Genomic DNA, 98874 nt, shown 5'->3' with positions numbered 1-98874 from the left:
TTGATACAACAGAAAGAATTACCTCTCTCTTTTATATAGATAAATATTACATGGGCGATGAGATTAATAAAAATATTTTATCAATAAATAATTCTTTCATTCGCGCCAATGCTGATACTATCTTTAATACTAGCATTTATTTTCCTGATTTATTAGATGCAGGTACCATTAATGCTATATCGATTACTGACTCCACAATTATTAATGATAAGAAACATATCTCAAATGATGACGAAGATATCGATCGAGACATTTTAGATACCCGCTTAGGCACTATATTGAATATTTATCCGGTTTCCGATTGGGCTGATGAGGAACAACGGGATTTAACTGTGGCGTATAATTTTAATCACAGCTTAATACGTGCGCAAGCGCTGGCTGGTATCAGTAAAGAGGGATGTTGCAGCTACAGCGAGTGGGAAGATAGAGGCAATACTCTCGCGATTAATCTGACGGACAGTCAGGGGCAGTTTAACAACTTGTTGATTAATGGCCGACAATCGATATATGACACCACATCTGTCAAAGATGCGGTTCAGGTCAATCTGGATAACTCCACAGTTTCCTCTGGCATCTACAGCGAATTCTACGGTAGCTTTCGCTTAACTAATACTGCACTGAATCTGAGTAATAATTCAGTATTTAATTATCTGGGGAATTGTACTGATTCAGATAATTGTAATAGTTTCCTTATCGACGACGGTTGTTATTCATGTGGTAGTCACCTAAATGCAACCTATGAGAACCCACATTATTATGATTCGTATATTCATGAGATCAACATCAACGGCGGTTCCAACTTTGTGTTTTCGCCGCTAGGGGAATTTAAGCTGTTATATGTTGATCGGATGACTTCCGATGGCAGTGGCATTATTACAATGAATACTGATGTATCGACACTAACGGGCGACATGTTGGACATTAAACAGGCGAGCGGGAAGTTCAACGTAATGATTCAGGACAGCGGCAGAGAACCAACCAGCAAAGAAGGCCTTTCTCTGATTTATGTGGGCAAAGGCGAGAGTGGCCAGTTCCAGTTGAACGACAATAAAGGTGTGGATATTGGTGCCTATACTTACTCTCTGGCTTCTGTCCGCAATGGCAAACGCTATACCTGGTTCCTGACGCCGTCGGATTTATCAACGCTGACAGAAGAAGAAGTTGTCGATTCCCGACTGATTCCAGATCGTCCTCAGACCAGCCCATCTACTGATGGTGTCATCAGTATGGCTTCCGCCAGTCAGTTTATTCTAAATGATGAGCTGGAAAACTTGCGTATGCGTCGTGGTGATATGACGAGAAACACCAGCGAGAATTCTAACGTTTGGGGACGGCTTTTAACCCGTACTTTACGAATTAATGGACCTGAAAATTCTGCCTATAAGCTGGAACGCAGCGGCATGGAGTTGGGTGGCGATCAAATCTTTGATATCGGCAACGATAAACTGATGGTGGGGATTAGCACATCTGTGTCAGACAATAAAGTGAAGCATAACCGTGGTGGCACCAGCAATATCGATACCTATACCAGCGGTATTTATGCAACGTATGTGGCAGAAAATAATGTCTACATTGATGCTGTAGTAAAGTATGCTCATTTTGATAATGACCTGAACGTGAGAACAACTAACGGTAGTTTGGCACAGGCTAAATATAAGCAAAATGGTATCGGTACATCCTTGGAACTGGGATATAAACACCAGTTTGAGAACAATAGTTTTGGTCTATTTGTTGAACCCTATGGACGTATGAGCTATTCAACGGTTAAGGGCAAAGATTTCCAGCTTAGTAACGGTATGCAAGCAAAAATCGACCATCAAGAATCGTTACTGGGGGAGGTCGGTTTCTCACTCGGTGCTGAGTTTATTGTGGCAGAAACAGCGATTTTGAGCCCGTATATCAAGATTGCAGCGGAACACGAGCTGATATCGGATAACCCTGTCTATATTAATGATACGACAAAGTTTACCAATGATTTTTCTGGTACTGCCGGTAAATATGGTGTTGGTCTGAATCTGTCGGTGAATAAGCATACTTCTATGTTTGCGGAAATAGACTATGTTAACGGCAGTAATATTGAAGTGCCGATTAAAGCCAATATTGGTTTCAGAATTAACTTTTAACCGTTAGCTTAATATTGTGAAAATCCGCCTTCGTCGAAAGCGGTATTAGATAGAGCGGGGCGCACTAAGTTAGAGCCTTAGGGCCCCGTTTTATACATATCAAGATGGCTGAAGTGAATTGATTTTAATAGAGATAAATAGGGCAGACTGGACACTGAAATCACGTTTAAAATCCGCGTGGTCCTATAACATATTTTGAGCATACCGGATTCAGAAGAGGCTTATTGAGTGACAGTGTCACAAGTAATCAGAAAAATCATGAAATTATTTCAGACCCCCGTTGAGGATGCAACGGGGATCTGTAGCAAGGTAATTCAATAAAATCCACCGAATATAGTGGCTACTTTTTCTTATACACATCAGCGGTAGCATGAATCTTATTATCAGTATTTGCTGATGTAACTACATAATAATCGCCACCCAATTCATCTGCTTTTTTTGACAACTCTTCTCGAGCATCCATCGGTGCCATTTCATTGGATGTAACAATATTCCCGATTTTCTCATACTGACCAGGATTTTTGTTGAGATCTTCTTTAGTCAACAGCTCAGCGGATATTACACCGGAAGAGAATGCGGCGAGAACAGCTAACATTGCCATTTTTTTCAATAAATTCATAATATTCCTCTCATAAAAATAGCTAAAAACCATATGGAACCGTATTAAGTATTGTTCCTATAGTCAATTTTATCCAGTCGGCTAAGTTACGCGCTTGCGGATGACCATCTTTGGCCGGATTGAGCTAGAGTCAGCAAGGAATTTTTATGGTTAGTCAGGTAGCAGAACTCAAATCAATCAGCATCAATGCAAAGCCCAAAACCCCAGATCCTGCCCATCTTTATATTGGTGCGTATAATGTATATTATGTTAAATATGAATCATGCATAACAAAACCATACGCGCTAAGAGTTCAAATCAATCCCGACCCTAGTTCCCTGTGATCCATATTTCAACTACAAATAGCAAAAGCTACAAATTAAAGCCCCTTCTCTCATTTTTGACCGGTGACGCTACGTAAAATCTGTAGAACTTGCTGCATGATTGCCCGTCAGATTTCACCCAACCACAGACACAAAAAAGCCCGCACTTATGCGGGCCTGTTGTTTGCGTCAATTTATGCGGATTTCTGTGAATGTCGCTCTGCGGCATTGACGACGCTCATAAACGCCTTAATGCCGGGGTCAACATCTGGTGACAACATTCTCATAATAGATTTTGAGTTGCGGCCTACGTCATCAGAAATTGCCGGATAACCACATGTGGCCTTAATCAGTGTTCTTAACATTCCCTTGGCGACTTCTATTTCACCTTCAAGAATACGTTGGCGGACTTCGGCTAAAATATCCTGACTTGCTGCCGGGTCATCATGGAGCAAGTCAGCCCACATTTTATTACTGTCAGTTGCTGGCATAATTAACCCCTTCTTTTTAAATAATCAGCGCGGTAACTTTGCGCCTTGTCTAAATCGCTGTCTTGCGTATCTTTGTATCCGGCACACAATAAAATAATTATCTCATCGCCGTCTTTCATCAAATAAACCCGCAATTCTGCGCCCCAATTAATCCACAAAACAACCTGCGCATAGGTTAAGCGGCGGGCGGTAATGGAACCAATAGCGGTGCCGTCAGCTTGTCCGGGATTGGGGTATAAGGTGCCGGAACGTAAATTTTCGGTGTAGTTGAGCAACCGAGTCCCAAAAATATTTAATAAAGGAATCCATCTTGAAGATGCGAGTTTGGTGGAGTACGATTTAAATGTAAGTATCCTGTCAAAACGAACCATTCACTTTTATATTGGTAAAGCAAAAATTAAGAGGCTGAGCTAATCATGGATGAAAAAAATAAGCCACTGAATTCAAAAAAATTAATCGTAGAATCCCTGAATTCATTGCCGTTGATTTCTATTATGGAATACAGCAATGAACCTTGGGTTGTGAGAGATTGCCAATCACGTTATGTGTACGTAAATCAAGCTGGTCTTGACTTTTTAAGTTTACCCGTTGACTTTGATATTGAGGGAAGATTAGATAACGAGTGCCCTGCGGATTGGGCAGAATTTGCTGAACAATACCAAGAGAATGACAGAAAAGCTGAAAAAAGTGGCAAACGCGTAGCCATTATTTCAACCAATTTTTATGGGCGAGACAAAATATTAGAACCCTACTACTTACCCAGGTTTCCTATTTATAATAAAATCGGTGAATGTATAGGAACATTAACCAATGCCAGTAAATTGAATTTTATTTCTCTTTCCCAATACGTAGACCGCCGTACACCTTCAGTATTAACACTGACCCCGCCAACAGATCTGTTCAACGAGAAGGAACTTGAGATAATTTTTTTCATATTACAGCCGATGACGTCTAAAATAGTTGCCAAAAGGCTTTCTTTATCACATAGGACAATCGAAAATAAATTAAGGCTGATCTATGAAAAAGCTGGGGTCAGCTCAATAAATATGTTTAGAGAATATTGTGGCAACTTAGGTTTAGATTTATATATCCCCCCTAAATTTGTAAAACCCTACGTTCAGAGTCAGAATTAATTTCATATTAAAATACAGAATATCAATAAAACCAGAAAAAGCAGAATTTACGTAGTGGCGTTGGAAAATAGCCGTTCCCTACCCCTGCGGCCTCTTCAGACATTGCCCCAACACGTTAAATATAATTATTGTTATGGCATATAAAGATATAATTTAATGGTAATGTTTCGCATACGCTACGTGAATTCTGTCTTTTTGGCAGTATCTTAGTACACCAGAATTCACGTAGAGGCATCTAAAAGTGGCGCTTTTTTCGGCAACAGAAAACGCTAAATTTGAGTGCCGCACTCCGTATTCATACCTAATATTGTTTATAGAGAAAAGGTGTTTTTTCCTGATAGAAAAACTATTCCAGTCGGGATAAAAATATGACCTGGGCAGCTATGCTGTCTACTAGCGCCCAAAATACCAGAAAATTAAAGCATAAAATGGCTCCTATCCTTGAAGGAACTGGATAAATCCGCACTGGTACTCGCGAGTTGGCGACTCTGAAATGTACAAAACCATATTAGGTATCAACATGAAAATTCCCTCTCTCCAGCCCAGCTTCAACTTTTCCGCCCAGGCAGGATACTCTGCTGCTGCTGTCCCTAATCATTCGGACAATGCCTATGCGGATTACGTGTTGGATATAGGCCAGCGAATACCACTTTCCGCCGCCGATTTAGGCAATCTATACCAAAATGTCATTCATGCCGTCCATGACAGCTGTAGCAGACTCATCGATCAGCATACAGTCGATATGATCGGTAACACTGTACTTGATGCTTTGAGCCGGTCACAGACCTTTCGTGACGCCGTAAGCTATGGCATTCATAATAAGGAAGTGCACCTTGGTTACATTAAATACAGAAACGAATACGAGATCAACGGAGAATCCCCCGTCGAAGTTGATGATATTCAATCGCTGACGTGTGCCGAATTATATGAATACGATGTCGGGCAAGAGCCAATTTTTCCCATTTGTGAGGCGGGAGAAAACGATCACGAGAAACCTTATGTCAGTTTTGGTGTGGCACCGGATGCTGACTCGTACGAGATGCCATCATGGCAGGAAGGGCTGATTCACGAGATTATTCATCATGTTACTGGAGCTAGCGATCCATCCAGAGATAGCAATATAGAGCTAGGACCGACTGAGATTCTCGCGCGTCGTGTGGCTCAAGAGCTGGGATGGCCAATTCCCGACTTCATAGGATACACAGTGCCGGACCGTGAAGCTCATCTTAGGTCACGCAACCTGAATGCCCTTCGCCAGGCGGCAACGCGGCATGAAGATCATGAGGAGGCTTTCTTCGAAAGGCTAGATATGATCAGCGATAAATATGAGACAAGTCCTGATTTCACAGAGTATCCGGTTGTGTCTGACATAATGGACGATCTGATCCAGCCACATGATTTCCCCGGGTTGGCTATCGATGGTAATTCACCGGATATAAATCAGATCCAACTGTATCATGGTGCACCTTATATCTTCACGTTCGCCGACAGACACAATCAGCGCTAACGCATCTTTTTTTATACTTAACAACTGCCGCCATGATTCAACCGGCAGTTGTTTTTATCTGGGTAGCTGCCATTAACGATAGACTCGAATACCACCATAAACACCTTTAGGGCTGAACAATACCTGCCAAAGCTGGATATTTCTGGCACGAAAAGCGCCGGCACAGGCATTAAGATAATAAGTAAACATACGATAAAAGCGCTCGTCGTAATTATCTTTAATCTGCGGCCAACTTTGCTGGAAAGCATCGAACCAGGCCATTAGTGTGCGGTCATAGTCGGAGCCAAAATTATGCCAATCTTCCAGTACAAACAGATCTTCACTGGTGGAGGCAATATGTGTCACCGACGGTAGGCAGCCATTAGGGAAAATGTATTTATTAATCCACGGGTCGACGTTAAGGTCGGTTTGATTAGAGCCAATAGTATGTAACAGGAATAAACCGTCAGGTTTAAGACTGCGGGAGACCACCTCAAAATAAGTGCGATAGTTCTTTGGGCCGACATGCTCGAACATACCAACCGAGACAATACGATCAAATCGCTCATTGAGATCACGGTAGTCTTGCAACTGAATTTGTACGTCTAAACCTTTACAGCGCTCCTGTGCCATGACTTGTTGTTCAACTGAAATCGTGACGCCCTTTACCGACACCCCATACTCTTTAGCCGCAAATGCGGATAACCCGCCCCAACCACAACCAATATCCAGCAACGTCATACCGGGTTTTAGCTGTAATTTTTCGCAGATCATCCGCAATTTGGCCTGCTGCGCCTGTTCTAATGTTTCGGCCTCTTTCCAATATGCGCAGGAATATTGCATATAAGAATCGAGCATACGGCTAAATAAGTCATTGCCTAAATCGTAGTGCTCTTTACCTACGATCCAGGCGCGTTTACGTGTTTGATAATTAAAGATACGAGCAGAGGCGATGCGGGCAACATCACTAAGACGTTTAGGAAGTTGATTATCAAGTTCAGAGGCTAAAATGCACTGGAAAAAAATATCTAGACGGTCGCACTCCCACCAACCATCCATATAACTTTCACCTAACCCCAGGGAGCCCTCTTGAAGAACGCGCTGAAAAAACTTCGGGTTCTTGACTCTAATATCCTGTGGTTTAGTTCCGTTTATTGCAATCCTAGCTTGGCCCAGCATTTCTGCTGCAATTCGATACCAATGATCTTGTTTTAATGCTGAATCAACGCAAATTGAGCTCATTGTTTATTCTCTCCTTAACTATTAATTCAATAATCCATAAGAGCATTGATAAGTACATATTTTGATGGTGAGACGCCAAAGTAAGATTTGAACGCTCTTGAAAATGAGCTTTGGCTTGGGAAACCCAACGTCATGCTAATTTCTTTTAATGTTGTATTGCTGTTTTTTAATTCTAATACTTTATTAAGTGCATGATATAGTCGCTCGCGCTTAATGTATTTTGAGACCGATATTTGGTGGTGATAATCAAACTCCCTCAGGAAATAAGATCGTGAATAACCAGAAATAGAGACGACGTCTGATGTCGCCACCCTATTCCCATTTTCTATCTTCTTTGATATCCAATCCCTTATTTCAGGAAAAGCCGATAGCACCGTTTTTTCTTTAAATTGTCTTTTCATTTTATTAACCGGATTCCAAGGCATAAGAATAATATTCAGATATATTCTGTGGTCCCAACCCTCTGCTTGTTACTTTTATAGAAGTTTTGAGTTATAACGATATTCACTTGGGGATATATTGAAGTATGTTTTAAATGTCTGACAAAATGTGCTTTGACTCGGGAATCCCATTTCTTCGCTAATCTCTCGGACTTTTAAATTAGTCCATGTTAGCTTACTTGCTGAAATTCTTAATCTTTGCTCTCGAATGTATTGAGAAAGGCTCACACCGATGGCAAGTTGAAATTCGCGTAAAAAATACGATCGCGAGTATCCAGTAATGGCGACCACATCCGTGGATTTGATTCCACGATGAATATTGTTTTCAATCCAACATAGGACATCTGGAAAGCTGTGAGTAATAAATTTATCTTTAGCCACAATATCACCTCAATAATAGCCATTAATAGTTGGATACAGAAAAATGTCATGGTTTATTTCTGTTTCAAATATCAGTGCTTCATTCGGACATGCAAATTGAAAGTGTGCATCAAGAATGTATTTATTATCACTCTCTTGTATTTTATAAGATATTTTGCAGCGATGCATTTCAGTCGTCACTTTTCTTGTTTTCTGATCTAGCTCACCCAGGAAATTAAACAGTGTTTCTTTATTAGTAAATACCTCACAAACAGAAACCGTTTGTTTCTGATGGTCAATGGTATAGCTAATATCGACGATAAGTCCTCTCTTGGCGCATTTTTCTATAACATTATTCATATTAAAGCCCTATGTTATTAGGTTCAATAAATTACGGATGTGTTAAGAAAGCAGATAAAACTATAAAAATAGTGCTATGACGAAACAACTTAGAAAAAAAACTATCGCGATTGCGGGAATCATTGAAGCCTGATTAGAATTCTCCATTATATCTTTCCTTAATGTAAATCCATTTATTTAGTCGTTTGGTGATAACTCGTTAACCGACGAGGAATTAAATAGTTATGGATAAACCTTACAGCGACATAACTAATTACTAATGTTGCAACAACCGCTTCTAATGTCGCAATCATATGTAGCTGCTGGGCATACTCAATGGCTTGCGGATATTGTCCGACAAGATTCGCCATTTTATATAGCGCGGTAGCACCTATCGCCATGGGGAAAGTAAATGCGGCGTAACCTGGGCTGAAAGGCAGTCTCATTAAGCGGAAGAAAGCACAATAAATAACGATCGTCATTAACAACGCGATACCCAGCAGCACCGCACAAATCAACAGAGAAGGCTCTTTAACTACAGTGAGATACCCGGCTAATGACAGACTGGCAGGCGCGGCCATAATGGCAATGGTCGGTTTTGCTGCATCAGGGACTTCGTTGCGAAACATGAAACGGTAAATCATCATAGGTAGCATTAGCAGGTAACTGATCATGCCTATGGCTAATAACACTAATGCCAAAGTATGAAATGCATCACTTGGACACATCACGTCGGCCACAATAATCCCCACGGGAGGGATAAACCAGCTCGGCACCATGTGATGCAAATTAGGCTCTTTTGCACGGTAATAAATAAAAAAAGCTAGGGCGGTTAAATGTACAAAGACAGCTGCTAGCCAAAGTATTTCACCCGCTGTTGGTAGGAAATTGCCGAGTGCTTTAGAGACAACCATTGCTGCCATCGCAAATGTCGGAACAATACTGCCTACAACAGGGTGCTTAATATCTTGAGTCAGAGTATCGGGATGAAGAATAAAACGGATAATCATCACACTGAGCAGAGTTGCGGCTATTAGAGCACCAATGTTCTGCCCTATTCCCTTCAGGGGTAATGCATTCTCTAAACATAAGCCTAAGCTTGCGATGCCTAAGGCCAACCCTGCAACCGGTGTTGGCAATCCCCGGACTTTATGATGTAAATATCTCAACATGCTATCACCTCGATTTTTCTTATCTCTATCTACGGCAAAAATTATAGCGATAAGGTATCATTTAAAAAATCGAGTTATTTATTACTACAGGTTTAGAAAAACTAAACGATGAACATTACCTTTAAACAGCTATCCGTTTTTGTTTCTATTGTGCGCTACGGCAGTATGACATTAGCCGCAGACTCAATATTTATGACCAAAGGTGCGGTATCTCAGACCTTAGCTGAATTGGAAAGTCAGCTTGGGGTGCGGCTGTTTGATAGGCAGCATGCTCGATTAATTATTAATCATGAAGGAAAAAAACTGTTGCCGGTGGCAGATGAACTGTTAGCGAGGATGCAAGGTGTTGAACAGTTATTTGATGAGAAGTCTCACGACACTCAACTTAATTTAGGATGCACTAAGACCATCGGTAGCTATGTACTCCCTAATATGTTGACTGCCTTTGAGAAGAGTTATGGCTGGCTACCGCGATCAATCATCGCGAATACCCAAGATATTAGCAGCATGCTGAATAGCTTCGAAATTGACGTGGCTTTATTAGAGGGGCCGACGACTGAGCCAAATTTAATCTGTGAACCTTGGATGGAAGATGAAATGGTGATTGTCGTGGGTAAGACTCACCCACTGGCGAAGAAAAAACAGGTTTCTTATGAAGCACTCAAGCAAGAAAAGTGGATTTTACGTGAACGCGGTTCCAGTAGCCGTGCCTTTTTCGACAATCAACTGGCGCTGCATCTGAATAACCCACCGGTAACGCTTTCACTCAACGCATTTGATGCAATACTCGCTTGTGTGCGGAACAATTTGGGCATTACATTTATTTCCAGCAGAATGTTTGCTCAACCCTTCTATAAAGGGCATTTTGTCCAGCTTGAAACTGAGCACCGATTTCTGCGCAAATTCACGCTCTGCTACCATAAAAGCAAGTTTATCTCCCCAACCTTACATTCTTGGAATGCATTCAGCCAATTGTGGGCCCGCCAATTAACCTCCTCAGTCTGATATTTCTCCTCTTTCCTTGGGCCGAGTGTGATTTATCGCTCATGCCCAGATAACTATCTTGTTATCCAGATGAAATCAGCCCTCATTCATCTGGAACAATGGGAAGCCGTTGTTTAGTATGTAGGTATTCTGCCTACGTCATTAGCAAATCCGATATTTATGAAAAAACTCATTAAACGGCTGGAGATCATTAAAAGTGCGATTGAGCTTGAAGATGACGAAATAATCCGCCATCAACTTCCTTACCTTAAAAGTGAATCTCAGGATGCCGTACTGACATTTATTGCCGTGGCGATTGAACAAGGGAAATTCACCGCAGCACTGGACGCTATTTCTGCATGGCTGATCAATAAACAGTCGGTAACCCAGTGGCAGGATCTTGAGTTGGCCGCCTGTAAACTTGAGTTGAAAGCGCTGGAGGAACAGTTACGCGAGCTCATCGATAAGCGGAATGAACGTATTCAGTTACTGGATGATTTCAACGATCTCTATCTGGTGCGTCTTGGCCCTTTAACCAAGCAAATACTCCATCTGCGCAAACAGTTGGCGGAAAGTACTTTGCGTAAAGCAGAAGCGGAGGCCCGCCGTCGAGAGCGCGATTATCGCAATTGTCAGCAGTATATTTCTCAAGCCATTGATGAGCTGACGTTGCTAAAACAGCGCTGGCTGGGGCTCTCTTCCCTTTCCCATGAAACCGTTGCAATACGTCAACAAATTCAGCAACAAACTGAGTTGGTCACGGCATTACTGGCGGAGATCCAAGAACTGGAAAAGGGGTTTAACACCCGTAATACCGAATCAACCCGTCAAGCCCGTGAAGAAGCCAAAGAGAAGTACGAGAGTTATCAGGAACAGCAAAATGATGCTGAACAGCGGCACGACAATGAGCGCAAGCTCTCCGCTGACCAACGGCAAGAATTAAAACGCCTATGGCGGCAAGCCAGCCGGCTGTGTCATCCCGATTTAGTCGCGGATGAATTTAAAGAAAAAGCCCATCAGCTTATGGTGCAGCTTAACCAAGCTCGCCAACGAGGTGATTTTTCTGCCATTCATACTCTGCTGGAGAGCTTAAAACAAGGGCTTGAGCCGCTAATGGCGAGTGACCTTATTGATGATCTTGAGCGATTACGTCGAAAAATTAGCGAAGTCAGACATCAAATTGATGCAATGCTGCATGAGCTAGATGCATTGGAGAAAGAAGAATCCTGGCGGCTGGCAACTTCATTGCCAGATAAAGATGGCTGGTTCAAAGAACAAGAAAACCTGTTATCTAAGACCCTCAACCTCCTCAAGCGCCAAGTCGCAGAAGCATCAAAAGTGCTGTATGAAGCATCATAATGCCAGTTTAGTGGACATCATGATGCTCCCCTAACCCGTCGAAAATTATCTTGTGGGCGGTTACTGACTCAATAACTGTTTTACGTCCAACAGAATGAATTCGTTATCATCGGCTTCATTGGGTTGGCGACTGGAGGAAAATGGGAAGTTATTATCATTGCCAACAATGATATGGCTGCCATCCACCACATCAACGTTTTCAATGGTAAAGAAGGGGAATGTCAGTACGCCATTATTGAGCGGCTTACGCGCCAGATGCTGCGGATCCTGAATGTTCATTAAATCAATGTAGGCCAGTTTATCCACCGGTTTGCCGACGTTGTCATCAGAAAACGCAATTTTGTAGACACGTTTAAACTTGGCTATCTGACTGAAGCAATTTGCTGTTGCTGCCCCCGCCGCACAGGCTTTATCCGCCGTACCCTCGCCATTATCGCGTTCGATGACTAATCCATGTGTCGCATCAATCATATTGAAATCACCAATGGCATTCTGGTTATCTTCCAGCACATATTGCCAGCTGCGCCCGGTCCACTTCTGCTGTTTGACATCAAACTCCAACACGCGCAGATAGCGATTGCCCGCCACATTCTCAAACTTTTCATCCTGCCACAGCGCCCCTTCCAGCATCGGATACAATTTGCTGCCATCCGGTGAAACCGCCATGCCTTCAAAGCCTTTAGAGCGCGCCACCTGGAAATTCTGCTTCCCGTCCGGGGCGCCTGGCAATGTCAGTGTTGGGTTGTCCGGCGATTTCACTATTTTGCCATCAACCTGAGTCTCGAACACTTCCAGCACCTTGCCATTGAGGTCGGCTTTAATCAGATAGGGGCCAAATTCTTCGCCAATCCACAGGGCATCATCAGCAAATTGGAAGCTTTCGGGATCAAAATCGCTGCCGGTTAAATAGCGTTTTTCAGTACTCTCATTGATGATATGGAAAGGCACTTTTTTATCTGGATCGTGCAAAAACACGGTTTGCAGCGGCGTCACACTGCCATTCTTGAAATCAATATTGTAGTGATTGAGATACAGCATGGCATCTGGTGAGTTGGCTTTACTGCCAAATCCATTGTCCGTCAGCACCCAATAGGTGCCATCGGGCATATGCTTTATTCCTGAATGCCCTTGCAGCGGTTGCCCTTTAATCGGCAGTCCAAGACCTGTTAGCCGGTCGGCAGATTTGCCCGCCACAGTCCCCAATGCGCTAACCCGTTGGCCACTGGTGTATTTACCACTTTCTTGTAAGTCTGCGGGGGCATCCAGTGGTGTCGCCACGGCTGATTTCACCGGTAATACGGCATGCCCGGCCAGAGTGGCGGGCACCTCAACAGCCTGCGCCCATAAAGAGGTACTGAACGCGATGCTGCTGGCTAGCAGTGCCAACCGAAATGTGGTCATCTTCATGTTAAGTTCCCTAATTATTGTTATTGCCCAAAGGTAAAAAGCAACCTAACTATAGGGAGCCTGAATGACAGAAATATTATCCCTGTTATTCTCTATGATTGGTGCATACTGATTCTGAGTATTATTAAGTTCGTCTTCATTCTCAAATAAGGTAATCCATGATGAAAGATAACGAATACCAACCACCCAAAGTCTGGACGGAAAACAGTGCCAGCGGCGGTGTGTGGTCCAAAATCAATCGCCCAACAGCGGGGGCTCGATATGAAGCTGAGCTACCTGTTGGCAAACACCCGTTGCAACTCTATTCCATGGGTACGCCGAATGGTCAGAAGGTCACTATTCTGCTGGAGGAGTTATTGGCATTGGGCGAAAAAGGGGCGGAATATGATGCCCACTTGATTCGTATCGGTGAAGGTGATCAGTTCTCAAGTGGTTTTGTTGCCGTCAATCCGAATTCAAAGATCCCTGCCCTAATGGACTATTCGACGACCCCGCCAGTCAGGGTATTTGAGTCTGGCGCCATTCTGCTGTATTTGGCGGATAAATTTGGCCACTTCTTACCTAAGTCACACGCTGGCCGAACCGAAGCACTGAATTGGCTGTTTTGGTTACAAGGAGCAGCACCTTATTTGGGCGGTGGTTTTGGCCATTTCTATCACTATGCCCCGGTGAAAATTGAGTACGCTATTGACCGTTTCACCATGGAAGCCAAGCGGCAGCTCGACTTGCTCAATACCCAGCTCAAAACGCACCCGTATATTGCCGGTGACGAGTACTCAATTGCCGATATCGCGATCTGGCCATGGTATGGCAATTTGGTGCTGGGCTTGCAATATGAAGCTGGGGAATTCCTCGATGTGAAGTCCTATCCCCATCTTATCCGCTGGACGGAGGCCATTGCGAAGCGGCCTGCGGTACAGCGTGGCCGCATAGTCAATCGTACTTGGGGCGCGCCAGAAGAACAGTTACCAGAACGCCATGATGCAGCAGATTTTGACCGTCTGTAGTGCATAAGTGAATGGTGCCTGATGTGGTTGAACAAGCTGTTTTGATCGTGATGCGTTTGGGGCAACCCAAGCGCTCTCGATGTGCCACTCGGATCGGCAAACCACGAATCTATTTACAGGCTCGCCCATTCACCCACGGAGTCAGGCTACCACTGAAGCTGATCGCTAGCTGTTAACTACTATATCTACTTTTATGCTCTTAATTAAAGCCATGGATCTTTCTAAAATCTGAGCGGCTTCCGAACCATGCAAGATGATATAACCTGAACGTCTTGAATTGCCTTCCAAGGCTGGAATTTCATCACCTTCAGAGTAATTAATTTTGGTTTCAACAACCTCATTGTACTCATCACTTTTTATTTTCTCAAATCCCTGTACCCTTTTAACTTTACCGGGAGGCAATACTAGGAATCTGACAATAGCGACACCTTGTGCAGTTTTATCGTTTAAATAGTCAGGTGTGATTTCTCTTGCAGCCCATAGTGCTGATAACTGAATCATATCAATATCGAAAACTCTTTTGATCAGTTTACCTACATTTCCGCCAGCAATACGATTATGTGACTCAATAATCCTAATCCCCTTCGAGCTTACTTTAAATTCAGTATGGGATGGTCCGTTGCTCAGCCCAATAATATTCAGAAACTGTGATGCCATCACTTGGGCCTGCTGCTCCACGTCAGGTGCCAGTCTTGCTGGTACCATGTGTCCAACTTCGACAAATTCTTCTACTGAAATTTTTTCAGTAATGGTCACCACTTTGTGCTGACCATTAAAGCTAAAGCATTCAATACTGTATTCTGGGCCATCAATAAACTCTTCAACGATATAATCGCCCCGACCTGAATCAATATTATTGACTATATCAGCCAGCATCTCATTTTGTGTAATTAACTGCACTCCCATACTACCGCTACCATCAATAGGTTTTATAATGACAGGAAGACCATTAGCACTAATAAAATTCACTAACTGCTGACCGTTAGCACAAACAGCATAATGTACCGGACTAAAATAATGCTTATTAAGCAATGCTCGCATGGCACCTTTATTCTTTAAATAATATATTGACTCTAGCGATGTACTTGGCTTTCCCCAACGAATGTTTAATTTCGCCGCAATTTCAACACCAGCCTCGGTAAGGGATAATACCGAGAAAAAATTCCAGTGCTGATGCAAACTATCAGCGAGTGGCAGAAAACTTTCCGCAAGATAATCTGTTATAACAATATCACTTGTCGCAGATAGTGCATGAATATCGAGTAACTCTTTTCTCTGCACAAATACGAATTTTAGCCCGGTATCATTGATTCGTTTTAAGGTATCCGGCGAATCCATTCCATAGCCAATTATCAGCAGCATTTTTTCAATGGAGTGATCATTTTTATTTAACATGTTGTTGGCCCCAATGCGTTTTAAGTGTGCTCTCGAGAAATTTGAAATACTCCTCACCCATTTGGGGCGAATTATGTTGGCCAAATACGATGATCAAGAAACCGTCGAAATCAGGATATGGCCGGTAATGTTTTCCAGGATGGGAAAAATCAAGAATATAGCGTGTATCTGGATGCTTGTTGACCGCATCCAATCCTTTAATAGAGAGCAGCACGCCTGAACCTCCCAGAGGCATAATCCAGCTACTAGCCGCTTTCGATAACCCGGTGGTATCAGGTGGCCAATTTTCAGGTGTCAAAGTGTTGGTCAACCAGTGAAAATAAAGGCCAATAAAGTCGATTCTATTTGATGCTTCAACGTTAAAATGAGCACAACCTGCCCCACCCAGGCGAGCGCCAATTTCCAGAATTATCGGTGTCCCTTCATGATTAAGTCGCAGCTCACAATGTCCCGGTCCATTCGTTAATCCTAATGCTTTCATACCCGCGATAGCAGTATGCTGGATGTTGGTTATCAGTGTTGGCTCAACGTCAGGGGGGCACAGATAAACTGACTCTTCGAAATAGGGACCTTGCGGTATGCCCTTATAGCCGCAATTTAACGCATGAACTTCCCCATCAACCGCGAACAATTCCACTACAAACTCAGGCCCATTAATAAACTCCTCTATCAGAACTTTGGCAAAATTGCCAGATTGATGCCAAGATAGGTGCCGATAAACATCCTGATTTAACTGCTCCACATAAGTAAATGCGTTGCACAATTGTGCAAAGTCCTGAACTAACTGAACTCCAGCACTATTAAGGCCAGAGCTTGGTTTAACTATGCAGGGAAACGTCAGTGACCGGCAGTGTTCAAGTTCATTGCTATGCTCCAGGGTGATATTACGTGGCACAGTTAACCCCGCTTCCTCAAATAATCTACGCATCATAGATTTATCGCGGGCGGCCATGGCTGCATCTGGGGATATTCCCGGTAAACCTAGTCGGTTTGCCGCGGCTGCTGTCCATACTACGGAGGGTTCTTTTACTGACATGATGCCATCAAAATTCCATTTCTTATGTAGCGCCTCGAGTGAAGTAAGCGCCTGTTCGGGTGCATCATAAATAGGTAAAAACTCACAACCAATGACAGCAGGGAAAGCTTCCGCCTCTGCGGTATCGTCAGGGGAAATGACGATCAGTTCAATGCCATTTCGGGATGCGATGTCAAAAATAAACGGTACCCCAAGAGTGGGGTGTATCAACGCTATTCTTAAGGGCATATTTAACTCCTTATTTAATTGGGCACTCTGCACGTTACGAAGGAATAAACCCTTTCTTACGCAGTTTAGCCACCGCGTTATCATTTTTTTCTAAGCTAGAGAGCTCCATTTTTTCCAATATCCCTGGCAACTTGGTAAACATAATATGTTGGTAGGAGACGATCTCAATACGATTACCCCAAGGGTCAAGGAAGGTAAATGTCGGTCCTGGCAGAAGTGAAATACCTAAATCAGTTACGCATTCACGCACCCGTTCTTTATCACTGACGACCAGACCAACATGATGGTCAACATCATTTCTTTCTTTTTTCCCACAAGTTAGAGCAATAAACTGATCGCCCATTTCTATGGAGGCAAGTTCTGAGCGAGGAATGCCAGATTGATCCTCATACACCACTTCAATGTCGAGGAAACCACCATAGAATGCCACAGCCTCAGCGATATTACCGACAACTAGCGATATATGATTAATACCAACAGGTTTAGCCAGACTCTTATTTTTCATTGTTATTTAATCCTTTAATTATTGTTTATTTAATTTTTCTCATGAAATATTTACCTGTGAAAACTTGAGTAATGCCAGTTTTCCAATCAAAATTTCGCAATGTTGCTTATTGCCTACGGTAATGCGCCACCAGTGTTTTAGTGCTGACAGTTCATAAGGTTTGCCAATTAAAATCCCTTCTGACTTCAGCAATTCAAATAGGTTATTCCCTAAAATGTCAGAGAAGTGGACAATAATAAAGTTACCAGCGGCATCTCGGCATTGAATATCTAATAGATTTAATTGATTAATTAACCAGTTTTTATTACTGCGAGTATTGTCCTGATATTCTTGTAACAAATCAGTATTACGTAAGCGCCATTGTGCTGCTTCACCCGCTAATGCACTGATTTCGTAAAGGGGTCTGACTTTATATAATTGCTGAATAAGTTCCGGCGCTGCCAATACCATGCCAACCCGCGCACCTGCCAAACCGAATGCTTTGGATAAGGTTCGTAGTAAAACCACATTATTAAATTGCTTTAGCAAACTGAGATGCTCACTCTTGTTATTCGCTACATAGAGGTAAGCCTCATCAATAACTAGCAGGATATCTCGCTTATCAAGCTCAGCGGCAAGTTCAGTGATCGACTGCAAGTCTGCCTGTGTTCCCAGGTAACCGCTCGGGGTCTCCAGAATCACCATTCGGGTATTATCACGCAACTGGGCTTTCATTAATGGCAAATCTGGTTTCCAGGCCATATTCATCGGGATTTTTTCTAATTCCGCTTCAAAAAATTGTGCATAACGTTCATACATCAAATAACAAGGGTCATGTATTAGTATGTGATCGCCTTTCGATATACAGGCGTCATAAAGGCATTTAACGGCGAGATCTGAACCATTAGTGAGGATAATCTCGTTCTCATCGACACCGACAAAGTCTGCCATTTCTTGATAAATAGCACTCAGATCTGGATAAGCAGATAGCAACTCAGGTTTTAACCCTGAAATAAAATCTTTAAAGTACTTTTCATCTAAATCTAGCAAGTTCTCATTAAGATCGAGACGAATATAATTAACCCGTTGTGCTAGCTTTTCGCGTAGCTGGCGCCGTTCAGTTTCCCATACTCCCTTTTTAACCACATTTTGAATCTTCATGACTATTCTCCTGTTACTTTTAATCATTAGACAATGTTATTGATCAGGGCAAAGACGCGGCAGGGGCTACCGGTGCCGCCAACAATAGGTAAAGGCGCAATAATCAAGTCAATGCCGATAGGAGGCAGTTGTGCCAACTTTTTGAGTTGGGTAATACCGTATTTCCCTGCGCCAAGAAAATACCAGTGAACCGGGAATGGGGGGACGAAGCTGGCAGCCTGACCTGCGTCGGTTCCCACGGTTTCAACGCCGACACCAATAATAGATGTCTCATGTGCTAGCCAGCGGGCACATTCCACGCTTATCCCTGGGGTATGGCGGTTATTGAGAAAACCCTCGATATCGCCATCTCTCTCATCCCAGCCACTGCGATACAGCAACCAACCACCCTCAGGCAGAGGACCATATTGATCTATCCATGCTTCAACATGTTGACGCTCAAGGAGAAAATTAGCTGATTCCTTGCACTTGTCGCTCATATCGATCACCACCGCGGGTACGATGAGGTGCTCAGGAGGCACAGAAGCCACATCAAGACCATCTTTGCCCGAGGGCCAGTGGATCGGCGCATCAAAATGAGTACCGGTATGCTCTGACATTGAAATGTTGTACCAAAAGGCCTCGCCATACTCATCATAGTGACTGATAGTTTCACGTTTGAATGACCAAGCCTGACCGTGAGTGGGTGGTAGTTTGATTACCGGCGTTTGTTCCGAAAGAGGTGCGGTGAGATCAATAATGCGGCGTTTTAACCATTGCGACATGCTGGCATCTCCTGATTATTTGACATAAACCGGTAGGGAATAATGATGTGTTGGTGCTGAACGCACCTCTTTCTCGTAGCTGTACTGTAGTTGGCGCGTGATGGGGCCTGCTCCGCCGCAACCAATTTTTTTACGATCGAGGGAGATGACGGGTTGGATTTCAGCCAGAGTTCCACATAGGAAAACTTCATCAGCCAGATACATTTCGGTGCGGTCAATTTCGCGTTTTTCAAAACACAACCCAAACTCGGTCTGGGCCAGGCGTTGTAGACTATCAAGCGTAATACCTTCGAGCACACCACTGGATCCCGGCGGAGTAGCCAGTGTACCTTTATGTACCATAGCAACACATGAGCCCGGTGCTTCAGCGACGGTACCGCGTTGATTGAGGAAAATAGCGGTATCAAAACCGTTTTGCTGGACTTCATGCTGTGCTAAGCGGCTATTGTGATAATTAGCACCCGTCTTGATACGGGGTGGCATACATTCATCGCTGATCCGGCGCCAAGAGGTAATAGCGGCATGTGCCCCTTGCTCATAGCGGGGTGAGCGCGGCATGGGCAATGCAGTAATATGCGTCAGTGTATCGGCGGTGTAGCCAAGAGAGTCAAAGTTATGGCCGAAACCAAAACCGGCCACAATCACAATATGAATATCTTCACGGAAATGATTGCTTTTAATTACTTGTAAACAGCCTTGGGTGATCTCTTCATCACTATAACTGACCGGCATATCAATACATTTCATTGATTCACGTAATCGTCTTAAATGATCGGTAAGACGATAAATAAACATCTGCTGATTATCTTCCTGCCAATAAACACGGATACCTTCAAATACATTAGCGCCCCAAAATGCAGTCTGACTGCGGGCATGGATCACACATTTATCCCATGGGACAACCTCGCCATTTAGCCAAGCGAATGCAGGTTTATTTAATGACATTTCATTTACTCGCTATTATTCAGGATGTTCGTTGATATAAATTATTTATATCTGAATCAGCCATTGCACATAGATGGATTAATTCGTTGATATCTTTCATTTCACTTAAATAAAACTGTGCAGCAATATGTCCATCGGGTCTGACGAGATAGCAAAGAGGCTGAGATCCCATAAATTGCTGGGCAGCCAAAATATCATCGTAATCTGCCACAGTGATCGCTGTTTCCGTCTGATATTCGAATGATGCGCGAGGAACTACGGCAACAAATTTGACTTCGAAAGGAGCACGGCATTGCTGCGATAGCTGAGTAAATGCCGCCAGCGATATCTCTTCTGCAAAGCATAAACAGGTGAAGTGTACACCGAGTAATTTCCTTAGACGGGTACGCTGGTGATATATAAAAACGCACATATCAGGTAAAAACTGCCCAACTAACGGTGTTTCTGGGTTTTTATGGATTAGTGATGAGCTTGCGTAGGTAAAAGGCTCCGCCATTTTTCCGTGGTTAATCCAGCGTCGGGCCTGTGGAAAAAAACGTGATATCAGCAAAATAAGATTGCGCTTAATGCGAATACTACGCTCACTGGGAGCAATGAAGCGCATGGTTTCTTCAGTGACACGCAAATTTTCTAGTGCAGCTGGCCGACGCTCTTGATGGTAACTATCAAGTAGAGCATCAGGAGCTAGCCCGTTGATTACCCATGCCAGTTTCCAGGCAAGATTATCAGCATCCTGGATACCACTATTCATGCCGCGTGAACCATACGGCGGCAGTGAGTGTGCCGAGTCACCGGCAAAGAACAGATTGCCATGACGAAATTGATCGATGACTTTCTGGTTAAAACGGTAGGTGCTTAACCAATTAATTTCATATGGGATATTACCAATGACTTTACGAATGCGTTGATCCAGTTTGCCATTGATTTTTTCCTTCTCGATATCATCATTTTCTTCGAGCTGCCAGTCGATGCGCCAAACGTTGTCAGGCTGCGGATGCATAACTAACTGTTTTCCTTTGTGGAAAGGAGGATCAAACCAAAAATGGCGCTCTTTAGTTAAGGCGATATTGGCCCGAATATCAGTGATTAGGAATGGCGTTCTGTGCGTATAACCGGAAAAGTTTTGCCCAGCTAAGTCACGAATTTTACTACGCACACCATCACAGGCAACAACATAACGAAAATGTTCATCACAAACCTCATCAGGGGTCTGTAAGGTTAGCGTCACTGAATCCTTATGCTGTTCCATCGCGATGACCTCATGCTGCCAATGGATTTCAGTCAGTTCGGTCGTGGCAATAAACGCCCCTAGTTCCTGCTCAATACGGTATTGAGAAATGTTAATAAACTGGCCAAAGCCCGCACGTTCAGGAAAATGTTGCGGTTCGAGTTCTAACCCTTTGATATATGTATGAGCGATACGCCAGTGTATCCCCTCTTGGGCAAGCCGCGTCGCACATCCTATCTTTTCCAGGATTTCAAGGACATCGCCCTGGATGAGACAAGCTTTAGAGCCTTTTTTCTGTAGAAATGGGGCTTTATCGAAGATTACGCTGGCGATATTAAATGTTGAGAGCCGGGCTGCAAGTGCCAGCCCTACTGGGCCTGCTCCGACAATTGCCACCGGCAGGTTATGTAAGGGCTTCATTTTATCTCCTGAATTTTATTGGCTTCGAATACCGCAATATGCCGGACTTCATTAAGATAAGGTGTTCCCTCTGTATATCCGGTTCCCGGAGATACTCCCAACATTTTGACCGCAATACCGTAGTGCGATTGACGCCATTTTTTCAGTTCAAATTCGAATGCATTCATTGCTTGCGAGAAAACGGCTAAGTCCGATGGGCTGATGCTTGCTGTTTGCCCCATGTTCAGATAAACCGAATCGATGGTCTCCGATTGCTGCAATACTCTGTTGCGTACTTCCGGCACGGAAATATAGGCGATAGAATTAATACGTTCCTTACTCGGCGTTCGACATAACGATTCAACAGTTTTATAGCTGTGGGACTGTATTGCACTGGCCCCCTCGGTATGGGTGCGAAAGTCACGAAAGGCCTCAACGCGCAAGCTAGATAGAAGAGGAAATAATAATGAAGCTTCGCAGAGTCGCTGATGACAGCGTTCGATCAAATGATGGGATTGATGAATATCGGTCGTTCCTAACCGAATGACCTGATTCAGTGAGACGGCCAGCCAACTGAATACAGTTTCAAAGGTTTGCAGTATCCGTAAAAAAAGGTATTCATCATGGACTTTATCCACTGGTAGTAAGGAATAGTTTAGTCGCAGCCTATCTGTCTCACTCATTCGGGCGTCAATTTGCGACCATAAGTTCGATATCTCGGTTATAACTCCGCTCTCCACGTTGTGTGGAGTGAGTTGCTGTCTTTCTAGGGCTGCTTGCATAGCACGCAGAAGACGCCGACCTCGCATTGAGGCGAGTTTTTCATCACTCGGTATTCGGGGAAGCCAATTTTCATTGCCACTCAGTGCGGCAAATTCAAAGCGCATAATATCAAAAGTGAGTAGTGTCAAACGCCAGTCCAGCAGCGCTTCATTGCCTGTCGCATTCTCTTCCCAGTTGAGAAGATCCAATGCAAGATAGGAGTAGTAATCATATTTACCGTCATATTTATCCAGCAACGTCGCCAACGCAGCGCCTATCCATGTATTGGCTAGCAACTGTGAAGCAGCAAGTCTCTGGCGCACCCCATCCAAACGCTGTAGCAACGCCTTATCGACAAACTGTTTGCCGTAGTCATGGAAGGCTTGCAGTATTTCCGCCATCGGCAAAGGAGCCGAAATCCTCCCGTTTAACCAGTCATCTAACTGATTAATCAGCTTCATAGTCGTATCGCGTGGCGAATCAGGGACAGCCTTGGTAGTGAGCTGCCAAGCTATTACATCGGGTGGTTCATTCATTTTTCATATCTCATCGATTAGAACGGCGGTATTGCCGCAAACGCAGGCAGACAGCATCGATATCATCTGTGCTATTGAAATAGTGAATGGATAAGCGCAATACCTTTCCGCGAGGGCTGGTAACGATGGCGTATTGTTCAAGAAACTGAGCCAACTTATGGGGGGCTGCATCATGTAATGCCAGGTGAGCGCCATGCTGGCGGGCGCAGGAATAACCGAACAATTGCTCCCCCTGCTGTTGTAGCAGGTGAGCAGCATACTCAATCAAACCCATGATATGTTGCCTGATAGCCAGTGCGTTTGTTTGCTCGAGTAGAGATAACCCAGCTTGCGCTGCAAGGATCGCAGGAACGGCTGGCGTCCCAGTTTCAAAGCGACGAGCATCAGCGGAAAAATCGAGTACATGAGGTTCGAAATCAAAAGGATCACGTCTGGCGAACCAACCCGTAAATTGGGGCTTAAGCTTGGCAATTGACAAATCCCGCACATACAAAAATGCTAACCCCGGCAATCCGAAAAGATATTTCATCATACCGCCAAACAGGTAGTCACAACGCAAGGCTTGGACGTCGATAGGGATGACGCCCAGCGCTTGATAGGCATCAACAGCGACTCTGGCAGGACTGTTTTTGTTCAAATGAATCAATTCGTCTACAGGGAGCAAATCTCCCTGTAAATATCCCACCAGTGGCGTTGAGATAAGATCCTGACTCTCGCCATTTAACCCAGCCTCGAGCAGCTTATGTTCACTACCATGACTGATCAAAGCTCCGCATGTTGCTTGGGCCTGCCACACGTTGGCAATGGACGGGAACTCTTTGTCGCAGTACCACAGACGAACAGTGGCGGATGACTTTAGCGTACTGATAATTTGGAAGGCACAGGCAGATGCATTAGGAAGTAGCGCAATTTGCTGCGGTTGTGCATTGATAAGTCTCGCGATTTTATGACGCACACTCTCAATTTCGCTCTCAAAAAAGTCCCAAGCCAAATGTGGTTTTGCCATTACGTCCAACATCACCTGCATTTTTTCTGTCAACAAAGATGACGGGGTCGAAAGACTACAACTCGCTAACCAGTGCAGGCTCTCAAGCTGAGGAAAATATTGTTGTCGAAAGTATGATGGCGTCAACATCGGTTGCATAAATATCAATACTCCTCCACCAGTTCTGAGCGTAATTGCCAGAGACGAGGGAAATATTTATGACCGATCAATTGTGCTAATTTGTCGACCGGTGTACCTTTGGTTCCAACGGTTTTGTGCCCGATCGTCCTAACAGCTACTTTATAGTGACGGGTACGCCATAATGAAACCCACTCATCCCAGCTAATAAGCGCTTCGCAAAGATTAAATATTTCGCTGTGTGTCTGTTGGGTATAAACCTTAATCAGATCGGTTTCAGTTTCGTCAAGATAGTTGTTTATTGTTTTTGCCATTTCTCGGCCAATAGTATTGACGTTTTTCCAGCCAGGGGACTCCAACCCAGAGCCGTTACCCAATATTGGACGGATCCTAAAGAAATCGTATGGCGTCATATGTGTCAGTATTTCCAACTGTTCTGTAATAGAGCGAATACATTGTGAAGCACGCTGAATGAGTGCTGTCGCGTGTGATAAACTATGTTCTTCAAGTAGTTTGATCGCTTCTTTTAACTCTTCATTACTCAGCTTCAACCACAATTCGGTAGATTGGTGAATAATCTGAAAAAGAAGCTCATCCCGATGAATCCACTCATCAGAACTTCTTTGTAAAGATAATAAAAATTCAGTATTCATGTATTTTTCATAGTCATTATCACCATGTCCAATCAATACTGATTTAAAGTAATCTTTTGTAGTATTAATATCTTTTCGTGACATAATAATACTCCTTGTTAAAGTTAAATAAAAATAAAATCAGTACGTTAACTCAGTTGTTGTTTAACCACGGGGTATTATTAAATTTTAAATCAGAACGAAACTTTAATTTTCAATTGTGCTGCTTAGCGAATTTTCTTTTCTGTGTGAGGTGAGTTTTTTTGTAATAACTCAAAATTAATAATTGCAAGGTAACAATAGCTAAAGAGCTGTAAATAGCCTTATCAAAGCCAAATTGATGTATCCATGAAATGAATAAACTGACCATGCCTATCCACAGAGAAGATAAAATAAACTTTACACCAGTCAGTGTGCCACGTATTTCAGTGGGTAGCTTTTGCTGCAAGAACGTACGCCAATAAATACCGGAAAAACTGGTAAAGTATCCCATAATGAATGAAGCGATAATAATAAGATAACTAGTTGTAATAGCGGCTGACGTTCCCAGCCATACTAAAAATATCAGCTGTACTGATGTAACATGCCAGTATCGTGTTTTAACTTGCCAATGGCTGACAAGCGCTCCACCGGTAATAGCACCAAGGGCATAGCATGCATCAATACCCGACATCCATAAGGCATTGCCACCGAAGTTCTCAGACACGATAGAAGCTAACAAGATATTGAATATTGCCAGAACAGTAAAATCAAAATCACTGATCACAAATAATAGCCCGTATCGCTTGCAAGCACTGATCAGGCTGTTGATAGTTTGTGGTAAGTGTAAACGTTTTAATTCCGTTGCTGGTCCATTATGTGTCGGTAACAATGTTGCCTGAATATAACCGATTGCTGCCATAATAAAGCAAACAGAGACAACACCGATTACTGTGGGAAAATTTAAAAAATATAACAACCCCCCAGCGCTGATTATGCCAATTAATTGCCCCAATTGTGAATTAAACATCAACTTACCATTGCCCCATTCTAATTTTTCGAAGGTTAACAACGTTGGGATGAGATTAAATACACATAGCCGACTCATTCTCCATAACGCACTCAACACAATGGAGATAAAGAGTATTAGTCCAGCAGAAAGTCCAGCATGATACCAAATTAAGAGTGTCACCAAACTAGTGAAAATATTCATGGCAGCAACGCCGCGTAAAATACCTGATACGCCGTGATTATCAACATACTTCCCTGCTAACAGCGGCATGCAGGCAGAAATAAATATCTCACTAATAAATGAAATACTGACCATCCATATCTGTCCGGTCTCATCAAACATGAATTTTGCTATGCTGAGTAGCAGCATGGCGCGAGCCATGTTAATAAAGAACTCTGCCGATGATAAAGGCTTCATTTACATTCCCTATATTTATCAGCCATATTTCATTCAAGCACTCGTTATTTTCACCCTAGAGTACATTTCATTGAGCATGTTAGTCAGTTCTTGCGTGGTTTGCCCGCGGATAATGCCTGCCAGAGGTAAACGCTTTTCATTATAAGTGACAGTTTTCAATAAATACTGTTCTAAGGGGAGCTGATTTAAATGCAACACATTTGGGTGGTCATGTAGATATTCATGTCCTGAAATTTGGTATTTATCTGCCGCAAGGTGGTGTCCGGGGAAAATAAACCATCCGTACAAATAATCCATATCCCACTTAATATTTAACTGAATGTCGTTATCTAAATGTGCTTTTATTTCTGCCACAGACGGGTGGATACCGGTCTTTAGTTCAAAGGTATCCGATATTCTAGCTCCCCCTACCCGATGAGCGATCTCCAAAAAGACGTTGCCATTGTCAGTTTCAATTGCTTCCAAATGGAACGCCCCGTTATGAATTTCGGTCGCAGCAAGAATTGTACTGACCCAGTTCTCGAATACTTTATCCGTTTCAAATTGAACTGATCCGGAAGGTGTACCATTGGCGAAATCAAGCAGAGAATTAATATATCGGCTGGCAATAATAATCAATATTTTATCGTTGCTGACAATGCCATCAATATGCAGTATTGGCCCAGAACAATATTCCTCTATCTCGAAATTATCATATTGACCGGCATCAAGCTGAGGAACTCCAGTTGTGCGTTGAGTTAAGGTATCAAATGCGCTTTCTGCTGTGGCAAAAATAGTCACGTACTTTGAGGAAGCACCATCCAGTGGTTTAATGACCACTTTGCCTGCAACAGGAAATACCGTTTGATCCTTAAACCAGTGTGTTAGATGAGCAAAGCGGGGAGTGCGAATGCCCGCATTTTGCACACACTGCTTCATAATCACTTTATTACGCACCTTTTCTGTTTGTGCATAATTAGCCCCGTTAATACCGAAACGCTCACGGAGTTTTGCCGCTGTCAGCAATTCAAACTCAGAAACTGAAATAAGCTTATCAAATTTTTGAGGGTGATCCGTTAGCCAGGACTCGACTTCTTCATACAGTGCTTTTTCGCCAGTGATACTAACTTTCTCACACCGGAGGTTGCTAGGAATATCAGCTAATTTATCAGGCAGGCCAATATACACGACATCATTGTTTTGATGGTCAATTGCTAAATGGTAAAGGATTGATTCATAGCGTACACAGTGAAGAACAAGAACTCTCACGCAACCCCCTAATAGCCTATGGCATCAATGAATTGTTTGTTGATATTTGGTTGGTTTTATATGTACTTAAAGTGTTACAGAACTTATCACAGGCTTTTTATGGTGTAAATAAATTAATATTAAAATAAGACGGCGCGTGGCGTTAATATTATATTCATCTTTATTTATCAAATAAATAATTGCCACCCAAGGTGGCGCGGTGGTATTTTTTGACTTTTATTTATATGAATAGTTAAATTATTTTAAATAGTTTATATGCTTATGGTGATAAGAATATGAGTCAACACATTAGCTTTATAAGAAACAAAAAACTAACGATTGAGAAACCACTGAAGATTTTACTCACAGGCATATCTTCAGACTCCCACACATGGAACCTGGTTTTTATCCAATTGTTGATTGAGCATTATGGCCACTCAGTAGTGAATTTAGGAGCCTGTACTCCTGATGAATTGATTATTGAGAATTGCATTTCTGAAGATATTGACATGCTGGTTATTAGCAGTGTGAATGGTCATGGACATATTGATGGTCGACGCCTGATCAAAAAAATCAGGGAACATAAACTGACTTGTCACCTTCCCTGCTTTATCGGCGGAAAACTGGGGACAGCAGGTGCGGGCAATGTGGCTTATATCAAAGAATTACTATCAGAAGGGTTTGATGCAGTTTATGACGACAGCCAGCAGGGAGATTCCTTTGATGATTTTCTGGCGCTACTGACAAGTGAATAAACAGGGAAAATACTTATCATGGATTTTAACCAAATTGTCACCCAAGCCAATCGAAACGGCATGTTAACGGTACAACCTCGTATGGGGTTTGATTGCCCAGATAAGATGCTGAATGGATTAACAGCCGTCAAAAATGCCAATGCAACGACGATGGGTACCATCACTTTAGACAGCTATACTCGGGTGGATGATATTGTAAATGCTCAAAAAAGTCTGGATGCTGGGCATATATTAAATGGTTATCCGATCATTAATCATGGTTCTAGAAAATGTATTGATTTACTTAATACCATTCAAGATGACTATTTTATGGTTCAAGTCAGGCATGGTAGTTCTCTGCCTAACCACATATTTGAATGTCTTGTGGAAAGTGGTGTTATGGCAACCGAAGGTGGCCCAATTTCGTATTGCTTGCCATATAGCCGTACTCCGTTGAAGGACGCCGTAAATTCTTGGAGACAATGTGTAAACATGGCTGCAATAGGAGGGGCGTTTGGACCTCTCCATATTGAGAGTTTTGGCGGATGTATGCTTGGGCAAATGTGTCCGCCGGGCTTGCTAGTGGCTCTTGCTATTATTGAAGGGGTTTTTTTTGAACGTTATGGGTTGACCAGTCTTTCTTTAAGCTATGCGCAGCAGACATCGGTCAGCCAAGATATCGGCGCAGTTCGTGCATTACGTGAATTGGCAACGAAATGGCTTAAAAAGGCTGAATGGCATGTTGTTGTGTATACCTATATGGGGGTTTTCCCAAAAACCATCGAAGGGGCGACAGACCTACTGAAGGCCAGCGTTGAAATCTGTAAATATGGTCATGCTGAAAGGCTGATCACCAAAACGGTAAAAGAAGCTTTTCGTATACCGACAATTGTCGAAAATATTGCTTCCCTCGAAAGGGCCCGTAAACATTGGGATTCACTGGGGGAGTACAATTCATATAAAGACAGTACTTTATTTTTTCATGAAATTTATACTGAAGCGACTAATATAATAAGCCATGTTCTGAATTTAGATTCTGATGTTGGCGAGGCAATACTCAAAGCATTTAGCTTGGGTATTATTGATGTACCTTATTGTCTTCACTTTGATAATAAAGGTAAATCGAGAGCTTATATTGATGCTGCGGGTATTCTACAATGGTGTGACGTTGGTAATATGCCTATTGAAATTAAACAAGAGAGGGGGGGGATCAACTCATTGGATCCATTTAAGTTTTTAGGTATGTTGTCATCTATCGAATCGAAGTACGATGCCCATTATTTGAAATAAACATATCCAATTCTCGGACAGAATTAACTGCACCGATTTTTTAGATTGAATAGTCATTCTTAATAAGAATAGGACCGTAAACGGCCCCTAATTTATCGAACCTTTACCTTCGAGGTTCTCCTAGCGTTGCACTACCCAATCACGACGCCACTTCCCCGCCGCCGGCATAGGGTGTTTTCCCGGCGATTTTCATGACTTCAGCCCCCAAGGTCACAAACGGCGCGCGACGACTGGCATAGATAATGCCCCCGGCTTTCGCCCGTACGGCTTTCACGGTATCAGTTATGGGGTCAATGATTTCAGCCACCACTTCATCTTTGCCGACCCAGTCGCCCGGTTGACGCACTAGCAGCAACAGGCCGCTGGCGGGTACGGTGACAATTTCTCCGGCGGAAAATGGCAACATCACCACGTCGCGCTGCGGGATATCTGGCTTGGCCCCGGCAATGGCCCCCCGATACTGCAAATAGTGGTAAATACGTTCGGCATCCGCACTGGCTAACGCGTGGCTGACATCTTGCTGCCCTCGCAACTCCACGGTGACCGCCATGCAAGCCGGGGCCAGCGCACTTAAATCTGGCTGCTGCGCCAGCCGGTGCCACGGCAAGCCGCAAGCTTCATCAAAGGAGCCACCGCCGCTATCTTGTGACAGCAACACGGTGTCGATATGCAAAAAGCGCGCGAGTGTATCGACCGACTCACGCCAGGCGGGATCGGCATATAAGTGCAAAATGGCACTATCATCACAATGCAGATCCAGCACCAGATCCGCATCACAAGCCAACATCAGTAAATGTTGCCGTAAAGCATCCACTTCACTGTTAGCAGGCAAATTTTGTAAGGCATCAACCATTTCGCGGCGTATCTGTTGCCGCAGCTGATGGCTTTCTTGACTTAATGTCTGGTGGCCCAGCCGCTGCTGAAGCAACTTAGCCAGATCAGGAAAATCACGATTAAAATTGCGCCCGCTGACCAGATCAAAACGGCCGATTCCACTGTTAAGCAGCACTTGCGCAATACCGGCCGGGTTAGCGATTGGCACAATAATTATTTCGCTCTGAATTTCGGCCCGCCGTTCCGCCTGACTCAGTAATCTTTTAAGATAATGTAATACCAGCATACCGGGCAGTTCATCGGCATGCAGGCCAGCCTGAAGGTAGATTTTCTCGCCCACACCCGGTTGGCCAAAGTGAAAACTGGTTAATTGACGCTGCCCACTCAGGGTATGTTCAGGTAACTTATGGTGATTGATTTTCATTGGACGTCCTATCTGTGGAAAAGAAAGCCCGGCTTGACCGAATTGACAAAAAAATCCTTGAAATCCTGAGCCAGGATGGTCGTATCTCTTATCAGAAGCTGTCTGAACAGGTCAATCTGACCGCCCGCCCCTGTCTGGAGCGTGTTCGGCTACTGGAGCGCGCCGGTATTATTCGTGGCTACAGCGCGATTATTGAGTTACCGGAGCCGGAGCACGCATTTGTGATCCAAGCGCAAATTGCGCTGGCTGACCACGGTCACTCCCAAGCAGCCTTTGAACAAGAGGTCCGTAAAACCCCCGAAGTGCTGGATTGCTGGCTCGTCGGCGGTAGTTTCGATTTCCTGCTACGCATTGGCTGCCGCAACATGGAACACTACCGCTTACTGGCCGATACCTGGCTGACCAGCAAAAAATTCCGCGTCGATAAAATTGTTACCATCACCGAGCTGCAAGCGATTAAACGTTCCTAAATCTCTGGTCAGCCTGCCACCTCAATCGTGGCGGGCAAATGCCAACCAGCGCCGTTCCGCGCGCGAAAACAAGAATATCAATATAAAGGTACAGAGCAGATAAAGGGCTGCGGCCATCAAGAATGGGATAAAGGGTGAATAAGTTGCGGCATAGAAAGCACGGGCGACGCCGGTGATATCCAGCAAGGTGACCGTGCTGGCAAGGGAGGTCGCGTGCAACAGGAATACCATTTCGTTATTCAGCGCTGGAATACCACGGCGCAAGGTCGCAGGCAGTACCAGCCGACGGATGATTTGCCACTGAGTCATGCCAAATGCCTCGCCAGCCACCCACTCCTGACGGGGAAATGTCACCATCATGCCAGCTAATAATTCGGCAACATAAGCACTGGTATTGAGCACCAAGGCCAGCACGGCACAGAATGTGGCATCGCGGAACAGCAACCAGAAGGGTTGGTCATCCTGCCAGCCCAATTGCACAATATCAAACTGCGAAAGGCCATAATAAATCAGCATTAATTGCAGATAGAGCGGCGTACTGCGAAAGAAATAGGTCACACTGCGGATCAACCAAGCCAGTGGGCGTGGGCCAAATGCTTGCCCGATAGCCATTAACAGCGCCAATAGCAGACCGGGGAATACCGACAACAAAAACAGTTTGGCAGTCATGGCCAGCCCGGTGGTATCAGAACCGTCGCTATACAGAAATGTGGGTATGGCTTCCAGTACCGTTTGCAGATTCATTAGCGCGCCCTCGCCGTTGAGGTTGATAGCGCATAGCGCCGTGCTAGCAAGCTGAAGCCCCAACTGGAAAGTGCGGTGATAACCATATAAATCATCGCCACCAAGAAGTAGAACAAGAAAGGTTTTTGGGTCGCCCGCCCGGCTTGCTCAGCCAGCCACACCATATCTTCTAAGCCCAAAATAGAGATTAATGCCGAGGCTTTCATCAAACCCAACCAGTTATTGTTAATGCCGGGAATAGCAAAACTGAGCATTTGCGGCAGCATAATGCGGCGGAATACTTGAGCGGGCCGCATACCGTAAGCCACCGCAGCCTCGAGCTGTCCGCGATCAACCGTTTGAAAAGCGCCACGGAAGGTTTCGGTGTAATAAGCGCCAAACACAATGCCAATCGCCAGCACCCCGGAAATAAAGGTATTGAAGCGAACCGGCCCTAACCCCAATAAGCTCAAAAAACCGTTAACCAGCATTTCGCCGCCAAAAAACAGCAACAGCATGATCACCAGCTCAGGAATACCGCGCACCAAGGTGGTGTATCCGGTTGATATCCAACGTAACCAGCGCGGGCCAAACAGTTTGATCACCGCATTAATCAGCCCGAGAATCAGCGCCACCGCCAATGAAAGCAGCATCACACACAGCGATAACCCCGCCCCCTGTGCCAGTAACGGCAAATAGTCTGTTACCATTATCGGCCTCCCCATGCTGAGAAACTGCAACCGGGCGTTTCAGCACGCCACCCGGCTGGAGCAAAAATTAGTTACCGTAAATATCGAAACTAAAATACTTTTTCACAATAGCGTCATAAGTACCATCCGCGCGGATAGCCTTAATCGCACCATTAAGGGCATCGCGTAATGCCGGGTTATCTTTACCCACCGCAATGCCGACATCCGTAGAGATGGTTTCGTCTTGAATCACCGGACCGGCAAAGGCAAATTTCTGCCCGCGTGGCGTATCAATAAAGCTACTGGCAGCCTGAATATTATCTTGTAGCGAAGCATTAATTCGCCCGGACATCAGATCCAGATACACATTATCTTGGTTAGCATAAGAAACAATTTTTATGCCCTGCCCAGCCCAATGCTTTTTCGCATAGGTTTCATGGATAGAACCGGTTTGCACGCCAACCGTTTTACCTTTCAGCGTGGCTACATCAGGTGTCAATGGGCTGCCCTTGCGCGCGACTAACTGGGCGGCGCTGCGGTAATAGCGGTCAGTAAAATCGACTTCTTTTTTACGCTCTTCTGTAATACTGAGTGACGCAATAATGGCATCAAACTTACGGGCATTGAGGGCCGCAATCATGCTCTCAAACGGCTGTTTGACGAAGACACATTTGGCATGCAAATTGTCACACAGTGCATTGGCAATATCGATATCAAAACCGGTGATCTCGCCGCTAGGCGCCAGCACGTCAAAAGGTGGATATCCCCCATCAACCCCAAAACTGATAGTGTCAATCGTCTGAGCCGCCACGGGAGCGGAAAGTATCAGGCCAGTCAATAATGCAGCTAATGTCTTTTTCATCGTTAAGATCCCGTTGGTGGCAAATAATAGAGATGGTGAATAGTCAGAGATAAAAAGGGTTAGAAACGCAGTGAGAGGCAAGTTAAGCCGCCATCCATCTTCTTAAATTCACTGGTATCAAGTTGCACAATGGGCATTCCCAGCTTTTCAATTTGTGCCAACGTATAAGGATAACCTTGAGGTGTAATCAGCGTATCATTGATCCATAAGGTATTACCCGCGTAAGATTCGGCCTCGGGAATAACAATGGTATTAAAATGGGCAAATGCGGGATGCTGTTGATAATCCTCAGTCAGCAATAATGTGTTGCGCCCCACGTAGTTCACAATAGATTTCAGGTGCAGGCCAGCACTCACTTCGATGGTGGTCACTCGATAGCCATAGCGCCCGACCGCGGAAGAAAATTCACTGATTCCCACCTCATCGGTCCGAGAAGTTAACCCGATAAAAAACTGTTTATCCACTAACAGAACATCACCGCCATCAAGATGACCCTGCTGACTCATACGAAAAACGGGGCGATCCGTAAATAGTGGCTCAATGGTGTCAACTTCTCCCTGACGACTCGGCGCGCCGGGGTGGGTTATCACCGCCAGTTCCGGCATCACAACCGCGGTATCTTCCACAAAGTGCGCATCTGGAAATGCTGGCGCTGCCGGTAAAATAGTCACTTTCAGGCCAAGACGCAGCAAAGTATCCACATAGGCCAAGAACTGGCGGCCGGTTGCCGCAATATTTGGCGCACCCAATTTTGAGGTCGTCTGGCCGCTGCCGCAAGTGTCAGCAGGGAGTCTGGCAATGGCTTGAGTAAAGTGCATAGGGATTCTCTTGATTGATGGCGAAAGGATTAATCTGATTATTAAACAGATACTGTCACTAATCTGGTTGAATCCGCCCATGGCGACTATACATTTGCGCTGTATCTGGCAATCACTACGACCTATTCAGCTGTTAGATGAAAAGCATATAATCCCGCTCTAACTATTTTTCTTGTAAGGACGTTCCCATGGCACACCTTTTTGCCAACGGATTATTACTGAGCGCGGTACTGGGCCTGCTGACCGCCTGTAATGATACTGAAACCCGGCAACAAATTGATATTGAAGGTAAAACCATGGGGACCTTCTACAGTGTCAAAATCAGTGGGGCAACCACCCCCAACCCACATCAGCTACAACAAGAGATAGATGCGCTGTTGGAGCAAGCCAATAATGATATTTCGACCTATCGCCAAACGTCGGTGCTTTCCCGCTTTAATCAGTATCGTGGGTCTGAACCCCAGCCGATTCCCCGTGGTATGGCGGATATTATTTTGCTGGCTCAGCGTATTGGTCGTGATACCGACGGCGCGATGAATATCACTGTTGGCCCGCTGGTGAACTTATGGGGATTTGGCCCAGAGAAGCAACCAACGCAGATACCCACTCAAGATCAGATAGATAGCGCACGCCAACAGGTTGGCTTACAGCATTTGACGCTTATCAGTGATAACCGTGGTGAATGGTTGCAGAAAGACTTACCTGATTTATATGTTGATCTCTCGACCATGGGAGAAGGCTATGGTGTTGATCTATTAGTTAACCTGATGATGCGAAAAGGAATTACCAACTATTTAGTCTCGGTGGGGGGCGCGGTCTCTTCCCGTGGCGTTAATGGTCAGGGGCAGCCATGGCGTGTCGCCATTCAGAAACCGACAGATCAGGAAAATGCCGTGCAGGCGCTGGTTGACCTGCAAGGCTACAGCATCAGCACTTCAGGCAGTTATCGCAACTATTTTGAGCAAGGAGGCCAACGTTATTCTCATGTGTTGGACCCGGCCACTGGCCGCCCTATTAACCATAGATTGGTGTCCGCCACAGTGATTGCGACCACCGCGTTAGAAGCCGATGGCTGGGATACCGGGCTGATGGTGCTGGGAACCGAAAAAGCCCTGAGATTGGCAGAAAGCAAAGGGCTAGCGGTGTATTTGATTACTAAAACTGACCAAGGATTCACGGCGGTAATGACGCCACAATTCAAAGCTTTTTTGGCACCCGATCAGCATTAATCATAGTTTGATATAATTAAGATAAATATCATTATGGATATGCCAGCTTTGGTTGCCGCCACTGCACCCATAGCTTGCTCGTGAACCCAGGAAACCGAATGAAAAAGTTAACCATTGTGATGATTACATTGTTACTGATTGCCTGCGCGAATACCGGCCATGTTGGGGTGAGCGGCGGTTCGAGTGGCATCTCCAGCATCAGCATTGGCACCGGGGTTCGCCGCTAGGCAGGTATTTTAAGCCCCCCTGCCTTGCGGCTAGTTACGGCTCAGTTAGGGGTGCTTCAGGTCGGTAACTTCAGTGGAAAAACGCGCGCTAATGGCATCCCGCTCATAACCTTGCCGCTCAGTCAAAAGAGTATATAGCTCTGGGCGGCGGCCATAAATCCAACGACGACCGGTGCTCAGTGGGATCAATGAGAGATCCAGTTTGGCACTGACCATCATATCCGCCGCTTCCCAGGTCTCATTGATGATACGGCCGTAAGGGTCCAATATCATGGCATTGCCGGTACGGACCTCATCATCATCCGCGCCAATACCATTACTAAACAGAATAAATAGGCCATTGTCATGTGCTCGCGCCGGTAGCCAGCGCATTAACCATTCTCGACCATTGATTCCGCGAATGGCCGCAGTCATTTCCTGTTTTCTTTCAATCCGTTGCTCCCATAACGCCAGTTGAATGGGCTTCATACCATATGGGCTGCGTGAATGTGTTCCCCCAGTCTGATGTGGCGCTAATAATATATCGGCCCCTAATAAAGTGGTGGCGCGGACATTTTCCACCAAATTGTTATCCCAACAGATGAGAATCCCGACTTTGACTCCCCATGGCGTGTCAAACACAGTATAAGAATCGCCGCTACTGATCGCCGGATGCTCAAAGGCATGCAGCTTGCGGTGAGTGTGCAGAGATCCATCCGGCATGCAGGCCACATAAGCATTATAGAGCCGCCCATCATCAGCCAATTCAATCAGGCCGACGCCAATGAGCATTTGATGCTTCACCGCTAAAGCGCGCACTAAGGCAATCGAGGGGCTGCTGTCAATGGTCTCGGCCAGAGCACTGACCTGTGCTGCCGTCAATTTCGGCACATGCCAATAGCCGGTAATGCACATCTCTGGAAAGGCCAATATTTGGATATTTTGCACTGCTGCCTGTTCAATAAACTTCTCAATAACCAATAGATTATATTGCTTGTTGTTGGCCTGATGCTGGAACTGCACTGTTGCTGCGGTTATCAATTGTGATTCAGTCACATTAACCTCCAAGGTTAGCCGCTGTTGATGTTTATCATTGCTATTACAGCAGCCGTATTGATAACTTTATAATGAATGATTTTCCTTTATTGATTACCAATAGGAATGGAATGTGAATCTCAAATTGCTAAAAGCTTTTGTTATGCTCGCCGAGAAAGGCAACTACAGCGAGGCGGCGCAAGCACTTTGCGTCACACAACCGGCGTTGAGTAAGCAGATTAACTTATTGGAATCAATGCTTAATCTGCAGTTATTTTCTCGCGGGCGTCATGGTGCGGAACTGACGCGAAGTGGGCAGCAACTGCTTTCCGAGGCGGAAAAAGTGGTCAATCAGTCTGACTTTTTTGTACAGCATGCGGCGCGAGTGGCGCAGGGAATGGAAGGATTCATAGCGGTAGGTTTTGGATTATCGACTTTTTATACTGCGCCGAACTGTATCGCAAAATTCAGACAACAATATCCGGCTATCACCATGACGTTGGAGGATATTCCCTCGGCCCAACAATATGCATTATTGACCGGTGGTGAACTGCAAGTTGGCTTTGTGCGAATGCCGCCTACAGCATCGCTACATTTTCATCCCTTATTTGACGACCAACTGGTGCTGGTTACGCCCCAAAATACAGCACTAACACTCGATGCCTGGCTAAAACAGCTGCCGTTGCTGCGGTTATATAGTGCGCGCGGGCGTGGATTAAATGCGCAAATTGACCTGTTTTTGCAGTCAAACCAACTTTATGCCCCGCAGATGCAAGAAGTGGAAGATATTCAGACCATACTCGCACTGGTGGTTGCCGGTATCGGAGTGGCACTATTGCCACACAGTGTGGTGCATATCGCCCCTGCTACCCTCAATATTATGCCACTGAGTGGCAATAACCTCAGTTGGCCTGTTGGGATCGCCTGGAATGATGCCATTACGGACGTGGTGCGGGATAACTTTATTAAGATGATTACTAATGAGTAACTGACAAAGCATCAATGGATCCGATGCTTTGCCAGTGATTAGGTGCTGAGATTAACGGAATGGCGGCTCGTTAAAGGTGCGCAGCTTGCGGGAATGCAGTTGATCCCCTTCGGCGCGCAGCAAATCTATCGCCCGGATACCAATTTGCAGGTGCTCAGAAATCGCCCCTTCATAGAAGTGATTAGCCTGACCCGGTAGCTTAATTTCGCCATGCAGCGGTTTATCGGAGACACACAGTAAGGTGCCATAAGGCACGCGGAAACGATAACCTTGCGCGGCAATAGTGGCACTTTCCATATCCACGGCCACCGCACGACTTAAGCTGAAGCGCAATGCAGAAGCAGAAAAACGCAGCTCCCAGTTACGATCATCCGAGGTCACCACGGTTCCGGTACGTAACCGCTGTTTGACTTCAACTCCCGGCATGCCACTCACCGCTTTAGTGGCGTCATAGAGTGCTCGCTGCACTTCCGCAATACTGGGGATGGGGATATCTGGGGGCAACACCGCGTCCAGAACATGGTCATCACGTAAATAAGCATGAGCCAGTACATAATCGCCAATCGCCTGGCTCTCACGTAAACCGCCACAGTGCCCAATCATCAACCAGGCATGGGGCCGCATGACGGCCAGATGGTCACAAATAGTTTTGGCGTTGGATGGGCCGACCCCAATATTCACCAGCGTAATACCATGCCCACTTTCAGCCATTAAATGATAAGCCGGCATCTGGTACTTTTTCCACGCCAGATCGGAAGTGGTTTTGTCAGGATCCGCATTTTCTGCCGTTATATAGCTCCCACCGGCGCAGGATAAAGCTTTGTAAGGGCTGGTCGGGTCTAGAATTTGCTCGCAGGCCCAGCTGACAAACTCATCAACATAGCGGCTGTAATTGGTAAACAGAATATAGGGCTGAATATGTTCTGCCGGGGTGCCGGTATAGTGTTTCAAGCGCGCCAGTGAAAAGTCGGTACGCAGCGCATCAAAATGCGACAGTGGGAAGTCGGCGGTGAGAGTATCAATACCATCAGTGATACCATCGCCAATCATCGCCAAATCTGTGGTTGGGAAGTGTTGAGCCAGCCCCGCGGTCATTGAGCGGTCAAGAACAAGGTCGGAGCCATCAATCACGAACGGATATGGCATCTGCTGTTGTGACGGTGTCACTTCAAACACTGCACCATACTCGTTTTCGAGTAAAGTCAGTTGCTCCGTTAAATAGGGTTTGAACAAGGCAGGCCGCGTGATAGTGGTGCTGTATTGGCCGGTGCGCGAGAAGCGCCCATAAGCACGAGTGCGCTGGAGGTCACGCAACCGCCCATCCCAACTGACACTGATCTGCGGATATGAGAATAAACCTCTGGCCCTATCACCTGCATCCGGCAAAGAACCATCACGAATATAGTCGCTGATGGCATCACGCAATGCCGCCAGCGCCGACTCGTATAACGTCTCCAATCGCTCTATGGCCTCAATGGCCGAGAGATGAGTTGTAGTGGATGACTGATTCAAAGTATCTCCTTGCTTGCAATACGCGTTCCCATGACTTTGCTAGAGCTTACGCAATAAATCTCGACAGAGGTAGCTCTCTCTATGCGGGAATTGGCAAAATACTTTCTCAGTAATCCAAGTACTGCGAGTAAGAAGCGATACCCTGTAACGAAGGCTACCGGGTTAATTGCCGAACACGTTTCCAGCAAACAACGGGGCATTTTGCCACTTATTCCGCCGTTTGATTCCTACTGTTGCGCACTAAAGTATAGGCTGTCGCAGATAACACATTATTTTCTGCCTTGGGTTTCATTACAAAGGTCTCTTTTGCGTGGCAAAATTATTTTTACGCAGTGGTAGTTTGGCCGATATTCTGGCATTGGGCGAAAACGGGCAGCCGGTTTATGCGGCTGCACTTCAGATAAGAGAAGCATTACGCCTTAAAAAACAGCAGCATATTGCTGATTGTCTGGCAATTCCTCAGCTCAATGAACAAGGCGATCGTATTGACTGGTATTCCCCGATTGACGGTAAAGTCACCTCATGGATAGCCGCCAGCACCACTGAGCGCAAAGCCGCCATTAAGCAATTGTCGGCGTGTCTGTCGAGTGTCAATGACCTCTGCCAACGAGCACAGCAATCAGATAAAGCGGCGCAACGACTATTTGGCGTGTTGCTCGCTAAAGCCATGCAGTTTCCTGATCAAAACCACGTGTATTTAGTTGCTGGCAAGCCAGTGCTGACGTTCTGGGGATTTGTCAGTCAGGATAAGAAAACACGCACTGACCCATTGGATTGTTTACGCGAGACGGCAGAAAACAGTGAACCGATTTTCTCGACACTGAGCGCCACTCCGCCTGCGCCCATTACCTCGGTGGCCCCTGCCACTGTTGCCGCTATTGAGCTACCTCCTCAAGCCGATATTGCGCCAGAGATACCGCCCGAGCCGGTGAGTGAACTCGCACCGCCAGTTACCGAGGTAAAAAAATCATCTCGCTGGTTACGATTAAGTTGGATGTTACCGGCACTGGCGTTAATGATCGCTTTAATCGTGCAATTTAGCGGCAGCATGCCAGAGAGAGCCTCTGCGGCACCCGAAGTTAAAGCCGTGTCTGCTGAAGATAAAACGCCTAAAATTCAGGAGGTTACTCCGCCAGTTACCGCGCCAATTACCAAGATTGTGCAACCCGCCATTGAGCCACAACTGCCGTTGGAAAATGCCACCATCGTCACTCCGGCCGCGGTTATTACCGAGTCTGTCGTCGTGCCGGTATTAACTGAGGCACAGAGTAAAAGTGCGCTGATATTACCCTCCGATGCCGTCAAGGTTGGCTCTACCACCTTCCTGAATGGCAACTGGCGTGTTAGCCCGGATATTAAAACCGCCCATACGGGTAAAGCACCAAGCTTGAAATATCAGATTAAGAATGGGAAAGGTACTGCCAAAATAACCCACGGCGATAATGTCACTTGTCGCGCCAATATTACTGCCGGGCTGATGAAGTCGGGCAACTTGGTGATCAATAGCCGTTACCGAGCACAGTGTAGTGATGGGTCAAAATATCAAATGCCTGAGCTGGTCTGTAAGCAAGGTGCTAGCGGTATTGCCGATTGTAAAGGCCGTTATGATGCCAATACGACCCTTCCAATGACGATGAAGCGTGAGACTAAATAATATTATGCTGGCAACGATCACTGACTATAAACAGAAAATTACGCTGATTCAGAATAGTGGCATCCAGTTTTTGGACTTCGCTTTAAAACCTGAATTAGAGACTGAACTGCCCAATAAATTCGTCCGTAAAAGTGCAAACGGCCCACTGCTGCGACTGAATTATAATGAACATAATGGTAAATATTCTCTTATGGTGCCGGGTGCCGCGCCTGAGATTGTTAAACCTGAATTTAGCTTCCCGCTAGAACAATCGCTGAAGTTGCTGAATAAGATTTGGCTCCCCTTGCCTTTCTTGCGTTTTAATCCGCCACGCACTTTCATTAATGGGCCAGATAACTGGGCCAGAATGCAAATTTTAGTCTTGGATAGCCCAGATCAAGATGGCAATACTTTGCGGGTGACACTGGCCTTTGATACCAAAGTTTATCCTGAAGGTCATGCTAACGAATATCTGGCGCCGAATGAGAACGATATTAAGACCGGACTGAGTTTTGCCCTAGCCTACCATAATGAAGAGTTAGCTGAGTTTCTGGATTTAACCTGGGTAGATGGCTGGTTACGTGAAGTGTTTATCCAGCAAGCTTCTGAGCAGGAAGAACGTACTGCGCGGCATATCAGTGCTTCACTGCGTGAATTTGAATATCAGGCCCACTACCTTAACTTGCTCGAATTACTGGGCAACCAAGTTGGTGTACCGGAAATTAAAATCAATACCAGCACCCTGCAAGAACCGGCGGTGAATGTTGACCTTATTCTTGATGTCGGTAACTCACATACTTGCGGTATTTTAGTTGAAGACCATGCCGATGAAAGTAATGGCCTAAAACAGACTTACGAATTGCAAATACGTGACTTAAGCGAACCTCATCATCTGTATAACGAACTGTTTGAAAGCCGGGTTGAATTCGCGCAAGCCAAATTCGGCAAGCAGAATTTCTCGGTGGAGAGTGGTCGCGACGATGCCTTTATTTGGCCTGCAATAACCCGGGTGGGTAGTGAAGCGAGTCGAATGGCGCTGCATCGCTTAGGAACCGAAGGTTCTACTGGGATTTCCAGTCCGCGCCGCTATTTATGGGATGAAGAGACCTATACCCCAGGCTGGCGATTTAATGAAACTCAATCCACACAGACCGATGAACCACTGGCTACCGCACCGCCGCTGACTAATTTGGTCAATGATGACGGCCAACCTTTATATAGCTTGCCGCTGGATGATCGGCTGCCGGTATTTTCGCCGCACTATAGCCGCAGCTCATTGATGACCTTCATGTTATCGGAGTTATTAGCGCAGGCACTGATGCAAATAAACAGTGCGGCACAGCGGCTGAAAATGACCCATGCCAATGCTCCACGTCAATTACGCGCCATTATTCTGACGCTGCCTTCGGCGATGCCAAAACCGGAACGCGAGATTTTCCGTCGTCGGATGAAGGAAGCCATTGCACTGGTATGGAAATCTATGGGCTGGCATCCGGCTGATGATAACTTTGTCTCCGAAGCAGACCGCGCCAAAAGCTCAGTCCCAGTACCCAGTGTCCAGATGGAATGGGATGAAGCCACCTGTGGCCAAATGGTTTATCTGTATAACGAAACGCAGGTTAACTTCGGTGGGCGCACCGCTGCTTTCTTTGCCAGCATGGCCCGGCCTGATAAGCAACTTGAAGCCGGAGAAAGCGCAGGGAAAACCTTACGCATTGCCTCAATTGATATTGGCGGCGGCACCACCGACTTGGCTATCACCCAATATTGGTTGGATGGCGGCATGGGGAATAATGTCAAAATCAGCCCACGTTTATTGTTCCGTGAAGGATTTAAAGTGGCTGGCGACGATATTTTGCTGGATGTTATTCAGCTCTATATTTTGCCCGCACTTCAGGCGCATCTTAAGAAAGCCGCCGTCGCCAATACTGATGTGTTGATGGATAAGTTGTTCGGTAATGATGGTCGCATGGACGGGCAATCAGCACTGCGGCAGCAAGCTACATTACAGATATTTATGCCAGTTGGTCGGGCAATTCTGGAAGCTTATGAAAGCTTTGATCCATTGGATACCAATGCAGAAATTGAGGCCAATTTCGGTGAGTTATTATCCCAACAACCGACTGCGAAAGTTCTGGAGTATATCAACAGTGAGGTTCAGCGCGAGCTGCCTGCCGATGCGGCTGAGTTTGATATCTTGCAGGTGCCGTTAGTATTGAAATTAAGTAAATTGCACGGCGAGTTTTTATCTAACCGGATGAGCATTACGCAAAATCTGCGTTCGCTGTCGGAAGTGGTGTCGCTCTATAGCTGTGATGTGCTGTTATTGACCGGCCGCCCTTCGCGCTTCCCCGGTATTCAAGCCCTGTTCCGCCATCTACAACCGCTGCCTAACAACCGTATTCTTTCACTGGATGGATACCATACCAGTGATTGGTACCCGTTTAGTAAACAAGGCCGTATTGAGAACCCGAAATCTACGGCAGCAGTGGGAGCCATGCTGTGTTTGTTGGCACTGGATTTGCGACTGGCCGGTTTTTACTTTAAAGCGGGCGATTTCCAGCCTTATTCGACTATTCGCTATCTTGGTATGCTGGACAATAGCGACGCCCTGACTGATGAAAATGTCTACTATCGCGATATTGATCTTGATAGCGCAGATTATACCTTGCCATCTGAGGTCCGCTTTCAAGTAAGAGGCACATTGTGCCTTGGATTCCGTCAACTCGATAACGACCGCTGGCCGGCTTCGCCCCTTTATAGCTTGTCGATTGTTGATCAAGAATTGGCGCGCAAAGTCGCTGGGGATAGTGTGTTGCATGTCAGATTGAAACTGGCAACAGGCGATAATTCATGGGTTGATAAAAGCTGGGTTGATAAAAGCAGGATTGATAAAAACAGTGGCCCCGAGCGTTTTGAGATAGCTGATGCGGTATTGCAAGATGGTAGCCGCGTTCCATCGCATCATCTGCGTCTTAAGCTAAACACCTTAGCCAGCAATGGTTCAGCATCAACCCATTATTGGATTGATAGTGGGAGCGTATTTAGAAAATGAAATCATTAACCAACCTTCAGCTCAATAGCCAGCTTCAGCAGGTGACTCAAGGCATTGATCAGACTATTGATTGGATTAACAATACGCGCCAACATGCTATTCGTCTGGATATCGAAGCTGACCAACTGACCATCAAATTACGCCGCCATCGTAATAAAGCGCGCCATTTAGCAGCGACGTCATTAACAGCCATGAGTATTGGCTTTTTTGGCCAGTCATCCGCCGGGAAACAGCACCTTATTTCAGCGCTGATGCCGAATGAACATGGCCGACTGGAAACGACGTTGATGGGGAAAACTCTCGACTTTTGGCAGCAAATCAAACCGGGGTATCAAGCCAGCGGTCTGGTCACTCGCTTTAGCTATCAGACCGGAATGAGCCCAACAATAGCTCATCACCAGAGCCATCCGGTGCAGCTTTCGCTGCTGAGTGAAGTGGATCTTCTTAAGATAGTCACCAGTGTTTTTTTGCTGGAAAATCAAACGAAAAGCCAACGGCAAGAGACTCACGAAAATACTTTGGATGAGCAGCATATTAACGACCATCTACAACAGTTGGTGATGCGCAAACAACCTGCTGTTGTTGCTGGCATAACCAGTGATGATGTTATTAGCCTCTGGGACTATTTGGTTCGCCATGACACATCACGGCAGAAAATATTGGCGGCACATTTTTGGCCCATGGCGACTGAACTTGCCCCTTATTTGAGTATTGATGACCGTGCCCGCCTATTCTCACTGCTGTGGGCCGAATCTCAGCCACTGACCGAGGCTTATCGCCATTTCGCCTATACATTGCAGCATTTGGGCGGCGCGCCGCAATTACTGGCACCGCTGAGTGTATTAGTCGATGATATGCTGTTGCCGGCCAACGGCATCATGAATATCGCCACACTTGGCGACCTTAACACCCCTGCTGATAGCCATATCCAAGTGCTGCCTGTCGCAGACGATACCGTTAATGATTCAGTGACGTTGTCACTTGCTGAATTAACTTTATTGTCGGTCGAGTTACAGATCCCGCTGCCGATGTCGGCAGCAGAAAATGTATTTGAATCAATCGACTTATTAGATTTTCCTGATTTTAGTGCTGCGCTTGACAATGCTGTCCCTGAGCACCCCACTTACCCGCTAGCTGCTGGGTTGTCGCAAGCTAAAAATGCCTACTTGCTGGAGCGTTACACTGACAAACAACAAATCAATCTGTTATTGGTTTGCAATGCGGCGGCTCAACGCGACGCAGTGAAAACGGTTGGTAAGAAGCTGGATTATTGGGTTAAGCAGTCTCAAGGTGAGAATAGCCAAGTCCGTTCGCGGCGAAACCCGGGGCTTATCTGGGCATTAACACCTTTTGATCAGCGCATGGTTGCGGATGGTGCAAAAAACCATGACGAAGCGGTTCAACGTTACGTGGGAAACCCCGGGGATAGCTGGGGTACTATGCTGGCACTGGATACTCGTGGCATTGAACGGATGGTGGCTTATCTGGCTCAGGAAGTTCGCCGAGATATTAAAACTGAGCGTCTTACCGAGCAACTCCATGAACTGCAACGGGAACTGACAGAGAATGTGCTAGCGGGTTGGTATCAACCTGAAGCGAATGAATCACAGCAAAAACAGCTTATTGCTGAGACATTGCTTAAAGCACTGCAAACCCGCACTGGCCTACATGGCGAGTTATTAGAACGTTTATTACCCTCTCGTGATGATTTACGTGGTTTGTATTTGCAACAGCAGAGTCACGCGGCTGAATTGAAAATCCCGACCGCTAACACAGAACCTTTTAGCATTGGTATTGATATCGATTTATTCAGCGACCAACCTGTTGCCTTTGAAATACCCACCGCGACTGCGACACAGCTCGGGAGTGACTATGACGCGGAATATGCTGCCAAAGTACACCGTTACTGGGTCAATCACTTACGGCAATTGCCGGAAAATGGGCCGTTGATCGAATTACTGGGCATTAATAAGCCCACGGTTGAATTGCTGGTTGCGGAACTAATTACCGCCAGTATCCGCTTAAATATCGTCGGGCAGTTGATCAAGACACTGGCAGACAGCGAACCTGTGGGTTTGCAACGCGAAACCAAAGCTGATCGTCAGGTATCCCGCGCCCTCAGCGTATTAGGGGATTTTGTTGCCTGGCTCGGCTTCTTACAAATCAGTGAAGATCAGCGCCCTAACAGCCGAATTAATCGTGGCTATAAGATTTTTGTTCAGCCGCCTAAGTCAGCCTCTCCTCTGGGGGCATCACATCGATTAACAAAACTGGCGCTCACCCCAACCAATAACACCGCATTTTATATTTATGATTGGCTGGTTGGTTTAGGTGAAATGATTATTCACAACGAAGGTTACTCAGCCAGTAATGAAATTAGTGGGCTCCATCGCGAACAGTTGGCAGCCTTATTAAAACTGATTAAAGCGTAAAGAGAGTCACTCACTTTTAGCAATAAGCCGAGAGTGAGTGACTGTTATTAAGTGAACATTTTCTTGCTACCGGCATTCTTGCCACGTACAACCCGAAAACTCACTAAATTGCCTGAAAATACTTCTCTACTAGAGCATATAAAATCGCAGCAGTTTCAATATCAATTATTCCACTGTAATTTTCGGGGCGGAAGTGTAGCTGGAATGCACGCACCAGATATTTATAGCCATCTTCACTGTTAGTGTAAGTAATATCATAACCATAAGTACTGAAGTGACTGAGCAGTTCCGCTCTGGTCGGCAAGCCATGGGATATAAAGTTTTGAGAGTATTTTTGCCTGGTATCATCATCATACCAAGCCCCTATTCCCGCTTCATATAACTCCTGCCAAGGGAAGGCTGGGCCTGGGTCACTTTTTCGGGTGGGGGCAATGTCAGAGTGAGCCACCACATTGACCGGGGTGATATCGGGGTAACGTTGTAAAATATTGGCGGCCAGCTGTTTGACGGCGGCAATTTGTTCAGCTGGATAAGGTGGAAAATTAAAAACACCTTTACTTTCAGTTGCCAAATTGACAATTTCAATACCAACCGAGCTATCATTAATTTGAGTACGCCCTGCCCAGCCACTCTCGCCAGCATGCCAGGCGCGCGCACTCTCATCCACGAGATTAAAGATGCGTATATCTTTAAATCCAGCCTGAATATAGCTCTCATCAGTAATATCTGGCACCAGATATTGGACACTGACCTTATCCCCTGTTAGAGAAGCCATCGAATCTGAAAAGTTCTCCGAAGTATAATGAAGCACTAAAAATCTGACGCGAAAATTAAACCCCTTAACAGAGCGATAACTATTATAATCAATCTGATACATAGTGAACTCCTTGTGGTATCAACATCATTTAATATGTGTTAATCAATACATCCCTATTTTTCACTTAGCCCACATTTAACGAGAACATTTGGGTAATAGATATTTACAATGCTCTAAGCACAATAATTCCAGGCGTGTTTTTTACATACTCAATAAATGGTGAATCAACAACTTTCATATTCTTTTTCATTGACGAGGCGTTACGCAACATTGGTCCATTGGGCGTCATAATATAAATACCGGTATGAGTGACATCTAACCCTTTAATTTTGGTATAAATACCAATGTAATCACCGATTTTTAAATTATGCACAACCGTATCATCAACAAACTCGGCTGGAATATAAACCACATCGCGTTTTGTCACCCCCAACGTTGGGATAAACTCACCGCCATCCTCTTTCTTATTCAGATACTTAGTGACAGTAACCGCGTGCGAACTTATTGTTGCGGTCACATCCTGGGCATTTAAGGGTTGTCGCTGTGACCAATCGGTGAAGAAATGCTTGCGATTTTTATAGCTAACATCACCATTGATATAGCGCGTTTCAATAAGCCGCTGAACAAATATATTGCTATCTGTAGATTTACGTAACGAATTAACATAATCAAGATAAGTAAAACAATCTAGCCCTCTGAAATCTATCACCAATTTTTCAGCTTCTGTTGCAGATCCCATCAGCATATTGGCTTTATAAGGTGTCCCTAGAAATTCGGCGGAGACTTTATTGATAACTTCACCCGCAGATTGACCCTGAGCGGTGTCTACTTGAGTTGCTATAATTTGCGCAATGCGAGTTGTCGTATAATTATCAATATCAACTGTTTCATGTGGGCTATATTTCGCACCACAGCCGGCTAAAACTGCAATTAAAACCAACGACAATGATTTATGCATAAGTCCCTTCTGCGTTATTCCATTCAAGCCAAGAGATGTTACTTTAATGTTTAAAATTTAAACAAGGCATCAACAAAACGACATTGAGTGAAATTAGCGCCAGCTGATGAGGACAACATTGTTCTCAACAACTCTGTGATCAATCTTGGGTTTTTGCATTCTTGTTGTTCTGCACTCTTGTGCCTTTTTGCTAATCGTGTTTATCTTTTAAGGCTTATTACACTTATTGATGAGATATCCCGTGAACTATTCCACTGCCAATTTCGCCCTACTAAACACCGCGCATGTTGACGCGGTAGTCGTCGTGCGCGTGGTGGTGGTGGTCGGCAGCGCGCCGTAACGGGTACCGAATCCAGAAAGATTCCCAAACCCCGCCGGCGCCAGCCGAGCGGGGTTTCTTTTTAGCCCCACTCTGTTAGCCGCCGGCCCTGATAAAGGATATAACCATGCGTTATACAGGCGCCCAATTAATAGTTCGCTTGCTGGAGCAGCAAGGTATTACCACCGTTGCCGGGATCCCCGGCGGTGCCGCGCTACCGCTGTATGATGCGCTGGGGCAGAGCCGCATTATTCGCCATGTATTGGCGCGACATGAGCAAGGTGCCGGTTTTATGGCGCAAGGCATGGCCAGAGCCACTGGACAAACCGCCGTTTGTTTGGCCTCCAGTGGCCCCGGTGCGACAAATCTGGTGACGGCGATTGCCGATGCCAAACTTGACTCAATTCCACTGGTTTGTATTACCGGCCAAGTTTCCTCTTCTATGATTGGCACTGATGCTTTTCAAGAAGTTGATACCTACGGCATGTCGATTCCTATTACCAAACATAACTATCTGGTTCGTGATATCAACGAACTCACCCGGGTGATCCCTGCCGCATTCCGCATTGCACAGTCTGGTCGTCCCGGCCCGGTATGGATTGATATCCCTAAAGATGTGCAAACGGCCACCATTGAGATTGATAACCTGCCTGCGCCCGGGGTAGCTGATGCTCCCTGCCCGATTGAGCCAATCGCTATTGCGCAAGCCGCGCAAATGATTAACCGAGCGGCTCGGCCAGTGCTCTATCTGGGGGGCGGGATCGTCAGTTCTGACGCTCATCAGCAAGCCATACAGCTGGCAGAAAAAGCGGGTTTGCCAACCACCATGACATTAATGGCGTTAGGCACGATGCCTGTTGACCACCCATTATCCTTAGGAATGCTGGGGATGCATGCCGCGCGCTCCACCAATTTAATCATGCAGCAAGCTGACTTATTAATTGTGCTGGGAGCCAGATTTGATGACCGAGCCATCGGAAAAGCCGAGCAATTCTGCCCTGATGCCAGCATTATTCACGTTGATATCGATCCAGCTGAACTGGGTAAAATTCGCCGTCCACATCTGGCGATGAATGCAGATATTCAACAGGTATTGACTCATTTATTGCCCTTGGTTGAGAGCAACACTCGCAGTGAGTGGCGCGCAACCGTCAGTGATATGCAGCGCGAGTTCCCGTTCAATCAACCCAATAGCGGAAACCCACTGTGCCACTATGGTTTGATTCGTGCCGCCGCTGAAGCGCTGGATGACGAAACTATCATCACCACTGATGTTGGACAGCATCAGATGTGGGTGGCTCAAGCTTATCCTTTGCACCGCCCGCGCCAGTGGTTAACCTCCGGCGGGTTGGGCACTATGGGATTTGGTTTGCCCGCCGCTATTGGTGCCGCACTGGCTAAACCCCAAGCAAAAGTGGTGTGTTTTTCCGGTGATGGCAGCTTGATGATGAATATTCAGGAGATGGCGACGGCAGCTGAAGAGCAACTGAACGTCAAAATTATTTTGATGAACAACCAATCGTTAGGTTTAGTCCATCAGCAACAGGAATTGTTCTTCGGCAAACGAATTTTTGCTGCTGACTACCCTTATCGGACTAATTTCATTCATATTGCCGAAGGATTTGGTTTCTCAACCTGCGACCTTAATACCGCGAGTGACCCTTATGCTGCATTACATGAAGCATTGAACCGCCCGGGGCCGGTATTGATCCACGCACTGATTGATGTAGATGAAAAAGTGTATCCGATGGTGCCTCCGGGCGCGGCCAATATCGATATGATTGGAGGTGAGTAATATGACAAATCAACACAGCACAGCTCAACCAACTGCAGACTTACCTACTGCCGCGCGAGTAACGCTATTGCTCACAGTACGCAACCATCCCGGAGTTATGTCCCATATCTGCGGTTTATTTGCCCGTCGCGCCTTTAACGTAGAAGGGATTCTATGTATGCCGCTAGCGGGCGGCGAAGAAAGCCGTATTTGGTTGCAGGTCTTGGATGATCAGCGCCTGCTACAAATGATAAGTCAGCTAGAAAAGTTAGAGGATGTCCTTCAGGTGCGTCGCTTTGGGGCTGAAATGCCGATTTTTGACCAAGTCGAAGATTTGGTCGCCAATCAGCGTTGATGCTTTCGCTTTAATAAAAGTAGAAAAAATCTGATCTCACCTTTAATACCGACACGGCTGTTTATTGGCAGCCGTGTTGGCGTCTATCATTTCTGACCTGCCCCTATTCAGCGCGATCGTAACCAGCCAGACTCAATGCATAGTCACGAACATCGCATGGCCAATTGGCTGTGAGCTGAATGAATTTATTTGAGTCTCCGGCAAACAATGCTCGCGTACTTTCTTCAAAACCAGCCATGTCACCAGCCATTGCTGACATGAATTGATAAGCTCGTTCCTGAGCCTTTCTCTTATCTTCCTGTGTCGCGGTACGGCGTTTAGCCTCTTCAACTAGCTTACGTAAAGCAACTGATGCGCCTCCCGGTTGTGTTGACAACCAATCCCAGTGACGAGGTAACAACGTAACCTCGCGAGCGATCACGCCGAGCTTTGGTCGCCCGCGACTGCGAGATTGAGATTGCTCAGCTTCAGATTCTTGAATCTCAACATCCTGAGACTCTTGAGGTAATCGCGCGATCATCTCAGCATCCGTGCCACGGATGTCTAACTCGATGACATGTCCAGTATGGTCGTCAAAGGTCAATATAGAGTGGATAGAACCTGATTCCACCGCCCGTTTTACTGCCAGTGCGTTGGTTTCTAAATTGCCGTGGGCAATCCGTTGCCAGCCATCAAAGCTGGTGAATGAGGGTTGTGTTACAGTTGGCATAGCGATTTTGTCCAGAATTTAAAGTTTTTTAATTTTACCCGGGTAAATATAGATGTCAATAATACCCGGGTAAAATAATGCTATGCACCCGGTTGTAGATTGAATGGCCACCAAGTGATACGCATTACATTACATTGCGCCAAAATCAGTTACATTTTAATATACAATATCGCAACATATCGCACTTGTTGCTAAATCAAAGGCACAACAGCGGCATAAGCTTGATGAGTATCTCCCCCGACAGTAATTCGCCTGAGTGAGAGGGTTCTGCCACATGGCAGACGACGTATTTGCTACGAAATAAGCAGGTATAATATGAACACTCAAATCAAATATGCTCTGACCATTGCCATCATTACTTTAGCCAGTGCCAATATCGCCCGCGCTGCGGACCCACAAATTCCGTGGGCCGATAACAGTGGTGGAACTGAAAGTACCCATATCGCCGCAGTTGGGCAAGACTTGAATTCACACCATCAGGCCGTGACCAAAACACCAGAAGGCGTTTGGGCAGCCAATAGCGGCAGTATCAGCCAAGATGAACAAGCGCTACAGAGCAGCAAGCCCGCCTTTGCCGGTACGCCATCATTAATGCCTCATCAGGGATAATATAATTTCCTTATTATCCTAGCGGCATAAATAGGCTATTAGGCAAATAAAAAGGCCGTTATCGATAATGTCTCGTTAACGGCCTTCGTTTAATTAAATATCCCTGAACTACGCCAGCAATAATTTTTGTAATTCTGCCAATGAGCTGACTTGATAGCGAGGTGCAATATTATTATCGGCTGCTGCGCCATGCATATTAAGCCAACAGGTATCGATCCCGGCGTTAATCCCGCCTTGAATATCAGAATGGAGGTTATCCCCTACCATCAGAATATTTTCTTTCGCCGGATGATTCATTAAATTAAAAGCATGTTCGAATATGGCAACATCTGGTTTAGCTGCCCCCACTTCTTCAGAGATAATCAGCGGAGAAAAGACATTTTTTAAGCCAGTGCGTTCTAAACGTATGGTTTGCAACTCGGTAAAACCATTGGTAATGATACCCATGTTAACTTTGCCGCTCAGAGCATCAACCAGTTCCCGTGCACCAGGCAGCAATGAACAGATATCTGCCATAGCGGTTAAAAACTCACTGTTCAAGCGCGTCGCCGCCACACCTAATTTTTCAGCCCACATCTCAAAACGCGTATTTTGCAACTCAGTTGCTGATATTTTCCCGTCTTGATAGTCAACCCACAGTGGCTTGTTAACCAATTGATAATGGTCGAAATCCTGTACGGAGAAATCTACGTTAAAACGTGAAAACATCAGCTTTAACCCTTCATAGGCATCAAAGTGAAATAGAGTTTCATCCGCATCGAACAGTATCCATTGGTATTTCATTACGCTTATCTCTCTGACATTTGGCATTATTAGGCGCGTTATGGTAGCGATTATTGTGGACCGGCTCAAGCAAGGAGTGCTGCTGATATCTCGCGATCTAGGGTGATAGTCTCTTCGCCAGTGATCAATGGCACCTCAAACGCAGCTAATACCTTTCGGTTAATTTCCACCAAAGCATCTTCAAGTTTAATTTCCATATCACAGGCAATATCGACCAATTTCTCTCGCTCCCAAGTATCACGGGAAATGAGTAACTTCAAGAACGTCACCGTACCATCAGGCAAATTAGCACTGATCGCCGCCATTGATTGTGGGTTAATTTCTTCCGCTGTCTGTGCCACGACGGTTTCAGTAACAAATAGATTCTCAAGTAATGTGACCAGCTCCTGACTCTCTTTTTTCAGTAAATTAACGCGGTCGGTATCGGTAATAACTTCGGCTGTTGGTGACGGCAGACTTAACGTCATGGGTGTTGCACGGCTATCAAGATCGGCATAGACCCATTTGCTGTCCAGAGCAAAACGCTGGTAGACCCGCTCAAGGAATTTGACTTCCTGTGGGGTGATTGTCCCTTCAACTTGCATTAAATGAGCCAGGAAACGAGCAATAACTCGGCGATTCTCCAGTGAAAGCGGCTCCAAATTGTTCTTTAGCGCTAACAAAGTATTACTTTTACGAATGCCCGGTTGTAGATAAGCTTTTAAACGCATGCGTTGACCCGGGCTTAAGAAACCCCAGGCATCAATATGCCGGGTCAATATTATGGATTCAGGTTCACCGATACGCCCATCGATCATCACTGCGGCACAAGCCAGTTCCACAGCAAGCATGGTCACGCGGTAGGTGTCAAACGTCGCCGACTCGGCAGCCAGTGATTCAATCGGGAACAGCGCCACTGTATCTTGTAATACCGGGGTGCGGTTATCGGCTCTCACATCAGGCTCGACACCCACTTGCAAAGAGGCTAGTGCATAAGTCAATGCCATAACATGGCTGCGAGATAAACGCTCTAATGGCTTGGTGCCACAGGCAGTACTGAGTTGAGTAAACAGCTCAGCTAGCGTGACCATCAGTAAACCGTATCCCACTCTGGCTTTGATACTCTCTAGCTCAGTTTTCAATTCTTTGGACCACAATATCATTGGCATCAATAACTGCCCTTCCAGTGACATCTTCCTCTTAGGATTAACACTGGCAAAACGATTATAGATATCAAGATCCTGCTGACATGCGGCAAATATTACCCGCAACTTATCGCGATGCGCTTTGCATACAGTAACATTTGGCAAGTCGGCAATCTGTTGGAAAAACTCTTGCCCCATTAAGCCCGCAGAGGCTGGGCGGTAGAATATTTGTAATTTGGTTTTATTGACCGGCAATAGAAAACCTTCGCCGTATTGTTCTTGATAACGTTGTTGGAATAATGTGGCAAAAGCATCAGCACAATGCGCCATCGAAATATTCTGGTTGATAGCCGGGTCGGCTTCCCCCCACGCTAGCGCCCATGCTGCTGGTAAGGGCTTTTGGTCAATGGCTAGCTGCCCTAACCCAACTAACAGCGCCAAAGGAAATTCAGTTGAGGCTTCGCGCACCACCGGCGGGGGTGAGAGATAAAGCTTCTCATCTATATTCACCCTCGAAATATAAACTAATAGATTTTGCGCATAATGATTAAAGGCATTATTTTTACCATAGATATTTAGCAGGCGATTAATTTCAGATTCAATTATAGGAAGTTCTTTTTTCGCCACTGTATCTATTGCTGCATCAATGAGTATGCGATGTTCTAAGCCATAGAAAAATAAGAAAACATAGCCAATATCTGCGGTAGGTAATTTACGACCTGAGGATAACCACTGTAAATATCCCTTTCTCGCCTCAGGTGAACAAGTCGAATAATCGGGCGCACTGTCTATCAGGGGCAATGAAATATCAATTTCTTCTGTCGCGACCTCCATCGATGGATTAATAAATGCCGGCTCTGCTCCGGTACGATTACTTTTGTATTTATTACCAATGTAAACCATACCATCAGATAAGGTTATTCCCGCCACCACCGCCAGTTCCCCCGGGCGAAGCCAGGAAGCCCGGGCTAAAGAACCTCGAGATGTTTCTGGCTGTTTTGATTTCGGCTTCTTATCTTCATCACCTAATGGCTTTTGGATCTGTTCATCAGTTGCCGCAGATTGTTCTGCTTCTAACTGCGCAGGGGCAATCTGGTAGTCGCCCAGATCGGGTATCGCCGCGGTTTTTTGCATATCCGTATTGATAGCCGGGCGCGCGTGGGTTCTGGCGCCTTTGAGATTCTGCCAGACAAAATACATGCATAAGATAGCTGCACTCAGTGCAATCCACGCCTCTCTTGGGATACCAGTGATCAAACCTAAAACGACGATCAGTAGGATAACCCAGCCGGTACCAGTAGATTTTCTCTTAGCCACGATGGTTTATATGCCCCTATCTTAAAATAGTAATTTTTATTCTGCCTTTAATGGCAATTTCTAATAAATAGTTCTTTTTACGCATGCTTTTTACATAAATAGATCACGGTAAAAACCACAGAGGAAACCGATAAATTAGACTTAAGTGCAATTTATCGGTTAAATAATAAGTTACTGTTTTATTTTAAATAGTATGTACTCGGCTTCGTCGTGAATCCAAGCATACAATAAGTCAATTATGCCAGTTGATTATGCATTCAGCTAGCAAAGACTATGCAACCATTGGATAAATTCCGCCGCTTTAGGTTTGTCCAACGTGCGTTTGGGATAAATTAAATAATAAGGTTTCGTCACTGGCAGTTTGTGGTCAGATAATTGAATTAAGCGACCGTCCGCTAATTCTTTTTTAATCAAATGCTGCTGTCCCAGCAAAATGCCGTTACCCGCCAGCGCTGAATCGATCGCCATGGCGGTTAAATTATAGATTGGCCCACGATTAGGCGTGCATTGCGACCATTTTGCAGACAACAACCACTCATGCCAGTCGGGGAGAAATTGCCCTTCTTTGCCCCAATCAACATGAATCATGGGGTAGTTAATGTGGTGTTTCCCTTCTGACCAAGCAGTGGTTAATAAATTGGGGCTAGCCACCGGGAAGACCCAGTCTTGGAATAAAACCTCTTTTTCTTGCTGAGGATAATACTCATCACCAAAAGCTAAATAAAAGTCAGCCGCAGTACGATTAAAGTCCACAGCTGAATGCGTTGCATGAATACGGATATCGATATCCGGATGCTGTGTCAGCCAGTGTTTGAGCAACGGATTAAGCCAGCGACTGGCGAGTGCTGGCAATGCAAAGATATTTAGCGATAAATCGCCTTTATCTCGCTCCAGGCTCTGTTGTGCCACCCGTAATGTTTCAAAGGCTTGTTGCACATAAGCCAAATAAGCACTGCCTTGCTTAGTCAGTTCAACCCCTGATTTTGACCGGGCAAAGAGTTGAATGCCCAAATGCTGTTCTAATTGACGAATTTGCTGGCTAACCGCCGCAGGTGTTAATGATAGGCATGCAGCTGCACGAGCTAAACTCCCCATTTTTGCTGCGGTTTCAAATGCTAAAATGGCAGTTAATTTTGGCAAGCGAACTGCTTTTAAACTCCCCATTATTCGCTCCCTTCCCCATTATCTGTACTGTCGCTATCGATAGCTGAACTTAACCTATCATTAACGTTTTATTGTTATTCCAGTTACAACTAATCCTATACAGTTAGTCATAGAAACCAAGCAACATTTAGCATCACTGCGGGGATATATGCAGAAACTCGATGAAATCATTAATATGGCGGCGAATCCAGTTAACGACTTAGCCTTCATCGCCCAGTGTAAAGAGACTTTAGAAAGCTATGGGGCATTAGTCCTATCAAACTTCTTATTACCCCAAGCACTCGATAGCATCAAACAAGAAGGTATCGAGCATCAGCACCTGGCTTATTATGCCGCTAATCAACACAATGTTTATCTAACTAAAACTGATACGGATTTTGCCGTTGAACATCCCAGAAATCGCTTGGTGACCTCATCAAAGGGCTGTATTACTGATGAAGACATCCCGGTAGATTCTGCGCTCAGAACCTTATATGCCGCAGCAGATTTTCAAAACTTTCTGTGCGCCGTATTAAATGAAAAGCAGCTCCATCCCTATGCGGACTCACTTTCTTCCATTAATTTACACTATGCCGCTCAAGGCCAAGAACTGGGTTGGCACTTTGATAATTCATCATTTGCTATCACCTTATTAGTGCAAAAACCTCAGGCGGGGGGTGTTTTTGAATATATTGAAGAGATGCGAGATGCCGACCAAGGGGAAATGAACTATTCCGGGGTGGAAAAACTATTGAATCAACAAATTACGCCTAAAACATTACAGATTGAACCCGGTGATTTAGTCTTATTCCGCGGACGAAATGCTATTCACCGTGTCACACCGACGCAGGGTGACATTACCCGCATGCTGGTGGTACTGGCCTATAATGCTCAACCTGATATTTCGCTATCAGAAAGCGCCAGAATGACGTTCTATGGCCGCCTTTAGTTTTTATTGTGTCCGAAGTTATGCGAGATAGGCTTGCCGATATTTAGCGGGCCTCCTTGCCCACCAAAAGAAATATCCTGTATTTAGACCACGCCAGTTGTCACGCTAAAATGACGCGTTTCTCCCGGTGAAAGTAGCAGTAAAGTCCCCTTTTCTTTTGCTGCCAGATATCCTTCTGGACGGCAGGTTGCCGGTAGAATAAAAGCAGCCACTTTCTGATCACCGTTATACAGTATCCAGCGAGTACCATAATTAAACTGTGCGGTTGAAAAACGAGTTACAAAACGATGCCCTTGTGGAGCCAACATAAAGAACTCGGCTTCATCAACGTACTGTGATAAATCATCGGCAAAGAAAACGATCTCTGGATCGTAGAACTCCGGCTCATTTAAATCAGTTAATCCCGCAGGTCGATCCTGTAATTGCCGAGTGTATTGCAACCACTGTGGTGTTGGCTGTACGTGTGCCGGTACCGTTTCACGGAGTTTTAATGCTGAACCCGGTAAATTTTGGCGGAAAGTGGCCCCCGGAATATAGGTGTAATTCATATGGCACATATATTGGAGCGGCATTGGGACACTGGCCAAGTTGGTGACATTCATTTCAATATCAAACTGCGCACTCCCAGCGGTTAATCTCACCAGCGGTTGCGCGCAATAGTGATCACCAAACCCTTTCACATATTCCACACTTCCTGTTAGTGCTAGCTTGTCACCCTCAATAACTAACCAGGCGTGATCCATTTCGGCGCAAGGCATTTCGCCATGAAGGACATGGTCATCCTGCGGTGATGGGCAACCATTACGGCGCAAACCTGAGTGGAAAGCAAAACAACCGTAAGTATCGACAATATTCTCTCCCCGTTTTGGTTGAGAGAACATGTTATCCATTTTCAAATTATGGCCATCAAACTCAGCATCCCAAATCATCTGCCCGTAATAAGGTAAGATAGTCACATAACCACGAGAGTTGCTAATCTTTAAGGCTTCAATTCCCGATGCATATTTAAAGCTGGTCACAGTAAAGTTGTCGCTGTGAAAAATTTCCTGCTCATGGCGGCTGAATTGTTCACGGAACAGCGCTATTTTAGCGGTCATTATTCTACTCCCCGTTTAACTAGGATTCGTTATTTGCCAATGTTGCCGCATTGACTCGCTGTTTATTGCGCAGTTCACCCCAGAAATAGAAACCTACATAGGCGAAGCACAGTAAAGAGACAACAAAAGCATGCTGCATTGAGCCTAAATGGTCAGAGACGAAGCCCTGCAAGGCAGGAACAACCGCAGCACCGACAATTGACATGACAATAATCGCCCCAGCTACCTCGGTATATTTATTGTCTACTGTATCCAATGTGCCGGCATAAATGGTGGCCCAGCACGGCCCGAATAATACGCTGACAAATACGGCGGCATAAACCGCAGTAAAGTTAGGTACACAGACCACATATAGCAGGGTTAATGCTCCCAAGATGGAATAGGCAATTAACACTTTCTCTGCTTTAAAACGGGTCATCAGGAAGTTGGCAACAAACTTACCGATAAAGAAGCAAATAAAACTGTAGATCATAAAGTTTGCAGCATCTCGTTCATTAGATGCGCCAAGATTCAACGCCAGACGAATAGTAAAAGACCAGACTGCGACTTGCATACCAACATAAAGGAACTGTGCCGCAATGCCTTTTTTAAAGCGACCATTCCCTGCCAGGTATTTCAGTGTTTCTTTTAATGATGGCTGGGCCACTTTCTTATTACTGTCGCCTTGAGGCTTGCAATGTGGATAACGGGTAATGACAAAGAGCAGCATTACCAGTAATAGGACAAAGATTAGATATTTATAAGGCTCTAAGGTGTGTTCTAACATGCTAAGACGAAACTCATGGATCTGCTCTGGCGTCATTGATGCCATTTGACTCTGTAAACTGTCGCCTTCCTGGAATACCAAATATTTGCCTAATACTATCCCCATCAATGCGCCAATCGGATAAAACGTCTGGCTGATATTCAGGCGCAGAGTGGCGTAATCCTTATGACCAATCATTGAGCTGTAGGTATTGGCGGCGGTTTCGAGGAAGCTCAAACCAATGGCAATGGCGAAAATAGCCGCCAGAAACATGGTGTAAGTTGCCATGTGCGATGCGGGATAAAACAATGTACAACCAACAATATAAAGTGTTAGCCCAATCAAGATAGCCACTTTATAACTGCTTTTCTTAATCACTAATGATGCGGGAATAGCAATCAGGAAGTAGCCACCATAAAAGGCACTTTGTACCAATGCACTGGCGAAATCACTGAGAGCGAAAACACTTTTAAATTGAGTAATTAAAATATCATTCAGACTGGCTGCACATCCCCAGAGTGGGAATAAGCAGGAAAGCAAAATAAATTGGAATAAAGGGGTTTTATTTAAATAGCCATCTGGCAGTTGAACGGTATTCAGGCGCATTTTATTTTCCTTGGTGTAGGGTATTTAAAAAATCAATAAATTGCGACGCGTCAGGGTAAGAACGTTGTGTTCCTTTGCCGGTGACACTGTATGCTGCAAAAGCAGAGGCCATCTCCATAGCTTTTAATACATTTCCGTGCTGAACATATTCATGAGCAAAACAGCCAATAAAAGCATCGCCAGCGCCACTGGTATCAATGGCATGAACACTGACCGGCGGCACATGGTGAATGTCTTCGCCATGCATCCATAAAGAACCACGATGCCCCAACGTAATAATCAGGTTATGTAGACCTTTATCCAACAAGCTGCGCCCTGCCCGATAAATATTATCCAGACTGTCCACTGGCATTCCGGTCAGAATGGCAAGTTCGGTTTCATTTGGCATGAAGAACTCGCACTGACAGGCATAGCCAATATCAAGCGCTTTAGATGCCGGGGCTGGATTGAGAATGACTTTAATCTGGTGCTGACGAGCAAAATCAATCGCGGCATAGACCGTTTCTAATGGTATTTCGAGTTGCAAGATGATCAACTGGCAGGTCTTTAAGGCATCAACCGCAGCGTCTATATCTGCCGGTGACAGGTGGTTATTCGCACCTTTGATAATGAGAATGCGATTTTGTGATGACTTATCGACAAAAATGGGTGCGACACCACTGGACGTTCCGGCGACTGTTTTCACATATTGGGTATCAATACCCGCTTGTTGTAAGTTTCGAATGGTATTTTCTGCAAACAGATCATCACCCACGCGAGTGACCATCATGACATTGGCGCCTAATCTGGCCGCGGCTACTGCCTGATTCGCCCCTTTACCGCCGCACCCGATTTCAAAATCCGGTGCTTCTAATGTTTCCCCGATTTGTGGCATTTCATCAATGTAGGTGATCAGATCAACCATGTTCGAACCAATGACTGCAATATCCATTGTCCCTTCCTCTATGCTATTTTTTTATCATTAAATGTTAATGCAATAACATTATCAGGCTATAAATGTTATGTGTGTGACAATGATCGCAGCAATGAAAGGGAGGTAATTCGGTTTTTCGCCTTAACCAGACAATCTAAAATGTTATTATTATAACAATTGATAAGCGATGATGATGTAAAAAGGAGATTTCGGCAGAAATAAAAGCCTGGGAGGGATGGCTACAATAAAAATCCCGGCCATAACTGCACCGGGATTATTCAACAAAAAGAAAGGGAATTTATTTAATTGCCATAGCATCACGCATGGTAAAGAACAGGTCGGTCTGATCAGTTAGACCGACAACATTGGCTGCATGTGGGCCATAAGCAGCGATACGCAATTGGGTACCGGTGTGCCCTTGGGAGTCATCTTCAGAGTTGCCATAGCTGATCGCCATTATCGCACCATCTTTAGTGGTTAATGCTTGCGTCAAACCTGGAGCTTTAGCGTCAGCTTCTATAATTTGGCTGGAATGCGCGTGGTCTGCCGTCACAATAACCAAGGTGTTACCATCAGCACGGGCGAACTCCAGTGCTTTCTGTACGGCTTCATCCAGATCGACGGTTTCGCCAAACTGGCCACATGGGTTAGCGGCGTGGTCTTGTTTATCAATCGACGCCCCTTCTACTTGCAGGAAGAAGCCATTTTTATTGGTTTTCAGCAGGTCAATGGCCTTTTCAGTCATGACTGCCAGCGTTGGAATATCCTTGGTACGTTCGGCATTATTTTCACATACAACCGCGGGTTTATCGAGATTGCCGTGGTAAGAGGCTTTTGGCCCCTGCCAGCGCACCGGCATATTGCCAGAGCTGAATAGCCCTAAAAGCGGTTTCTTCTGGTCTGCCTGTTTGATGGCATTCAAGTCATCAAGGTTTTCGACAATCACATAACCACGGGCCAATGCTTGGTCACGCAGTGATTTATCTTTCCACTCACCGGCTTTAGCCAACTGGCTGAATGATTTTGCGCCACCACCCAAAGTGACATCGGCGCGCCCTTCAATCATTTGCTCAGTAATAGAACCGCGGCCCCCATTTTCCAATGCATTGGTGCCACATTTCTCACTGGTTTCTTCTGGGCCGTAACATTTACGCCCGGTGACATGCGCAAACTGTGCTGCTGGCGTCGCATCTTGCAGCTCTGCGGTTGACACATTACCGGTAGCTTTACCCGCTTTTTTAGCCAGTTCTAAAATAGTGACATGATCTTTGCCAAACACATCGACACCCAGCGCGCCATTATAGGTTTTTACACCCGAAGACCATGCGGTCGCGGAAGCGGCTGAGTCAGTGACATAATCTGGCTTTTGCGTTTTTTTATCTAATGAATAGTGGGTGTATTGCCCTGTCAGCGGCAGGGCATCAATGCCTTTAAAGAAGCCACCGGCCCCCATAGCATAGTTACGTGCAGAGGTGATTTCTGAATCCCCCATGCCGTCACCAATCAATAAAATGACATTTTTTACCGTCTTATTAGATAACGAGTCACGCAGAGCTTGAGTTTGATCCCCCGTCAAACGACGCGCTCCGCCAAACTGGGTGACATCGCCATGAGCGCTGCGATCGTATAGCCCAGTAGCGGCGGCAACCGCATTCGGTGCAAACAGAGAGCTGCTTAAGATCAGGGTGGATAACGCTATGCCGGACAAAGTGGATATGCGGTTCTGCATCAGTAGAATTCCTTGTTGTAAAACAGTAATACAAATTGTATTTATTGATTACAACGGATACTAAAACAGGCTAATGACGCTTTTATGACAAGCGCAATTAATTATTAATCCTTAACTTTCAAGATTATTCCCAGACCTTTCGCAGCCAAACAACTCGATGGCGTTAAATTAGCCCCCCATTGGCCCGCAAAACTTGTCCATTAATCCAGCCACCCTCTTTACTGACTAAAAAGGCCACTGCCGCCGCGATATCTTCAGGTGTACCCAATCTTTCCAGTGGGGCCATTTTTGCCATTTTTTCAATCAGCTCAGGTGATTTACCATTTAAGAACAGGTCGGTCGCTGTTGGCCCAGGAGCAACAGCGTTGACCGTAATATTGCGGCCCCGTAATTCTTTTGCCAATATGGCAGTCATGGTTTCAACAGCGGCTTTTGTGCCCGCGTAAACAGCATATTTCTCCAGTTTTAGCCCCACCACACTGGTTGAGAAGTTAACAATACGGCCTCCATCTCTCAGCCGTTTAGCCGCTTCCCGCATTCCGTTAAAACTGCCTTTTAGGTTGATGGCAATTTGGCGGTCGAAGTGCTCATCATCACTCTCAGCAATCGTGCTAAGAGACAGAATTCCCGCATTATTAACTAACACATCGACACCACCAAAAGCCGTTTCAGCTTTGGCAAATAGTTGAGCAACGGCGATGGGGTCACTGATATCGCCTTTGGCGCTTAATGCATTTCCACCCGCTTGTTGTATTTTGCGCACTAAGGCTTCGGCCTCATTATCAGCCCGAGAATAATTAATAAGCACGGTATAGCCATCGTGCGCCAAGCGTTCAGCTATAGCGGCACCAATACCGCGCGATGCCCCGGTAACAATGGCAACGGGCTGAGTTGTATTCGTCATGATATTCCCCTGAAGGTCAGTTTAATGGTCAGTGTTCGCTGATTGGCCGCATATCCCAATGAGATCTGTCGCCGCCAAATCGGTAAACAGAGAATGCCACCTTTACCTATTCGGATAATCCACTATTATTCGGTAACACTATCCGAATAAAGCGAACAATAGCGTGGACCGAATAGATGCAATGCGTGTGTTTACCAGAGTAGTGGAACAGCGCAGTTTTACCCAAACAGCCGAAGATTTAAATTTGCCACGCTCTACGGTGACCGATGCGATTAAGCAACTGGAAAAGCGCTTAAATGTTCGTCTCTTGCAACGAACAACCCGGCATGTCAGCCCGACCTTGGATGGTGAAGCATACTATCAGCGCTGCCTGCACATTATTGCCGACATTGAAGATGCTGAAATGGCGTTTGCCAATGCCAAGCCGCGAGGCTTACTGCGAATTGATGTACAAGGCACTCTGGCCCGCCATTTTGTGTTGCCGCAATTACCTGACTTTATTGCTCAATACCCTGATATTGAATTATTTATCAGTGAAGGTGACCGGTTGGTCGATTTGATTCGTGAAGGCATTGATGGCGTGCTACGTGTCGGGAACTTGCAAGACAGTGACATGGTCGCCCGCCGAGTCGCACTATTACCCCAAGTCACCTGTGCTGCACCGAGTTATCTGCAACAATATGGAATGCCACACAGCTTAAAACAGCTGGCAGAACACCAGATGGTCGGCTTTCGTTCAAGCGCGACCGGTGGACTGATGCCCTTGGAATTTAGTGCGCATGGCACATTGCCGCGCCCCCCAAAAGCAAACTCACATCAGCCATCATCGCCCCGCTCATCCCCTGAATATCATCAAATTAAGCTACGTACTGTTTTGTCGGTCAGTGGCGCAGAAAGTTTCGTGGCTGCTGCACGGCTGGGATTAGGGATTATTCAGGTGCCGCGCTATCACATTGAACCCGATTTAATGAACGGAACATTGATTGAGATACTGCCGGAGTATGCTCCACCCTCCATGCCAGTCTCTTTTCTGTATCCCCATAATCGCCAGCTTTCCCCGCGCGTCCGGATTTTCAGTGACTGGCTAAGCCAACTATTTCTAACTACTGAGCAGCAAAATGCAGACAGATAAAAGTGGCAGTAGACACCCGCAAAAAGAATGAGCCTTGGCTATCATCAGTGGCTTCAATATAAAGAATAAAGATGAATACAAAGATGGTTTGAGTCAGCAGCCGAACTGGCTAACCCGGCTGCTGCTGCACTTTATTGCGCTTTCTCAACTGATTGATAAATATCAATATCAAAATATCCATCACTCCTGCCGTCATTAAGGTAAACCTCGTAACATGCGCCGTCCGCTGGGCGATAGCCACTTTGCGGCAGATGCTGGTGATACAATTCACCCCATGCTTTGGCGTAATCATCATCTGTTACTCGAGTGCTATACACCGCATACCAACCACCGGGGATCACTTGTAATTGCAGTTGATTATTGAGTTCTTCAGGCAAGACATAGTCATCTGCGACCGATAGCGACACATCAGCTCGCAATTGGGCCGGAGGATTGGTTTCTGGGTTATCCCAATACAGTGCTAGCCAGTCTCGGCCGGGGATTTGGTGCTGAGCATAGAGCGATGAAAGTTGGTCAAATCCTAGTGGGATGGTCTCATGATAAGGGCCAACCACCCGGATACTGACGACGTGTTGCGGTTGTTTTTCAACTATCTTAAATGTCATATCGCTACCTCGACTTAATGGTTTCAAGCAAAATTAAGTGATCAAAGATACGATTGTTACGTAACCACTGTTTATTTATACAGTGTACCGTGTTTTTATGACATTTGATTAATTTTCAACCTTGATTTGTGAACAGCTTCGCAAAAAATCATCTGCTTGTTCAAGTTGAAGATGGCTGAACACGGTGATCCCGTGGCGACGTAATAGTGCCGTGGTTACCCCCTGACCAGTACGTTGAGTACCCCTAAAATGACCATCATAAATACGGCTACTCCCGCAGGATGGGCTGCCTTCTGTCAGAATGGCGAGTTTACAATGGTGTTTTTGTGCCACGTCCAATGCCTGATAAGCGCCTTGCAGAAACTCCCGGCTAACATCATTACCCCATTGTTCAATCACCCGCGCCTGCCCTTGTAGCACGGCCTCGCCATTACCTTGCTGGATTTCAGCCGGAGGGCGCGGTACCGGCATACCGGCGGCTAACTCAGGGCAAACCAGAACCAGTCGCCCTTCATCCTGCCAGCGTTGAATAATTTCATCATGAACAGACAGAGCACTGCCGTTATAACGAACAGGTTTTCCCATTAAACAGGCACTGATCAGGATACGCGCAGGCTTAGATTCCACGTGATAGTCAACCTTAGGATCATGTTATGAATAAAATGTGATGGTTAAGGTCGATAATAGCCAATTAATTGCTGCTAGTCATAAGTCCCATTTGATCATTGATGCAAAACAGATATTTATCGGGGAAATACATATTCCACCACTTATTTTGCACCATTTAATGTCGCTAATACCTGTGGTAATAGTGTTGCCAGACGATGAGCCCATTGCTCCTGCCCCGCTTGTTGCGTAATAAGATCCTGACGAATCTCGATACCCACATAAGGTAATTGCCGACGTTCGGCATGGAATGGCAGAGTAAAGTCTGTTGCATCCGTCATGGCGTAAGGTTGGTTAATCCCGACATTCAGCGAGCTATCTTGTTGTAAAAGCTCAATCAATTGCAAAGCAAAGGCCGGGTTACGATTAAATAAGGTCCCAATTTGCCACGGGCGATCGTTATTTTTAAATGAGGGTGTAAAGCTATGCATCGAGATAATGACACTGGGCTGCCCACTATCACGACGCCGATTAAGTGTTTGTGTAATCAAATCATGATACGGCTGGAATACCTCAGCACCACGGGCTTCGGCCTCTTCTATCGTCACGCCGATGTTACGTATAATCCGCGTGTGCTCCGAGATTTCAGGAATAGAGCTGGCGATCCCCGGGGTGCGGTTACAATCAATCACTAAGCGCGAATAGCGCTGGTGAATCAATGTGGCATCAAGATACTGGCTAAGCAGTTGCGCGGTAGCCAGTGAACCAATATCCCAGCCGATGTGCCGATCAATCTCTCCGGTGGGTAATCCCAAATCACCTAACTGAGCCGGAATGCGCTGCCCGGCATGATCTGCCAGTAAAATAAAAGGTGAGCGACTTGCTGGACGTTCAATAGCCGCCGCCGGCGGTTCACCATCACGTAATAGAGGATACAACAGGGTATTGGACATGAATGGGCTACCTGATATTAGATGGATTTCGCCAGCAGTATTTCCGCCAGCAATATGATTACAAACCGCGTTCACAAACTCTCATCCTAGCGGCTAAAACTCACTTCGCCCACCCCGACCTTATAACTAAACTTTCTGTGTTATGCGATTAATGCCGCAATAAGAACAGCTTTTTGCTTTCACATCCGGATAGTGATCTATCGAAGCTCTTTTTCATGCAATAATTGCCAGTAAAATATTCACCGTTGCAGATTTTCATCAACCAATGACAGCAAGATAGCGGAGACTTATGGAAACGTTTTTGATTGATAGGATGACAACGCCTCAGGGTGAACTGTTGCTCATTGCAGATGAAGAACACCGGTTACGGGCCATCGATTGGACTGATCATTATGATCGGCTGATAAAATTGCTAAACAATCATTACGGCAAAAATAGCTTTACGCTGGTTGAAAAACGTAATCCCGGCGGTTTAAGCGAGAGCATGCAACGCTATTTTGCCGGTGAGCTCAATATTATTGATAATTTACCGGTTAAGACCGCCGGTACTGATTTTCAGCGTCAGGTCTGGGATCAATTACGCAAAATCCCCTGTGGTGAGACGATTACCTATGGCGAGTTAGCAAAGCGAATTAACCGCCCAACGGCGTCCAGAGCGGTTGGGATGGCAAATGGCCTGAATCCAATCTCCATTGTTGTCCCCTGCCACCGGGTGATTGGGCAACAAGGTGCATTGACTGGTTATGCCGGTGGCGTGGAGCGAAAACGCTGGTTATTAATGCATGAGGGTTATCTTTTAGCACGCTAACTATTGTTGCTCTTATCAGACGCAAGAAAAGATGTTAAAATTGACGCATATCAATATTAATGGGAATACCCTATGATCCCGGAAAAACGCGTAATCCGACGTATTCAGTCTGGTGGTTGTGCAATTCACTGTCAGGATTGCAGTATCAGCCAGCTCTGTATTCCGTTTACCTTAAATGAAAACGAGCTGGACCAGCTCGACAATATCATTGAAAGGAAAAAACCTATTCAGAAAGGACAGGCGCTGTTTAAAGCAGGTGATGAACTCAAATCCCTGTATGCCATCCGTTCCGGGACCATTAAAAGTTATACCATTACCGAAGAAGGTGATGAGCAGATTACCGGTTTCCATCTGGCGGGCGATTTAGTCGGTTTTGATGCTATCAGTAACTTGCAGCACCCAAGCTTTGCTCAGGCATTGGAAACTTCCATGGTGTGCGAAATCCCGTTTGATACACTGGATGACTTATCCGGCAAAATGCCAAATCTGCGCCAGCAGATGATGCGCCTGATGAGTGGCGAGATAAAAGGTGATCAAGACATGATTTTGCTGCTTTCTAAAAAGAATGCAGAAGAGCGTCTGGCCGCCTTTATTTATAATCTTTCGCGCCGCTTTGCTCAACGTGGCTTCTCTCCACGTGAGTTCCGTCTGACCATGACGCGCGGTGATATCGGCAACTATTTAGGGTTGACGGTAGAAACTATCAGCCGCTTGTTGGGCCGTTTCCAGAAAAGCGATATTCTGAGTGTGAAAGGCAAGTACATCACCATTGAGAATACCGAAGCGTTGGCCCAGTTAGCCGGTAATCCAAGACCTAATCTTTAAGTCGGATATCAGATCAATAAATGCCCAAGAGGATAACTCTTATTTATTGGTCTGATTTGCTCTCTCCCTGTCCTCTTTCACTTTCATGGTTTACTCTTTAACTAACATACTGTTAATTCACGGTAGTAAGGAGACACTATGGCAAAGTATCAGAATATTCTGGTGGCTATTGACCCCAATCAGGATGATCAGCCTGCATTAAGACGTGCAGTTTATCTTGTGCAGCGTAATGGCGGCGCAATCAAAGCATTTTTAGCTATTTATGACTTGTCATATGACATGACCACCCTGCTGTCCCCGGATGAGCGCACGGCTATGCGCAAAGGGGTCATTAGCCAACGCTCAGCATGGATCAGCGAACAGTGCCGATTTTATCTTGATGCTGGCGTGCCCATTGAAATCAAAGTGGTATGGCACAATCGCCCGTATGAAGCCATTATTCAGGAAGTCCTGAAATATAAGCACGATTTGTTGCTAAAAATGGCTCATCAACATGACCGATTGGAATCCATTATTTTCACCCCAACTGACTGGCACTTATTACGTAAATGTCCATGCCCGGTGTGGATGGTAAAAGACCAACCTTGGCCGGAAGGTGGTACCGCATTGGTGGCCGTCAACTTATCCAGCGAAGATCCCCTGCACGACCCTCTCAATCTACGTTTAGTGAAAGAAACCAGAGAACTGGCTGAGCATGTTAACCAAACTCAGGTGCATTTAATCAGCGCCTATCCGGTAACGCCGATCAATATTGCTATTGAATTGCCTGATTTTGACCCGAGTGTCTACAACGATGCTATTCGCGGTCAGCATTTGGTGGCGATGAAAGCATTACGTCAGCAGTTTGGTATTGACGAAAAATTCACTCATGTGGAGAAAGGATTACCTGAAGAAGTTATCCCGGACTTAGCTGAGCATTTACGCGCCGGGGTAGTGGTGCTGGGTACTTTGGGGCGCACCGGGCTATCTGCCGCCTTTATCGGTAACACCACCGAACATGTGATCGACCATCTTAAATGTGATTTATTGGCCATTAAACCAGAAGGTTTTACTTGCCCGATTGAAAGTGATGAAGACCACGAAGATGATGAATAATCGCCCTCTCATCTGATTTTCAAATTTAATGCCAAAAAAGAAGGGCCACATCAGTGGCCCTTTTTCAGCTACAACACTAACGATTACAACGCACGTAAGATGGCTTCTACGCTGTCTTTAGCATCGCCGAACAACATCTGAGTATTGTCTTTGAAGAACAATGGGTTCTGAACGCCAGCATAGCCGGTATTCATTGAACGTTTAAAGGCAATGACACTTTGCGCTTTCCACACTTCCAACACTGGCATACCGGCAATCGGGCTGCGCGGATCTTCGAGTGCGGCTGGGTTAACGGTGTCGTTGGCACCAATCACCAATACCACATCGGTGCTTGGGAAATCATCATTGATTTCGTCCATCTCCAGCACCACGTCATAAGGCACTTTAGCTTCCGCCAATAACACGTTCATATGGCCAGGCAAACGCCCAGCTACCGGATGAATACCAAAGCGCACTTTGATCCCACGGGCTTGCAGTTTTGCCGTAATTTCCGCAACGGGGTACTGAGCTTGTGCAACTGCCATACCATAGCCAGGGGTGATGATAACCGAGCTAGCATTTTTCAGCAGGTCGGCCACTTCTTCCGCTGTAGTTTCACGGTATTCGCCCATCTCTTCGGCATCACCAGTAGAAGAGCCATCAGTACCAAAGCCGCCGGCAATCACGCTAATAAACGAACGGTTCATCGCTTTACACATGATGTACGACAGGATCGCACCGGAAGAACCGACTAATGCACCGGTTACAATCAACAGGTCGTTGCTGAGCATGAAACCTGCTGCTGCTGCGGCCCAACCGGAGTAGGAGTTCAGCATCGAGACCACCACTGGCATGTCTGCACCCCCAATGGATGCAACCAAGTGCCAGCCGAAGCCCAAAGCAATCAAGGTCATCAATAGCAGTGCGACCACTTGCAGCGCGACGCTATCGGTTCTGACAAACAGAATCATCAGCAAGAATGAAACAACCAGCGCGACCAAGTTCAACTTATGGCGTTGTGGCAGCATCAGCGGCTTGGAGGAGATAATCCCACGTAATTTACCGAAGGCAACAATAGAACCGGTGAAGGTCACCGCACCGATAAAGATCCCCAAGAACACTTCGGTCAGGTGAATATTCACCATCACCGCATCCATGACCACTGGGCCATGATCCAGATAACTGTTAAAGCCAACCAGAACCGCCGCCAGACCCACGAAGCTGTGTAAGATAGCCACCAGTTCCGGCATTTCAGTCATTTCGACTTTCTTCGCCAGATAAATACCGATTGCCCCACCAATCACCATAGCAATGATAATCCAAGCAACATTGCCTGAGTCTGGCCCCAGAATGGTCGCGATAAGCGCGATGGCCATACCGGTCACACCAAAGGTGTTACCTTGTTTGGATGTTTCGTGGCGCGACAGCCCAGCCAAACTGAAAATAAATAGAATCGCAGCAACTATGTACGCAGCTGTAACAAGACCACTAGACATCAGTTACTCCTTTATTTTTGTATGACACTGTTTTCATCAGCAAAATTTTTTTAATCAACATTTTCATCAACTCAGCTTTACCCGCCTGCACTTTCGGCAAGCCCGGCTTTATATAAACCTAGTTTTTACGGAACATTTTCAGCATACGCTGGGTGACGGTAAAGCCACCAAAAATGTTGATGCTGGCAATCAATACGGCAATAAAGGATAAGAAACTTACCCAGCCACCGTGGCCAATCTGCAACAATGCGCCCACCACGATAATGCCCGAGATTGCGTTAGTGACTGACATCAGTGGTGTATGCAGCGCATGGCTGACATTCCACACCACGTAATAGCCAACAACACAGGCCAAGGCAAAGACCGTAAAGTGAGATAAAAACTCTTTCGGCGCGACATTTGCCAACCAGCCAAACAGGACAATGGCCAGAGCCATAATGATGTATTTAGGCCATGGCGATGACGGCTTAACCTCTTCTTTCACCAATGGCGCGGCTTTCGCTGCCTGAGGCTGTGCCGAAACCTGAATTGGCGGTGCCGGCCAGGTTATTTCACCGGTTTTAACCACGGTAACACCGCGAATTACGGTATCTTCAAAATCAATGTCGATCTCGCCGTTTTTCTCTTTGCAGAGTAATTTCAGCAAGTTAACCAAGTTTGTACCGTAAAGCTGGGATGACTGGGTCGGTAAACGGCTGGGTAAATCAGTATAACCAATGATTTTCACGCCATTTTCAGTGACAGTGACTTTATCAGCTACCGTCAGTTCACAGTTACCACCGGTCTGCGCTGCCAGATCGACAATCACGCTGCCCGACTTCATCGAGGCCACCATCTCTTTGGTGATCAGACGTGGTGCAGGTTTACCGGGAATCAATGCTGTGGTGACGATGATATCCACTTCAGCCGCTTGTGCTGCAAACAGCTCCATTTCAGCTTTGATAAAGGCTTCAGACATCACCTTGGCGTAGCCGTCACCACTGCCCGCTTCTTCTTCAAAATCCAGCTCGAGGAATTCAGCCCCCATACTCTGAACTTGTTCTTTCACTTCCGGACGGGTGTCAAAGGCACGAACAATCGCCCCTAAGCTCCCGGCGGCACCAATGGCGGCCAATCCCGCAACACCGGCACCAATAATAACAACTTTTGCCGGTGGAACCTTACCGGCGGCGGTAATTTGCCCGGTAAAGAAGCGGCCAAATTCGTGTGCGGCTTCAACAATGGCGCGATAGCCCGCAATGTTAGCCATTGAGCTCAGCGCATCCATGGATTGGGCGCGAGAAATGCGCGGTACTGAATCCATTGCTAATACAGTGACTTGACGCTCTGCCAGCTTTTGCAGCAATTCAGGGTTCTGAGCCGGCCAGATAAAGCTGACCAAAGTGCTCCCCTCACGCATCAGGGCAATTTCTTCCTCAAGGGGGGCATTCACTTTGAGGATAAGGTCGGATTGCCACACATCGGTGGTATCCGTAATGGTGGCACCCGCTTCCAGGTATGCCGCATCGTCAAAACTGGCTAAATGGCCAGCTCCGCTTTCAATCGCCACGGTGAAGCCTAATTTCAGCAATTGTTCTACCGTTTTCGGCGTTGCTGCAACACGGGCTTCATTGGACAACCGCTCTCTTGGTACACCAATACGCATAATGTTCCCTTTTTACCTGTCTTTGATGATGAGTATTGTCATACCCTGCATATTTGAAGCTGCAGGGGTGTTAGCTGCTCTCTTGCTCCCGAATCACTGACCTACGTCAGCTCACCGAGATTTATTCGTTTGCTGCCTACCCGCTGTTTCAAATACTTTGGGTAATTGCCCTATGATAAAAACCTGCTTCGCTATAGCTCCCTATAACCTACTGAAAATGTGACTGATGATCCATATCTGTGTGCGCAACAGACGCAGTTTTTTCACTAAAACTGGCAGGTGGAAAGAACTCTGTATAATTCACTATAGAAAGAATAATTACTAGCGGCTTGTCCTGCAACTTTGCGCCAAAATAATAAGTTTTCTCAATGTGGTACAACCCAGTCACCGCGCGGGATTAAGTTAGAAAAATGTAAATAATCAGCACTTATGACGTTAAAGCCATTATTCGTAAAGCTTATATCGATTCTTAATGTAAAGTACCGGGCGGCTGAACTTCATAATTCATATACTAAGTCATATAAATTGCGGAGACACTCGCCATTATTACATGTAATAATCATCTGCTATTCTGTTACACATCAATTGTTCCGCACGTATCAACGTTAATGCGCAAGGCGAAAGGATTTTTTATGAAGCTGAAATACACGATCATCGCATCGGCATTGCTATCACTCACCGCGCTTTCTGCTGCACATGCGGCAAAAGAACTCGCTCCAGAGCAAGCAGCAGCCATCAAGCCCTTTGATCGCATTACTATTACTGGCCGGTTTAATGCAATCAATGAAGCAGCTGATGCGGTATCCCGCCGTGCTGATAAATTGGGCGCAGACTCTTTCTATATCCAAGATATCAACAGCAACAATAATGGCGGCAACTGGCGTGTAACGGCCGATGTTTATCATAATGATGCACCGGAAGTGAGCAAAGAGACCCAGTATCGCGTCTTTAATGGTGTTAAAGAATTACCAAAAGCAGAAGCCTACGCGTTGCAACCTTATGACACTGTTTCTGTCAGCGGTTTCTTCCGTAGCCAACCTGATATCAGTGACGCCATTTCCAAAGCAGCAAAAGAGAAAGGCGCTTACTCCTTCTTCATCGTGCGTCAGGTCGATGCCAACCAAGGTGGCAACCAGTTCGTGACGGCCTATGTCTATAAAGAAGATGCCGCCAAACGTGTGGTACAAAGCCCGGATGTGATTCCTGCGGATTCAGATGCGGGTCGTGCTGCGCTGGCAGCCGGTGGCGCAGCTGCAGCAAATGTTGAAATTCCGGGTGTGGCCTCTTCAGGTACACCGAGTGCTGATGTTGGCCGTTTCTTTGAAACCCAATCATCAACTGGTAAACGTTACACCGTAACGCTGCCAGATGGCACTCAGATTCAAGAATTGAATAACACCACTGCCGCGCAGATGGTGCCGTTTGATTCTGTTAGCTTCACTGGTCACTTTAACAGCATGACGGATGTCTCTCACGAAGTCGCCAAACGTGCGGCGGCAAAAGGGGCTAAGTACTACCACGTGACTCGCCAATGGCAGAATAAGAGCGGCGGTAACTTGAGCGTGAGTGCTGACCTGTTCAAATAAATTTGTTTGAATAATCATCAAAAGGGCAGCCATTAGCTGCCCTTTTGTTATTGGCTCGTAATATACCCGCCGTTGATGAGCGTTGATTGAATAATTTTTTGCCGAAATCGCATAACCAATCATTGCATGATCGCTTCCCACTCCGTAAAATCTTCCAAAAATTTTGGGGCTATTATCTGTCAGGTCTTGATATATTCGCCTCATATAATGCTGCTTAAAAGCCAGTAACCATTCATTAATACTCTAAAAACCAGGATCCACAATTGGAAAAAAAACTCGGCCTGACTGCGCTAACTGCGCTGGTCCTCAGCTCTATGCTGGGTGCAGGTGTCTTCAGCTTGCCGCAAAATATGGCTGAAGTTGCCAGCCCGGCAGCCTTGCTTATTGGCTGGAGTATTACCGGCGTGGGGATCATTTTCCTGGCGTTTGCGATGTTGCTATTAACGCGCCTGCGCCCTGATCTGGATGGTGGAATATTCACCTATGCCAAAGAGGGTTTTGGCGACCTTATCGGCTTTTTCTCGGCTTGGGGCTACTGGCTGTGCGCGGTGATTGCCAACGTCTCTTACTTAGTGATTGTTTTTGCCGCCTTGAGTTTCTTTACCGATAAATCGGGCAACGTTATCTTTGGTGAAGGAAATACCTGGCAGGCATTATTGGGGGCATCTTTCCTGCTGTGGTTGGTGCATGCTCTGGTGTTACGCGGCGTGCAAACTGCCGCCAGTATCAATCTGGCTGCCACATTGGCGAAACTGCTCCCTATTGGTGGTTTTATTGTTCTGGCGGGTTTCGCCTTCAGCCTCGATACCTTCAGTTTTGATTTTACCGGTATTGCGCTGCACACCCCAGTATGGCAGCAAGTGAAAGACACTATGCTGATCACCTTGTGGGTCTTTATTGGTGTAGAGGGCGCCGTGGTGGTGTCTGCCAGAGCACGGAATAAAAAAGATGTTGGGCGCGCTACCATGCTGGCGGTGCTCTCCGCACTCAGTGTTTACCTGCTCATTACGTTATTGTCCCTTGGGGTGGTGCCTCGCGCTGAATTGGCTGGCATGCGTAACCCTTCGATGGCCGGTATTATGGTTGAGATGATGGGGTCTTGGGGGGAAGTTATTATTGCCACCGGGCTGATTATTTCTGTTTGCGGCGCATACCTGAGCTGGACCATTATGGCAGCAGAAGTGCCAATGGTTGCTGCTAACCACGGCGCATTCCCTAAAATATTCCGCCATCACAATCAACACAATGCTCCGGCCAAATCCCTGTGGTTGACCAACTGTGCGGTACAAGTGGCACTGATCCTTATCTGGCTGACCGGCAGTAATTACAATACTTTGCTGACGATCGCATCAGAAATGATCCTGGTGCCCTACTTTCTGGTTGGCGCATTTCTGTTTAAAGTGGCGTTAAAACGTCAGGATTGGCGGTTGATTGTGGTAGCCGCTGGTGCTTGCTTATATGGCTTGTGGCTGATTTATGCTGCGGGATTATTATACCTGTTGCTCTCTGTCCTGCTATACGCACCAGGACTGGCGGTATTCATTTATGCACGTAAAGGGCATGAAGGGCTACGGCTACTCAATACGTTGGAACGTGCGGCTATCTGCCTAGTGTTAATCGCCACTATCCCGGCAACCTGGCTCGCAATGCAATGAGTTGAAAATAGTAGCGAAATAAATATCTCAAATGGACAGGCCAGTTAAACGAGTTTGTCCATTTGAATATTTTGTTAACGCCGCTAGTAATTTTCTGTTCCCAAGATGTCCACAGATAAGCATTCGCCCTTCTGACTCAGCCCCATCGACTGCGGAAATTTTTGCTTAATTTCTCCGAGCTGCGCGGTTTCCAAAGCATAAGGCAACTGAATATCCAGCGCGGTTATGCCCTGCAGCTCCGCTAGTCGAATCAAGCGAACAATATTCGTTTCATCACTAAGTTGGGTTGACAAAACCTGTAGAGCCAAGGCCGTAAGCCGCTCTTGCGGGGTTCTCTCCAATTCAGTTTGCGATTTTACCACCATCCCAAAAATTGGCATAACACCATAAATAGCATCAAGAAAACTCCAACGCTTTTTGCAAGAAGCGGCCAAAAATTCCGTGTAATCGAAGCAGACTTTCTCACTGTGCGCTGGCACACCAATGTGTTCGCCACTCATCCCTCAGTCCTTAGCTGATCGATACAGCTATTCATTAATCATAGATATTGATATATAAACGATGGGCGCAACCAGATAGAGATGACGATATAATCACTTACATTAATATAATGAAATGATTTGCCCGTTGTCTAGCAATCACTCACTAGCATTAATAACAAGTAGAATAAGTAACGTGCATAGTATTGCTGCCAACAGCGCGCTATGCTGAATTCCGGCCCTTTTATAAACTGAAAAACATGACCAAAATAGTTTTTGTAGAAGACGACCCGGAGGTCGGAAAGCTGATTGCAGCCTATCTGGGCAAGCATGACATCGATGTGTATGTAGAACCACGCGGTGATACAGCGCAAGCGGTTATTGAAGATCAACAGCCTGACCTGGTGTTGCTCGATATCATGTTGCCTGGAAAAGATGGGATGACATTGTGTCGCGACTTGCGACCAAGTTATGACGGCCCCATCGTGCTGTTGACCTCACTGGACAGTGATATGAACCATATTCTCTCTCTGGAGATGGGGGCCAATGACTATATCCTGAAAACCACACCGCCAGCGGTATTGTTAGCCCGCTTACGTTTGCATCTCCGTCAGCACAATCAGCAGCAGACTAAAGAGACTATCAGCCCGCCGCTCACCGGCTATAACGCGATTCATTTTGGCTTACTTTGCATTGACCCAGTCAATCGGCAGGTCAATCTCAGTGATGAAGAGATTACGTTATCCACCTCTGACTTTGATCTGCTATGGGAGTTGGCAACACATGCTGGCATCATAATGGATCGCGAGGCGCTCTTGAAAAACTTGCGCGGCGTCAGTTATGACGGGATGGACCGCAGCATCGATGTCGCTATTTCGCGTTTGCGCCGCAAACTCTATGACAATGCTCTTGAACCTTTCCGCATCAAAACCGTGCGCAATAAAGGGTACTTGTTCGCCCCGAATGCATGGGAGTCTGTGCAGCAATGAGGAAGCTATTTATTCAGTTTTTCTTATTGCTATTCGTCTGTTTTTTGGTGATGGCGATGTTAGTCGGGCTGGTTTATAAAGTCACCGCAGAGCGCGCTGGGCGTCAGTCACTCGATGATTTGATGAAAAGCTCGCTGTCTTTAATGCGCAGTGAGTTACGCGAGATCCCGCTAAAAGACTGGAACAAAACCATCGCCACATTAGATTTAAATCTTTCTTTCCAATTACATATCGAGCCACTCGATAAACGTGACCTTGGCGAGCGGCTGAATAAGCGCCTACGGGCAGGCGAAATCATTGCGCTGGATGATGAATATACATTCCTGCAACGAATACCTCGCAGCCATTATGTCCTCGCGGTAGGCCCAGTCCCCTATCTATTTTATCTGCATCAGATGCGTTTGCTCGATTTAGCCTTACTCATTCTGATTGGCATGTCTTTAGCTTTACCCGTATTCCTCTGGATGCGCCCCCACTGGAAAGATTTACTTAAACTGGAAAATGCGGCCCAGCGCTTGGGGGCGGGTCATCTTGATGAGCGAACACATTTTGATCCCACGTCTAGCTTAAGCCGCCTGGGGGTCGCCTTTAACCAAATGGCAGACAATATCAGCACCTTGATTGTCAGTAAAAAGCTGCTGATTGATGGGATTGCACATGAGTTGCGCACCCCACTAGTTCGCCTACGCTATCGTTTAGCAATGAGTGATAATCTGACTGAAAGTGAACAACAGGCTTTGAATCATGATATTGGCCAGTTGGAAGCTCTGATCGACGAACTTCTCACTTATGCTCGTCTGGACCGCCCGCAAGTCTCCCTAAATCTTGAACCCATAGATCTGCCGGGCTGGTTAACCACAAAGGTTATGGATATGCGCTTGATTCATAGTGAGCGCGAGATTGAACTGGATATCCCCCATCACGGGGATTTTGGTGCGGTTGACCTGCGTCTGATGGAGCGCGTTCTGGATAATTTAGTCAATAACGCCCTACGTTACTCCACCAAACGACTGCGGGTTGGGTTATGGTTTGATGGCGATAACGCCTGTTTGCAAGTTGAAGATGACGGGCCAGGTATCCCACTGGAAGAAAGAGCTCGAGTTTTCGAGCCATTTGTTCGCCTCGACCCAAGCCGAGATCGCGCCACCGGTGGCTGTGGCCTGGGATTGGCTATTGTTCACTCCATTGCACTGGCTTATCAAGGCAGTATCTCTGTCGATGCCAGTTCATTAGGTGGTGCCAGCTTCAGATTCTGTTGGCCGGTAAAAAGTCTTTACTCACTGTCTACTGACCCAGATAGTCTTAATTAATTGCCACCAATGACATAAGTTGGCATATCAGATTTATGGAGTGTTCTATGACTAATGCTTATCAGCACCTGCGCACCACTTTCACTCGCCTTTCCCGTTTTGAGCATTTGTCGGCTATTGCCGGATGGGATATGCAAACCATGATGCCCGCCAAAGGTAACCTTGCTCGCTCAGAGGCTATGGCTGAGTTAAATGTACTGCAACATCAGATTCTAACCGCCAAACAGGTCGGTGAGTGGCTGCAACAAGCCGAGCAAGAAACACTCAATGACATTGAGCGGGCGAATGTGCGTGAAATGCGCCGCCATTACAATAATGCGGTGTTATTGCCAGAAGCACTGGTTGCAGCCAAATCACTGGCAGGAGCGCGCTGTGAACATGCCTGGCGGCAACAACGTATCGCCAATGATTGGAATGGCTTTGCAGAAAATCTGCGTGAAGTGGTCAAACTCAGTCGCGAAGAAGCGGCAATTCGCGCACAAGCCGCGGGTACATCGCGCTATGATGCCTTACTGAATTTATATGAACCGGGGACGAATAGCGCCGATCTGGACCGTATCTTTGGCGATCTTAAGCAGTGGCTACCTGAGTTATTACAGCAAGTCACCGCCAAACAAGCCAATGAACGTTGCCTGATCCCACAAGGGCCATTTGACCTAGAAAAACAGCGCCAGCTTGGCTTGAATGTGATGAAAGTACTGGGTTTTGACTTTGACGGCGGGCGCGTTGATGTCAGTGTGCATCCATTCTGTGGCGGTGTTCCCCAAGATGTACGTATTACTACCCGTTATAATGAGCAAGAGTTCCTCAGTTCATTAATGGGCATTGTGCATGAAACCGGCCATGCCCGTTACGAGCAAAACCTTCCCCGTGAATGGCTAGGCCAACCAATATCACATGCTCGCTCGACAGCAATTCACGAATCGCAAAGCTTGCTGTTTGAGATGCAATTAGCGCGCAGTGAGGAATTTCTACAAATTGTTCGCCCGCTGGTTATCCAACAATTTGGTGAGCAGCCTGCTTTTGCCGAGCAAAATTTTGTGGCTCTCAATCAACGTGTCAAAACTGGCTTTATCCGGGTTGATGCTGACGAAGTCAGCTATCCTGCGCATGTCATTTTGCGCTATGAGATTGAAAAGGCATTAATTAGCGGTGAAATAGAGGTAGAAGATATTCCCGCGCTCTGGAATGAGAAAATGCAGCAATATCTCGGGATTAGCACTGAAGGCAACTACCGTAATGGATGTATGCAAGATATTCACTGGACGGATGGCGCCTTTGGGTATTTCCCTACTTATACACTAGGCGCTATGTACGCCGCCCAATTATTCCAAACTGCCCGCAGCTCAATTCCTGACTTAGATAAAAATATTGCCAATGGCGACCTTAGCGCCCTATTCACTTGGTTGCAGCAGAATATCTGGCAACACGGTAGCCGCTATTTAACCGCCGAACTGATCACTAAAGCTACAGGTGAACCACTTAATCCGCGCTTTTTCCGTCAGCATCTAGAACGGCGTTATTTATAATCTGCTTTTGCACACAAACTAAACCTCAAAATACTGCCCTCACCCTGAGCGGCAGTATTCCTCTGCCAAGCTTAGATCCCAGCGTAATACCCAATTGGCACATGGCTAAAGAGTGCCGTTTTTTAACTCACAGCATACTGTATGTTGTAACTAAAGTTTGAGGTTTAAATAGAGTGAGAGATATATCGAGCGACTGATTACCGAGAACAATCAGCCCTGTACAATCGGTTACAAGCCGAAACCAATGACTCACGGAAGCTATTCATCATTTCCTCTATTCTCATTACAACGACCCAACGGGGCCGATATACAAACAGAACACTGAGGAATAAATCATGAAAACAGTATTAGCTCTGATTGTTGCTGCAACTCTGGGTATGTCATCTGTCGCCTTCGCCGCAGACACGGTTGCACCGCCAGCAGCACCGATGGCAACTGCACCTGCTGCACATAGTGCTCCAGCTAAAACTATGCACCACAAAAAAGCTAAGAAATCGATGAAGTCAGATTCGATGAAAAAAATGGATAAAGCCGCGCCAATGCAAAAAGCTCAGGCAGCCAAAAAACACCATAAAAAAGCAACACACAGTAAATCTGCACCGGCAGCAGTCCCTGCCGCAAAGTAGCAGCCTCTAGCTAAATAAAGCTGGAGCCAGCTCTCCACGATTGACTGTAACAGCTGATTCACTCAACACCCGGTTTTCCGGGTGTTTTTTATCAGGAGTGCTGAAAATGCTGCGTCGCTACTTATTTGAAATCACTTTAGCTACATTAGTTATTTGCGGTGTGATCACATTATTTTTTTATTTATAGTACCAGTGGCTGGTGCCGCGCTAAAATTATTGAAAAATCAATTATCGACAATGTTCCACACGGCTAATTATGTCTATAGTTAGCGATAGTGGGATTCATGATGAGCCGTTTAATCAACAGTTTTCAACTGTGTGTTGATAGATAACCTCTTGGTCGGTAAATAAAGGCAAGGCTAACTATTTATGCGTTTATCTTCATTATTGCTATTAAGTTTTTTACCTCTTTCTACCGCTATTGCCGCCCCTCCGACTGATACACCAGCTGCTGATAGCAGTGTTGCGGATCAAACAACCCTGTTTTTTGGTAAAGATGACCGTACAGTCGTAACCGATAGTACCGAATGGCCATGGCAAGCTATTGGACAAGTTGAAACTGCTAGCGGCAATCTTTGTACCGCCACGTTAATCTCCCCTCACCTTGCGCTCACTGCTGGCCATTGCGTATTAGCTCCGCCAGGGAAGATTGATCGCGCCATTGCCTTACGGTTTATTTCCCATAATGGCCATTGGAAATATCAAACATCTCATTTGGAAACTCTGGTCGATGCTAAGTTAGGTAAGAAACTTAAACCTGATGGTGACGGCTGGATAGTACCGCCGGCCGCTGCCGCTTATGACTTTGCTCTTATTCGGTTAACCAATGCAAAAAGTATTCCGATCAAGCCGCTGCCATTATGGGATGGCACTGCTAATGAGCTGACACAAGCACTGAAGCAAGTTAATCGTAAAATAACGCAGGCAGGTTATCCGCTTGACCACCTAGACACACTATACAGCCATGAGAATTGCCTGATTACTGGCTGGGCACAGCAAGGCGTACTTTCACACCAATGTGATACTTTACCGGGCGATAGTGGCTCACCCTTACTGCTGAAAGATGGCGAGAACTGGTCTTTGATTGCCATTCAAAGTTCAGCTCCCGCCGCGAAGGACCGCTATCTTGCAGATAACCGCGCTTTAGCCGTTACTGCTATTAGAGATCGGTTAAAAGCACTGGCAAATAAAGTCACTAAGAAAGCCAAATAGAAAATTAAGCCACAAGGTTCAATATTCAACACCTGATTATTCTTTATTAACACTCTGGGGCTTTTGATTAAATTTAAACACAAAAGTCCCACCGAGTGCGGCGGCATATCGGCTTAATGTTGTCAGGTTTGGTGAAATGATGCCTTTCTCCATACGGCTGATATTTTGCTTCTTCAGCCCTGCGCGTTGGGCGACCTCTTCCTGTGTGAGATGGCATTGCTGACGGGCGGCTTTCAGCTCCGTCATCATCGCTTGCCGAATCTGTATATCTGAATAAGCTTCACTGACCTGAGGATGAGTTAAAGCCGCTGCTTTAACTTCAGCAAAAGGAATAATGTCAAAATCATCTTGTTTTTTCATGGCTGCAATCTCCGTTTGAGTTCCTTCATGCGCTGATAGGCCAACATCAGTGTCCTTCTTGGGGTCTTTTGCGTTTTCTTCTGCAAAATATGAATGACATAAACTTGTCGCTCAGCTTGATAAAAGAAAAAACCGCGCCCTAACCCCTCCTTTGCACTGACCCGCAGTTCTTTCAGGCCTCGCCCGATATCGCGAACTACTGGCTCTCTCAACTCATGTCCATATGCTTCAAGCTCATCCATGGCCTTAATCAAAGCCGCCTGTATACCTGCTGGTAATTTGAATAACTCTCGCTGCGACAACCGCAACAAATTAATCTTATACATAAGCAATCCTTGCTCTGAAAAAACTCTATCAAACTCACCAAATGTAATCAAACATGGTGACCCACAATCAGACAAACTTTGAACAACCCGCCCAATTGCCAAGACAGATATACCTGTAGTCAAAGACTCCAGGCAATAATGAAGCGGCGGGATGTGGGAGTTAATTAGTGACTCTCGATCGGCTTCGCAGAAGAGTTGAAACTCTTCATCGATTACATAGCAAAAATATAAATAACAATTGATAAATCATATGGATGTCGAGACAAACAGGGATTTAAGGGGAAAAGGGAGTGAAGCAAAGCTCCGCACGAAAAACAGTTATGTCTCAGCGCGGAGCGGTGCTAATTAGGCAGAAAGCTGTTCCATTGTTTGCAAAATACGCTTGTCGGAAATCGGATATGGTGTCCCTAATTGCTGAGCAAATAAGCTGACACGCAACTCTTCAATCATCCAGCGGACTTCTTTAACATCTTCATCTTGCTGACGTTTTGGCGGTAGCTTACTGAGCCATTGCTGCCACATCTGCTGCACATGTTCAACGCGTTGCATTTGTGCGCGGTCGCGATGAGGATCCACCGCCAGTTTTTCCATCCGGCGCTCAATCGCTTGTAAATAACGTAATGTATCCGGTAACCGCTTCCAGCCATTATTGGTGACGAAACCGCGATAAATCAGGCCCCCAAGTTGGGCTTTGATATCGGAAAGCGCTAAGGCCTGCGAGATATCGACCCGGCCTTTCAGCCGCTTATTAATACTGAATACCGTGGTAAGGATCTGTTCAACTTGCTGGGCAATATCGACCACAGTTTCATTCAGCTCGGCTCGGACTTTTTCTTGTAGCCGAGCAAAATCAGCCTCTTGCCACACTGGGCCGCCATTTTGGGCGACCAGTTTATCCACCCCGCAAGCGATGCAATCATCAATTAAATCCATCACTTTGCCATACGTATTAAAATAGAGGCCGAGTTTGGATTTATTCGGCAACTTTTCATGCAAATACTTAATCGGAGAGGGAATATTCAGCAGCAATAAGCGCCGAGTTCCTTGCCACATGGCCTGTTGTTGCTGAGATTCTGTATCAAACAAACGAATAGCTACACTGTCTTTTTCATCCACCAGCGCCGGATAAGCTTTGACTTCATATCCACCACGGCGCTGTTCATAGCATTCAGGTAGAGAACCGAAGCTCCAGATATGCAAACCATTTTGTTCGATACCATCGTCAGCAACCGCAGAGAGCGTCTCCTGCACTTTCTCTTGTAGTTGCAACTTCAAGGCAGCAAGATCTTTGCCTTCACGTAGCGTTCGATTTTTGTCATCCAGCACCCGGAATGTCATCTTCAGGTGGTCTGGTACCTGCTCCCATTGCCAACTTTCACGTGACACCGTCACGCCAGTCATGCGACGAAGCTCGCGCTCTAAGGCATCTAGCAGCCCTGTCTCCAGTGGCGTTGCTCGTGCCAGAAAAGCTTCCGCATAATTAGGCGCAGGAACAAAATTGCGGCGAACCGGTTTGGGCAATGACTTGATCAGTGCCACCACTAACTCACGGCGAATCCCGGGGATCTGCCAGTCGAAGCCCTGCTCCTGAACCTGATTGAGAATAGGCAATGGAATATGCACCGTAACCCCATCGGCATCAGTACCTGGTTCAAATTGATAGGAAAGCCGTAACTTTAGTGAGCCTTGATGCCAAAAATTTGGGTAATCCAGCGGGTTAACTTTGTTAGCACCATCCTTGATAAGCATGGTTTTTTCAAAGTTAAGCAACTCGGGTTGGGTTTGACTGGTTTTCTTCCACCAGCTATCAAAATGACGCGCTGAAATAACATCGCGACCAATACGCTGATCATAGAAATTAAACAGTGTCTCATCATCGACCAGAATGTCGCGCCGACGGGATTTATGCTCCAGTTCTTCCACTTCGGCCAATAGTTTCAAATTGGCGCGGAAGAAAGCATGGCGCGTTTGCCAATCCCCTTCGACTAATCCATGACGGATAAACAGCTCGCGACACAGTGGCGGGTCAATCGGGCCATAGTTTATTTTGCGCTCAGTCACGATCGGCAAGCCAAATAAGGTGACTTTCTCACTGGCCATCACCGCCCCTTGCGCTTTCTCCCAATGCGGATCGCTATAATGGTGTTTAACCAGATGCTGCGCCAAAGGTTCAATCCACTCTGGCTCAATACGAGCCGCAATGCGGCCCCACAAACGGCTGGTTTCAACCAATTCTGCGACCATGCTCCATTTCGGCGGTTTTTTAAATAAGCCGGACCCGGGGAAGATAGCGAATCGGGCATTGCGCGCACCGGTATATTCTTGCTTATCAACATCTTTCTGACCGATATGAGATAGTAAGCCGGTCAGTATTGCGGTATGCACACTGCGATAATCCGCCGCGACACTGTTGACCGGGATTCCTAGCTCTTTCACGACCTGACGCAGCTGAGTATAGATATCCTGCCATTCGCGTACCCGCAGATAGTTCAGGAAATCGCTGCGGCATAACTTACGAAATTGTGCCGATGATAGCTCTTTTTGCTGCTCTTTCAGGTAATCCCACAAGTTAACGAACGCCAGGAAATCAGAATCTTTGTCGGCAAAGCGGCGATGTTTCTCATCAGAGGCTTGCTGTTTATCCATTGGCCGCTCACGCGGATCCTGAATAGATAACGCCGAGGTGATAATCATCAACTCCCGCACACTGCCACTTTTCTGTGCTTCAAGCACCATGCGCGCCAGACGAGGATCGACCGGCAATTGCGCCAACTGACGGCCTAGTGGTGTTAATTGCTGATGACCATTATCCGCGGTTTGTATCGCCCCTAACTCTTCCAGCAGCCGCACACCATCTTGAATATTGCGTTTATCCGGCGCTTCCACAAATGGGAATGCAGCTATATCCCCCAGACCTAATGAGGTCATTTGCAGGATAACTGACGCCAAATTAGTGCGCAGGATCTCAGGATCGGTAAATTCAGGACGTGAGAGAAAATCCTGCTCCGAGTAAAGACGGATACAAATACCGTCCGACACACGACCACAGCGGCCTTTACGTTGATTAGCCGAGGCTTGAGAAACGGGCTCAATTGGCAACCGCTGGACTTTGGTGCGGAAACTATAGCGGCTGATACGCGCCGTGCCGGGATCGATAACATACTTGATGCCGGGTACAGTCAGCGAGGTTTCTGCGACGTTGGTCGCTAGCACAATACGCCGCCCGTGATGAGACTGAAACACTCTATTCTGCTCACTATTTGACAAGCGAGCATAGAGCGGCAGCACTTCGGTATGGGGCAAGTTCTGTTTTGTCAGCGCATCCGCGGTATCGCGAATCTCACGCTCACCGCTCATAAATATCAGAATATCACCGGGGCTCTCATGGCTCAGTTCATCTACCGCATCAAAAATAGCCTGCAACTGATCGCGCTCAACATCGTCGGCATCATCCACTATCGGGCGATAGCGCACTTCCACCGGATAAGTACGGCCTGAAACTTCGATAATCGGTGCATTATTGAAATGTTTAGAGAAGCGCTCGGGATCAATGGTAGCCGACGTAATAATGACTTTAAGATCAGGGCGTTTGGGTAATAATTCACGCAAATAGCCCAAAATAAAATCAATGTTCAGGCTGCGTTCATGCGCTTCATCGATAATTAAGGTGTCATATTGCATCAGCAGACGATCTTGCTGAATTTCAGCCAGCAGAATACCGTCGGTCATTAACTTAACCAGCGTATTCTCGCCAACCTGATCGTTAAAACGGACTTTATAGCCGACACAACCGCCAAGGGAAGTGTCCAATTCATCAGCAATACGGTTCGCTACCGTCCGAGCCGCCAGACGCCGTGGCTGGGTATGGCCGATGACCCCTTTAACACCACGCCCCAGCTCCAAACAGATTTTCGGCAACTGCGTGGTTTTACCCGACCCGGTCTCACCGGCGACGATAACCACTTGGTGGTCACGGATAGCATCATAAATATCTTGTTTCTTCTGACTGACCGGCAAATTTTCAGGATAAGTGATGGTCGGACAGGCCGCTCGACGGCTGACAACCCGCTGCATCGCCGTGGCTATTTCAGCCTCAATTTCACGGGTAATGGCTTCTATAGCCTCAGGATTATTGACTTTTCGTGCGCCTTGCAGCCGACGCCGCATACGCTGTTGGTCACGGAGCATCAACTCACCGAGTTGGGAAGATAATGCTGCGAGTGAAGATTTCACGTTCAGTGTTCCTTGTTACGATGCGGCTGCACTCAAGGTATCAGCCCAATGATTTGATGCTATGGATTTGATTAGCTGGTGTTTTTTATTAATAGACGGTAATTTTGACCTGCTAACGCTCTGTAAGAAATCCATAGCTTTTAATGATATAAACCTTACCGGATATGGTAACACAGACAGAGTTTGCCCCGTAACCCAACCGATATTGGCTCGCTGATTATCCTCATTCAATAAAATCGAACAAAGAACGCAAAATATTGCGCTATCACTGATAGAAAAATATGAATAAAGTGTATTCCATTGAAAGGGCGTATCGCCTAAGTCTCTGTTACCTTTTAAGGAATTACGATGAGCAAAGTTCTGGTCCTGAAATCAAGCATCTTGGCAACTTATTCACAGTCTAACCAACTGGCTGATTTTTTTGTTGAACAATGGCAAGCCGCCCACGCTGATGATGAAATCACGGTTCGTGACTTAGCCGCTCAACCTATTCCGGTATTAGATGGCGAACTGGTTGGTGCTTTGCGCCCTTCAGATGCAGCCCTGACGCCGCGTCAACAAGAAGCTCTGGCACTCTCTGATGAGCTGATTGCTGAATTGCAGGCCAATGACGTAATTGTCATGGCGGCGCCCATGTACAACTTCAACATCCCGACGCAGTTGAAGAACTATTTTGACCTGATTGCCCGTGCTGGCGTGACTTTCCGTTACACCGAGAAAGGCCCGGAAGGTCTGGTTACTGGCAAACGCGCCATTATTCTGACCAGCCGTGGCGGCATCCATAAAGATACCCCAACTGATCTAGTGGTGCCTTACCTGCGTCTGTTCCTGGGCTTTATCGGGATTACCGATGTTGAGTTTGTGTTCGCAGAAGGTATTGCTTATGGTCCTGAAATGGCAACCAAAGCACAGGCAGATGCCAAAGAGTTATTGGCTCAGGTGGTTAGCGCTTAATTAGCCAATGTAAATAAACACTTAACTTTCGCGTACTGGCGGGTGTCTCCGCTAATGCGCGACTGAAATGACCTTGTATTACCCTCGTTTTACCCACTCGTTCATTTATTCAAGATAGTGTTTGTATTCAGCGCACCTTAGGGTGCGCTTTTTTTATGTTCTGGCAGCGGGCTCCTGCGCTAACAACGCCATGGCACTCTCTTCATCAGTCACTAATCCATTCACCCAATGGCCGCTGAGCACCGCTTTAATAGCCTTATGTTTCTCCTTACCCCCCGCAATGGCAATAACCGGCTTCTCTGGCTGAATACGCAGACTGGCGCTGGTCAAACGCTTATCTAATTCGTAGCTCACACGTTGACCATTAATATCGATAAAGTTACCCAACATTTCTGCCACCACATTCGATCCCAGCAACGCATCAACATCAAGCTCGGAGATAAAACCATCTTTATGCAGTGGACAGTGATACCCCATGGAGCCGATACCGATAAACGTGACATCCGCTTGCGCGGCTTTCTCTGTCACCGTGCGATAAATACGGTGATTGCACCACAGGTCACGATCTGCGGCACTGTCGGCAAACAGTGGCGCGGGCAAAATAAAATAGCGCCCTTGGGTTTTCTCCGCCATCCACAGCGGAACGTCATAGCGGGTACAAGAACCATCAGCAGCAATCGCCCCGATAAGTGAAACGCAGCTGTGCTGCGGGCGCTCAAAATCAGGTAACTCGTCGATAGCCGCTTTCAAGCTACGCCCTGAACCGACACCAATAACCAGTGGCTGCTCTTGGCGTAAAAATTGCGCCATAACCTCGGCGCCCGCCACGGCGACAGCCCGCAGAATACCGGCGCTGTCCATTCCCAAACTGGGCACCACCTGACATTGATGCAAACCATACTGCTTTTGCAGTTGATCCGCTAACGCCATACAGCGGCCAACCGGATGAGCAATGTTGACGCTGATTAGCCCGTTATCAATCGCACAAGCCACCAGCCGCTGTGCAACCTGACGCGACACACCCAACGCATCAGCAATTTCATGCTGAGTCTGCCCGGCAACGTAATACATCCAGGCCGCTCTGGCCGCCTGATCCAATTTTTTATCACTCTTATGCATGGGATTATCTACGTGGATATCTGCGTGTGAAGTCACCATGTTAATCATTTTACGCCGCTCTTTGGCAGATTTTTATCTCTGCTGTCATTTATGTGAGCTAAAGCCCAACTAAAGGGCAAAAGTTACACTAATCTATCGCAATTAGAGCAAATGCCCCACTAAAGGGCTTATGCCCAAGATTTATCTTAACGCCTACTGTGATTGCGGAGAACATAATGAATACTGAGCTGAACTCAACCCCTGCTGTATGGCTACATATTGGCGCTGGCTCCTTCCATCGTGCCCATCAGGCCTGGTATTTACACCGTTTGCGGGCCATGGGAGATAACCGCTGGTCAATTGCGCTGGCTAATATTCGTGACGATGCCGCCCCTTTGTTAGCAGCACTCGCCGCACAAGATGGCGAATACACGCTGGAAACGGTCACCCCCGCCGGTGAGCGCCAGTACGAGAAAATCACCTCGCTGCGTAACATCATCCCGTGGGATAAAGAACTGAGTCATCTCGTGGAACAAGGTAGCCGACCAGAAACCCGCGTGATCTCCTTTACCGTCACCGAAGGCGGCTACTACCTAGATAACCAATTTAATCTGCAACAAGATAACGCTGATATTCAGGCCGATCTTAATGGTGATTGCCGGACAATTTACGGCGCTGTCAGCCGCATTTTATTGCAACGACAACAAATGCAGAGCGGCCCGGTGACACTGCTGAATTGCGATAACCTGCGCCACAATGGCGAGCGTTTCCGCCATTGCCTGCTGGAATTTCTTGCCTTGCGCGACCAGCAAAGCCTGCTGAGTTGGGCAACCAGCCAGACTCGCAGTCCCAATACCATGGTCGATCGCATTACCCCACGCCCCTCTGATGACATCGCCCCACGCGTATTGGCGCAAACCGGTTTTGCCGACCAGGTGCCCGTGATGGGGGAATCATTTATCCAGTGGGTGATTGAAGATGATTTTATTGCTGGCCGCCCGGCGCTGGAGCAGGTTGGCGTAGAGATGGTGGCGTCCGTATTGCCATATGAAGAGGCCAAGATCCGCATTCTCAATGCCAGTCACAGCTGTATTGCCTGGGCCGGCACCTTGATGGGGCAAAGCTATATTCATGAAAGTACGCAAACCGAGGCCATTCGCCAGATGGCTTATGACTATGTCACTCAGGACGTCATTCCATCGCTGTCACCCAGCCCATTAGATTTAGCCAATTATCGTGATGTGGTGTTGGACCGCTTCAGTAACCCGTATATCCGTGACACTAACCAACGCGTCGCCGCTGATGGTTTCTCCAAAATTCCCGGATTTATCACCCCGACTTTAATGGAGTGCTACCAACGAGGCGATACGCCAGCCGCCACTGCCATGCTGCCCGCCCTGTTCTTTGTCTTTATGGAGAGCTGGCATCAAGGCACCCTGCCATATGAATACCAGGACGGAATGCTGGATGCTTCTGCCGTTCACGCTATGTTCCAGTCAACCGACCCGGTCGGCCTGTTTGCCCGCGACAGCAAACTGTTTGGCCCTCTCGCCAGTGATCGTCAGTTTGAGCAGTTATTACGCCAATCCATTGACCGGGTAAATGCCTGGCTGGTAGCGAACCGTTAATTATCGATGAGGAATGGCTATGTATCTTGGACTTGACTTAGGCACATCAGAAATTAAGGCCGTGGTAATTGATGATCGGGGGCAAATTCTGGCCAGTGAGGGCGAGCCGCTCACGGTTCAACGCCCACATCCACTGTGGTCAGAGCAAAATCCAACTGACTGGTGGCAAGCCACACAGCGCGTAATGGCTCGTCTGCGCCATAAAATTCCGCAACGCTGGGGGGAAATTCTCGCCATTGGTCTATCTGGCCAAATGCACGGCGCAGTCTTGCTCAACCGAGAAGACCGCATCTTACGCCCGGCCATTTTATGGAATGATGCCCGCTGCGCCGAGGAGTGTGAGGAACTGACACGCAATGCGCCACAGCTACATCAAATTGCCGGAAATCTGGCGATGCCCGGTTTTACCGCGCCTAAGCTGCTGTGGGTGGCTCGCCATGAGCCAGAGATTTTCTCGCAATTGGCAACTGTATTGCTACCCAAAGACTATCTTCGCTGGATGATGAGTGGCGATAAGGTCAGCGACATGTCTGACTCCGCCGGCACATTGTGGCTGGATGTAGCAAAGCGCGATTGGTCCGACTCCCTGCTAGCAGCCTGCGGGTTATCACGCGATATGATGCCAAGGTTGATTGAAGGTAATGAACCCAGTGGTTATCTGAAAGCTGATATTGCTCGCGAATGGGGTTTATCCGATAGAGTCGTGATTGCGGGTGGTGGTGGCGATAATGCCGCCAGTGCCGTCGGGATTGGCGCTATCAATCCTGGTGATGGTTTTATCTCGTTGGGGACATCCGGCGTATTGTTCGCCGTCAATGATTGTTACCGCCCGAATCCCCAATCAGCCGTTCACGCCTTTTGTCATGCTCTGCCACACCGCTGGCATCAAATGAGTGTGATGCTAACCGCCGCCAGTGCCCTGCGCTGGTTATGCCAACTGCTGGGTACCAATGAAACCACCTTGCTGTCAGAAGTGGCCCAACTTAGCCGGTCAGAGCAGCGGTTGGCCCCCATTTTCCTGCCTTATCTCTCCGGGGAAAGAACGCCGCATAATGACCCATTAGCTACGGGTGCATTCCATGGCATGACCCATGCGACCGACCGGGCAGCATTAGGCTATGCGGTGCTGGAAGGTGTCACTTTCGGTATTACGGATGGCTTAAGAGTCTTGCAAGCAGCCGGAACCCAACTCACTCAAGCCTCGCTGATTGGTGGCGGTGCTCGCAGTCTGTGGTGGGGGCAACTGATGGCTGACACCCTTAATTTGCCTATCGTCACCCACAGTGGCGGAGAAGCGGGCGGGGCTTTAGGCGCGGCGCGCTTAGGGTGGTTGGCGGCAGGTGGCGATGAGTTGCGAGTTTGCACTAAGCCGCCAATCGATCAGCGGTTTATTCCTGATATTAACCGGCAGGATGCCTTATTTTCCCGCCTGGAGCGCTACCGGTTGCTGTATCAACAGCAAAAACAGCTACGCCAATCATTACCACAATAAAAACCCATTAGCTGTCCCTACAAACCTGTTTCTATCAACAATAAGCTAGCGCTGATGCGCCAAAGGAACTTGCCATGCAAAAAAAACCTACCCACTGGTTTGGTTTGCCGATGAATTTGTTCTGGGGTTACGTTGCCATTGCCATTTTTATGAGCGGTGATGGCTTTGAAATGGCCTTTTTATCCAAACACATCACGGATATGGGCTTCTCCCCAGCACAGTCAGCCTTCGTATTTACGCTCTATGGACTGGCCGCCGCGATAGCCGCCTGGAGTTCGGGTGTTGTTGCTGAAATCATTACACCACAACGCGCCATGCGGATTGGTTTTATCCTTTGGGTCGTCATGCACTGCCTGTTTATGGTGTTTGGTTTAGGGATCAAAAGTTATCCGCTAATGCTGTTGTTCTACGGTATCCGTGGTTTGGCATATCCATTATTTATCTATTCGTTTGTTATGCTTATCGTGCAAAACGTACCTAAGCAACAGCTCTCTTCGGCCATGGGCTGGTTTTGGGCGATGTATTCCATCGGGATTGGGGTGATAGGCAGTTATTTGCCAAGCTTTACCATCCCAATGATTGGCGAAACCGGTACTTTATGGTTTGCCATTGTGTGGGTTACGGTTGGCGGTATGATGGCGCTGATACTGCTGCGCAATGTCGGCACCGCCAGCCCCAAGGCCTCGCTCTCTAACAAAGAGAAAGTAAAAGAGCTGTCGCGCGCAGTGACGATTTTATTTACCAATAAGAATATTTTCTTATCCTGCCTAATCCGCATCATCAACACGTTATCGCTGTTTGGCTTTGCCGTGATTATGCCGATCCTGTTTGTTGGCCGACTCGGTTTTACTATGTCCGAATGGCTACAAATCTGGGCTGTATTCTTCTTCGTGACTATTTTCACCAATATTATGTGGGGGATTTTGGGCGAAAAGATTGGCTGGATGCGGCAAGTGCGCTGGTTCGGTTGCATTGGTTGCGCCCTTTCCAGCCTGGCGTTTTACTATATTCCGATGCACTTCGGCCATAATTTCTGGGCGGCACTGATCCCGGCGGTGATGCTAGGGATAACCGTCGCCGCCTTTGTTCCAATGACCGCCGTGTTCCCAGTGTTGGAACCGGAGCACAAAGGGGCTGCTATTTCGATTTATAACCTGTCTGCCGGCCTGAGTAACTTTGCCGCTCCGGCGATAGCCTCTCTGGTGTTGCCATTCTTCGATATCGTGGGCGTGGTGTGGGTTTATACCGCCCTCTATCTGATTGCCGCAGTGCTGACCCTGATTGTCAAAGTGGAGCAACCGGGCCACGTCGATACTTATTATCGCCCAGAGTCACTCAATAGCATTAATGGTCATCCTGCGGCTGTCAGCCTACAAGTTGAGCGCTAACAGCACTATTTTTTGTAACCATCTCCGCCATAAAAAACGCCCGTTTCATGCGGGCGCTTTTTATCAATTGGATGAGGTCGGTACAGTAATGATCAGCGCTGCATCCATTGACCATTAATTCCGCGCACATATTCACCCGCTGCCGCACGGTTAACCAGCTTTTGCCCCGCCAGTTTGGCAACATCCTCGGTTGAGATATGATTTTTCTGCGCCACTTCTTGGTATTTCTCTGCTCTGGCGATATTGATTTGCTCCACCAGCGCCAACGTTTCAGCGTCTTTTTTCACCGGAGCCAAATAGCCGCTCAGTGTTTCTCCTACCCGGCCTTGCTGCTTGGCCTGTTCTAAGGTCAGCGCCAACACCCCCGAGCTAAACAACAAACTGCCACTCAGTACCACAAAGGCCAGAATCGCGTTAATCAACCGTTGCTTGCCACCAACCCAGCCTAAAGTTTGCTTTTTCATCGTGGCTCCTTAGAATAGATTGGATTGATTTTTAAGTAAATTTTCTACGTCTTTATCCACTCGGATCTGGATTTCATGCTCGATTTTGACGTTCATATTGATAGTGATAGGTTTTTCTGGCGTTGCTACCTCAAGGCGTAAACAACCACTGAGCAGGAAAATGCCCAACACTATTGCCACACGTTCCCATGTTAAGATCTTCATTCCTTCGCCCTCGCCGGTATTGCTGTTGGTTGTAACGAGATAGTGGGTTTTAGCGAAATATTTTGCTGTAACCACTCTTGTAAATTGTCACCAAAACGCAGGCTACGCCAGAGTTGGAACACATTTTCCTCGTGTCGATAATTCAATACTATCTCTCGTTTTGAGTTTTTCTGCGTATTTACCCCATGGATCTTCGAGCGTAACGTCAATTGGCCCAAATTATCCAGATCCACCGTGGCATAAGATTGATAAATTTCCATATAGCGTAACCAGTCAATCGCCGCACCGGCGACAAAATTACTGTCACTGATTGAATTGGCCAGATCCTGATCCAAACGCAGTGTCACCATACCCTGATTGGCAAACCAGCCATTACGCACCAGCCACTGCGGGTTATTAAGATACAGGGGCAATTCGCCGTTCACTTTGCCCGACATGGCAAACTGCTTAGGTTGCAGCACGGTAAATAGCTCACTTAAGTCGATGGCGGTTAATTTCAGCACCGCCGCATCATGTTGCGGCAAACGCAAAGCAGATAAACTCAAATGGCCTTGCAGAATATCCATGCCAACATTACTTAAGGTCAATGGGGCATCCTCTGAATAAGGATAAGTCCCTTGAAGGTCGGCGGTAATATTCTGCATTGTAAACAAGTTAGTCACCGAGGCAATGCGCAGCATAACCGGCTCTTTGGCCCCTAACTGCCAACGGTGATTTTGCAAGCGATACGACATGACGAAATCCAGCCCACTCAACTCGCCCTCTTTCAGCCACATCCCGCCATTCTTCACCACCCAATGCCCTCCCGCCGTGAATCCTTGTTCACGGGCCGCAGAGAAGGCAGCTTGAGCATAAAGCTCCCCATCACGCAGCTTAATTCCTAACTCCGGCGCAATCAGCGGCTGGAAAACCGTTAGTGACTGTTTCGGCCACCAGCCCTCACCACGTAGACGCTCACCATCCCAACGCCCGCGCAGTGGAATGGGCCCAATGTTCTTGGCCTGTAATTTCCCCTGCCACAAGAAACTGTCTGGGCTCTGTCCATTGAGTTGCAGTGACAATAAAGCAGGAGGCAGATACCCGCCACCATCACTGAACGCCACTTTTTTAGCGCCCAGTTCCAATCCGGCAATAAAGGCCGGATGATGGTTATCTCGCTGCCAGGTCAAGGGTTTCACCAAGGTCAGCCGTGGCGCTTCAACCTTGACTAGCCCATATTGCAGATGGTCAAAACCGGTCGATAACTTCTCGAGCGTGATAAGCGTCCCCCGCCAATTACCGGTGCCGCCCATATCCCAACGCGCAGCCAGTGGAGGTAGACGGCCATTGCCCCAATAGCGCCATTGCCAGAGACCTTTATCAGGCCAAAACTCTTGCGCCTGGCCATCAAGATGGAGATTGAAATCACCCCAATAGCTGTCCTGTGCATCCACAATAGCTTGTAACCGGCCAGTCACACCGGCGGCGGTGACCTTGACACCCGCTAACGGCCAGCGGGCATCTCTGATGCGCAATTCCGGTGTCACATTACCATGCGCACGCAACAGTGCCCCCGGATGGAGAACCCATGTCGGGTTCAATACTGAACCACTCAGTAGCCCGGGAATAGTGGCATTGAGTATCATATGCTCCAGATTAGCTTGCCCACTGAGCTGAAACTTTAAATTGCTGTTGATCATGCTCAGATTACCCGGCCCGAGTGTCAGCACAGCATTACCTTTGCCACTTTTTCCCGAGGTTATCACGTTGATTCGGGCATCAATCGAGGTCTGATCCAGCCCCTGATCCCAATCATGCAAAGTGAGATTAATGCCACCACTTAAAGGCTGCTGAGCATATGGCCACTGCCATTGCCCAGCAGTAATCTGAATTTGATTGGGAGTGATGTGCCAGGGCAGCCGCGCCAGCGGAGTGTCATCGCCGCGCTCAGTGAGTGTCAGAACGCCCTGCTGCTGCGCCCAGCTCAAATTTAATAATAGCGGCTTAGACAGATAACCGGTTGTCAAGACACCGTCGAGCGCCCCCTGCTCTGGCCATTCATCCAGTGACAGGGGAATTTTGATTTTGCCACTCAGTTCAAATGGCTGCGGAGTGCCGGGTACTGCAATAGAGAATTGGTGCAGACTCAGCTGCTGCTGTTCATCCAAAGTGGCAGCAAAACTCAATTGCGGCCCTTGATAATGTAACTCTTGCAACAATTTTTTCGGGTCGGGCGAGGTCAGCGTCAGTTTGCCGGCATATTGCTGCCACGGCGTAATTTGCAGATTGGCGATGTCCAAATCCAATACGGATAACTGCTGTTGCCAATTTGCCAAATCTTGCGTGGCGCTCTCGCCACTAGCCGGTAATTGGCTGAGGCAAGCGGTATCCAAGGCAACCTGATTAGCGCCTAATAGCCAGCGGCCCTGATGATAACCTACACTCAATTGCTCAATATTAGCGAGCGTGCAATCTTGCACCTGATAGCGCAATTGGGAGACGCGCAATGCGCCATCACGCCAAACCGGCGAGCTGGATAAAATAAGCTGGCTCCCCGCGGGCAGCCAATACTGTGCAATTTTGGGTAACCACTGCGGCAGGGTTTTCCATAATATCATCAGAGAAACTGCGCTGATTAATAACAACCAACCCACTATTTTTGCGCATTTAGCCATGACTTGCCTTGTTTTATACCCTACACGTCGTCCAGTGTGCTTTAATCTGTGCAGCTTAAAGTACTGCAAGATACCATAATCAATAACTCTGCCCTTGTGATATGCATAGAACTGCTGCCATTGAAAAGCGGAATAAAAACCTTACCTCATTGGCATAGGAATGTTACAAGCGCCCCATTCACTTATTATTGTGGCAAATTGTATGATTTATTCAAATCTGTTAGATTGATCACAATATTTTAGCGGAGTAATCATGATGAAATTAGCCGTTTACAGTACTAAACAGTATGACCGCAAATACCTCGAATTGGTCAACAAAGATTTTGGCTTTGAATTAGAGTTTTTCGATTTTCTGTTAAGCCCAAAAACAGCAAAAATGGCTGTGGGTTGTGATGCTGTCTGCATTTTCGTCAATGATGATGGCTGCCGCGCGACATTAGAAGAGCTGAAAGATGCCGGTGTTAAAATTTTGGCATTGCGCTGTGCTGGCTTCAATAACGTGGATTTGGATGCAGCGAAAGAGCTAGGTATTCAAGTGGTTCGCGTTCCGGCCTATTCTCCAGAAGCGGTGGCGGAACATACTGTCGGTATGATGATGAGCCTTAACCGTCGCATTCACCGTGCCTATCAACGTACCCGTGATGCCAACTTCTCGCTTGAAGGTTTGATTGGCTTCAACATGCATAACCGCACGGCGGGGATTATCGGTACCGGTAAAATTGGTGTGGCAACCATGCGAATCTTGAAAGGTTTCGGTATGCGTCTGCTGGCCTTTGACCCGTATCCAAGTGAGCAAGCACTGGAGCTGGGTGCTGAATATGTTGATCTTAAAACCTTATATGCTGAATCTGATGTTATCTCGCTGCATTGCCCGATGACACCGGAAAATCATCATTTGCTCAATAAACAAGCGTTTGATCAAATGAAGAATGGCGTGATGATCATCAATACCAGCCGTGGCGGTTTGATTGATTCGACGGCGGCGATTGAAGCGCTGAAACAGCAAAAAATTGGCTCCCTCGGCATGGATGTCTATGAAAACGAACGTGACTTGTTCTTTGAAGACAAATCCAACGATGTCATTCAGGATGACGTTTTCCGCCGTCTGTCTTCTTGCCACAACGTATTATTTACCGGGCATCAGGCGTTCCTGACCGAAGAAGCGCTGACCAGTATTTCTGCAACAACCATGCAGAATATTGCTCAATTGGTAAAGGGTGAACATTGCCCGAATATCATTTCGGCCTGAGATTAAAAGAGCAGCACGGTAATACCTAATAATCTGGAGTTGCAGGTGGGCAGCAAGTGAATCAGCCGCCTGCAACTTCAAGGCCGAAAGCGATTAACGTGCCGGACACGCACCGCGCATTAATGCCCACTCTTCGCAACGTTTGCCGTCAGGTAACTGGCACATCCCCACACTGCCACCATTAAGTTGTTTAGCAACCGTCAAGACGCCCCCGGCATTGGCACAATTCACTGCCGCTGGATTCGACATATTAAGATTATGGTGAACATTGGCACTGGTGGCTTGTTGTACCGGTTCATAGGCATCATTATTATTTATGGCGGTATCCGTGGGGTCATTGCTGCTGCAAGCGGCTAAAAAAAGCACAGCGCCACCCACTAACCAAGATAATACTTTCATTCTTTTGCTCCGGCATGAGAAGTATATAGCGTTATATTTGGTTTATATAATATCTGTTATAATTAAAACACAACATAAATAAGCAAAAATGCACTAATTTAATTTAGCGCAGATCACCGTCAGCCGCCGAATTATCACGTTACTTTAGTGCTCGAGTTAAATAAAAATAATCAAAGCAATATTAATCAGAGTGTAAATCAAACACCTACAGTCTGAACGAAATACAATGGGAATAATTATGATCACTGATTTACTGCTACGAATTGCCTTGGCAGGTGCATTAGGCGGGCTAATTGGTATTGAGCGTCAATTACGTTC

The 98874-nt window shown here is 46.5% G+C and carries 90 protein-coding genes (1 of these 90 only partly in view); 37 read left to right on the top strand and 53 right to left on the bottom strand.

The features are described from left to right. On the top strand, nt 1-2123 hold a 2123-nt coding region (locus FTA96_RS10760; protein ID WP_145573782.1), incomplete at its 5' end, for an autotransporter outer membrane beta-barrel domain-containing protein. A gap of 340 nt (nt 2124-2463) precedes the next feature. Here FTA96_RS10760 and yahO read toward each other — a convergent pair. From yahO to FTA96_RS10745, 3 genes are all read right to left on the bottom strand, one after another. Then, nucleotides 2464-2742, bottom strand: a complete 279-nt coding sequence (gene yahO, locus FTA96_RS10755; RefSeq protein WP_050106997.1) for a DUF1471 family periplasmic protein YahO — start codon at nt 2740-2742, stop codon at nt 2464-2466. A gap of 496 nt (nt 2743-3238) precedes the next feature. After that, nucleotides 3239-3535, bottom strand: coding sequence for a hypothetical protein (locus FTA96_RS10750; RefSeq protein WP_145573780.1), 297 nt, complete (start codon nt 3533-3535; stop codon nt 3239-3241). Nucleotides 3536-3537: 2 nt separating this feature from the next. Then, complete coding sequence (locus tag FTA96_RS10745; protein WP_145573779.1) at nt 3538-3906, bottom strand: type II toxin-antitoxin system RelE/ParE family toxin; 369 nt, start codon at nt 3904-3906, stop codon at nt 3538-3540. A gap of 45 nt (nt 3907-3951) precedes the next feature. On the opposite strand from FTA96_RS10745, the gene FTA96_RS10740 reads away from it, so the two are divergent. Both FTA96_RS10740 and FTA96_RS10735 read left to right on the top strand, forming a co-directional pair. Then, entirely contained in the window at nt 3952-4668 is a 717-nt protein-coding gene (locus FTA96_RS10740) for a helix-turn-helix transcriptional regulator (protein ID WP_087817516.1), read from the top strand. A gap of 493 nt (nt 4669-5161) precedes the next feature. Further along, entirely contained in the window at nt 5162-6175 is a 1014-nt protein-coding gene (locus FTA96_RS10735) for a M85 family metallopeptidase (protein ID WP_145573777.1), read from the top strand. Nucleotides 6176-6247: 72 nt separating this feature from the next. Here FTA96_RS10735 and cfa read toward each other — a convergent pair whose 3' ends face one another. From cfa to FTA96_RS10710, 5 genes are all read right to left on the bottom strand, one after another. After that, nucleotides 6248-7396 carry a cyclopropane fatty acyl phospholipid synthase gene (gene cfa / locus FTA96_RS10730; protein ID WP_134957946.1) on the bottom strand — a complete coding sequence of 383 codons (1149 nt, stop codon included), beginning with the start codon at nt 7394-7396 and terminating at the stop codon, nt 6248-6250. A 26-nt stretch (nt 7397-7422) separates the two neighbouring features. Beyond that, on the bottom strand, nt 7423-7797 hold the full coding sequence (locus FTA96_RS10725) for a helix-turn-helix transcriptional regulator (protein WP_072077518.1): 375 nt from the start codon (nt 7795-7797) through the stop codon (nt 7423-7425). Nucleotides 7798-7872: 75 nt separating this feature from the next. Next, nucleotides 7873-8217 carry a helix-turn-helix transcriptional regulator gene (locus FTA96_RS10720; RefSeq protein WP_072077504.1) on the bottom strand — a complete coding sequence of 115 codons (345 nt, stop codon included), beginning with the start codon at nt 8215-8217 and terminating at the stop codon, nt 7873-7875. Between the two features lie 9 nt (nt 8218-8226). Continuing rightward, the gene (locus FTA96_RS10715) at nt 8227-8556 is read right to left on the bottom strand and encodes a DUF406 family protein (RefSeq protein ID WP_050107004.1); all 330 of its coding nucleotides are present in this window, start codon (nt 8554-8556) and stop codon (nt 8227-8229) included. 173 nt (nt 8557-8729) lie between these two features. Then, complete coding sequence (locus FTA96_RS10710) at nt 8730-9707, bottom strand: TDT family transporter (protein ID WP_087817513.1); 978 nt, start codon at nt 9705-9707, stop codon at nt 8730-8732. A gap of 108 nt (nt 9708-9815) precedes the next feature. Here FTA96_RS10710 and FTA96_RS10705 point away from each other — a divergent pair, with 108 nt between their 5' ends. Both FTA96_RS10705 and FTA96_RS10700 read left to right on the top strand, forming a co-directional pair. Further along, nucleotides 9816-10712, top strand: coding sequence for a LysR substrate-binding domain-containing protein (locus FTA96_RS10705; protein ID WP_050121337.1), 897 nt, complete (start codon nt 9816-9818; stop codon nt 10710-10712). 159 nt (nt 10713-10871) lie between these two features. Beyond that, nucleotides 10872-12050, top strand: coding sequence for a coiled-coil domain-containing protein (locus tag FTA96_RS10700; RefSeq protein ID WP_145573775.1), 1179 nt, complete (start codon nt 10872-10874; stop codon nt 12048-12050). A 60-nt stretch (nt 12051-12110) separates the two neighbouring features. Here FTA96_RS10700 and FTA96_RS10695 read toward each other — a convergent pair whose 3' ends face one another. After that, a complete protein-coding gene (locus FTA96_RS10695; RefSeq protein WP_145506013.1) occupies nt 12111-13457 on the bottom strand; it encodes an esterase-like activity of phytase family protein in 1347 nt (448 codons plus the stop codon). Between the two features lie 161 nt (nt 13458-13618). On the opposite strand from FTA96_RS10695, the gene yghU reads away from it, so the two are divergent. Further along, nucleotides 13619-14464 (top strand): glutathione-dependent disulfide-bond oxidoreductase, encoded by an 846-nt coding sequence (yghU, locus tag FTA96_RS10690; protein WP_050107015.1) that lies wholly within the window; start codon nt 13619-13621, stop codon nt 14462-14464. A 165-nt stretch (nt 14465-14629) separates the two neighbouring features. Here the strand turns inward: yghU and FTA96_RS10685 are convergent, their stop codons facing one another. The 12 genes from FTA96_RS10685 to FTA96_RS10630 form a co-directional block, all read right to left on the bottom strand. After that, nucleotides 14630-15859, bottom strand: a complete 1230-nt coding sequence (locus tag FTA96_RS10685; RefSeq protein ID WP_050151215.1) for an ATP-grasp domain-containing protein — start codon at nt 15857-15859, stop codon at nt 14630-14632. Beyond that, nucleotides 15849-17123 (bottom strand): ATP-grasp domain-containing protein, encoded by a 1275-nt coding sequence (locus FTA96_RS10680; protein ID WP_186372871.1) that lies wholly within the window; start codon nt 17121-17123, stop codon nt 15849-15851. Before FTA96_RS10680 ends, FTA96_RS10685 begins: the two co-directional genes overlap by 11 nt. A 34-nt stretch (nt 17124-17157) precedes the next feature. Then, nucleotides 17158-17628: a VOC family protein gene (locus FTA96_RS10675; protein ID WP_050151213.1), complete on the bottom strand. Its 471-nt coding sequence runs from the start codon at nt 17626-17628 to the stop codon at nt 17158-17160. Between the two features lie 39 nt (nt 17629-17667). Next, a complete protein-coding gene (locus FTA96_RS10670; RefSeq protein ID WP_050151212.1) occupies nt 17668-18768 on the bottom strand; it encodes a pyridoxal phosphate-dependent aminotransferase in 1101 nt (366 codons plus the stop codon). A gap of 26 nt (nt 18769-18794) precedes the next feature. Continuing rightward, nucleotides 18795-19532, bottom strand: coding sequence for a cyclase family protein (locus tag FTA96_RS10665; protein ID WP_050151211.1), 738 nt, complete (start codon nt 19530-19532; stop codon nt 18795-18797). A gap of 15 nt (nt 19533-19547) precedes the next feature. Next, on the bottom strand, nt 19548-20477 hold the full coding sequence (locus FTA96_RS10660) for an aminotransferase class IV (protein WP_072077502.1): 930 nt from the start codon (nt 20475-20477) through the stop codon (nt 19548-19550). 19 nt (nt 20478-20496) lie between these two features. Continuing rightward, a complete protein-coding gene (locus FTA96_RS10655) occupies nt 20497-22125 on the bottom strand; it encodes an FAD-dependent monooxygenase (protein WP_145507430.1) in 1629 nt (542 codons plus the stop codon). After that, on the bottom strand, nt 22122-23402 hold the full coding sequence (locus FTA96_RS10650) for a hypothetical protein (RefSeq protein WP_050151209.1): 1281 nt from the start codon (nt 23400-23402) through the stop codon (nt 22122-22124). Before FTA96_RS10650 ends, FTA96_RS10655 begins: the two co-directional genes overlap by 4 nt. A gap of 10 nt (nt 23403-23412) precedes the next feature. Further along, entirely contained in the window at nt 23413-24408 is a 996-nt protein-coding gene (locus tag FTA96_RS10645) for an aminotransferase class V-fold PLP-dependent enzyme (protein ID WP_186371325.1), read from the bottom strand. A gap of 143 nt (nt 24409-24551) precedes the next feature. Further along, nucleotides 24552-25262 (bottom strand): tryptophan 2,3-dioxygenase family protein, encoded by a 711-nt coding sequence (locus FTA96_RS10640; RefSeq protein ID WP_050151207.1) that lies wholly within the window; start codon nt 25260-25262, stop codon nt 24552-24554. 109 nt (nt 25263-25371) lie between these two features. Beyond that, entirely contained in the window at nt 25372-26565 is a 1194-nt protein-coding gene (locus tag FTA96_RS10635; RefSeq protein ID WP_145573771.1) for an MFS transporter, read from the bottom strand. A 33-nt stretch (nt 26566-26598) separates the two neighbouring features. After that, the gene (locus tag FTA96_RS10630) at nt 26599-27813 is read right to left on the bottom strand and encodes an ATP-grasp domain-containing protein (RefSeq protein ID WP_057632543.1); all 1215 of its coding nucleotides are present in this window, start codon (nt 27811-27813) and stop codon (nt 26599-26601) included. Nucleotides 27814-28088: 275 nt separating this feature from the next. On the opposite strand from FTA96_RS10630, the gene FTA96_RS10625 reads away from it, so the two are divergent. Both FTA96_RS10625 and FTA96_RS10620 read left to right on the top strand, forming a co-directional pair. Next, nucleotides 28089-28547, top strand: a complete 459-nt coding sequence (locus tag FTA96_RS10625) for a cobalamin B12-binding domain-containing protein (protein WP_050151205.1) — start codon at nt 28089-28091, stop codon at nt 28545-28547. 18 nt (nt 28548-28565) lie between these two features. Further along, the gene (locus FTA96_RS10620; RefSeq protein WP_050151204.1) at nt 28566-29816 is read left to right on the top strand and encodes a hypothetical protein; all 1251 of its coding nucleotides are present in this window, start codon (nt 28566-28568) and stop codon (nt 29814-29816) included. A 139-nt stretch (nt 29817-29955) separates the two neighbouring features. Here the strand turns inward: FTA96_RS10620 and FTA96_RS10615 are convergent, their stop codons facing one another. After that, nucleotides 29956-31074 (bottom strand): succinylglutamate desuccinylase/aspartoacylase family protein, encoded by a 1119-nt coding sequence (locus FTA96_RS10615; protein ID WP_145573769.1) that lies wholly within the window; start codon nt 31072-31074, stop codon nt 29956-29958. A gap of 14 nt (nt 31075-31088) precedes the next feature. On the opposite strand from FTA96_RS10615, the gene FTA96_RS10610 reads away from it, so the two are divergent. Then, nucleotides 31089-31544, top strand: a complete 456-nt coding sequence (locus FTA96_RS10610) for an Lrp/AsnC family transcriptional regulator (protein ID WP_032913178.1) — start codon at nt 31089-31091, stop codon at nt 31542-31544. A gap of 21 nt (nt 31545-31565) precedes the next feature. Here the strand turns inward: FTA96_RS10610 and FTA96_RS10605 are convergent, their stop codons facing one another. The 4 genes from FTA96_RS10605 to FTA96_RS10590 all read right to left on the bottom strand — a co-directional run bounded on the left by FTA96_RS10605 (nt 31566) and on the right by FTA96_RS10590 (nt 34636). Further along, nucleotides 31566-32288 carry an ABC transporter permease gene (locus FTA96_RS10605; RefSeq protein ID WP_050107022.1) on the bottom strand — a complete coding sequence of 241 codons (723 nt, stop codon included), beginning with the start codon at nt 32286-32288 and terminating at the stop codon, nt 31566-31568. After that, nucleotides 32288-32977: an ABC transporter permease gene (locus FTA96_RS10600; protein WP_050134467.1), complete on the bottom strand. Its 690-nt coding sequence runs from the start codon at nt 32975-32977 to the stop codon at nt 32288-32290. Before FTA96_RS10600 ends, FTA96_RS10605 begins: the two co-directional genes overlap by 1 nt. Before the next feature lie 67 nt (nt 32978-33044). Beyond that, complete coding sequence (locus tag FTA96_RS10595; RefSeq protein ID WP_050107025.1) at nt 33045-33818, bottom strand: ABC transporter substrate-binding protein; 774 nt, start codon at nt 33816-33818, stop codon at nt 33045-33047. Nucleotides 33819-33877: 59 nt separating this feature from the next. Then, the gene (locus FTA96_RS10590; RefSeq protein WP_145573767.1) at nt 33878-34636 is read right to left on the bottom strand and encodes a dimethylarginine dimethylaminohydrolase family protein; all 759 of its coding nucleotides are present in this window, start codon (nt 34634-34636) and stop codon (nt 33878-33880) included. A gap of 188 nt (nt 34637-34824) precedes the next feature. Here FTA96_RS10590 and apbE point away from each other — a divergent pair, with 188 nt between their 5' ends. Both apbE and FTA96_RS23695 read left to right on the top strand, forming a co-directional pair. Beyond that, complete coding sequence (gene apbE, locus FTA96_RS10585; protein WP_145573766.1) at nt 34825-35865, top strand: FAD:protein FMN transferase ApbE; 1041 nt, start codon at nt 34825-34827, stop codon at nt 35863-35865. 98 nt (nt 35866-35963) lie between these two features. Beyond that, nucleotides 35964-36092, top strand: coding sequence for a hypothetical protein (locus FTA96_RS23695; RefSeq protein WP_256967494.1), 129 nt, complete (start codon nt 35964-35966; stop codon nt 36090-36092). Nucleotides 36093-36137: 45 nt separating this feature from the next. Here the strand turns inward: FTA96_RS23695 and FTA96_RS10580 are convergent, their stop codons facing one another. Continuing rightward, a complete protein-coding gene (locus tag FTA96_RS10580; RefSeq protein ID WP_145573764.1) occupies nt 36138-37127 on the bottom strand; it encodes a nitrilase family protein in 990 nt (329 codons plus the stop codon). A gap of 112 nt (nt 37128-37239) precedes the next feature. Between FTA96_RS10580 and FTA96_RS10575 the strand changes: the two genes are divergently transcribed. Continuing rightward, nucleotides 37240-38094, top strand: coding sequence for a LysR family transcriptional regulator (locus FTA96_RS10575; protein WP_145573762.1), 855 nt, complete (start codon nt 37240-37242; stop codon nt 38092-38094). Nucleotides 38095-38145: 51 nt separating this feature from the next. Here the strand turns inward: FTA96_RS10575 and FTA96_RS10570 are convergent, their stop codons facing one another. Beyond that, a complete protein-coding gene (locus tag FTA96_RS10570; RefSeq protein WP_050107033.1) occupies nt 38146-39606 on the bottom strand; it encodes an AMP nucleosidase in 1461 nt (486 codons plus the stop codon). A 310-nt stretch (nt 39607-39916) separates the two neighbouring features. Between FTA96_RS10570 and FTA96_RS10565 the strand changes: the two genes are divergently transcribed. The 3 genes from FTA96_RS10565 to FTA96_RS10555 are packed head-to-tail and all read left to right on the top strand — an operon-like array spanning nt 39917 to nt 46726. Next, nucleotides 39917-41260: an SrfA family protein gene (locus tag FTA96_RS10565; protein WP_186372870.1), complete on the top strand. Its 1344-nt coding sequence runs from the start codon at nt 39917-39919 to the stop codon at nt 41258-41260. A gap of 4 nt (nt 41261-41264) precedes the next feature. After that, entirely contained in the window at nt 41265-44294 is a 3030-nt protein-coding gene (locus FTA96_RS10560; RefSeq protein WP_145534510.1) for a virulence factor SrfB, read from the top strand. Continuing rightward, nucleotides 44291-46726, top strand: a complete 2436-nt coding sequence (locus FTA96_RS10555) for a putative virulence factor (protein ID WP_145573760.1) — start codon at nt 44291-44293, stop codon at nt 46724-46726. The genes FTA96_RS10560 and FTA96_RS10555 overlap by 4 nt, the downstream gene beginning before the upstream one ends. Nucleotides 46727-46829: 103 nt before the next feature. Here the strand turns inward: FTA96_RS10555 and FTA96_RS10550 are convergent, their stop codons facing one another. Together FTA96_RS10550 and FTA96_RS10545 are read right to left on the bottom strand one after the other, a co-directional pair. Beyond that, entirely contained in the window at nt 46830-47603 is a 774-nt protein-coding gene (locus FTA96_RS10550; RefSeq protein ID WP_145573758.1) for an N-acetylmuramoyl-L-alanine amidase, read from the bottom strand. Nucleotides 47604-47706: 103 nt separating this feature from the next. After that, nucleotides 47707-48501, bottom strand: a complete 795-nt coding sequence (locus FTA96_RS10545; RefSeq protein ID WP_145530549.1) for a DUF1460 domain-containing protein — start codon at nt 48499-48501, stop codon at nt 47707-47709. A gap of 241 nt (nt 48502-48742) precedes the next feature. Between FTA96_RS10545 and ivbL the strand changes: the two genes are divergently transcribed. From ivbL to ilvN, 3 genes are all read left to right on the top strand, one after another. Beyond that, nucleotides 48743-48841 (top strand): ilvB operon leader peptide IvbL, encoded by a 99-nt coding sequence (gene ivbL / locus FTA96_RS10540; protein WP_375541944.1) that lies wholly within the window; start codon nt 48743-48745, stop codon nt 48839-48841. 106 nt (nt 48842-48947) lie between these two features. Next, nucleotides 48948-50615: an acetolactate synthase large subunit gene (gene ilvB / locus FTA96_RS10535; RefSeq protein WP_050318324.1), complete on the top strand. Its 1668-nt coding sequence runs from the start codon at nt 48948-48950 to the stop codon at nt 50613-50615. A gap of 1 nt (nt 50616) precedes the next feature. Next, the gene (gene ilvN, locus FTA96_RS10530; RefSeq protein WP_050145884.1) at nt 50617-50949 is read left to right on the top strand and encodes an acetolactate synthase small subunit; all 333 of its coding nucleotides are present in this window, start codon (nt 50617-50619) and stop codon (nt 50947-50949) included. A 103-nt stretch (nt 50950-51052) separates the two neighbouring features. Here ilvN and FTA96_RS10525 read toward each other — a convergent pair whose 3' ends face one another. Beyond that, entirely contained in the window at nt 51053-51658 is a 606-nt protein-coding gene (locus tag FTA96_RS10525) for a DUF2239 family protein (RefSeq protein ID WP_145573756.1), read from the bottom strand. Nucleotides 51659-51985: 327 nt separating this feature from the next. Here FTA96_RS10525 and FTA96_RS10520 point away from each other — a divergent pair, with 327 nt between their 5' ends. Continuing rightward, nucleotides 51986-52267 (top strand): hypothetical protein, encoded by a 282-nt coding sequence (locus FTA96_RS10520; protein WP_050107193.1) that lies wholly within the window; start codon nt 51986-51988, stop codon nt 52265-52267. Between the two features lie 108 nt (nt 52268-52375). Here FTA96_RS10520 and yjjG read toward each other — a convergent pair whose 3' ends face one another. From yjjG to FTA96_RS10505, 3 genes are all read right to left on the bottom strand, one after another. Further along, a complete protein-coding gene (yjjG, locus tag FTA96_RS10515) occupies nt 52376-53050 on the bottom strand; it encodes a pyrimidine 5'-nucleotidase (RefSeq protein ID WP_050107050.1) in 675 nt (224 codons plus the stop codon). Between the two features lie 65 nt (nt 53051-53115). Continuing rightward, the gene (locus FTA96_RS10510; protein ID WP_145573754.1) at nt 53116-55491 is read right to left on the bottom strand and encodes a tellurite resistance TerB family protein; all 2376 of its coding nucleotides are present in this window, start codon (nt 55489-55491) and stop codon (nt 53116-53118) included. Between the two features lie 261 nt (nt 55492-55752). After that, complete coding sequence (locus FTA96_RS10505; RefSeq protein ID WP_145573752.1) at nt 55753-56655, bottom strand: LysR substrate-binding domain-containing protein; 903 nt, start codon at nt 56653-56655, stop codon at nt 55753-55755. Between the two features lie 148 nt (nt 56656-56803). On the opposite strand from FTA96_RS10505, the gene FTA96_RS10500 reads away from it, so the two are divergent. Continuing rightward, nucleotides 56804-57583: a HalD/BesD family halogenase gene (locus tag FTA96_RS10500; protein ID WP_050151191.1), complete on the top strand. Its 780-nt coding sequence runs from the start codon at nt 56804-56806 to the stop codon at nt 57581-57583. Nucleotides 57584-57666: 83 nt separating this feature from the next. Here the strand turns inward: FTA96_RS10500 and FTA96_RS10495 are convergent, their stop codons facing one another. The 5 genes from FTA96_RS10495 to FTA96_RS10475 all read right to left on the bottom strand — a co-directional run bounded on the left by FTA96_RS10495 (nt 57667) and on the right by FTA96_RS10475 (nt 63577). Next, a complete protein-coding gene (locus tag FTA96_RS10495) occupies nt 57667-58680 on the bottom strand; it encodes an aldose 1-epimerase family protein (RefSeq protein ID WP_050107057.1) in 1014 nt (337 codons plus the stop codon). A 19-nt stretch (nt 58681-58699) separates the two neighbouring features. Next, on the bottom strand, nt 58700-60031 hold the full coding sequence (gene fucP, locus FTA96_RS10490) for an L-fucose:H+ symporter permease (protein ID WP_050107059.1): 1332 nt from the start codon (nt 60029-60031) through the stop codon (nt 58700-58702). Between the two features lies 1 nt (nt 60032). Then, entirely contained in the window at nt 60033-60962 is a 930-nt protein-coding gene (gene rbsK, locus FTA96_RS10485) for a ribokinase (protein WP_050145887.1), read from the bottom strand. Nucleotides 60963-61242: 280 nt separating this feature from the next. Then, the gene (gene phoA, locus FTA96_RS10480; protein ID WP_050107063.1) at nt 61243-62673 is read right to left on the bottom strand and encodes an alkaline phosphatase; all 1431 of its coding nucleotides are present in this window, start codon (nt 62671-62673) and stop codon (nt 61243-61245) included. A gap of 163 nt (nt 62674-62836) precedes the next feature. Then, nucleotides 62837-63577 carry an SDR family oxidoreductase gene (locus FTA96_RS10475; RefSeq protein ID WP_145534288.1) on the bottom strand — a complete coding sequence of 247 codons (741 nt, stop codon included), beginning with the start codon at nt 63575-63577 and terminating at the stop codon, nt 62837-62839. Between the two features lie 163 nt (nt 63578-63740). On the opposite strand from FTA96_RS10475, the gene FTA96_RS10470 reads away from it, so the two are divergent. Next, a complete protein-coding gene (locus tag FTA96_RS10470; protein WP_134956805.1) occupies nt 63741-64709 on the top strand; it encodes a LysR family transcriptional regulator in 969 nt (322 codons plus the stop codon). A gap of 131 nt (nt 64710-64840) precedes the next feature. Here FTA96_RS10470 and sbmC read toward each other — a convergent pair whose 3' ends face one another. From sbmC to FTA96_RS10455, 3 genes are all read right to left on the bottom strand, one after another. Beyond that, nucleotides 64841-65314, bottom strand: coding sequence for a DNA gyrase inhibitor SbmC (sbmC, locus tag FTA96_RS10465; RefSeq protein ID WP_050107068.1), 474 nt, complete (start codon nt 65312-65314; stop codon nt 64841-64843). 108 nt (nt 65315-65422) lie between these two features. Continuing rightward, nucleotides 65423-65941: a DUF523 domain-containing protein gene (locus FTA96_RS10460; RefSeq protein ID WP_050107070.1), complete on the bottom strand. Its 519-nt coding sequence runs from the start codon at nt 65939-65941 to the stop codon at nt 65423-65425. A 143-nt stretch (nt 65942-66084) separates the two neighbouring features. Continuing rightward, nucleotides 66085-66873 (bottom strand): N-formylglutamate amidohydrolase, encoded by a 789-nt coding sequence (locus tag FTA96_RS10455; RefSeq protein ID WP_050107072.1) that lies wholly within the window; start codon nt 66871-66873, stop codon nt 66085-66087. Between the two features lie 289 nt (nt 66874-67162). Here FTA96_RS10455 and ogt point away from each other — a divergent pair, with 289 nt between their 5' ends. From ogt to uspE, 3 genes are all read left to right on the top strand, one after another. Then, a complete protein-coding gene (ogt, locus tag FTA96_RS10450; protein WP_050107074.1) occupies nt 67163-67681 on the top strand; it encodes a methylated-DNA--[protein]-cysteine S-methyltransferase in 519 nt (172 codons plus the stop codon). A gap of 72 nt (nt 67682-67753) precedes the next feature. Next, a complete protein-coding gene (locus FTA96_RS10445) occupies nt 67754-68506 on the top strand; it encodes an FNR family transcription factor (protein ID WP_025378308.1) in 753 nt (250 codons plus the stop codon). 138 nt (nt 68507-68644) lie between these two features. Beyond that, complete coding sequence (gene uspE / locus FTA96_RS10440) at nt 68645-69601, top strand: universal stress protein UspE (protein ID WP_050107076.1); 957 nt, start codon at nt 68645-68647, stop codon at nt 69599-69601. Nucleotides 69602-69684: 83 nt separating this feature from the next. Here uspE and pntB read toward each other — a convergent pair whose 3' ends face one another. Both pntB and pntA read right to left on the bottom strand, forming a co-directional pair. After that, nucleotides 69685-71076 carry a Re/Si-specific NAD(P)(+) transhydrogenase subunit beta gene (gene pntB / locus FTA96_RS10435; protein ID WP_050134487.1) on the bottom strand — a complete coding sequence of 464 codons (1392 nt, stop codon included), beginning with the start codon at nt 71074-71076 and terminating at the stop codon, nt 69685-69687. Between the two features lie 118 nt (nt 71077-71194). Continuing rightward, entirely contained in the window at nt 71195-72721 is a 1527-nt protein-coding gene (pntA, locus tag FTA96_RS10430) for a Re/Si-specific NAD(P)(+) transhydrogenase subunit alpha (protein ID WP_145573750.1), read from the bottom strand. A 632-nt stretch (nt 72722-73353) separates the two neighbouring features. On the opposite strand from pntA, the gene ydgH reads away from it, so the two are divergent. After that, complete coding sequence (ydgH, locus tag FTA96_RS10420) at nt 73354-74307, top strand: DUF1471 family protein YdgH (protein WP_050107084.1); 954 nt, start codon at nt 73354-73356, stop codon at nt 74305-74307. A 263-nt stretch (nt 74308-74570) separates the two neighbouring features. Further along, nucleotides 74571-75962 carry an amino acid permease gene (locus tag FTA96_RS10415; RefSeq protein ID WP_050107086.1) on the top strand — a complete coding sequence of 464 codons (1392 nt, stop codon included), beginning with the start codon at nt 74571-74573 and terminating at the stop codon, nt 75960-75962. 83 nt (nt 75963-76045) lie between these two features. Here the strand turns inward: FTA96_RS10415 and FTA96_RS10410 are convergent, their stop codons facing one another. Next, a complete protein-coding gene (locus tag FTA96_RS10410; protein WP_050107088.1) occupies nt 76046-76462 on the bottom strand; it encodes a hypothetical protein in 417 nt (138 codons plus the stop codon). A gap of 239 nt (nt 76463-76701) precedes the next feature. On the opposite strand from FTA96_RS10410, the gene rstA reads away from it, so the two are divergent. The 5 genes from rstA to FTA96_RS10385 all read left to right on the top strand — a co-directional run bounded on the left by rstA (nt 76702) and on the right by FTA96_RS10385 (nt 82107). Then, the gene (rstA, locus tag FTA96_RS10405; RefSeq protein WP_050107090.1) at nt 76702-77430 is read left to right on the top strand and encodes a two-component system response regulator RstA; all 729 of its coding nucleotides are present in this window, start codon (nt 76702-76704) and stop codon (nt 77428-77430) included. Further along, nucleotides 77427-78740 (top strand): two-component system sensor histidine kinase RstB, encoded by a 1314-nt coding sequence (gene rstB, locus FTA96_RS10400; RefSeq protein ID WP_050107092.1) that lies wholly within the window; start codon nt 77427-77429, stop codon nt 78738-78740. Before rstA ends, rstB begins: the two co-directional genes overlap by 4 nt. Nucleotides 78741-78787: 47 nt before the next feature. Then, on the top strand, nt 78788-80269 hold the full coding sequence (locus FTA96_RS10395) for a carboxypeptidase M32 (RefSeq protein WP_050107094.1): 1482 nt from the start codon (nt 78788-78790) through the stop codon (nt 80267-80269). A 335-nt stretch (nt 80270-80604) separates the two neighbouring features. Then, on the top strand, nt 80605-80895 hold the full coding sequence (asr, locus tag FTA96_RS10390) for an acid resistance repetitive basic protein Asr (protein ID WP_050121310.1): 291 nt from the start codon (nt 80605-80607) through the stop codon (nt 80893-80895). A gap of 369 nt (nt 80896-81264) precedes the next feature. Then, nucleotides 81265-82107, top strand: coding sequence for a trypsin-like serine peptidase (locus FTA96_RS10385; RefSeq protein ID WP_134956800.1), 843 nt, complete (start codon nt 81265-81267; stop codon nt 82105-82107). A 36-nt stretch (nt 82108-82143) separates the two neighbouring features. On the opposite strand, the gene FTA96_RS10380 is transcribed toward FTA96_RS10385, so the two are convergent. From FTA96_RS10380 to hrpA, 3 genes are all read right to left on the bottom strand, one after another. Further along, the gene (locus tag FTA96_RS10380; protein WP_050121308.1) at nt 82144-82467 is read right to left on the bottom strand and encodes a helix-turn-helix domain-containing protein; all 324 of its coding nucleotides are present in this window, start codon (nt 82465-82467) and stop codon (nt 82144-82146) included. After that, nucleotides 82464-82793, bottom strand: coding sequence for a type II toxin-antitoxin system RelE/ParE family toxin (locus FTA96_RS10375; protein ID WP_032911846.1), 330 nt, complete (start codon nt 82791-82793; stop codon nt 82464-82466). Before FTA96_RS10375 ends, FTA96_RS10380 begins: the two co-directional genes overlap by 4 nt. A 345-nt stretch (nt 82794-83138) precedes the next feature. Next, nucleotides 83139-87026 (bottom strand): ATP-dependent RNA helicase HrpA, encoded by a 3888-nt coding sequence (gene hrpA / locus FTA96_RS10370; protein WP_145573748.1) that lies wholly within the window; start codon nt 87024-87026, stop codon nt 83139-83141. 348 nt (nt 87027-87374) lie between these two features. On the opposite strand from hrpA, the gene azoR reads away from it, so the two are divergent. Next, the gene (gene azoR, locus FTA96_RS10365; RefSeq protein ID WP_050134497.1) at nt 87375-87980 is read left to right on the top strand and encodes an FMN-dependent NADH-azoreductase; all 606 of its coding nucleotides are present in this window, start codon (nt 87375-87377) and stop codon (nt 87978-87980) included. A gap of 153 nt (nt 87981-88133) precedes the next feature. Here the strand turns inward: azoR and FTA96_RS10360 are convergent, their stop codons facing one another. After that, on the bottom strand, nt 88134-89099 hold the full coding sequence (locus FTA96_RS10360) for a sugar-binding transcriptional regulator (protein WP_050121419.1): 966 nt from the start codon (nt 89097-89099) through the stop codon (nt 88134-88136). 215 nt (nt 89100-89314) lie between these two features. Between FTA96_RS10360 and dalD the strand changes: the two genes are divergently transcribed. The 3 genes from dalD to FTA96_RS10345 all read left to right on the top strand — a co-directional run bounded on the left by dalD (nt 89315) and on the right by FTA96_RS10345 (nt 93586). Beyond that, a complete protein-coding gene (gene dalD / locus FTA96_RS10355) occupies nt 89315-90706 on the top strand; it encodes a D-arabinitol 4-dehydrogenase (RefSeq protein WP_050134498.1) in 1392 nt (463 codons plus the stop codon). Nucleotides 90707-90725: 19 nt separating this feature from the next. Continuing rightward, complete coding sequence (gene xylB / locus FTA96_RS10350; RefSeq protein WP_145541885.1) at nt 90726-92198, top strand: xylulokinase; 1473 nt, start codon at nt 90726-90728, stop codon at nt 92196-92198. A gap of 74 nt (nt 92199-92272) precedes the next feature. Further along, complete coding sequence (locus tag FTA96_RS10345; RefSeq protein ID WP_050107102.1) at nt 92273-93586, top strand: MFS transporter; 1314 nt, start codon at nt 92273-92275, stop codon at nt 93584-93586. Nucleotides 93587-93678: 92 nt separating this feature from the next. On the opposite strand, the gene FTA96_RS10340 is transcribed toward FTA96_RS10345, so the two are convergent. The 3 genes from FTA96_RS10340 to FTA96_RS10330 are packed head-to-tail and all read right to left on the bottom strand — an operon-like array spanning nt 93679 to nt 96908. Further along, complete coding sequence (locus FTA96_RS10340; RefSeq protein WP_145534320.1) at nt 93679-94050, bottom strand: YdbL family protein; 372 nt, start codon at nt 94048-94050, stop codon at nt 93679-93681. A gap of 9 nt (nt 94051-94059) precedes the next feature. Beyond that, entirely contained in the window at nt 94060-94254 is a 195-nt protein-coding gene (locus FTA96_RS10335) for a YnbE family lipoprotein (protein WP_032910206.1), read from the bottom strand. After that, entirely contained in the window at nt 94251-96908 is a 2658-nt protein-coding gene (locus FTA96_RS10330) for a YdbH family protein (RefSeq protein ID WP_145573746.1), read from the bottom strand. Before FTA96_RS10330 ends, FTA96_RS10335 begins: the two co-directional genes overlap by 4 nt. A gap of 256 nt (nt 96909-97164) precedes the next feature. Here FTA96_RS10330 and FTA96_RS10325 point away from each other — a divergent pair, with 256 nt between their 5' ends. After that, nucleotides 97165-98157 carry a 2-hydroxyacid dehydrogenase gene (locus tag FTA96_RS10325; RefSeq protein WP_050107196.1) on the top strand — a complete coding sequence of 331 codons (993 nt, stop codon included), beginning with the start codon at nt 97165-97167 and terminating at the stop codon, nt 98155-98157. Between the two features lie 93 nt (nt 98158-98250). On the opposite strand, the gene FTA96_RS10320 is transcribed toward FTA96_RS10325, so the two are convergent. Continuing rightward, nucleotides 98251-98556 carry a putative hemolysin gene (locus tag FTA96_RS10320; protein ID WP_050121302.1) on the bottom strand — a complete coding sequence of 102 codons (306 nt, stop codon included), beginning with the start codon at nt 98554-98556 and terminating at the stop codon, nt 98251-98253. A 238-nt stretch (nt 98557-98794) separates the two neighbouring features. Here FTA96_RS10320 and FTA96_RS10315 point away from each other — a divergent pair, with 238 nt between their 5' ends. Then, on the top strand, nt 98795-98874 hold the 5' portion of the coding sequence (locus FTA96_RS10315) for an MgtC/SapB family protein (RefSeq protein ID WP_050107106.1). The gene runs 580 nt beyond the window's last position; 80 of the gene's 660 nt are visible here — the first part of the coding sequence; its start codon is at nt 98795-98797; its stop codon lies beyond the right edge, outside the window.

Origin of the sequence: Yersinia alsatica (assembly GCF_902170305.1) — a bacterium.
In the GTDB taxonomy this organism is placed as follows: domain Bacteria; phylum Pseudomonadota; class Gammaproteobacteria; order Enterobacterales; family Enterobacteriaceae; genus Yersinia; species Yersinia alsatica.
Note: the sequence above shows the minus strand (reverse complement) of the source record. Positions and strands in the feature narration are given on the sequence as shown.

Bases quoted from the DNA above. Each gene is read 5' to 3' on its own strand.
- fucP (WP_050107059.1), bottom strand. From the start codon at position 60,031: ATGCGCCTGAATACCGTTCAACTGCCAGATGGCTATTTAAATAAAACC.
- FTA96_RS10455 (WP_050107072.1), bottom strand. From the start codon at position 66,873: ATGTCCAATACCCTGTTGTATCCTCTATTACGTGATGGTGAACCGCCG.
- phoA (WP_050107063.1), bottom strand. From the start codon at position 62,673: ATGCAGAACCGCATATCCACTTTGTCCGGCATAGCGTTATCCACCCTG.
- FTA96_RS10700 (WP_145573775.1), top strand. From the start codon at position 10,872: ATGAAAAAACTCATTAAACGGCTGGAGATCATTAAAAGTGCGATTGAG.
- FTA96_RS23695 (WP_256967494.1), top strand. From the start codon at position 35,964: ATGAAAAAGTTAACCATTGTGATGATTACATTGTTACTGATTGCCTGC.
- FTA96_RS10495 (WP_050107057.1), bottom strand. From the start codon at position 58,680: ATGACCGCTAAAATAGCGCTGTTCCGTGAACAATTCAGCCGCCATGAG.
- rstA (WP_050107090.1), top strand. From the start codon at position 76,702: ATGACCAAAATAGTTTTTGTAGAAGACGACCCGGAGGTCGGAAAGCTG.
- yjjG (WP_050107050.1), bottom strand. From the start codon at position 53,050: ATGAAATACCAATGGATACTGTTCGATGCGGATGAAACTCTATTTCAC.
- FTA96_RS10670 (WP_050151212.1), bottom strand. From the start codon at position 18,768: ATGAAGATTCAAAATGTGGTTAAAAAGGGAGTATGGGAAACTGAACGG.
- FTA96_RS10705 (WP_050121337.1), top strand. From the start codon at position 9,816: ATGAACATTACCTTTAAACAGCTATCCGTTTTTGTTTCTATTGTGCGC.
- FTA96_RS10595 (WP_050107025.1), bottom strand. From the start codon at position 33,818: ATGAAAAAGACATTAGCTGCATTATTGACTGGCCTGATACTTTCCGCT.
- FTA96_RS10550 (WP_145573758.1), bottom strand. From the start codon at position 47,603: ATGTATCAGATTGATTATAATAGTTATCGCTCTGTTAAGGGGTTTAAT.
- azoR (WP_050134497.1), top strand. From the start codon at position 87,375: ATGAGCAAAGTTCTGGTCCTGAAATCAAGCATCTTGGCAACTTATTCA.
- FTA96_RS10680 (WP_186372871.1), bottom strand. From the start codon at position 17,123: ATGCCCTTAAGAATAGCGTTGATACACCCCACTCTTGGGGTACCGTTT.
- FTA96_RS10335 (WP_032910206.1), bottom strand. From the start codon at position 94,254: ATGAAGATCTTAACATGGGAACGTGTGGCAATAGTGTTGGGCATTTTC.
- FTA96_RS10615 (WP_145573769.1), bottom strand. From the start codon at position 31,074: ATGAAAATCAATCACCATAAGTTACCTGAACATACCCTGAGTGGGCAG.
- FTA96_RS10600 (WP_050134467.1), bottom strand. From the start codon at position 32,977: ATGGTAACAGACTATTTGCCGTTACTGGCACAGGGGGCGGGGTTATCG.
- FTA96_RS10660 (WP_072077502.1), bottom strand. From the start codon at position 20,477: ATGTCATTAAATAAACCTGCATTCGCTTGGCTAAATGGCGAGGTTGTC.
- FTA96_RS10320 (WP_050121302.1), bottom strand. From the start codon at position 98,556: ATGAAAGTATTATCTTGGTTAGTGGGTGGCGCTGTGCTTTTTTTAGCC.
- pntB (WP_050134487.1), bottom strand. From the start codon at position 71,076: ATGTCTAGTGGTCTTGTTACAGCTGCGTACATAGTTGCTGCGATTCTA.
- sbmC (WP_050107068.1), bottom strand. From the start codon at position 65,314: ATGACATTTAAGATAGTTGAAAAACAACCGCAACACGTCGTCAGTATC.
- ogt (WP_050107074.1), top strand. From the start codon at position 67,163: ATGGAAACGTTTTTGATTGATAGGATGACAACGCCTCAGGGTGAACTG.
- FTA96_RS10640 (WP_050151207.1), bottom strand. From the start codon at position 25,262: ATGTCACGAAAAGATATTAATACTACAAAAGATTACTTTAAATCAGTA.
- FTA96_RS10330 (WP_145573746.1), bottom strand. From the start codon at position 96,908: ATGGCTAAATGCGCAAAAATAGTGGGTTGGTTGTTATTAATCAGCGCA.
- rbsK (WP_050145887.1), bottom strand. From the start codon at position 60,962: ATGGATATTGCAGTCATTGGTTCGAACATGGTTGATCTGATCACCTAC.
- ilvN (WP_050145884.1), top strand. From the start codon at position 50,617: ATGACAAATCAACACAGCACAGCTCAACCAACTGCAGACTTACCTACT.
- FTA96_RS10735 (WP_145573777.1), top strand. From the start codon at position 5,162: ATGTACAAAACCATATTAGGTATCAACATGAAAATTCCCTCTCTCCAG.
- FTA96_RS10325 (WP_050107196.1), top strand. From the start codon at position 97,165: ATGAAATTAGCCGTTTACAGTACTAAACAGTATGACCGCAAATACCTC.
- FTA96_RS10695 (WP_145506013.1), bottom strand. From the start codon at position 13,457: ATGAAGATGACCACATTTCGGTTGGCACTGCTAGCCAGCAGCATCGCG.
- FTA96_RS10375 (WP_032911846.1), bottom strand. From the start codon at position 82,793: ATGTATAAGATTAATTTGTTGCGGTTGTCGCAGCGAGAGTTATTCAAA.
- FTA96_RS10445 (WP_025378308.1), top strand. From the start codon at position 67,754: ATGATCCCGGAAAAACGCGTAATCCGACGTATTCAGTCTGGTGGTTGT.
- FTA96_RS10715 (WP_050107004.1), bottom strand. From the start codon at position 8,556: ATGAATAATGTTATAGAAAAATGCGCCAAGAGAGGACTTATCGTCGAT.
- FTA96_RS10750 (WP_145573780.1), bottom strand. From the start codon at position 3,535: ATGCCAGCAACTGACAGTAATAAAATGTGGGCTGACTTGCTCCATGAT.
- ilvB (WP_050318324.1), top strand. From the start codon at position 48,948: ATGCGTTATACAGGCGCCCAATTAATAGTTCGCTTGCTGGAGCAGCAA.
- FTA96_RS10745 (WP_145573779.1), bottom strand. From the start codon at position 3,906: ATGGTTCGTTTTGACAGGATACTTACATTTAAATCGTACTCCACCAAA.
- FTA96_RS10410 (WP_050107088.1), bottom strand. From the start codon at position 76,462: ATGAGTGGCGAACACATTGGTGTGCCAGCGCACAGTGAGAAAGTCTGC.
- FTA96_RS10475 (WP_145534288.1), bottom strand. From the start codon at position 63,577: ATGACGAATACAACTCAGCCCGTTGCCATTGTTACCGGGGCATCGCGC.
- FTA96_RS10590 (WP_145573767.1), bottom strand. From the start codon at position 34,636: ATGCACTTTACTCAAGCCATTGCCAGACTCCCTGCTGACACTTGCGGC.
- dalD (WP_050134498.1), top strand. From the start codon at position 89,315: ATGAATACTGAGCTGAACTCAACCCCTGCTGTATGGCTACATATTGGC.
- cfa (WP_134957946.1), bottom strand. From the start codon at position 7,396: ATGAGCTCAATTTGCGTTGATTCAGCATTAAAACAAGATCATTGGTAT.
- FTA96_RS10345 (WP_050107102.1), top strand. From the start codon at position 92,273: ATGCAAAAAAAACCTACCCACTGGTTTGGTTTGCCGATGAATTTGTTC.
- FTA96_RS10380 (WP_050121308.1), bottom strand. From the start codon at position 82,467: ATGAAAAAACAAGATGATTTTGACATTATTCCTTTTGCTGAAGTTAAA.
- FTA96_RS10650 (WP_050151209.1), bottom strand. From the start codon at position 23,402: ATGAATGAACCACCCGATGTAATAGCTTGGCAGCTCACTACCAAGGCT.
- FTA96_RS10505 (WP_145573752.1), bottom strand. From the start codon at position 56,655: ATGGGGAGTTTAAAAGCAGTTCGCTTGCCAAAATTAACTGCCATTTTA.
- FTA96_RS10645 (WP_186371325.1), bottom strand. From the start codon at position 24,408: ATGGCAAAACCACATTTGGCTTGGGACTTTTTTGAGAGCGAAATTGAG.
- xylB (WP_145541885.1), top strand. From the start codon at position 90,726: ATGTATCTTGGACTTGACTTAGGCACATCAGAAATTAAGGCCGTGGTA.
- FTA96_RS10385 (WP_134956800.1), top strand. From the start codon at position 81,265: ATGCGTTTATCTTCATTATTGCTATTAAGTTTTTTACCTCTTTCTACC.
- FTA96_RS10655 (WP_145507430.1), bottom strand. From the start codon at position 22,125: ATGAAGCCCTTACATAACCTGCCGGTGGCAATTGTCGGAGCAGGCCCA.
- yghU (WP_050107015.1), top strand. From the start codon at position 13,619: ATGAAAGATAACGAATACCAACCACCCAAAGTCTGGACGGAAAACAGT.
- pntA (WP_145573750.1), bottom strand. From the start codon at position 72,721: ATGCGTATTGGTGTACCAAGAGAGCGGTTGTCCAATGAAGCCCGTGTT.
- FTA96_RS10545 (WP_145530549.1), bottom strand. From the start codon at position 48,501: ATGCATAAATCATTGTCGTTGGTTTTAATTGCAGTTTTAGCCGGCTGT.
- FTA96_RS10620 (WP_050151204.1), top strand. From the start codon at position 28,566: ATGGATTTTAACCAAATTGTCACCCAAGCCAATCGAAACGGCATGTTA.
- FTA96_RS10500 (WP_050151191.1), top strand. From the start codon at position 56,804: ATGCAGAAACTCGATGAAATCATTAATATGGCGGCGAATCCAGTTAAC.
- ydgH (WP_050107084.1), top strand. From the start codon at position 73,354: ATGAAGCTGAAATACACGATCATCGCATCGGCATTGCTATCACTCACC.
- yahO (WP_050106997.1), bottom strand. From the start codon at position 2,742: ATGAATTTATTGAAAAAAATGGCAATGTTAGCTGTTCTCGCCGCATTC.
- FTA96_RS10725 (WP_072077518.1), bottom strand. From the start codon at position 7,797: ATGAAAAGACAATTTAAAGAAAAAACGGTGCTATCGGCTTTTCCTGAA.
- rstB (WP_050107092.1), top strand. From the start codon at position 77,427: ATGAGGAAGCTATTTATTCAGTTTTTCTTATTGCTATTCGTCTGTTTT.
- FTA96_RS10560 (WP_145534510.1), top strand. From the start codon at position 41,265: ATGCTGGCAACGATCACTGACTATAAACAGAAAATTACGCTGATTCAG.
- FTA96_RS10625 (WP_050151205.1), top strand. From the start codon at position 28,089: ATGAGTCAACACATTAGCTTTATAAGAAACAAAAAACTAACGATTGAG.
- FTA96_RS10605 (WP_050107022.1), bottom strand. From the start codon at position 32,288: ATGAATCTGCAAACGGTACTGGAAGCCATACCCACATTTCTGTATAGC.
- FTA96_RS10710 (WP_087817513.1), bottom strand. From the start codon at position 9,707: ATGTTGAGATATTTACATCATAAAGTCCGGGGATTGCCAACACCGGTT.
- asr (WP_050121310.1), top strand. From the start codon at position 80,605: ATGAAAACAGTATTAGCTCTGATTGTTGCTGCAACTCTGGGTATGTCA.
- FTA96_RS10635 (WP_145573771.1), bottom strand. From the start codon at position 26,565: ATGAAGCCTTTATCATCGGCAGAGTTCTTTATTAACATGGCTCGCGCC.
- FTA96_RS10555 (WP_145573760.1), top strand. From the start codon at position 44,291: ATGAAATCATTAACCAACCTTCAGCTCAATAGCCAGCTTCAGCAGGTG.
- FTA96_RS10340 (WP_145534320.1), bottom strand. From the start codon at position 94,050: ATGAAAAAGCAAACTTTAGGCTGGGTTGGTGGCAAGCAACGGTTGATT.
- apbE (WP_145573766.1), top strand. From the start codon at position 34,825: ATGGCACACCTTTTTGCCAACGGATTATTACTGAGCGCGGTACTGGGC.
- FTA96_RS10685 (WP_050151215.1), bottom strand. From the start codon at position 15,859: ATGTTAAATAAAAATGATCACTCCATTGAAAAAATGCTGCTGATAATT.
- FTA96_RS10665 (WP_050151211.1), bottom strand. From the start codon at position 19,532: ATGTCGCAATGGTTAAAACGCCGCATTATTGATCTCACCGCACCTCTT.
- uspE (WP_050107076.1), top strand. From the start codon at position 68,645: ATGGCAAAGTATCAGAATATTCTGGTGGCTATTGACCCCAATCAGGAT.
- FTA96_RS10395 (WP_050107094.1), top strand. From the start codon at position 78,788: ATGACTAATGCTTATCAGCACCTGCGCACCACTTTCACTCGCCTTTCC.
- FTA96_RS10675 (WP_050151213.1), bottom strand. From the start codon at position 17,628: ATGAAAAATAAGAGTCTGGCTAAACCTGTTGGTATTAATCATATATCG.
- FTA96_RS10740 (WP_087817516.1), top strand. From the start codon at position 3,952: ATGGATGAAAAAAATAAGCCACTGAATTCAAAAAAATTAATCGTAGAA.
- FTA96_RS10525 (WP_145573756.1), bottom strand. From the start codon at position 51,658: ATGCCAACTGTAACACAACCCTCATTCACCAGCTTTGATGGCTGGCAA.
- FTA96_RS10360 (WP_050121419.1), bottom strand. From the start codon at position 89,099: ATGCATAAGAGTGATAAAAAATTGGATCAGGCGGCCAGAGCGGCCTGG.